Source organism: Burkholderia seminalis DSM 23518, from assembly GCF_902832885.1.
Lineage (GTDB): Bacteria > Pseudomonadota > Gammaproteobacteria > Burkholderiales > Burkholderiaceae > Burkholderia > Burkholderia seminalis.
In genome coordinates, this window is sequence record NZ_CADFDK010000004.1 from 1 (window position 1) to 95,637 (window position 95,637).

The following is a 95,637-nucleotide window of genomic DNA, read 5'->3' on the forward strand; positions in this document are numbered from 1 at the left end:
GTTGATAGGTCAGGTGTGTAAGCGCAGTAATGCGTTCAGCTAACTGATACTAATTGCCCGTAAGGCTTGATCCTATAACAAGTCTGCCTTGTGGATCGGCGCCGTGTGAAAGCACTGGCTGCAAGATCCAGAGCGACATGTTGGATTCTCGTGTGTGATACACACAACCTAAATTACTGCTTCTTCCAAGATTAGTTCTGTTGGCCACGCCAGCAGAACAACCCCCTTTGCCTGATGACCATAGCGAGTCGGTCCCACCCCTTCCCATCCCGAACAGGACCGTGAAACGACTCTACGCCGATGATAGTGCGGATTCCCGTGTGAAAGTAGGTAATCGTCAGGCTCCCTAAGCCAAGAACCCCCGCCCGACCAGGCGGGGGTTTTTGCATTTCGGCGACGGAAATGCACGTGCGCGGCCACGTGCAATGCGGCCGAAACCGAGATGGCCAATGATCTGGAATCTGGCATCTGCCGGGCTCGAGCAATCCGCCCGCCAGACACCTCTCGAATCCCCCCCGGCACGTCCTTCTACGGATCACGTCAATCCATCCTCAGTCAGCGCCCGGTCGATGTCGCTACACCAGGCGGCAATGTCTGATGGCCGATGATGGGCGAAATTCGTCGACAATAATCGACAAATACCGCTTCTGGTGAAAAAAGCCCCGCTTCATCTACCCACTTTCGACTCGCCCCGTCGAATTGATCGTGTGCGCCCGTCGGCGAATACATCACGAACTCGTCATAAAAATCTATGCGCATAAAGTCCATTTTCGCGACATGCGTTGCAGAGCGGAGAGCAGGCCCTTCGGGGTAATATCGCCATTCGTCCCGATCGGCTGCGCTCGTCCGCATCCGCTGGCGATCGGGGTCTCCCGCATTCCGTTTCCTGCATCGTTCATGACTGACAGCCCTGCTCAAGGTGGTCGGACGACCGACTTCTTGCCGTATCTCGTGGCCGCAACGTTCTTCATGGAGTACCTCGATACGACCGTGATCGCGACCGCGCTGCCGCAGATGGCGCGCTCGTTTGGCGTCGGGCCGAACGCGCTGAGCCTCGGGATGACGGCCTACATGCTGGCGCTGGCCGTATTCATTCCGATCAGCGGCTGGATCGCGGACCGCTATGGATCGCGCACGGTATTCGCGAGTGCGATCGTCGTCTTCACCGGTGCGTCCGTGCTGTGCGGGCTGTCCGACGGCGTCGGGACGTTCACGGCTGCGCGGTTGCTGCAGGGCGTCGGCGGGGCGATGATGGTCCCGGTCGGACGGATGATCGTCGTGCGCAGCACCGAGAAGGCCAAGCTGATGCGTGCGATCGCGACGATCACGTGGCCGGGCATCGTCGCGCCTGTGGTCGGGCCGCCGATCGGCGGCTTCATCACGACCTATGCGTCATGGCGCTGGATCTTCCTGCTGAACGTCCCGTTCGGCATTGCCGCGCTCGTCTGTACCTGGCTGATCGTCCGGAATACGCGGGCCGACGAACAACGGCCGCTCGACTGGGTTGGATTCGTGCTGGCCGGCGGCGCCTTGACTTGTCTGCTGATCGGCACCGAGGCGGCTGGGCAGCAGGATGTCGACTTCACGCGTGCGGGCGTCCTGGTGGGTGCAAGCGTGCTGTTCGGCCTGGCCGCATGGCTGCATGCACGACGTTACGCACATCCGCTGCTCGATTTCACGACGCTGAAGGTGCCGACATTCTCGGTGACGGTGATCACCGGTTCGGTCACGCGGATGGCGATCAATGCCGTGCCGTACCTGCTGCCGCTGCTGTTCCAGATCGGCTTCGGGCTGTCGCCGTTCCAGTCCGGCCTGCTGCTGCTCGCGAGCGCGCTCGGCAATCTGGGCATGAAGGCGGGAACGTCGTGGATTCTCGACCGATACGGCTTCCGGCGCGTTGCACTCGTCGACGTGACGATCGTCGGCGTCTTCACGATCGCGTGCGGTTGGCTGACCGCGTCGACGCCGCTGGCGATCACGCTGCTCGTCGTATTCGTCTACGGGCTGACGCGGTCGATGCAGTTCACGACGCTCGCGACGCTTGCCTATGCGGATATCCCGGCTCATCAGACGAGCGCGGCCAGCACGCTGTGGAGCGCCGCGCAGCAGATGACGATCGGGATGGGGATCGCGTTCGGTGCGTTGTCGCTGCGGGTCGCGGCGTTGGCGCGCGGCGATGCGGCCGGCATGCATTACGTGCTCGACGACTTCCGCTGGGCATTCGTCGCGGCAGGCGTGCTCGCACTGTTGACGTTGCCGGGCTATGCGCGGCTGGCCTCGGACGCAGGCGACCGGCTGCGGGCGAACGTGGCGCGAGGATAGGCCCGGACTTCAAGTCGCATTGCGTTGCGACAGGTGAGCATGCCGGTTCCCCGTCGTTCACCTCGAGTGCCGATTCGTCATGGCTGAGATGGCCTGACGGTTATCACAATCGATCGTCTGTCGCCGAGGGTGAGTGAGCGGACCGAGGAGCAATGCTGGATCGTGACGCGGGCGGCAGGGTAACGCGGATAGCCGGGTAACGCTGCACATCACACGCATTTACGCCGCCGAAATGCAAAAGCCCGCGCCGGATCGGGCGGGGCCTGGCTTGGCGGCGCAGGGCAATGGCGCGCGGCGTGTCCGGTTTGAATCCGGTGTGTGGCGATCGGCACGCCCTCATCAGCGTCATCCCGATTCTTGCTACTGCGCGTCGTGAAAGATGAGGCCCAACGTGTGACGGTGGCCGCTGCGAATCCGGCTCACGCCGTGGCGCAGGTTGACGCGATAGACGCCGCGCGTCCCCTGCACGGGCCGGCCATGCACGGCGAAAATCACCGCATCGCCTTGCATCAACGGCACCACTTCCGCGCGTGATTGCATGCGCGGCCGCTGTTCCGTCAGCACGAATTCCCCACCCGTGAAATCGCGGCCCGGCGCCGACAGCAGGATCGCGACCTGCAGCGGAAACACGTGCTCGCCATAGAGATCCTGATGGAGACAGTTGTAGTCGTCGGGACCGTATTGCAGGATCAGCGGCGTCGGTCGCGTCTGTCCTGCCGAGTGGCAGCGATCGAGGAAGGTCGTAGAGTCTTTCGGATAGCGGACGTCGATCCCGAGTGCCTGGTTCCAGCGATTCGCGATCGGCGCGAGATGCGGGTAGAGCGTCGCGCGCAGCTCGGCGATGACCGCTGGCAGCGGATACGCAAAATACTTGTATTCGCCGCGACCGAACCCGTGCCGCGCCATCACCACGCGTGAACGATAAAGTGCATCCCGCGGATACAGCGCCGCGAGCGCATCGCACTCGTCCGTCGAAATCAGGCCCGGCACATGCGCGCATCCGTACCGATCGAGTTCGGCGCCGACAGTCGGCCAGTCGAGGGTGTCGACGCGTCGAGCGATGTCCGGCGATGCGATGGCAGGTTGCAGATCGGCGATGTTCACGGGCGTCCCTCGGTTCGTCAGCGATGTGGCGCCGGGTCGCGCGAAACGCCCGGAAGCATTGCGTGCATGGTTGCGGCCACGGAGAAAGTCGACGAACCCAGTCTAACGACGTTCGTGTGCGGATGCGCTCCAGATCTTGCGCTTCAATTCGGAACGAGGAGGGGACGGCATGGTGCGCGCACGGACATTCGAACGCTGCGGCGGATCGGTGCGGAGAGGCGCGGAGGCGAGCGGTGAATCTTCCATGACAGGCGGCCGGCTGATACCGGCCACCCGTTGCAACCCGAATCAAGCCAGCGACCGGAACAACCAGTAGAGCCCGCCGGCAAGCGCGATCGACGCCGGCAGCGTCAGCACCCACGCGAGCACGAGGCTGCGCACCGTGCTCCATTGCAGTCCGGAGCCGTTCGCCGCCATCGTGCCCGCGACACCCGACGACAATACGTGGGTCGTCGACACGGGCAGGCCGTACACGTCGGCGGCGCCGATCGTCAGCATCGCGACGAGTTCGGCCGATGCGCCCTGTCCATACGTCAGATGCTGCTTGCCGATTTTTTCGCCGACGGTCACGACGATCCGCTTCCAGCCGACCATCGTGCCGAGGCCCAGCGCGATCGCGACGGCGACCTTCACCCAGGTCGGGATGAACTTGGTCGCGTGGTCGAGCTGCTTGCGATAGTTGTCGATCGCGAGCTTGTCGTCGGCGGCGAACGCGGGCTGACCGGACTTCTCGATCAGGCGGATGGCTTCGGAGACGAGATACATCGTGTTGCGCACGTTGTCGACGTCGCGCTGCGGCACGGCCGCCATCGAGCCCGACGCGCCGACCGCGGTCGCGAGCGACGTCGACAGTTGCTGCACGGCCGGCAGCACGGCGGGCGTCAGTTCGCGATGCTGAACGTAGTGCTCGACGTCGGCGCGCGGGTTCGCGGACGGCGCGACGCCGTTCGTGTACTTGCCGAACGTCGCGGCCGCCTGGTTCGCGACCGCCACGAAGGTTTGCGATTCGGCCGGCGTGACGGCCTTGTTCAGCGCATACGCGGTCGGCACCGTGCCGATCAGGATCAGCATGATGAGGCCCATCCCTTTCTGTCCGTCGTTCGACCCGTGTGCGAACGACACGCCCGTGCAGGTCAGGATCAGCAGGCAGCGAATCCAGAACGGCGGCGGCTGATCCTTCGGCGGCTCCTTGTACAGCTCGGGAATCCGCACGAGCGCTTTCAGCACGAGCAGCAGCAGCGCCGCGCACAGGAAGCCGACGATCGGCGAGACCAGCAGCGACTTGCCGACGCCGAGCGCTTGACCCCAGTCGACGCCGCTCGTGCCGGACGGCCCGTGCATCAGCTGGTTCATCAGCCCGACGCCGATGATCGACCCGATCAGCGTATGCGAGCTCGACGAGGGCAACCCAAAATACCAGGTCGCGAGGTTCCACACGATCGCGGCGATCAGCAGCGCGAACACCATCGCGAAGCCCGCCCCGCTGCCGACCTGCAGGATCAGCTCGACGGGCAGCAACTGCAGGATCCCGAACGCGACGGCGCCGCTCGAGACCATCACGCCGAGGAAGTTCCACATGCCCGACCAGATCACCGCGACGTTCGGCGTCAGCGAATGCGTATAGATCACGGTGGCGACCGCATTCGCGGTGTCGTGGAAGCCGTTGACGAATTCGAAGCCGAGCGCGATCAGCAATGCCGCGCCGAGCAACAGGTACGGAAACAGCGAGCCTTCGCGGACCGGCGACAGATCGTCGAACAGGTGCGTGCCGATATAGAGGGCGCCGAGCACGAGCACCAGCAGGAACACGGCATAGCCGATCTGCCTGGTACGTTCGATGGAGCCGGCGTTGTTCGGGGCGGACGAAGCAGGTTGATTCATGACGGCATCTCGTGAGGGAACCGCGTCCGATCCTAGCGGTGACCAGCAGTCAGTTTGATGACAGTCGGGACCACGAACGGCGTGTCTTACGGGATGTAAGCTGATTGGCCGAATGCTCGGCGCTGCATCGCCCTGATCGCTCACATAGTGGGCGCAACGGTGGTTGACGCACCGGCATCGCGTCGGTCGTCATCCGGCGCGACCCATGACCAGCCGTCCGGCGAAGCGGCGAACGTCGTGCATGACAGCGGCGCGATGTCGAGACGCACGGCCGCCGCCGGATCCATCCGCAGCACATGCGCGAGGGCCGCACGGACGAGCGGCGCGTGCGTGATCGCGATCACGTCGCGACCGGGCGGCAGCGCGTTCAACCATGTGCCGACCCGATGCGCGGCGGCTGCGAACGATTCGCCGCCGTGCGGCGAAGCGGACGGATCGCCGATCCACGCGGCAAGTTCGCCCGGCAGATCGCGTGCGAGGTCGCTCAGGCGCTTGCCGCGCCAGTTGCCGTAGTCGATGTCGCGCAGCGCGTCGTCGACGTCGGCGCGCAGCCCGAGCGCATCGGCGGTCTGCCGCGCACAGCATGCGGGGCTGCACAGCACGACGAGCGATCCGCCGGCGCGTGACCACCGGCCGCGCCACGCGGCAGCTTCGGCGCGCCCGCGCGCGTCGAGCGGATCGTCGTCGGGGAACGTGCCGGTGCGCATCGCCCGGGTCGATGCGTGTGCGATCAGGCGCAGCGAGGCATGCAGGGTCATGTCGGTGGTCGGATGATCCGGAACGGGACGTGATTGTCACCGCGCGATCACTTCAATACGCGCCCGTTCGCGCGTACAATTCGCCCGATACGAAACGCGGAAGCCGGTGCAATTCCGGCGCGGTCGCGCCACTGTAACCGGAGAATCGACGATCCCGGAAGCCAGACCTGCCTTCGTACCCATCCATCATTTGTCGGGGCGCGATTCCCCTGAGGTGCATCCATGAGCGAAGCAGTGCTGAAGCCGGCGGTCGTGCCGGCCCCCATCCCCGTCCGTGAACTGTTGCCCTGGGCCGTATTCGTCGGCCTGATCCTGTTGCTCGCCCTGTATTTCGTCGGCGCGGAACAAGGCGCGACGTCGCTCGTGCCGGGCATGTATGTCCACGAGTTCGTCCACGATGGCCGCCATCTGCTCGGCTTTCCCTGCCACTGACGCGGAGCACACGATGGTCGGAAAGCTGCTCATGCGCGGGATGCTCGCAGGCATCGCCGCGGGCCTCATCACGTTCGGTTTCGCGAAAATCGTCGGCGAACCGCAAGTCGATCGGGCGATCTCCCTTGAAGAAAAACTCGATGCCGCCAAGGGCGACGAGCCCGGGCACGATCACGAGGTCGAACTGGTCAGCCGCCACACCCAGGCCGGCCTCGGCCTGCTGACGGGCGTCGTGACCTATGGCGCGGCTTTCGGCGGACTGTTCTCGCTGGTCTTTGCCTATGCGTACGGGCGCGGCGGCCGCCTGCCGGCACGGCAACTCGCCGCGTGGCTCGCGCTGGGGGCGTTCATCGCCCTCGTGATCGTGCCGAACATCAAGTACCCGGCCAATCCGCCGGCGGTCGGCGACCCCGATACGATCGGCCAGCGCACGGGCCTGTTCTTCCTGATGATCGCGATCTCGATCGCGACGATGGTGTTCTCGGTCGGCGTGCGCCGCCACCTGCTGGCGAAGCTCGGTCAATGGAACGCGTCGATCGTCGCGGGCCTCGTGTTCGTCGCGATCATCGCGGCCGTGCAGCTGGGGTTGCCGTCGTTCGACGAGGTACCGGCCGCATTCCCGGCTGCCTTGCTGTGGAAGTTCCGCGTCGCCGCGCTCGGGATGCAGGCGATCATGTGGACGACGATCGGCCTGCTGTTCGGCGCCTGGGTCGAACGCAGCGAACGCATCGCGATGCGCGCCGCCTGACGCGCATGCCGGACGAGCGCGCCTAGCGCAGCATGCGCGGCGCGCTCCACGTCGATTCGCGCGCCAGCGCGACGAACGCGGCCAGATAGTCGATCGATGCATCCGCCTCGCGGATGCCGAGGAAGATCTGCTTCGCGATTCCCTTCTTGCCGAGCTTGACCGGCACGACCGGCATCCGGTCGGCGTACTCGTCGGCCAGCCATCTCGGCAGCGCGGCCACGCCGCGCCCGCTCGCCACCATCTGCAGCATGATGTCGGTCGTCTCGATCGACTTGTGCCGCCTCGGCACGATGCCGGCCGGCGTCAGGAACTGGTTGTAGATGTCGAGCCGGTCGGTTTCGACGGGGTACGTGATCAGGATCTCGTCGGTCAGCTGCTCGGGCGTGACGTAGTCGGCGTTCGCGAACCGGTGCGAGTCGGCGACCACCAGCACCTGCTCGTAATCGAACACGGGATCGAAGCGCAACCCCGGCTTGTTCAACGGGTCGGGTGTCACGAGCACGTCGACGTCATGGCCGAACAGCGCGCCGATGCCGCCGAACTGGAAGCGCTGCTTCACGTCCACGTCGACGTCGGGCCAGCGCGACAGGTACGGCGACACGACCTTCAGCAGCCACTGGTAGCACGGGTGGCATTCCATCCCGATGCGCAGCGTGCCGCGCTCGCCCTTCGCGTACTGCTTCATCCGCTCCTCGGCGAGTTCGAACTGCGGCAGCAGCCGGTTCGCCAGTTTCAGCAGGTAGTGCCCGCCCTGCGTGAGCCGCAGGCCGCGGCCTTCGCGGTCCCAGATCGGCGTGCCGAGCTGCTGCTCGATCTTCCGGACGGTATGGCTGAGCGCCGATTGCGTGAGGTGCAGCGCATTGGCGGCCGCCGTCAGCGAGCCCTGGCGCTCGACTTCACGAATGACGACGAGATGGAATCGTTCCAGCATGGATGGGGGTCACGCAATGAATGCATGAACAAATTTGATGGATGAATGAAATAATGCCATTTTATTTCATGTGTTGAAATCCCTATGATGACTGCCGGATCTTCAATTTTTCTCTGGACGGCAGCTTCATGGTCACGACACACAATCTCGGTTTCCCGCGCATCGGCGCGAAGCGCGAACTCAAGTTCGGTCTCGAGCGCTACTGGAAGGGCGAATCGTCGCGCGACGCGCTGAAGGCGCTCGGCGCCGAGCTGCGCCGGCGCCACTGGCACGATCAGCGCGACCTGGACCTGGCGCCGATCGGCGATTTCTCGTTCTACGACCAGGTGCTCGACATGAGCTTCACGCTCGGCAATCTGCCGAAGCGCGTGCAGGACTTCCACGGTGATGCGCTCGACAACGCCTTCCGCGTCGCGCGCGGCCGGTCGGCGCAATCGGCTGAAGAACACGCGGCGTGCTGCGGCGGCGTCGCGGCCGGTGAAATGACGAAGTGGTTCGATACGAACTACCACTACATCGTCCCGGAATTCCACGCCGACACGAACTTCTCGCTCGATCCGTCGCGCCTGCTGCAGCAACTGGCCGAGGCGACCGCGCAGGGCGTGAACGCGAAGCCGGTGATCCTCGGCCCCGTCACGTACCTGTGGCTCGGCAAGGCGAAGGACGATTCCGATCGCCTCGCGCTGCTGCCGAAGCTGCTGCCCGTGTACGGCGCGCTGCTCGACACGCTGACCGCGCAGGGCGTCGAATGGGTGCAGATCGACGAGCCGATTCTCGTGACCGAACTCGATGCCGAATGGCGCCAGGCCTTCCGCACCGCCTACGCGGTGCTGGAAACGCGCCGCATCAAGCTGCTGCTCGCGACGTACTTCGGCCAGCTTCAGGACAACCTGACGCTCGCGGCGTCGCTGCCGGTCGACGGCCTGCATGTCGACGCGATCAACGCCCGCGCCGAAATCGACGCGCTGGTTCGTGAGCTGCCGGCCGAACGCGTGCTGTCGGTGGGCGCGATCAACGGCCGCAACATCTGGAAGACGGACCTGAATGCGACGCTCGACTGGCTCGAGCCGCTCGCGAAGCAGCTCGGCGATCGCCTGTGGCTCGCGCCGTCGTGCTCGCTGCTGCACGTGCCGGTCGATCTCGCGAGCGAGGACAAGCTCGATGCGGAAATCCGTTCGTGGCTCGCGTTCGCGCTGCAGAAGCTCGATGAGCTGAAGGTGCTCGCGACCGCGCTGAACGAGGGCCGCGACGAGGTGGCCGGGGCGCTCGCCGCGAACGCCGCCGCGATCGCTTCGCGCCGCCGCTCGCCGCGTGTGAACAACCCGGCGGTGAAGGCCGCGATCGCGCGTATCGATGCGCAGCTCGGCAACCGCGCGAGCCCGTATCCGCAGCGTGCGCCGAAGCAGTCGGCGCGCCTGAACCTGCCGGCCTTCCCGACGACGACGATCGGTTCGTTCCCGCAGACCGCCGAAATCCGCCACGCGCGCAGCCGGTTCAAGGCCGGCGCGCTGGACGAAGCCGGCTACCGCACGGCGATGCAGGCCGAGATCGAACGCAGCGTCCGCGAACAGGAATCGCTCGAACTCGACGTGCTCGTGCACGGCGAAGCCGAACGCAACGACATGGTCGAATACTTCGGCGAACAACTCGATGGCTACGCATTCAGCCAGTTCGGCTGGGTGCAGTCGTACGGGTCGCGCTGCGTGAAGCCGCCGATTCTGTTCGGCGACATCAGCCGCCCGAAGGCGATGACGGTCGAATGGATCACGTACGCGCAGTCGCTGACGGACAAGCCGATGAAGGGCATGCTGACCGGCCCCGTGACGATCCTCAACTGGTCGTTCGTGCGCGACGACCAGCCGCGCTCGGTGTCGTGCTACCAGCTCGCGCTCGCGATCCGCGCAGAAGTGCTCGATCTCGAGAAGGCCGGCGTGCGCGTGATCCAGATCGACGAGGCCGCGCTGCGCGAAGGGCTGCCGCTGCGCCGCGCGCAGTGGGGCGAATACCTGAAGTGGGCGGTCGAGTCGTTCCGCATCACCGCGAACGGCGTGCGGGACGATACGCAGATCCACACGCACATGTGCTATTCGGAGTTCAACGACATCATCGCGTCGATCGCCGACATGGATGCGGACGTGATCACGATCGAGACGTCGCGCTCGGACATGGAGCTGCTCGACGCGTTCGACGATTTCAGGTATCCGAACGAAATCGGGCCGGGCGTGTACGACATCCATTCGCCGAACATCCCGACGCAGGATCATATCGTCGGGTTGATGAAGAAGGCGGCCGAACGGATTCCGGCGGAACGCCTGTGGGTGAACCCGGATTGCGGGCTGAAAACGCGGCAGTGGGCGGAGGTGATTCCGGCGCTGACGAACATGGTCGCCGCCGCGAAGACGTTGCGCGCCCAGGCGCGGTAACGTAGCGCATGCTGCGCGCTTGCCGCCGGGATCGATGACCCGGCAGGCAACCTGCGCGCCGCGATGCGCCGCGCGCGCCGTCACGCGTGTTCGTGACGGGGCGTGTCGGCGAGCGTTTCGGGAGACCGTGCGTCGGCGATCACGCGTCGTTCGCGTTCGAGATCGAGCGAACGCGACAGCACCGCATACACGGCACCCGCGACGGCCAGCCCGACGAGCCATGCGATATCGACGCCACCCAGCATGCGTGCGAACGGGCCGACGAAGACCTCGCGGTTCGCTTCGGCATCGAAGATGGAGAAGAACGGCACCATCGCGGCGAAGCCGGCCAGGTACGCGACGATGCCGCGCGGCTGCCACGCGCCGTAGAGTCCGTCCGGCGTGAAGAAGTGCGCGATCGCGTAGCGGCCGCGCCGCACGAAGAAGTAATCGACGAGGTTCACCGCGGTCCACGGCACGAGGAAGTAGAGCATCAGCGTCAGGAACGTCTGCAGCAGTGCGATGCCGTTGCCGCGGATCGCGAACACGCAGGCGAGCACGAACGTGCTGATCGCGACGATCGACGCGACGCGCGCGCGGCGTGTCGGCCGGATCGGCACGATCGAATCGGCGGCGGTCAGGACGGTCAGCATCGCGCTGTATGCATTGAGCGCGATGATCGGCAGGAAGCCGACCAGCGACACGATCGCGATCAGCTTGCCGAGGCCCGGCACCAGCGACGAGCCGACGTCGTTCATCGCGACCAGCGCATCGGCCGCGTGCAGCTTCTGCGCGAGCCATGCGCCGAGGCCGATCATCCAGGTGCCCGACAGCGACGCGCCGGCGAAGATCACGGCGATCAGCTTCGCGCGGCTCGTGTGCTTCGGCAGATAGCGCGAATAGTCCGACACGTACGGCGCATAGGAGATGTTGTAGCTCGCGGCAATCGCGAACTGTGTCGCGAAGGCGATCCCGTTGAAGCTCGGCGCGGCCGGCGCAACGGCGGCATGGGGCGGCGCCGCATGGCCGAACACGAGCGCGAGCGTGACGAGCGCATAGAGCGGCAGCGTCGCGATCAGCGCCCACGTGAAGGTCCGGTGCATCAGGTCGTGGCCGTAGATCGCGAGCAGTGCGCCGGTTACCACGGCCGCGACGGCGACGAAGCCGCCGTCGATTCCGAATACGCTGTGCACGCCGTCGACCATCAGCGATACGTTGACGACATTGAAGCCGACGAACACGAACAGCGTCGCGAGCAGCGCGACGATCACGCCGCGATAACCGAATTGCGCGCGCGACTGGATCATCTGCGGCAGGCCCATCTCCGGCCCCTGCGAGCCGTGGAACGCCATGAAGATCGTGCCGAACATGATGCCGAGCGCGCCCGCAAGCGTCGTCCAGCCCGCCGACAGGCCCATGCCCGGCCCGACGAAGCCGATCGAGATCGTGAAGAAATGGAAGTTGCCGAGAAACCAGAACGGGCCCTGGCTGGCGAGCTTCGCATGGCGTTCGTGTTCGGGGATGTAGTCGATCGAATGGTGCTCGATCGTGAGGCCGGCCGGTTCGGCGCGGCCGACATCGAGGGTGTCGGGGCGGTTCATGACGGCAATGTCTCCAGGGTCGCGCGGTCGTTCGATGCGACCGCGTGCGCGTGCCTGCCGCGACGCCGTTGCGGCAGGCAATCAAGGGCGGGGAAAGCAGCGGGCGGTGCGACGCGCCGCCCGATGAAAAACGGGCAGGCGAAGCGCCTGCCCGTCGTGCGGACGCTACGCGGTGCGCGCGCCGCGCGGCAGCGCCGCGTTCGTCTTGCCGGGCGCGCCGACATCGTCGATGCCGACGCGGCGCGAGATCAGCCACACGCACAGCGACGACAGCACGGCCGCACTCGTGTACTGGAGCGCCAGCGGCCACCATTGCGGCGCGGTGTTCTGCGCGATGATGGTCGCCACGAGCGGCGTGAGGCCGCCGGCGAGCGCGCCGCACACCTGGTACGCGATCGAGATCGCCGTGTAGCGGATCCGCGCGACGAAGATGCCGCTGACGAAGCCCGCGACGACCGCGTAGTAGCCCGATTCCGCCAGCGTCGCGAGGCCGACGCCGACCGTGATCGACAGCGGCGTACCCATGTGCACGAGCGGCAGCATCACGAACGGGACGAGGGCGGCCCATGCGCCGGTGATCAGCAGCACGCGCGTGGTGCCGAAGCGTTGCGCGAGAAACGCGGCCGCGAGCTGCACGACGAACTGCAGCACCGCGACGATCGTCATGCAATGCAGCACCATCGACCGGTCGAGCGACAGGAACTGCGTCGCATAGCTGATCATGAAGATGTTGCTGAAATACACGCCGGCGATGCCGTATACGTTTGCACCGATCGCGAGCAGCAGCAACGGCCAGTACTTGAGCGCCTCGCGCAGCGGTTGTTGCGCGATGTTGCCGCTCTTCCTGACCTCCTCGAACTCGGGCGACTCGGACACGCTCGCGCGGATCACGAAGCCGACGATCAGCAGGACGGAACTTGCGAGGAACGGCACGCGCCAGCCCCAGCTCATCATGTCGTCCTTCGACAGCGTGCTGATCGCGCCGAACGCGAGCATCGACAGGATCAGGCCGCTGGCGCTGCCGAGCTGCGCGAACGACGCGAAGAACGTGCGCTTGCCTTCGGGCGCGTGCTCGCCGGCGAGCAGCACCGCGCCGCCCCATTCGCCGCCGACCGCGATGCCTTGCAGCACGCGCATCAGCACGAGCAGGACCGGCGCGATCACGCCGGCTTGCGCGTGGGTCGGCAGCAGGCCGATCGCGACGGTCGACACGGCCATCAGCATCAGCGTCGCAAGCAGCGAGCGCTTGCGGCCGAAGCGGTCGCCGAGATAGCCGAACATCACGCCGCCGAGCGGCCGTGCGAAGAAACCGACCGCGAACGAGCCGAACGACGCGAGCAGGCTGATGAAGCGGTTTTCGCCGGGAAAGAACAGCGGCCCGAACACGATGGCGGCGGCGGTCGCGTAGCTATAGAAGTCGTACCACTCGATCGTGGTGCCGACGAACGAAGCGAGCGCCGCCCGCTTCGGTTGCTTGACGGAAGTCCCCATCTTTATATGTGCTCCTCTGGAATCCTCTGATTTGGAATAGGGGGGGGCGGGATCAGTCCCGGTACGCGACGCCCGGCAGCACGCACAGCAGCTCGTACGCGAGGTTCGCGCCGAGCAGCGCCGTGGTGCCGAACGGGTCGTACGGCGGCGCGACTTCGACGAGGTCGCAGCCGACGATGTTCAGCCCCTTCGCGCCGCGGATGATCTCGAGCGCCTGCGGCACCGTGAGGCCGGCGATTTCCGGCGTGCCGGTGCCCGGTGCGTAGGCCGGGTCGATGCCGTCGATGTCGAAGCTGATGTAGACGGGCGTGTCGCCGACGCGGGCGCGCACTTCTTCCATCAGCGGCGCAAGCGACTTGTTCCAGCATGCCTCGGCCTGGACGACGCGGAAACCCTGCTCGCGGCACCAGTCGAAATCCTCGGCCGCGTAGCCGGTGCCGCGCAGGCCGATCTGCGTGACCTTGTCGCCGTGCAGCAGGCCTTCCTCGACCGCGCGGCGGAACGGGGTGCCGTGCGCGATCTTTTCGCCCATCATCGTGTCGTTCACGTCGGCGTGTGCATCGACGTGGATCAATGCAACCTTGCCGTGCTTGCGGTGGATCGCGCGCAGGATCGGCAGCGCGATCGTGTGGTCGCCGCCGAGCGTGATCGGCTTGCAGTCGTGCTCGAGGATCGCGTCGTACGCGGCTTCGATGCGCGCGATCGAATCGTGCAGGTTGTACGGGTTGATCGCGACGTCGCCGATATCGGCCACCTGCAGCGAATCGAACGGCGCGGCGCGCGTGGCCATGTTGTACGGGCGCAGCAGCACGGATTCGGTGCGGATCTGGCGCGGGCCGAAGCGTGCGCCGGTGCGGTTGGACGTGCCGAGATCGAACGGCACGCCGACGAAACAGGCGTCGAGGCCTTCGGCGCTCGCCACGTGCGGCAGGCGCATCATCGTCGCGATACCGCCGCAGCGCGGCATTTCATTGCCGCCGAGCGGCTGGAAATGGGGGTGGTCGTTCATGGCTGTCTCTTCCGGTGTGGGGTTGCCGTATCATGCGACGCGGCCTGGCGCACAGTTTTACGCGCTCCGCCGGGAAAGAAGAATGCGAAGATATCGACGTAAACATCGATTTTCATCGATGTATGGAAGGGGATGAACGTGCTGGGGAATCTGTCGACCCTCGATCTACGGTTGATCCGCGTGTTTCTCGCGGTCACGGACGCGGGCGGCGTATCGGCCGCGCAGGCCGTGCTGAACGTCGGGCAGTCGACGATCAGCGCGCAGCTGTCGTCGCTCGAGACGCGGCTCGGCTACCGGCTCTGCGAGCGCGGCCGTAGCGGCTTCCGCCTCACGCCGAAGGGCGAGCGGTTCCACGCGATGAGCCGCAAGCTGCTCGCGGCGCTCGACGAATTCGGGATGGCCGCGCGGCACATGGGCCGCCAGCTGGTCGGCACGCTGAACATCGGCCTGATCGGTCATACGCCGGTGAGCCAGAATGCGCGGATCGCGGAGGCGATCGCCGCGTTCCGCACGCGCGACGAAGCCGTGCGTTTCTCGATTTCGGTGCGCGCGCCGGGCGATCTCGAGGAGAAGCTGCTGAGCGACGAGATCCAGATCGCGGTCGGCTACTTCTGGCACCGCGTGCCGTCGCTGCACTACACGCCGCTGTTCATCGAGCGCCAGGTCGCCTATTGCGGCCGCGGCCATCCGCTGTTCGACGGGGCCGGCATGCTGACGCCGGCCGACGTCGCGGGCTTCGAATGGGCGTGGCGCTCGTATCCGCTGCCGGAGGCGCAGTTGTCGACCACGCCCGACCGCGTGACCGCGACGGCCGACAACATGGAAGCCGTCGCGCTGCTGATCCTGTCCGGCCACCATCTCGGCTACCTGCCGCAACACTTCGCGGCGCCGTACGTCGCGCAGGGGCTGCTTGCCCCGCTCAATCCGGAGGCGCTGCGCTACGACGTGACGTTCCACATGGTCGTCGCGCGCAACGGGCGCGGGAATCCGCTGGTCGAGGCGTTTCTCGAGGATCTCGAACGCGCGCATCAGGCGCCCGACGCGGCATGACGCCGCGGGCGCCAACCATGTGAACCAGCGTTACGCCGGGGCGGCTGGCGCAGCCGCGCCTCACGGTACCGGCAAGCCCGCGTCGTGCTTCACCTCGCGTAGCGACAGCGCCGACTCGATCGAGGTTACGCCCGGCAGCATCCGCAGCGAGTCGCGCAGGAACGTGCCGTAGTCGTCGAGGTCGCGCGCGACCACCTGCAGCAGGTAGTCGGCCGTGCCCGCGACGTTGTGGCACGCGAGGATCCGCTCGATGCCGAGCACTTCCCGTTCGAACCGGTCGGCGACCTTGCGGTCGTGCGTCGCGAACCGCACGAGCACGAACGCGACGACGCCGAAGCCGAGCGCCTGCCGCGACAGCTGCGCGCGGTAGCGCTCGATGTAGCCGTCGCTTTCGAGCCGCTTGAGGCGCCGCGCGCAGGGCGTCTCGGACAGGCCGACGGATTCGGCGAGGCGGGCGATCGGCATGCGGCCGTCGCGCTGCACCGCGGCGAGGATGGCGCGGTCGGTTTTGTCGAGCTCGGTCATGTTGGCGGAATTCTTGTATCGATTTCGTGATTGTGGCGGATTCCCCTAAGGATCGCCAATCCTGAGCCAAAGATGGCCAATAATCCCTCCTTCTTCAGCGGCAACATATCGTCATTGAAGGACGGGGCAGACCATGATTTCCACGCATTTGCTGTTGATTTATCTCGCCGCGCTGGCCGCCATATATGCGGTGCCGGGGCCGGACATGGCGCTCGTGCTGCAGACCAGCATCGGCCGTGGCGTGCGGCCCGGGATGGCGGCGGCAGCCGGGCTGTCGCTCGCGCGCACCGCACATGTGACGCTGTCGGCCTGCGGCGTCGCGGCGCTGATCCGCGGCGCACCGTGGCTGTACGAGGTGATCCGCTATGGCGGCGCGTTGTACCTCGCGTATGTGGCGATCCAGGTGTTCCGCTCGCCGGTGTTCGCGCTCGGCGACGGCGATGCGGCGACGGCCGGCGAGCTGCGGCAGTCATTCGTGAAGGGGCTGCTGACGAACCTGCTGAACCCGAAGGCGCTGCTGTTCTGCTCGGTGCTGCTGCCGCAGTTCGTGCGACCCGAGGCCGGGCCGGTCGTCTGGCAGATGTTCGAGCTCGGCGCGCTGCTGGTCGCGGCCGGCGTGTGCTTCGATCTCGCGTGCGTGTTCGGCGCGTCGCGCATCGCGGCGTGGATGCGCGCGCATCCGCTCGCACAGACCGTGCAGCGCTGGACGTTTTCGGCGGCACTGATCGGATTCGCGCTGCGCCTTTCAATGGACTGAACGAGGCCCCGCGCCGTTGCCGCGCAGCCCGACTGGCCGCGCGCAATGCCGGCCTTCGCGCGCGTGCCTTGCTGTAGAAGGGGGGACGCGCAAATCGTCTGACTGTTCTAAACTTCCTCTAACTTCGCGCAAGCGAATCGACTGACCGAACGGAACCGACTTCCGCCGGCTGTGTCCGATTTCCTGGCTGTTCCGTGCAACGCGGTACCAAGGAGGGTCTGAACATGGCAAGGCATCTTCACGCCGACCGTGAACCCCGAATCGTCGCCGAGTCCAAATGTCTCGGCGCGTGCGATCCGGCAGAACGCATCCACGTCACGATCATGTTGCGGCGGCAGGAAGAAGGGCAACTCGATACGTTGGTCCACCAGCTCGCCACCGGCGACGCACAGGCGAAGCCGCTGTCGCGCGAAGCGTTCGCGCAGCGTTTCTCCGCCAATCCCGACGACATTCGCAAGACCGAGGATTTCGCGCATCGTCATCAGCTGACGGTCGATCGCGTCGATCCGGTCGAGAGCGTCGTCGTGCTGTCCGGGACGATCGCACAGTTCGAAACCGCATTCGGCGTGAAGCTCGAACGATTCGAGCATCGGTCGATCGGCCAGTATCGCGGCCGCTCGGGCCCGATCGCGCTACCCGACGATCTCGGTGACGCCGTCACGGCCGTGCTCGGCCTCGACAGCCGCCCGCAGGCGCGGCCGCATTTCCGGTTTCGTCCGCCGTTCAAGCCTGCGCGCGGTGCCGCGGGCGTGACGTTTACGCCGGTCCAGCTGGCGTCGCTGTACGATTTTCCGGCCGGTGACGGCGCCGGCCAATGCATCGCGATCATCGAACTCGGCGGCGGCTATCGCGCGGCCGACATCCAGCAATATTTCCGCGGGCTCGGGCTCAAGACGCCGCCGACGCTCGTCGACGTGAACGTCGGCACCGGCCGCAATGCGCCGACCGGCGACCCGAACGGCCCGGACGGCGAAGTCGCGCTCGACATCGAGATCGCCGGCGCGATCGCGCCCGCCGCGACACTCGCCATCTACTTCGCGCCGAACAGCGACGCGGGTTTCATCCAGGCCGTGAACGCGGCCGTGACCGACAAGACCAACCAACCTTCCGTGATCTCGATCAGTTGGGGCGGCCCGGAAGCCATCTGGCAGGCGCAGTCGGCGCAGGCGTTCAACCGCGTGCTGCAGGCGGCCGCCGCGCAGGGCATTACCGTGTGCGCGGCGTCGGGCGACAGCGGCTCGGGCGACGGGCTGCAGGACGGCACCGATCACGTCGATTTCCCCGCGTCGAGCCCGTACGTGCTCGGCTGCGGCGGCACGCAGCTCGATGCGCCGCCGGGGCAGGGCATCCGCAGCGAGGTCACGTGGAACGACGAGGCGGCCGGCGGCGGCGCGGGCGGCGGCGGCGTCAGCACGCTGTTCGACGTGCCGGCGTGGCAGCAGGGGCTTGCCGTGACGCTCGCCGACGGCAGCCGCACGCCGCTCGCGAAACGCGGCGTGCCCGACGTGGCCGGCGATGCGTCGCCGCAGACGGGCTACGAGGTATCGGTCGCGGGCACCGCCGCGGTGATGGGCGGCACGAGCGCGGTCGCACCGCTGTGGGCCGCGCTGATCGCACGGATCAATGCGGCGGCCGGCGCGTCGGCCGGCTGGGTCAATCCGGTGCTGTACAAGCATCCGGGCGCGCTGCGCGACATCACGAAAGGATCGAACGGCACCTATGCGGCCGCTTCGGGCTGGGACGCGTGCACGGGGCTCGGCAGCCCGAACGGCGCGCAGCTCGCCGCGATCCTCGCGCGCAAGCCGTCGAGCTGACGCGCGGGCCCACGCCTTTCCGTTCGACGCGGGTGTCCTGCCCGCGTCTTTTTTCACCTCCAGGAGCAGCACGATGGGCATCGATTCCGCATCTTCCGGCGGCGTGTATCCGCTGCATCACGGCGACCACAATTCGCATGGCGTGCCGCCGACCGTCAACCCGGTCGCGCTGAGCCACGGCCGCGACCAGCCGTTCTTCGACCCGGTCGCGTACGGCAACGGCCCCGACGACTCGGTGACCGACACGACCGAGGCGGCCGCGATCACGCATCACACCATCCTGATCGACGGCAAGCGCATCGCGTACACGGCGACGGCCGGCCATCTCGTGACGGTCGACCCGAGCAGTTCGCAGCCGGCCGCGAAGCTTTTCTACGTGGCGTTCACGGCCGACGGCGCGAAGGAAGAAACGCGCCCGGTGACGTTCTTCTATAACGGCGGCCCCGGTTCGTCGTCGGTGTTCGTGCTGCTCGGCTCGTTCGCGCCGAAGCGCATCAAGACGTCGATGCCGGGTTTCACGCCGCCCGCGCCGTACCAGATCGAAGACAACCCGGACAGCATGATCGACCACAGCGACCTGGTGTTCATCAATCCGGTCGGCACCGGCTATTCGGCGGCCGTCGCGCCGAACAAGAACCGCAATTTCTGGGGCGTCGACCAGGATGCGGATTCGCTGAAGCAGTTCATCAAGCGCTACCTGACGAAGAACAACCGCTGGAATTCGCCGAAGTACCTGTTCGGCGAATCGTACGGCACAGCGCGCAGCTGCGTGCTCGCGTACAAGCTGCACGAGGACGGCGTCGACCTGAACGGCGTCACGCTGCAGTCGTCGATCCTCGACTACCGGCAGGCCGGCAACCCGGTCGGCGCGCTGCCGACCGCCGCGGCCGACGCGTGGTATCACAAGAAGCTCGGCGTCACGCCCGCGCCGACCGATCTCGGCGCGTTCGTCGAGGAGGTCGCGCAGTTCGCGCGCACCGACTACCTGAAGGCGCTGCGCACGCTTCCGCATGCGGATCCGGCGGCCGTGCAGAAACTGTCGCAATACACGGGCATCGATGCGGCGACGCTGCAATCGTGGAGCCTCGATATCGCCGGCTACGACACGCGCGGCAATTCGCTGTTCCTGACGACGCTGCTGCATGCGCAGGGGCTCGCGCTCGGTTCGTACGACGGCCGCGTGACCGGAATCTCGTCGGGCATCGCCGGCAAGATCGATCCGAATTCGGGCGGCAACGATCCGACGATGACGGCCGTGACGGGCGTCTATACGGCGATGTGGAACAGCTACCTGAACGAGCAGCTGAAGTTCACGTCGAATTCCGCGTTCACCGACCTGAACGACCAGGCGTTCCGGAACTGGGACTTCGGCCACATCGACCCGACCGGCGCGCAGCAGGGCATCGATGCGCAGGGGAACGTGATTCTCTATACGGCCGGCGATCTCGCCGCGGTGATGGCGCTGAACGTCGACCTGAAGGTGCTGTCGGCGAACGGCTTGTACGATTTCGTCACGCCGTTCTACCAGACCGTGATCGACCTGCAGCAGATGCCGCTGGAGGACCCGAAGGTGCGGCAGAACCTGTCGGCGCGGTTCTATCCGTCGGGGCACATGGTGTATCTCGACGGCGGCTCGCGCACCGCGCTCAAGCGCGACCTCGCGACGATGTACGACGCGACGGTCAGCGATACGGGTGCGCGACTGCGGATTCGCGCGTTGCAGGCGAAGAAGGCGGGCGGGCACGCATAGCGCTGCCCGTGGTGGGCGTGCCGCGCGCGGCCTCGACGGCTCGCGCGCGGTATGCCGGTTGCGGCGGCCGGCTTACGCGGGCCGCCAGTCGAACGGCGTGTACGGCAGCGCGCGCTTGTGGCGCGAACCGTCGAAGAAGCGCAGCACCGTTTCGTACACGCGGTCTTCGACCGGCTTGCCCTCGAGGAAATCGTCGATCTCGTCGTAGGTCACGCCGTACGCGTGCTCGTCGGGCCGCAGCGGACGCAGTTCCTCGAGGTCGGCCGTCGGCACCTTCATCACGATCGTTTCCTCGCCGCCGAGCGCACGCGCGACCGCGCGCACGCGCCGCTTGCTCAGGCCCGCGAGCGGCAGGACGTCCGCGCCGCCGTCGCCGAACTTCGTGAAGAAACCCATCAGCGACTCGGCCGCATGGTCGGTACCGATCACGATGCCGCGCCGCGCGCCGGCCACCGCGTACTGCGCGATCATGCGTTCGCGCGCCTTGATGTTGCCGTGCACGAAATCCTGCTGCGCCGGCGTGTCGAATGCGTGGCCGGATGCGACCAGCGAGCGCAGCATCGCATCCGCGGCCGGCTTCACGTCGACCGTCAGCACCTCGTCCGCGCGCACGAACGCGAGCGCGCGCTGGGCATCGGCTTCGTCGTTCTGCACGCCGTTCGGCAAGCGCATCGCGATGAAGCGCGCATCGTAGCCGTCGGCGCGCAGGCGCTCGACCGACAGCTGCGCGAGCCGGCCGGCCGTCGACGAATCGACGCCGCCGCTGATGCCGAGCACGTAGGACCGCAGGCCGGTCGAACGAAGATAGTGCGCGAGGAAATCGATGCGGCGGTCGATCTCGGCCTCGGCGTCGAAGTGCGGGGCAACGTTCAGTTCGGCAATGATCGCGCGCTGGCGGCTGGCGTAATCGGCGGATGTCATGAAGAAAGTTCCGGAACGAAATGCAAGGCGCCCATCATAAGCGCAATCGCGGCGCGGTGCCGCGCCGGGCGTGCGTTCCGGAGGCTTCGCGTTGCTTCGGCGAGACGCACTGCGTCGCCGTGGTGCACGGTGCGCCGGGCGGGTGCGGGATGCCGGGCGAACGGCATGCGCGCTCGCCCCGCCGACGGGATGCGCGCCGGATGGCCGGCGTCAGCGCCGCGCGAGCACGACGCCCACCAGCGCGAGCGCGAAGCCGGCGAGCTGGATCGCCGCGAGCGTTTCGCCGAACAGCCAGTAGCCCTGCAGCGCGGCCAGCGGCGGCGCGAGGAACAGCAGCGACGTCGCGCGCGCCGCGTTGCCGCGGCGCAGCATCCACATCAGCATCGTGACCGCGCCGCCGGACAGGAACACGACGCCCCACACCAGCGACACCCACAGCGCCGGCGCGCCGATCCAGCGGGTTTCGTGAAGCAGCGCGACGAAGCCGGCCGCGACGATCGCCGCGCCGAAATTCTGCACGGCCACCGCCGTGCGCAGGTCGCTCTGCGCGAGCTTGCCTTTCTGGTACAGCGAGCCGGCCGTGATCGATCCGACCGCCAGCACCGATACGGCGACGACCAGCCACTCGGGCGCCGCACCCGGCGGCGACGCGACGCCGCCCGCGACCTTCGGCGCCAGCACGAGCGCGACGCCGACGAGCCCGAGCGCCATCCCGAGCCAGCCGCGCGCGGGCAGGCGCTCGTTGAACAGCGGGACCGCGAGCACGGCGGTGGCGAGCGGCTGCAGTGCGCCGAGCAGTGCCATGACGCCCGCGTTCAATCCTTGCGCGACGGCCCAGTAGCTGGCGCCCAGATAGACGCCCTGCAGCAGCGCGCCCGCGATCAGATGGCGCGGCCATTCGCGGCGGGCCGGCCACGGTGCGCGCGCGGCGAGCGCCACGACGCCGAACAGCGCGGCCGTGCCGGCGAAGCGCGCGAGCAGGAACAGGTTGGGATCGGCGTAGGGTTTGATGGCCCGCGCGACGATGAAGCCGGTGGACCACAGCGCGACGAACGCGGCGGCGACGATCGAGGTAAGCATGCGTAACGGGCCACGAACTGGCCGGACAGAATCGGAAAGTCGGCCAGTATCGGGGGAAGCGGGGCCGGCGTCTTGTCGAATCCTGCACTCATGCCGGGCGTGAAGCCGCGGCGATCGGCCGGATCAGTCGATCGAGAACGTGTCGAGCGGCTGGTTGGCGCGCGCATCCGTCGCGAAGCGCGCGGCGAGCTGTTCATAGAGCCGGCGTGCCTCGTCGAGCGTCAGGTCGATCCAGTACGGATCGCCGGCCGCGTCGTTGAGGCGTTCGGGCGGAAACTGGATTTCGATCACACTGCCTTTGCGATACATGGCGCGAGCCCCTTTGCTTGATCCGTCATTCGGCGAAACGCAGAGTGTAGCAACCGGCGTCGCGCCGATTCGCGCGCATGAGGCAATACAGAATTTCGCTTTCGGGAAACGCGGCCGGCCCCGTTTCCTGCCGCCGTCAAATGCCGGTCAAACGGCCGTAATACAATGGCCGGCTCACCCATTACAGTCGCCTCGGGCGCACACGCGATGCTGGCGGAACAACGTCATCAATACATCCTGTCGGAGCTCGGGCGGTCGGGCGCGCTGTCGGTCGCGGAACTCGTCCGTTCGCTCGACGTGTCGCGCGAGACGGTAAGGCGCGACCTGAATGCGCTGGCCGCGCGCGGCCTGCTCGTGATGACGCACGGCGGCGCGCTGGCCGCCGATCGCCGCGAGCCGAGCCTGTCCGAGCGCGAAGCCGCGAATGCCGAAGCGAAGCGCACGATCGGGCGGCGCGCGGCCGAATTCGTGCCCGACGATGCATCGGTGCTGATCGATTCGGGCAGCACGCCGCATGCGGTCGCGCTCGCGCTCACCGACCGGCACCGGCTGTCGATCTACACGAACGACTGGCGTACCGCGTTCGTGCTCGCGCGGCGCAACGGCAACCGCGTGACGCTGCTCGGCGGCGAGCTGTCCGACGACGAGGATGCGACCTTCGGGCTCGACACGATCCACCAGCTCGCGCAATACCACGTCGATTTCGCGTTCGTCGGCGCCGGCGGCATCACGCCCGACGGCGAATGTACCGACTACTCGCGGCTCGCGGCCGAGGTGCGCAGCCGGATGATCGCGGCGGCCGGCACGGCGATCATCGTCGCCGACCATTCGAAATTCGGCCGCGTGACGCCGGTGCGCATCAACGGCACGGCCGCCGCCCGCTATCTCGTGACCGAGCGCGCGCCCGACAAGGCCGTGCGCCGTGCGCTGACCGCGCGCGGAATCGAACTGCTCGTGTGCGACTGACGCGCGTCCGACATACAAGGTTCATCGAAGCGTCATTCCACGGGAAGAACCGCCGCCGACACTGACCCATTCACCTCGACCGGCCGTCAGGCCAGGGAGCAATGAATGACCGTCAGCGTGCGCAGCTATCTTTCCCCCACCCTGGTCCTGCTGGCCTTCGACTGGCCCGATGCGGCGGCGCGGCCCGATTTCCTCGGCTTCGCGATCCGGCGCACGCCGGGCTTCTGGTCGGCCGACGGCAAGACGCGTGCGTCGGACAGCTGGTTGCCGAACCGCCTGACGTTTGACGGCCCGGCCGCCGACACGCAGGGCGATGCGCCGACCGATCAGGCGCCGATCCAGAAATTCATGTGGTGGGATGCGCGCATCGATCCTCAGGACCGCGATGCATCGTTCCGCTACGACGTCTATCCGGTCGTCGGCACGCCGGCGAACCTGCAGGTGCTCGACGCGGAGGCCGGCGTATGCGACGTCGTGCTGCCCGCGCACATCGAGGACGGCATCGGCACGTGGTTCAACCGCGCGGTGGTCAGCTCGCAGGCGTTTGCCAGGCAGGTCGCGGCGCTGGGTCTCGCGCCGAACGAGGCGCCGAGCGACGCACAGGCGCTGAAGTTGCGCACGTGGCTCGCGAACGACATGGAGCAGGTGTTCGCGGAGATGCTCGACCCGGCGTCGCGCGCGGCGTCGGCCGTCTATCACCTGACCGACACGCTGTGGGCGCTGCCCGCATTCGAAGCGTTCGGCCGCAAGCACGGCGAAGCGTCGCTCGCGATCGTCTACGACGCGCACACGACGGCGCGCAAGGGCAAGCCGCCGCTGCCGTCGCCGAACCAGCCGGCCGTCGACGCGCTGCAGGGCCTCGCGACGCTCGCGCCGCGCGACAGGACGCACATCATGCACGACAAGTTCATCGTGACCGACGCGCCGTCGAACCCCGCGCCCGCGCGCGTGCTGACCGGTTCCGCGAACTTCACGACCGAGGGGCTGACCGAGCAGGCCAACGTGCTGCACGCATTCGACTCGTCCGTGCTCGCCGCGCTGTACAACGACCGCGCGCATGCGCTCGCGAGCAATCCTTCGATTGCCGAGACGGCGCAGCTGACATCGGGCTGGTCGGCGCCGATGACGATCGGCAGCGCGCAGGTGCGCGTCGCGTTTTCGCCGGAGCCGGCGGGGCAGCGTACGGAGATCGACACGATCGTCGCCGCGATCGCGGCTGCGAAGCATTCGGTGTCGTTCTGCCTGTTCATGCCGACCGACGCGGCGCTGCGCGATGCCTGTTTCGCGGCCGGCGACCGCGGGCTGATGATGTTCGGGCTGGTGAACCGGATCAGCGTCGGCAGCGCGACGAAGGCCGATACCGCGCGGCAGGCAGGCCAGACGCTCGATGCGGCCACGCTCGCGAACCTCGAGTTGTACCATCGCAGCCGCGACAACCGCGACGTGATCGATGCCGCGTATTTCTCGCCGGCCACCGTGCCGCCAGGCTTCACGCCGGAACTGCGGCTCTTTCCGGGCGAGCCGGCGCCGGCCTTTCCGCCCGTCGTGATTCATCACAAGTTCATCGTGATCGATGCGGAAGGCGCGAATCCGGTCGTGTACACGGGCTCGGCGAACATGAGCCGCAATTCCGAGCAGTACAACGACGAGAACCTGCTCGAGATCCGCGACACGCGGGTCGCGGCGATCTATCTCGCGGAATTCCTGCGGCTTTACGAGCACTATCGCGCACGGGCGCTGGCGATCGATGCGCAGCGGCACGGCCCGGACGCGGGGACGGGCGCGCATGCGCGGCTCGCGCTCGCGCCCGATTCGCGCTGGGCGAGGAAGTATTACGTGCAGGGAAGCCCGGAAGAAAAGGCGCGGATCGCACTGGCGTCGACCGCGCCGACCAACTGACGCACCGAAGTGCGAAGGGCACGGCAGGTGCGTGCCCCGGCCGGCCGCCGCCGCTTACGCGGCGACGTAGCGCAGCACGGCGTCGGCGATCGTGTCGCGATGCCGCGTGCGCAGGCGCGGCGCCGACGGATCGCGGCCGAACGCGGCGCCGAACGTGTAGCGGTTCGACACGCGGTGGAAGCAGAACGAGCTGATCAGCAGGTGCAGGTCGAATGCATCGATGTCCTTGCGGAACGCGCCGCTGGCCGCACCGCGCTCGACCAGTTCCTCGAGCGTCTTGATGATGCTGACGTTGCGGTTCTTGAACGACTTCAGCTGTTCGAGATACTTCGCGCCGTGGATGTTCTCGATCGACACGAGGCGGACGAAGTCGCGATGCTTGTCGTGATAGTCGAACGTGAATTCGACGAGGCGGCGCATGCCTTCGCGCGGCTCCATGTCGCCGACGTGCAGTTCCTGCTCGAGCGCGCGGATGTCGCCGTACACCTTCTCCAGCACGGCCTCGTACAGGCCTTCCTTGCTTTCGAAGTAGTAATAGAGCATGCGCTTCGTCGTGTTCGTGCGCTCGGCGATCGCGTCGACGCGCGCACCGGCGAGGCCCATCGCGGAGAATTCCTGCGTGGCGACGTCGAGAATGTTGCGCTTGGTTTGCTCGGGATCGTATTTGCGCCGCGCTTCGGACGCAAGCGCTCGGGTGTCGGACGTGGCGGCCTTGCTTCCTGCTTTCATGTGACTTTGTTTTGGGTTCGCGGCGGCTAGGAAAAGGCATTCTAGCATGTGGGAAATGCCCGCCCGGCCGACCTTCCGCTCTAATCGGCCAGGCCGTCCGGCGGGGCCGTTTCGGCCGCCGCGCCCGCTCGGCGGCGGCAGGATGCGAGCGCGTCGCGGGCCTGGTAGGCGGTGTACGTGAGCTGCGCGGCGGCGAGGCCGGCCAGCCCGAACGTACGCGTGAGCCCGAACGCGGCGAAGCCGTCCGGCACCGGCCGGCCTTCGGCCAGCGCGGCGGCGAGCGTTTCGCCGGCCACCGTGGTCGGCGCCATGCCGTGGCCGCCAAACGCGATCGCGTGCCATACGCCGTCCGTGTCGCGGCCGATCTGCGGCATCTTGTGCCGGGCGTAACTCATCAGCCCGCCCCACGCGTAGTCGACCTTCACGCCTTCCAGTTGCGGATACACGCGCAGCAGGTCGCGCCGCAGCAGGCGCGCGATCGCATCGGGGCCGCGGTCGAGCACCGAGATCCGGCCGCCCCACAGGATGCGCGTGTCCTTCAGCGGCCGGTAGTAGTCGAACGCGAAACGCGTGTCGTAGATCGCGTACGGCGCGTCGATCGCGTCGGGCAGCCGCGTGCCGAGCGGCTCGGTCGCGATCACGTAGGTCGCGATCGGCAGCACCGCGCGCTCGATGCGCGGCGACACGCCGCGCGCGTAACCGCCGCCGGCGAACACGACGTCTTTCGCGCGCACCGCGCCCTGCGCCGTGCGCACGACGTACCCGGCGCCTTCGCGCGCGATGCCGAGCGCGGCCGAGCGTTCGTACACGCGGGCACCGCCGCGCGAGGCGGCCGCCGCGACGCCGAGCACGTACTTGAGCGGATGGAAGTGGAAGGCGTTCGGCTCGAACAGGCCGCCGTAATAGCGCTGCGTCTTCAACCGCTCGCGCAGCGCGCCGGTCGGGACGGGTGCCCAGTCGACGCCGAGTTCCTGCTTCATCAGCGTGCGCACGCCGTCGAGCCGCGACGGATCGTCGAACCAGTTCGCGAGCATCACGCCCTGGTCGACGATGTCGCAGTCGATCCCGTAGCGGGCGATCCGCGCGCGGATCAGGTCGACCGCATCGACGGTGAGCCGGTACAGCCGGCGCCCTTCGTCGCGGCCGAGCGTGCGCAGCAGGTCGGCATTGTCGAGGCTGTAGCCGCCGAACACGAAGCCGCCGTTGCGGCCCGACGCACCGAAGCCGACCCGTTCGCCGTCGAGCACGACGACGTCGCGCACGCCGCGCTCGACGAGGCCGAGCGCCGTGCACAGGCCGGCGAGGCCGCCGCCGACGATGCAGACCTGCGTGTCGATCGTGCCGGTCAGTTGCGGGTAGGGCTGGCGGGTAACGGTGGCTTCGTAGAAGTTCTGCATGCGATTTCGTTGATTCGTGACGACGGGAAAACGGACGGCGCGCGTCGATCTTGCCTGAACGCGTGCGCCGCGTCGAATGGCGCTTGTCAGGGCGCCGGCCACCGCGCTCGGGCGGCAGCCGGCGCAATGCGTGACGTCAGGCTTCAGGCTTCAGGCGCCCGGCGTCGGGTTGGCCGGGCGCGCGACGTAGCCCGCGTAGCCGATGTCGGCCTGCGGGGCCGCTTCTGGCGTGGCGTTGCGTTCGATCCACGGCGCGATCTCCATGTCTTCGTAGCGTACGAGGCGGCACTTGCGCACCAGCGCGTAGCCGAGCCAGATCGCGACGAAGAACGGCAGGCCGATGTAGGTCGCGGCGACGCCGGCCCAGTCGATCTTGTCGGAGAGGAACGCCTGGTAGTCCTGGCCGAGCGCGACGACCGCGCACAGCGCGAACGCGAACAGCGGGCCGAACGGGAACCACTTCGACCGGTACGGCAGCTGATCGAGCCGGTAGCCCTGCTTCAGGAAACCCTTGCGGAACCGGTAGTGGCTGACCGCGATGCCGAGCCACGTGATGAAGCCGGCCATGCCCGACGTGTTCAGCAGCCACAGATACACGGTCTTGTCGCCGTACAGCGACGTGAAGAAACACAGGGCGCCGACGGCGGTCGTCGCATACAGTGCATTGCGCGGCACGCCGCCCCGCGACAGCTTCGCGAAGATCTTCGGCGCGCGGCCTTCGGTCGCGAGGGTGTAGAGCATGCGCGTCGACGCGTACATGCCCGAGTTGCCGGCCGACAGCACGGCCGTCAGGATCACCGCGTTCATCACGCCGGCCGCGAACGCGAGGCCCGCGTGGCGGAATACGAGCGTAAACGGGCTTACGCCGATGTCGGTCACGTCGCTCTTCAGCAGGCTCGGGTCGGTGTAGGGAATCAGCACGCCGATCACGAAGATCGCGAGCACGTAGAACAGCAGGATGCGCCAGAAGATCTGGCTCACCGCGCGCGGGATCGTCGTGCGCGGGTTCTCCGATTCGCCGGCCGCGACGCCGATCATTTCGGTGCCCTGGAACGAGAAGCCCGCGATCATCGCGACGCCGAGCATCGTTGCCCAGCCGCCGGCGAACGGCGCGTCGCCGATCGTGAAGTTGCTCCAGCCGGCGCTCGGGCCGCCCTGCATGATCCCGAAGATCATCAGCAGGCCGACGCCGACGAACGCGAGCACCGTCAGCACCTTGATCAGCGCGAACCAGTATTCGGCTTCCCCGAAACCGCGCACCGACAACGCGTTGAGCGCGAAGATCAGCGTGAGGAACAGCGCGCTCCACCAGACGCCCGGCACATGCGGGAACCAGTAGTGCATCACGAGCTGCGCGGCGACGAGTTCCACCGCCAGTGTCACGGCCCAGCTGTACCAGTAGTTCCAGCCGAGCGCGAAGCCGAAGCCTTCGTCGACGAATTTCGCGCCGTAGGTCGCGAACGAGCCCGACACCGGCATGAACGCGGCCATTTCGCCGAGGCTCGTCATCAGGAAATAGACCATCAGGCCGATCACCATGTACGCGATCATCGCGCCGCCGGGGCCGGCCTGCGAGATCGACGCGCCGGATGCGACGAACAGGCCCGTGCCGATCGAGCCGCCGATCGCGATCATCCGCAGATGACGGGCCTGCAGCGCACGGTGAAGGGACGGCTTCGCGGGCGGCGAGCCGGACGGACGGGGCGAATCGGGGCGGGCGTCTGAATGCATGGCGGGCGCTGGGCGCTGTCTCCGGGATTGTTTTTTCGGTGACGAAGCGCGACGCGTTGCCGGACGCGGGCCGGGGCAGCGGTGATGCGGTGCGAAACGGGCCGCCGGGGGCCCGATGAGCCGGGCCGCGGGGCGTGTCGCCTTCGTCGGGCGTCCGGCCGCTTGTCATGGCGGCCGGCGGCGCGCCGGGTGCATGGCACCTCGACGCCGCCCCGATTGTGGGTGCCCGATGTACGGGCGGCAAACGATATTTCCGAACAGGGTGATGCAGCTTTGTCATCAACTCGCGCCACGTCGGGACGCGTCCCGTGGCCCGGTCACGAGCCTTGGAAAAGTCTCGTATCGGGACGGGAGCGCACGCGTTCTTCCTGCCAGGGTGTTGCGTTTTGGGAATGAAGTCGTGAGTTAATATCAATAGCGGCCCGACTTGTGGCCACCGACAATGTGTTTCATGGATCGTGCCTCGCGAGGCTGGGGCGCGCCGTCCGGCCGGGCTTCCGGCGGCGGCGCGGCGCGATGCGCCGTACGCGGCGCACCGGGCCGGCCACGCGGCGCATCCGCTTGCACAGGGCGCGCGAACGCGCTCCAATCGAATCACGCGGGCGGCGCTGCCGCCGCACCGATCAATCTGTCCCTGAAGAGGAAGTGATGCAATTCAACGACATTCTTGCCGCGCTCGATATCGATCTCGCCCAGTGGAAAGGCAATGCGCTGACCGCGCGTTCGCCGCTCGACGGCGCGACGCTCGCGACGCTGGCTGTCGACACGCCGGCCGACGCGGAGCGCAAGATCGATGCCGCGCACGACGCATTCCTCAAGTGGCGCACGGTGCCGGCGCCGGTGCGCGGCGAACTCGTGCGCGTGTTCGGCAATGTCCTGCGCGAGCACAAGGCCGAACTGGGCCGTCTCGTCACGCTCGAGGCCGGCAAGATCACGTCGGAAGGCCTCGGCGAAGTGCAGGAAATGATCGACATCTGCGATTTCGCGGTCGGTCTGTCGCGCCAGCTCTACGGCCTGACGATCGCATCCGAGCGCCCGGGCCACCGGATGATGGAAACGTGGCACCCGATCGGCGTGTGCGGCGTGATCTCGGCGTTCAACTTCCCGGTTGCCGTGTGGGCATGGAATGCGGCGCTCGCGTTCGTGTGCGGCGATTCGGTCGTGTGGAAGCCGTCGGAAAAGACGCCGCTCACCGCGATCGCGTGCCACGTGCTGCTCCAGAAGGCGATCCGCGAGTTCGAGAAGACTCATCCGGGCGTCGCGCCGGCGGAACTGAGCCAGCTGGTGCTCGGCATGCGCGATGTCGGCGAGGTGCTGACGGCGTCGAAGAAGGTGCCGGTCGTCAGCGCGACGGGCAGCGTGCGGATGGGCCAGGAAGTCGCGAAGGTGCTGAGCCAGCGTCTCGCGCGCGGCATCCTCGAACTCGGCGGCAACAACGGGATGATCGTCGCGCCGAGCGCGGATCTCGATCTCGTCGTGCGCGCGGTCACGTTCGCGGCGGTCGGCACGGCCGGCCAGCGCTGCACGACGCTGCGCCGCCTGATCGTGCATCGCAGCCTGGTCGAGCAACTGCTGCCGCGCATCGAGAAGGCCTACACGTCGGTGAAGGTCGGCAACCCGCTGGAAGAAGGCACGCTGGTCGGCCCGCTGGTCGATCGTGCGTCGTTCGACGCGATGCAGAAGGCGCTGGCCGATGCACGCGAGCAGGGTGGCGAAGTGAAGGGCGGCGAGCGCGTCGACGTCGGTCATGCGGATGCGTACTACGTGCGTCCGGCAATCGTGCGGATGCCGAAGCAGTCGGCGGTGGTCGAGCGCGAAACGTTCGCGCCGATCCTGTACGTGATGATCTACGACAACTTCGACGATGCGATCGAACTGCACAACGCGGTGCCGCAAGGGCTGTCGTCGGCGATCTTCACGAACGACATGCGCGAGGCCGAGCAGTTCATGTCGGCGGCGGGCAGCGATTGCGGGATCGTCAACGTGAACATCGGCACGAGCGGCGCGGAGATCGGCGGCGCGTTCGGCGGCGAGAAGGAAACGGGCGGCGGCCGCGAGTCGGGTTCGGATGCGTGGAAGGCCTATATGCGCCGCGCGACGAATACGATCAACTACAGCCGGCAATTGCCGCTGGCGCAGGGCGTGAAGTTCGACGTTTGACGTCGGTTGCCCGAATGGGCGCCATGTACGAGTGAGGAGGGCCGGTTGCCGCGGATGCGGTGACCGGCCCTTCGTGTTTCGGCGCGGGCGGCGCCATCGTCGATGACAAGCCCGCTCAGGCGATGCTCACTGCTCCGCCGCCGGCATGTTCTGCACGACCAGCATCTGCGGGCTCGACAGCGTGATCCCCGCCGCGCGCAGCTGCTTCAGGATCTCGAACAGCAGGTCGCTCTTCGTCGAGCTCGCGATCCGCGGGCTCGACACGTAGCCCGTCACGCTCAGCGTGATCCCGTCCGGCGTGAGCTGGCTGAACGTCACCGACGGCGCCGGCTTCTCGAGAATCGCCTGATGCTCGCGATACGCGTCGAGCAGCAGGTCGCGCACCTGCTCGGGATCGGTGTTCAGCGGGAACGTCAGCACCAGCGTCGCGACGCCCTGCGTGCTGTTGCCCATCGTCACGTTGCGCACGTTCTGCGAGATCAGTTGCGAGTTCGGCACGATCACGGTCGAGCGGTCGCTGAGCTGGATCTCGGTCGCACGCACGTTGATGCGGCGGATGTCGCCTTCGACGCCCGCGATGCTGACCATGTCGCCCACCTTGACGGGGCGCTCGGTCAGCAGGATCAGCCCCGACACGAAGTTCTTCACGATCTCCTGCAGGCCGAAGCCGATCCCCACCGACAACGCGCTGACGATCCACGCGAGGTTGCTCCACCGCACGCCGAGCAGCCCGAGCGTCATCAGCACGAGCAGCACGTAGCCGACGTTGGTGAACAGCGTGATCAGCGACACGCGCATGCCCGTATCCATGCCGAGCGCGGGCATGAACTCGCTGTCGAGCCAGCGGCGCAGCGAGCGCAGCAGGTAGAAGCCGATCGCGAACCCGATCACGGCGTTCAGGATCCGGTCGGGCATGATGTTCAGGCTCTGCAGCCGCTGGCTGCCGATCATCGCGACCGCGCTGTCGAGCAGGTCGCCCGGCGTCGTGCCGAAGCCGCCCGTCACCAGCGCGATGGCCGCGATCAGCATCAGCAGGCTCGTGCCGAAGCCGGACAGGACCGTGCGCGCCTGATCGAGGTGGCGGTCCTCGAGCGCGAACAGGTGCTTGATCTGCTGGCCCGTCGACAGGCCCGACGAGAACAGGCTTTCGCTCGCATCGCGCGTCAGCTGGATCAGGATGTAGGTCGCGCACAGCACGATCTCGAACCACACGAGTTCGTACGTGATGAAGCGTGCGACCGTGATGTAGCCGATCAGGAGTGCGATCAACGATACGACGATCGCCAGCGTGACGCCCGCATGGATCAGCCCCGCGAGCGTCGAGCGCTGCTCGGGCGCTTCGCCGGCCGCCGCGAGCGCGCTGCGTGCGCGGTTCGCGCGCAACAGCGACGCGCCGACCGTCAGCGCCACGACGAGCGAGACGATGCCGCGGCCGAACAGCGTGACCGACAGGCTCGTGTCGACGATCCGGTTGATCGATTCGAGCGTGCCGGACACCAGCAGCAGCGCGGCCAGGATGCTGGGGAACGGTTTCATCGCGAGCGCGACGGGATCGGCGAGCGCGGGCAGTCGCCACGACGGATGCTTCGTACAGAGCAGGGCGCGGCCGAGTCCGGCGATCAGCGCGCAGGTTGCGGCGAGCTTCGCGAACTGGTCCCACAGATCGGTCAGCGACGGCGTGAGCTCGTAGCGGCGCGCGACGGCGAGGTAGAGGATCTGAACGGCGATGGCCGTGGCCAGGAACGTCGACAGCACGGTCGACAGCGCCAGCGCGCTGCGGCGCAGGCGCGTGGGCGGCAGACGGTTCAGCGCGATCCACGCGAGCCCGCGCTCGATGAGCCGGCGGCCGCCGAGCCACGCCGCGAACGAGGCGATCAGCAGCACCGTCGTGAGCGCCCGCTGCCCGGGTACCCATGACGAATGCAGCATGTCGAGCAGCTCGTCGTCGAAATCCTGGAGCCGCTGGCGATCGTCCGGCGAAAGGTGGAACAGCGGCAGCCAGAACTGCGCGCTGAAGATGCTGCCCGAACGGAACGCGAGCTGGTTCTTCAGCAGGCTGCGATGCAGTTTCGCGAACTGCTCGGTCAGGTTCGTGAGGCTGGCCTTCTGGTCGGCCGCCTGCTTCAGCGCCGCATCGATCTGCGTCTTGCGTGCGTCGAGCGTGGCCCGTTGTTTGGCGACGGCCGCCGTTTCCGGCGCGGCGCCCTCGGCAGGCGGCGGCCCGAGCACGTCGAGTTGCGCCTGGATCTGCGCGCGTTGCGGCGTGAGATCGCTTTGCAGTTTCGCGATGTCGGTGCTCAGCTCCTGGGCCGAGTCGTCGAGCGCGTCCAGTTCCTTGCTGTTGGATGTCGTCGAGGTCTGCTGCTTGATGCGGTCCAGTTCGACCTGCATCTGCTTGAGCTGCGCGATGGCGTCGTTCAGCGAGATGGCCGGGACGGGGGCGCCGACGCCGCTTGCGCCCGGGGCCGAAGCGGCCGCCGGAAACGCCGACGCGGTTGCGATCGCCGCGAACTGCAGCAGCGCGATCAGCGCGATTCGGCAGGCGTACGTGGATAGTCGTTGTATGAACATGGATTCTTACGATTTGCCGACAATGCCGGATGCCGAAAAGCAGCCGGAAGCCGGTGGTTGGCCCGACTGCATGTTACCGGGGCGCGGGCCATCGATTTCCGAATCCGCATGGGCGACGTTTCGGCGCCGGGCAGGAGGGGCCGACCGCGGGAAATCCTGCTCGCCCCTGTCTTGTTAAGGGTGTGCCGACCGAATCGCGTCCGAAACCGCGCGATGTTGTCGTTCAGCCGCGGCAGGCGGCCGGACAGATGGTTACGAAATTTACATGAAGTTGGCCCGACGGCGGTTCGTGCTAATTGGGGCGCGAGTCATGGCGGCATACGCTGCCGATGCTGAGCTTTCATTTTCCTGTCGCTTCATCGTCGGTAAAATGCCGCGGGTCGCTGGCAGGCGTCCGGGACATGAGAAGGGTGGGCCGCCTGCCGCGCGGCGAAAAACGAACAACGAAAAGAAATCCTGAGAGCATGGCTGACCGATGTTCATCCGGACGACGTCGTCGCATCCGGTGAAGGTTTCAACGCGTGGCTGATCAGCGTGACGCATGGCTACGTGGACGTCGATCGATTGAAAACGGTCGCGAGCATGATTCGGGTGCTCAACAACCTGATGGCGCTGGTCGATGCGCTCACCGACATCGTCTCGATCATCCGCAAGCGAGGCGGCGAACTGCTCGACTATCTCGGACTCGCGATCAACCTGATCGGCGTGATTCCATTTCCGCCCGTACTGGCGCCCATGCGCCTCACGGCGCGGCCGCTTCTGGCAACGTCGATTGGACGATAGGGAATCTTGTTCGACGTTGTGCCCGGTCAGCCAGCTATAACGAACCGGCTCGCTACATCTGTTCCAATGCGGCCGATGCGCCCGTGCGTCAATTGATTGATGTGCTCAGCCCCCCGCCTCGCTAAAATGCGCGAAGCCGCTCGCCAGTTCCCCTCTGCTGGCGCCAACGACAATCAAGAATCCGGAGACTCGCCACCATGGCATCCACCCAGCCCGACCCGCTCACGGCAGCAGGCGCCGCCCGCCCCGCGGCGATCGACCCCGGCTCCATCTCGGCGCGCCTCGACCGCCTGCCGCCGACCCGCAGCGTCTGGAAGCTCGTCGTGCTGCTGAGCCTCGGCTTCTTCTTCGAACTCTACGACCTGCTGTACAGCGGCTACGTCGCGCCCGGGCTCGTGAAAAGCGGCATCCTGTCGGCGACGACGCACGGCCTGTTCGGCACCACGGGCGTCGCGAGCTTCATCGCCGCACTGTTCTCCGGGTTGTTCATCGGCACGATCGCATGCGGCTTCCTTGCCGACCGCTTCGGCCGCCGCGCGATCTTCACGTGGTCGTTGCTGTGGTACACGGTCGCCAACGTCGTGATGGCATTCCAGGACACCGCGGCCGGGCTGAACTTCTGGCGCTTCGTCGTCGGTCTCGGCCTCGGCGTCGAGATGGTGACGATCGGCACGTACATCTCCGAGCTCGTGCCGAAGCAGATCCGCGGCCGCGCGTTCGCGTGCGAACAGGCGGTCGGCTTCGTCGCGGTGCCGGTGGTCGCGTTCCTCGCGTACCTGCTCGTGCCGCATGCGCCGCTCGGCCTCGACGGCTGGCGCTGGGTCGTGCTGATCGGCGCGCACGGCGCGCTGTTCGTGTGGTGGATTCGCCGAGAGTTGCCGGAAAGCCCGCGCTGGCTCGCGCAGCAGGGGCGCGTCGACGAAGCCGACCGCATCATGCGCGCGCTCGAGGCGAAGGTCGAAGCCGAATACGGGCGGCCGCTGCCGCCGCCCGCGCCGGCCGAACCCGTGCCGCCGCGCGGCAGCTTCCGCGATATGTGGGTGCAGCCGTATCGCAGCCGCACGATCATGATGACGATCTTCAACGTGTTCCAGACGGTCGGCTTCTACGGCTTCGCGAACTGGGTGCCGACGCTGCTGATCAAGCAAGGCATCACGATCACGTCGAGCCTGATGTATTCGAGCGTGATCGCGCTCGCGGCGCCGATCGGCCCGCTGATCGGCCTCGTGATCGCCGACCGCTTCGAGCGCAAGTCGGTGATCGTCGCGATGGCGGCGGCGATCGTCGTCTGCGGGCTGCTGTTCAGCCAGACGACGGTGGGCGCGTTCCTGATCGTGCTCGGCATTGGCCTCACGCTCGCGAGCAACATCATGTCGTACAGCTTCCACGCATACCAGGCCGAGCTGTTCCCGACGTCGATCCGCGCACGGGCAGTCGGCTTCGTCTATTCGTGGAGCCGCTTCTCGGCGATCTTCTCGTCGTTCGTGATCGCGGCCGTGCTGAAAGGCTTCGGCACGTTCGGCGTGTTCGCGTTCATCGCGGGCGCGATGGTGATCGTGATGGTCGCGATCGGGTTCATGGGCCCGCGCACGAAGGGCATCGCGCTCGAAACCATTTCGAAGTAGTCGGCAGGTACGCACGCGTGTCGCTTCGTTTGTGCGACATGCGTGCAATACGGTTTCGATGGGGACAACGCGTCGCCGGGATGATTTGGCATGCAAATTGATTTGACGGGGAGTCGTTTCATATCGAACGCGCCGAACCGCCGAATCCACAAGCGTGACACGCAACGAAGCCGCAAACGGCAACGAGTTGAAACAAAGCGTGACGAAGCGCAAATCCACCGCCAAACCACGACTTCCGTCGCTGCCGATTCTTCCGTCGGCGCGTAAAATGAAGGGCCTGACGACTCATTAGCCGCCATCGGACCGCACGCGTTGCATCAGCGAACGGCTCCGCCGCGAAGAGGCGTCGGCGCCGGGCGCGCATGATGCGCCAGACGTGTCGATGGCTTGCGCGGAAGATGCGCCGCTCGCAACAGCACCACGCGGCGGCCGGATCGGCCGATGGCTTCGAACGTATGATGCTTTCCAGCTTGTCGCGGCGAATTTCGAAGTCGCGCCGTCGTACCCGCACAGTCGCCGCGTATGCGTCGCTCGCTGTCGTGCTGCCCGTTTCCATTCTTGCCGGGTTGCCTGCCTTCGCCGCATCCGACGCTTCGTCGTCCGTTGCTCCGTCATCCTCATCAGTGGCATCGCCCGCGTCGACGGCTTCTCATGCGCACCCGGGCTCGTCCGTGCATGCGTTGCCAGGTACATCGCCCGCACCGTCCGCCCCCGCGGCATCGCACGTGCATCATGCAGCGCCGGCCAGCGCGGCATCGGCCGCTTCCGGCGCTTCTTCCGCAGCTTCTACAGCCGAACCCGCATCGGCTGCATCCGCCACCACCGCCAGCGAGGCCGAAGCCCCCGCGCCGACCCCGCCGCGCCGGCATCCGCCCCTATCGGCCGAGGAAGCGAAGAACGCGACGGCGCGCGCCGTCGACATGCGCAAGCGCTTCACGCAGGAAGTCACCCGCCGATTGAGCGTGCCCGCGAGCGAACAGCGCGCCTACGGCGAGCGGCTCCAGAAGGCGCTCGTCGACGCGGACCTCGGCGACCTCGCCGGCGAATACGTCGCGATGGTCGACCGCGCACCGAACGTGCAGGCGCTGTTCATCTACTTCCGCGCCACGCCGGCCAATGCGTGGCTGATGATCGGCGCCTCGCCGGTCGGCACGGGGCTGCCGGGCAAGTACGACCATTTCCTGACGCCGCTCGGCGTGTTCCATCACTCGCCCGACAACATGGATTTCCGCGCCGAAGGCACGACGAACGAGAACGGCATTCGCGGTTATGGCCGCCGCGACATGCGCATCTACGACTTCGGCTGGGTGGACGGAGAACGCGGCTGGGGCAAGGGCGGCGTGTCGCCGATGCGCTTCCAGATGCATGCGACCGATCCCGACCGCCTCGAAGCGCTGCTCGGCATCCGGCATTCGAAGGGCTGCGTGCGGATTCCCGCGTCGCTGAACGCATTTTTCGACCGCCACGGCCTGCTCGACGACGATTACCAGGCGCGTGTCGAAGCCGGCAAGTCGCTGTGGGTGCTGCCGCGCGATCGCGACATCACGCCGATCGCGGGTCGTTATCTGGTCGTGATCGACAGCGCGCGCAAGGCGCGCCCGGCCTGGGCGCCGATGCCGGGGCGCAACGCATGGTCGAAGGTGCCGAAGGGCGGCGACACGGCGGACTGATCGCCGGCCGCCGAACGCGGAGGGAATGCAGGGATGAGAATAAATCCGTTTTATTAATACATAAGAAAAGCAAACTTTTATTATCCGATCCGGGTTCGTATAGTCGAGTCCAGTTTCGCGGAACCCCGCCGCGCCTGGCCCACCACCGACCACACGACCCGCATGAAAACTCTCTACAAGCTCGCTCCGCTCGCGATGCTCGGCGCCTTCGCGACCCATGCCGGTGCGCAAAGCAGCATCACGCTGTACGGTCTCATCTCGGCCGGCGTCGGGTTCGCGACCAACCAGGGCGGCAAGAACGCCTGGCAGGCGCTGTCCGGCACGAACCAGAACCCGCGCTGGGGGCTGAAGGGCAAGGAGGATCTGGGGCAGGGGCTGTCCGCGGTCTTCCAGCTCGAGAACGGCTTCAACGTGATGACGGGCACGGCCGCGCAGAACGGCCGCGAGTTCGGGCGCATGGCCTATGTCGGCCTCGCCGACCGCACCTACGGTTCGCTGACGTTCGGCCGCCAGTACGATGCGATCCACGACTACATCGGGCCGGTGATCATCGCGAGCAACGGCGTGAACATCGGCGACAACGACAACGGCTACAACGACATCCGCGTGCAGAACTCGGTGAAGTACGTGAGTCCCGTCTACTACGGCCTGAAATTCACCGCGCTGTACGGCTTCAGCAACGCGACCGGCTTCGCGAACAACAGCGCGTACAGCTTCGGGCTCGGCTACGAGCAGGGCGCGCTGCGCTGGAGCGCCGTCTATGCGCAGTACAACCATCCGTACAGCGCGACGAACCAGGACGGCGCGATCGCGAACGACTATGCGTCGCCGCTGCTGATCTTCAGCAAGAGCGCGATGTCGCCGGCCGCGTATGCCAGCCGGCAGCGGATCGCGGGCACGGGCGGTTTCTACACGATCGGCCGCGCGCAGTTCGCCGCGATGTTCACCGACGTGCGCTACGATTACCTCGACAATTCGCATCTGCACCTGCAGAACCTGGGGGTGAACGTCGTCTACACGATGACGCCGCAGCTCTTCCTCGGCGCCGCGTACGCGTTCACGAACGGCAAGTACGACGTGATCGACAAGCGTCCGAAATGGCACCAGGTGAACCTGCAGGCCGACTACTTCCTGTCGAAACGCACCGACGTCGCGCTGACGGTGATCGCGCAGCAGGCGGCCGGCGACGCGGACCACGCGCAGATCTTCGCGTACGCGCGCTCGACCGGCACGCGCCAGATGATGGCGACGCTCGGCGTCCGGCACGTATTTTGAGCGCCCCCAATCCTGCCGCCTCGCGCCTGGCCCCCCGGAGGCAGGAAAACGTGGGGCGGCCCGGCGTTTTCTCGAGAGCCCGACCATGACTCATCCGATCGCATCCCGCCGCACCTTCCTGAAACTGTCCGCCGCGCTGGCCGGCACCGCGCTGCTGCCCGAGGCGGGCGCGTTCGCGGCCGGCGGCGACGCTGCGCGCCGCACGGTGATCATCGATACCGACCCGGGGCAGGACGACGCCATCGCGATCCTGCTCGCGCTGGGCGCGCAGGACCGGCTCGACGTGCGAGCGCTGACGGCCGTCGCGGGTAACGTGCCGCTCGACCTGACCGAACGCAACGCGCGGATCATCCGTGACTGGGCCGGCCGCACGAAGACGCTGCCGGTCTATGCGGGCTGCCCGCGCCCGCTCGTGCGCGATCTCGTGACGGCCGCGAACGTGCACGGCAGGACGGGGCTCGAAGGCGTCGAACTGCACGAGCCGCGCGCGCCGCTTGCTGCCGGCCACGCCGTGTCGTACCTCGTCGATACGCTGAGCCGCGCGGCGCCGAACAGCGTGACGCTGTGCGCGCTCGGCCCGCTGACCAACCTCGCGACCGCGCTGGTCGAGGCGCCGCGGATTCGCGGCGCGCTGCGCGAAATCGTGCTGATGGGCGGCGCGTTTTTCGAGCGCGGCAACATCACGCCGGCCGCCGAGTTCAACATCTACGTCGATCCGCAGGCGGCCGAAGTCGTGTTCGGCAGCGGCGTGCCGATCGTCGTGCTGCCGCGCGACGTCGCGGTGAAGGCGCCGATCACGCCGGCGCGCGTCGCGCCGTTCCGCGCGCTCGGCAACCGCTGCGGCGCGATCGTCGCGGACATCATGGATGCCGAGCTCGCATACAACAAGAAGCGGCGCGGCGTCGAAGAGGCGCCGATGTACGACCCGACGGCCGTCGGCTATCTCGTCGATCCGACGCTGTTCGGCGGGCGCAAGGTGAACGTGGTGGTCGAGACGACCGGCCAGTGGACGCTCGGCGAGACGATCGTCGACTGGAACGGGCGCAGCGGCCGTGCGGCGAATGCAACGTGGATCAACGAGGTCGATGCGGACCGCTTCTACGCGACGCTCGTCGAGCGCATCGCGAAGCTGCCTTGAGCCCAGCGCGCAGGGCGCCGCGCGGTGAACGCGATCAGATGTGCTTTGCAATCCACTCGCGGCACGCGCGCACATGCGGACCGCGATCGTCGGCGGCGAGCGAGATCAGCGAGATCGCTCGCGTGACGCGCGGTTTGTCCACGCGCAGCGCGACGAGTTCGGGATCGTGCAGATGCATCGTGTAGAGGCTCGGCAGCACGGCGGTCGCGAGGCCGTTGCGCGCAAGTGCGTAGAGCGGTTCGGTGTATTCCATCCGGTACGTGACGTTCAGGCGCAACTTGCCGGCGCCGCCGGTGCGATGCAGCGATTCGCTGACGCTGCCGCGCACGAACACCGCGAGCTCGCGATCGACGAGCTTCGCCCACGTGACGCTCTTCGCGCGGGCGAGCGGATCGTCGTGCCGCACGACGATCACGATCTCGTCCTCGAACAGCTGCTGGTAGCGCAGCGTGCCGTCGTCGCTGTCCGGCTCGCGCACGCCGATGCCGAGATCCGCGACGCCGTCGCGCACGGCTTCGACGAGCGCGCTGTTCGGCAGGTCGGTGAGCGTGAAGCGCAGCGTCGGACGCGTGCCGCGCAGCGTGTTGAGCGCGGGCAGCAGGCGGCCCGCGACCGACGGGATGAACGCGATGCGCACGGTCTGAATGCGTTCGCCGATGAGCCGCGTCATGTCGTCGAAGGTGCCGCGGGCCTGGTTGAGCAGTCGTTCGGCGAGCGGCAGCACGGCTTCGCCCGCGGTGGTGAGCGTAAGGCGATGCGCGGTACGCGCGAACAGGCGCCCGCCGAGCAGGAATTCGATCTGGCGGATCGACGCGGTGAGCGCGGGCTGGGTGAGCGACAGCGCCTGCGCGGCCTGCGTGAAGCTGCGTGCGTGGGCGAGCACGACGAAGTGCTGGACCTGCCGCAGCGTGAGCGCGGGCAGCAGCGACGAGCGGTCGGACGACATCGGGCAATAACGGTCGGGATGCGGTACGCGGCAGTATAAGACCGCGCCGCGGGAACCGACACAGGACAATATTCGGAATCACAGGAGAACCACCATGACAGCGACTGACACGATCCCGGCGCGTGCGCCGGCCAACTGGCTCGAACGCCGCTTCGCGCTCGCCGCGCGCGGCACGAGCGTGCGCACCGAGACGATCGCCGGCGTCACGTCGTTCCTCGCGGCCGCGTACCTGCTCGTCGTGATTCCGTCGCTGCTCGCGACCGGCGGAATGGAGCGCGGCGCGGCGACGACGGCGACCATCGTCGTGTTCGTGTTGTTCACGACGCTGATGGGGCTCTACGCGAACCTGCCGTTCCTCGTCGGCCCCGGCATCGGCGGCTCGGTGATCATCGGCGTGACGCTCGCGACGACGGAACACGTCGGCTGGCAGACGGGCCTCGGCATCGCATGCGTGTCGGGCGTGCTGTTCTTCCTGCTGACGATACTCGGCGCGCGCGGCGTGGTGGTGCGGCTGATTCCGGTGCAGATCAAGCTCGGGCTCGGCGCGTCGATCGGGTTGTTCGTCACGATGCTCGGGCTGCGCAACGCGGGGATGGTCGTCGCGAATGCGAAGACCAACGCGTTCGCGCTCGGCGACTTCTCGCGGCCGGGCGCGCTCGTCGCGCTGACCGGCCTCGCGGTGGCGATCGTGCTGCAGGCGCGCAAGGTGCCCGGTGCGATCCTGATCGCGATCCTCGCCGCGGCCGCGGCCGGCGTGCCGCTGGGCGTCACGCACCTGCCCGCGTCGTTCGTGTCGCTGCCGCACAGCATCGCGCCGATCGCGTTCAAGCTCGATATCGGCAGCGCGTTGAGCCTTGCGGCCGCGCCGTACCTGTTCGCGTTTTTCGCGGCGGAATTCTTCTCGACGCTCGGCACCGCGCTCGCGGTCGGCGCGAAGGCAAACCTGCTCGACGAGCAGGGCAACCTGCCGAACATCAACCGGCCGTTCCTCGTCGACTCGCTCGCCGCGACGCTCGGGCCCGTGTTCGGCATCCCGGCGCTCACGGCGCTGATCGAATCGGCCGCGGGCGTCGAGGCCGGCGGCCGCAGCGGGCTGTCGTCGCTGGCCGCGGCCGTGCTGTTCGCCGCGATGCTGCTGTTCGTGCCGGTCGCGCTCGCGATCCCGAAGGAGGCGACGGCGCCGGCGCTGATCCTGATCGGGCTGTCGATGTTCGCGACGATCCGCCATACGCATTTCGACGATTTCACCGATGCGCTGCCCGTGATGTCGATGGTGCTGCTCACGCTGATGTCGAACAGCTTCGGCACCGGCATCGCGGGCGGGCTGCTGTGCTACGTGCTCGTCAAGCTGCTGGCCGGCCGCTGGCGCGACGTGTCGTGGGGGCTCGTCGTGCTCGCGATTCCGCTCGGCTATTACTTCTGGACCGTCGTGAAGCCGCACTGAGGGACGGCTTTCGCGACGCACAGGCACTACCGAAAAAAGAGACTGACATGAAGGGAACACCAGGCAACGTCCCGCCCGCGCGCACGGGCATCGAGATCACGCCGGCCCACCGGGCCTTCTTCCACGCGCTGCCGAAGGTCGAGCTGCATTGCCACCTGCTCGGCGCGGTGCGGCACGACACGTTCGTCGCGCTCGCGGCGCGCAGCGGCGCGCCGATCGAGCGCGCGGAGATCGATGCGTTCTACGCACGCGGCGAGAAGCCGGTCGGCGTGCTGCACGTGCTGCGGGCGCTCGACAAGTATCTGCTCACGCAGCCCGACGATTTGCGGCGGATCGCTTACGAGTATCTGGAAGATGCGGCCGCGCACCATGTCCGGCATGCGGAATTCTTCTGGAATCCGACAGGTACGGTGCGCGTGTCGGGCATCGCGTATGCCGATGCGCAGGCCGCGATCGTGACGGCGATCCGCGATGCCGCGCGCGATTTCGGGATCGGCGCGCGCCTGATCCCGAGCATCGACCGCGAGCAGGATCCCGACGAGGCGGTCGAAATCGTCGAGTGGATGAAGGCGAATCGCGCGGACGAAGTCGCGGGGATCGGCATCGACTATCGCGAGAACGACCGGCCGCCGGAACTGTTCTGGAAGGCGTACCGCAATGCACGTGCGGCCGGTTTCCGCACGACCGCGCACGCGGGCGAGTTCGGGATGCCGTGGCGCAACGTCGAGACGGCCGTCGATCTGCTGCAGGTCGATCGCGTCGATCACGGCTATACGATCGTCGACAACCCCGACCTGTGTGCGCGCTATGCGGAGCGCGGGATCGTCTTCACCGTCGTGCCGACGAATTCGTACTATCTGCGCACGCTGCCGCCGGAGCAATGGGCGGAACGGCATCCGATGCGCAAGATGCCGGGCCTCGGGCTGAAGATCCATCCGAACACCGACGACCCGACGCTTCACAAGGTCAATCCGAGCGAAGCGTGGGAACTGATGCTCAGCCATTTCGGCTTCACCGTGGCCGACCTGAAGCAGTTCATGCTGAACGGGATCGACGGCGCGTGGGTCGATGACGTGACGAAGGCTGCGTGGCGCGCCGCATGGGCGCCGGAGTTCGACGCGCTGGCCGCCACGCTCGCGGCGGGCTGAGTACGCGCGCGCACGCTGTTCGGCCGGTAGCTCGACCGGTCGGCGCTTCGTCCGGATGGGTTCAGGCCGTGCCCGGCCGAAGCAGGATGCCGCGCACGTGTTCCGGCGTCTTCCCGCTGTGCGCCGCGGGCTGGCATACCTCGGTCGCGTTCGCTATATTGGCGCCCGGCGGCGCCCGATCGTGTCGCCGCCGCCGCGCGCGCCCGCGCCGGCATTCCGACAACAATACGAACGCTGAGAGGCCCGCCGTGCGCATTCCCGTTTTCTGTCTGATGTTGTGCGTCTCGCTGTCCGCGCGAGCCGGCAGTGCCTGCGATGGGCTGCTCGGCGATTACGCGCGGGCCGCCGGCAAACCCGCGACCCTGCGCGTCGAGAAGGCGGGTGACGACTTCGTGCTGCGCGCGCGTGAAGCCGGCCGCTGGAGCGTCGAAACGGCCCCGGCCCAGGTGGCGGAGCTCGATATGGACGGTCCGGAGAAGCCGCCCGCCGACGCGTGCGTGCTCGACGTGCCGGGCGGCCAACTGATCCGGATGCCGATCGGCTCGCCCTATCAGGTCACGTCGATCACCGGCAGCAGTTTCACGACGAAGCATTCGACCACGGGCGTCCTGCTGCTGATCGTGCAAGGCTTTCAGGTCGACGGCATCGAGCTTCATCCGGTCGCGCGCAGCGGCGAGTCGCCACCGGCGCCGTGACGCCGGTCGCCGGTCGCTGACGACGCGCCGGTAAAACGGGCCGCGGGCGCCGCGATCAGCGGAAGAATCTCAGCCAGTCGAACAGGCCCGGATGCTGCACGCGCCGTCTCGGCGCGGGCGCGCTGCGTGGCCGGAAATCGGGCGAGAACTGCGCGTGCGGATCGATCGCGCGCGCCCGCAGCGCCGCCTCGTAGAACGAGCCGACGATCGGCAGCGCACTGTGCGCGCCCGCGCCCCAGTAGTCGCTGCGCAGCGTCACGCTGCCGTCGTCGAAGCCGACCCACGCGCCGGCCACGAGCTGCGGATGCATCAGGATGAACCAGCCGTCCGCGTTGTCCTGCGTCGTGCCCGTCTTGCCGGCGACGTCGACGCGGATCCCGTAGCGCGACCGGATGTCGGCGCCGGTGCCGCGATCGACGACGTCGCGCATCACGTCGACGAGCGTCTGCGCGGCCGGCGCCGGCAGCGCGCGTTCGGGCGGCGCGCTGCCGAACGCGGCCAGCACCTTGCCGTCGCGGTCCTCGATGCGCGTGATCATCTGCGGCGCGACGTACACGCCGCGGTTCGCGATCGTGCCGTATGCGGACACCATCTCCTTCAGCGTCACGGGGCTCGTGCCGAGCGCGAGCGACGGCACCGCATCGAGCGGGCTGTCGCGCACGCCCATCGCGCGCGCCAGCTGCGCGACCTTCGCGGCGCCTTCGTGCTGCATCACCTGCGCGGTGACGCGGTTGCGCGACAGCGCGAGCGCGTCGCGCAGCGTCATCGGCTCGCCGGTCGGCGGTTCCGCATCGGTCGGGCGCCACACGGCGCGCCCGTCGACCGGAATGGCGACGGGACGATCGACGAACGTATCGTCGGGCCGCATGCCGTCCGCGAACGCCGCGCCATAGACGAACGGCTTGAAGGTCGAACCCGGCTGGCGCCGCGCCTGCACGACGTGGTCGAACGGCTCGCTGCCGAAATCGGGGCTGCCGACCCACGCGCGGATCGCGCCGTTGCGCGGATCGATCGCGACGAAACCGGCCTGCACCTGCGTCTTGCGTTCGCACAGCGCGCGCATGAACGCGCGGTTGGCACCGAGCTGCTTCAGCGCCGGCACGTCGGCGAGCCCGGTGTCGCGGGCCTGGCGATACTCGGCCGTCTGGCGGATGAAGCTGCGGAACAGGTCGTTGCGCAGCCCGCAGCCGGACGGGCCGCGCCATGCGCCGTCGGCGACCGCCTGCAGCCGCTCGGTCTGCCGCGTCAGCGCCTGCGTGGCCATGTCCTGCAATTGCGCATCGAGCGTCGTGCGCACGACGAGGCCGTCGGCGTAGAGATCGTAGTTGTTGCGGTCGGCCCACGCGATCAGCCACTTGCGCAGCTGTACCGCGAAGTGCGGCGCGAGGCTCGGCTGCGCCGTCTGCGGTTCGAAGTCGACGCGCAGCGGCTGGCGCTGCAGTTTCGCGAGCTGCGGCGGCGTGAGCATGCCCATCTGCGCCATCCGGCCGAGCACGATGTTGCGCCGCTGGACCGCGCGCTCCGGATTCAGCACCGGGTTGTAGTAGCTGTTGCCCTTCAGCATCCCGACGAGCGTCGCGCTTTCCGCGATGTCGAGCTGGTCCGCCGACTTGCCGAAGTAGGTGCGCGCGGCCATTTCGACGCCGTACGCGTTGTACAGGAACGGCACCGTGTTCAGGTAGGTTTCGAGGATCTGGTCCTTGCTGTAGACCGCCTCGATCTTCAGCGCGGTGATCGCCTCCTTCACCTTGCGGGTGAGCGTCGGCGCGCGGCCGATCTCGTCCGGATACAGGTTGCGTGCGAGCTGCTGCGTGATCGTCGAGCCGCCCTGGCGGTTGCCCGAGAAGGTATGCAGCCCGGCGGCGAGCGTGCGGCGCAAGTCGATGCCGTGATGCGAATAGAAGCGATGGTCCTCGGTCGCGATCAGCGCGTCGACCATGTGCGGCGAGATCTGCTTGAGCGGCACCCATTCGCGGTTCACGGGCCGGAACTCGGCGATCAGCTGGCCGTCGGCAGACAGCACGCGCGCCGGGCGGTCGATGCGCGCCTTGCGGATGTCGCCGATGCTCGGCGTGAACGGGACGAACGCGAGCAGGACCAGCAGGCCCAGCACCGGTATCGCGGCGAGCGTCAGCGCCACGCCGCGCCGCGTCGGATGGCGCAGGCGATGCAGCACGGCCGCGCACAGCGTGCGCAGGCGCGCGCGGCAGGCGGCGGCGAGCGGCATGACACGGGCGCGGCAACGGAGCCACGCATCTCGGAGAAACGGCACGAAGCGATTCAAGGCGGCAAGGGCGGATGGAAGACGCGCGATCCTAGCAAACGGCGCCCGCACGCCGGCGGCAGAAACGGCCGTTTGCTTGCAGGATTTACAGACGATTACGTTTGTTGCCCGCCGACAACCTTTTAAGGTGCGCGCGGCCGCGATTGCGCCGACGAAACCACGTCCGCGAGCCGTTGCGCGGCGGCTTCCATCTGCGCGCGGTCGAACCCGCCGAAGCCGAGCACGAGCCCCGGGCGGGCCGTGCCGGGCGCGAACATCGGCGACACCGCGCGCACCGCGACGCCGGCCTGCGCGGCACGGGCGACCACGTCGAGATCGTCGATGCCTTCGGCAAGCCACAGCACGACGTGCATGCCCTGGTCGCCCGGCTGCACCCACGCGCGTTCGCGCGGCAGCCGCGCGCCGAGCGTGTCGATCAGCAGCGCGCGCTGTTCCGCATACACGCCGCGCACACGGCGGATGTGGCGGTCGAGATGGCCTTCCGCGATGAAGGCGGCCAGCACGTGCTGATCGGCGGTCGGCGCATGGCGATCCATCAGCACGCGCGCGCCGCAGAACGCGGGCACGAGATCCTCGGGCGCGATCACGTAGCCGAGCCGCAGCGACGGAAACAGGATCTTGCTGAACGTGCCGAGGTAGATCACGCGATCGGGGTCGAGCCCTTGCAGCGACGGGAACGGGTAGCCTTCGTAGCGCAGCTCGCTGTCGTAGTCGTCTTCGACGACCCACGCGCGCTGCGCGCGTGCCCAGGCGAGCAGCGCGTTGCGCCGCGCCATGCTCAACGGCATGCCGAGCGGGTACTGGTGCGACGGCGTGACGAACGCGGCGCGCGCCTCCGGCGCGAGCCGCATGCCGGCGTCGACGTCGAGGCCGTCGGCGTCGACCGGCACGCGCACCATCGCGTCGCGCCGCCCGGTGCTTTCGAGCAGCGCGGTGATGCCGCGATAGGCGGGATTCTCGACCCATGCGCGGTCGTTGTCGCCGAGCAGCACCTGGCGCGCGAGATGCAGCCCCTGCTGCGTGCCGCTCGTGATCACGACCTGGCCGGCATCGCAGCGCACCGAGCGCGACCGGCGCACGTAGTCGGCGATCGCTTCGCGCAGCGGCAGCGCGCCCTGCGGATCGGCATAGCCGGACGGCGCACCGGCGCCGCGGGCGCGCAGGCGGTTGCCGAGCCGGCGCCAGATGTCGTCGGGGGCGGTGAGGCCGACCGGCACCGAGATCGCGAACGGCATGGCCGGCAGCGGGCTGAATTCGCGGGCGATCCGCGCGAAGGTGGCGGCGGGCTCGGGCAGGCCGGCGTGCGCCGGGCGCTGGCGTCGCGCGGGCGGTGCGGGCGCGTCGCCGGACGGCGGTTCCGCGAGCGCGTTCGCGACCCGCGTGCCCGCGCCGCCGCGCGACTCGAGAAAGCCCTCGGCGACGAGCTGGGCATAAGCATCGACCACCGTGCCGCGCGCAACCTGCAGCGCCGCCGCCAGCAGCCGCGTGGACGGCAGCGCGTCGCCCGGCCGGACGTCGCCGCGCCGCACGGCGTCGCGCAGCGCCTGCGCGAGCTGACGGCTCAGGTCGCCGGCCGCGCGGTCGAGCGTGCCGAGCGACGGGATTTCGACGATCCGGGCCGTTCTTGCCATGATTCTGGTCTGCTGAAATTGTTCCAAACCGGCTCTACAGCATAAACCAGTTTGGGGTCACAATCGCCGCATGACGGGCCTGCGCCCGCGCCATTTCCCATCCCGTTCGACCGTGGAGCCGACATGTACGTCCCCGCCGATTTCAACGAGCCCGATCCCGACGCGCTGCGCGAGCTGATCGTGCAGCATCCGTTCGGCAGCCTGATCACGCAGGGCAAGAACGGGCTCGACGCGAACCACCTGCCGTTCGAGCTGTTGCCCGACGATGGCGGGCTCGGCGAACTGCATGCGCACGTCGCCCGCGCGAATCCGGTCTGGCGGGACGTCGCGGACGGCGACGAGGTGCTCGTGATTTTCCGCGCCGGCGACGCGTACATCTCGCCGAACTGGTACCCGAGCAAGCACGTCGCGCACCGGCAAGTGCCGACGTGGAACTACGTGGTCGTGCATGCGCACGGCCGCATCACGGTGCGCGACGACGAGAAGTTCGTGCGCGGCGTGGTCGCGCGGCTGACGCGCACGCACGAGGCGTCGCAGCCGGTGCCGTGGAAGATGGGCGACGCGCCGAAGGACTACATCGACACGATGGTGCAGTCGATCGTCGGGCTGCGGATCGAGATCACGCGGCTCGTCGGCAAGCGCAAGCTCGGGCAGAACAAGGCCGGGGCCGATATCCGGGGCGCCGGTGAAGCGCTGATCGCGGACGGCAACCTCGCGATCGGCGAGGCGATGCTCGCGGCGGCGGACGCGAAACGCACGTGAGCGAGTGAGCGCATGACGGGCGTGCACGCATGTGCAGATGCGCGCCGCGCCCGCCGCGCCGGTCACTGGGTGCGCGTCGCATCCTTCGCCGGTGTGCCGGCCTGCGCGAGCGCCCCGCGGATCGCGGCCTCGGTCTTGTCGTAACCGCCTTCGCCATAGCGCGTATAGACGACCTTGCCGTTCGCATCGATCAGGTACAGCGCGGGCCAGTACTGGTTCCCGTACGCGCGCCACGTGTCGTAGCGGTTGTCCTGTGCGACCGGGTACGAGATGCCGAAGCGCTTGACCGCCTCGGCGACGTTCTTCGCATCGCGTTCGAACGGATATTCGGGCGTGTGCACGCCGACCACGACGAGCCCCTGGTCGCGATACTTCCGGTCCCATTCCTTCACGTACGGAATCGTATGAATGCAGTTGATGCACGAGTACGTCCAGAAATCGACGAGCACGACCTTGCCGCGCAACTGGCCGAGCGTCAGCGGCGCGCTGTTGTGCCAGCGGTCGATGCCGGTGAAATCGGGGGCCGGCGTGCCGGCCAGCGACGCCGGCATGCCCGCATCGTCGCGGGTGCCGGCGAAGGCGGCGAGCCCGGCCGTGGCGGCGAGGGCGATGACGACGGCGGCGGTCTTGAGTCGGGGCAGCATGGCGTTCTCCTGAGCGGGGTGGCCGCGGCTGGACGGCGGCGGCCGGACGGGTTTCGACAGGCCCCATTAGGCGGCGCCGACGTATCCGCGATGTGTCCGGCCGGCGGCGCGTGTGCAATGTTGTGTGTCGCCGCGGCCGCGCGATACATTGGGATACAAACGCGCGCCTGCCATGCGGTATAACAGCGGACATCGCCTGCCCGAACCACGACACCGACCACGACTCATGGACAAGATCGACCACGTGCTGATCGTCGACGACGATCGCGCGATCCGCGAACTGATCGCGGACTACCTGGAGAAGAACGGCATGCGCGTGTCGCTGGCCGCGAACGGCCGCGAGATGCGCAACGTGCTGGACGACGGCGCGCCCGACCTGATCGTGCTCGACCTGATGATGCCGGGCGAGGACGGTCTCACGCTGTGCCGCGACCTGCGGGCCGGCAAGTTCCGCACGGTACCCGTGCTGATGCTGACCGCGCGCGGCGAGGAAACCGACCGCATCATCGGCCTCGAGATGGGCGCCGACGATTACCTGGCCAAGCCGTTCGCGGTGCGCGAACTGCTCGCGCGGATCCGCTCGGTGCTGCGCCGCGCGCGCATGCTGCCGCCCGGCATGCAGGTGACGGAAACGGCCGAGATGCTCGCGTTCGGCGAATGGCGGCTCGACACGACCGGGCGCCACCTGCTTGACGCCGAAGGCACGCTGGTCGCGCTGAGCGGCGCCGAATACCGGCTGCTGCGCGTGTTCCTCGACAACCCGCAGCGCGTGCTGACGCGCGACCAGTTGCTCAACCTCACGCAGGGGCGGCAGTCCGACCCGTTCGACCGATCGATCGACCTGCTCGTGAGCCGGTTGCGCCAGCGGCTGCGCGACGGCGCGCGCGAACCGCGCTACATCAAGACGCTGCGTAACGAGGGCTACGTGTTCTCGTCGGCCGTGACCGCCGTCGACGGTACGCCATGAGCGCGCGTACGCCGTGGCACTGGCCGCGCTCGCTGTTCGCGCGGCTCGCGCTGATCCTGTGCGTGGGCCTCGCGCTCGCGCAGACGCTGTCGTTCTGGCTCACCGTCACCGAGCGCGATCAGGCGACCACCAACCTGATGATGGGCTATATCGAGCGCGAGGTCGCGAGTTCGGTCGCGCTGCTCGACCACTTGCCGCCGGCCGAGCGCGCCGCGTGGCTGCCGCGTCTCGCGCGGCGCAGCTATGCGTTCATCCTCGGGCCCGGCGAGACGGGCACGCCGCCGGAAGCGCGGCTGTCGGCGCGCGTCGAGCGTTCGATCTCGGACGGCATCGGCGGCGACTACCCGCTGACCGCGAACGCGATCCCCGGCGATCGCGAACATCTGCAGGTGCACCTGCGCCTGACCGACGGGTCGCCGCTGACGATCGACATTCATCCGATGTCGACGGTGCCGCTGTCGGGCTGGCTGCCGGTCGTGCTCGTGCTGCAGCTCGCGGTGCTGGCCGCGTGCTGCTGGCTCGCGGTGCGGCTCGCGACGCGGCCGCTCAAGCAGCTCGCGCAGGCCGCCGACGCGCTCGGCCCCGACCTGAAGGGCGAGCGGCTGGACGAAGGCGGGCCGTCGGAGGTCGCGCGTGCCGCCCGGGCATTCAACGCGATGCAGGACCGCATCGCGCAGTACATGGCCGAGCGCATGCAGATCCTCGCGTCGATCTCGCACGACCTGCAGACGCCGATCACGCGCATGCGGCTGCGGGTCGACGTGATGGACGACGACACGCAGGGCGCGAAGCTGCGCCAGGACCTGATCGAGATGGAGCACCTGGTGAAGGAGGGCGTCGCGTACGCGCGGACGCTGCACGGCACCGAGGAAGCCGCGCGCCGCATCGATCTCGACGCGCTGCTCGACAGCATCGTGTGCGACTACACGGATGCGGGACAGGACGTCGCGCTGCACAGCCGCGCGCCGCTCGCGCTCGTCACGCGGCCGAAGGCGCTGCGCCGCATCGTGGGCAACCTCGTCGACAACGCGCTGAAGTTCGCGGGCGCGGCCGAGATCGACGTGCAGGCCGCGCCGGACGGCGGCGCGGTGATTGCCGTGCTCGACCGCGGGCCCGGCATTCCGGCCGATCAGCTCGACGCGGTATTCGAGCCGTTCCGGCGCGTGGAGACGTCGCGCAACCGCGACACGGGCGGCACGGGGTTGGGTCTGGCGATCGCGAAGCAACTCGCGCTCGCGATGGGCGGCACGCTGACGCTGAACAACCGGCCCGATGGCGGCGGGCTCGAAGCACGGCTCACGCTGAGGCGCGCGGGGTGAGCCGACGCCGCGCGTGAGCGTCGCGGTGCCGGGTGCGCGCCGAAGCTGAAGCGCGGACGGAAGCGGATGCCGGCGCGCGCGACGTTACGTGCGCTGCAGATGCGCGTCGACGAGCGGGGCGAGCGCTTGCGCATGCACGGCCGCGAGGTCGTGCCGGCCGCCCGCCACGACATGCAGCCGCGCATCGGGCAGCCGTTCGAGCAGGCGCCGGCCGGCCGCGACGGGGCTGATCGGATCGTCGTCGCCCCACAGCAGCAGCGTCGGTTGTGCGATGCGGCCGATGTCCCGCGAGAAGTCCGCGCGGAACGTCAGGAACCAGTCGGGCAACTGCGGGTTCGCTTCGGCGAAGCCGGCCCGCCAGTCCTGCGCACCGAGCCCTTCCATGTCGAGCCCGCCGGACGTGACCGTCAGCACGAGGTGCGTGACGAGCCCGGGCTTGTCGAGCGCCGCGCGCATCGCGATCACGCCGCCCATCGACTGGGCGATCACGGCGGTCGGCCGGTCGATCTTCTCGAGGACATCGCGCACGAGGCCGTCGAAATCGTCGACGGCCGGATCGCGCGGCGTGTCGCCGAAGCCCGGATAGGCGACGATGCGCCGTTCGGCCGGATGCGTGAGCAGGCCGGCCAGCGGCTGCCAGAAAGCGGTGCTGCCCGATGCGCCGGGCAGGAAGAGCAGTTGCGACGGAACGGGCATGGCGTTCGGTTTTCCTGAAAGGGACGTGAAGCGGGGCGGCGGCGCGGCGCGTGCGTCTCAGCACCGGCCGGTGCGCAGCGCGACGGTCCAGTCGTCGCGCCCGCGCGAGGCCGCGGTGACGGCGGCCGTGTGCCAGTCGTATTCGACCGCATGGAATTCGACGCTCCAGCCGGCCGCCGTGCGCGACACCATCGCGTAGCGCGCATGCGGCGAGCCTGTTTCGATGCGGTGCGGATGCGGCAGGTCGTCCTCGTACGCCTGCAGCCCGACGCTGCCCGGGTTGACGATCAGCCGGCCGTCGTCGAGCTTCGCGGTACGCGGCACGTGCGTGTGGCCGCACAGGATCAGCGACGCCGCTTCGTGGCCCGCGCGCCGCGCGACTTCGTCGGGCGTGGCCGCGCGGCAGCCGTCGGGCGTGACCGTCTCGAGGAAGTAGACGAGATCGCTGGCCGGCGTGCCGTGCACCATCAATACGTCGTCGTCGAGCATCATGCGTTCGGGCAGCGCGGCGATCCAGTCGAGCTGGTCGTCGCGCAGCGTGTCGTGCGCCCAGCGATCGGACAGCCGCATCGCTGCGCGGTCGCAGGTGAGCAACTGCCGCTCGTGATTGCCCTTGATGGTCGGCAGATCGAGCGCGATCAGGCGGTCGGCCGTTTCGGCCGGATGGAGCGCGCCCGACACGATGTCGCCGAGATTGACGATCACGTCGGCGCCGCGGCGGCGGACGTCGTCGAGCACCGCGTCGAGCGCGGCGAGGTTGCCGTGGATGTCGGAAAGCGCGGCGATCTTCATGGCGGAGCGTCGATGAGGGGAACGGCGATTGTCGCCAATTCGGCGCGGGTCGTCCAACAATCGCATCATGGCACCGGCGCGCGATGCCGCGTACGGTGCGTCAGTCGGTCGCGAGGCGCGCGTACATCGCGAAATCGCCCGGCGTGCCGCGCACCATCTTGTAGGCGCGCAACAGTCCTTCGTAGCGGTAGCCGCACTTCTGCAGCACGCGCGCGGAGCCCGCGTTGCTGGTCAGCACGACGGCCTGCATCCGCATGAAGCCGCCCGTGGTGAACGCCCATGCGGTGACGGCTTCGCACACGGCGCTCGCGATGCCGCGCCCCCAGTGCGACGGCGCGAGGTCGTACGCGATCTCCGCCGAGCGGTTCACGGTGGACACCGTATGCAGCCCGACCGTCCCGGCGAGCGTGCCCGATGCGGTGTCGACGATCGCGAGACGCCGGATCGAATCCGGGTCGGCCGATTCGATGTTGTCGAACAGCGGCAGCAGATCGTCGGGTGCGCGCAGGTTCCAGCTCGTGTCGCGGAAGACGTCGGGGTTGGACAGGTACGCGTACCACGCGTCGAGGTCCGCGCGGTCGAGTTGCCGGAGCGACAGGCCGGGGAAGCCGGAGCGGGGCGGTCGATCGATTTTCATCGCAACCGGCTTCTATGCCGCATGGCGCCGGTACAGCGCGAGCGACCCGGCGAGCGCGAGCAGCATCGCGCCGCACGTGCGTTCGAGCCACAGTGCACCCGCGCGTTTCAGCAGCCGCACCGCGCGGGCGCCGAGCAGCGCGTAGCCGAACATCACCACGCCGTCGAGCAGCGCGAACGTGACCGCGAGCGCGACGTACTGCGGCGCGAGCGGCGCGGACGGATCGAGGAACTGCGGCAGGAACGCGGAGAAGAACAGATAGCCCTTCGGATTCGTGACAGCGGTCAGGAAGCTCTTCGCGAAGATCGACGCGTTGCGATCGGGCGCCGCGCCGGCGGACGCGGCGGCGACGTCGAGCGAACCCTTCGACATCAGCAGCCGGATGCCGACATACGCGAGGTACGCGGCGCCGAGCCATTTCACCACCGAGAACCAGAACGCCGATGCCATCAGCAGCGCGCCGAGGCCGAGCGCGACCGCGACGATCAGCACGACGTCGGACAGCATCGCGCCCGCGAAGCCATAGGCCGCGCGGCGCACGCCGTAACGCGAGCCGTTGGTCAGCGCGAGCAGCACGGTCGGGCCGGGTGTCGCGATGCCGACGAACGCGACGGCGGCGAAGATCAGCAGGGTCGTTTCATGCATGACGGCACTCCTGGGGAAAGGGTGCGTTCGATTATCGGGGGCGCCGCCCCATGCTGTACAGGCGCGGCAGCGATCAACGACGGCCGTGTCGCGACTATCTCGATTTTGGCAAAAAACTGTTGTCATTATTCCGCTTTGGGTCGGAACCGGTTCCAACTACCATGGCGGCCGCAGCGGGCATGCCCGCCGCGTCGTCGCGCGCGGACGCGGCCGGCCTCGCACCGCCGGCGGATGTCGGCGCCCGTGCGCGCTACTCGCAACAGTCAGCCAGAACAACGGGTTCGACGCCCGGAGACATAACATCATGAACAAGCAACTGATCGCAGCGCCGCTGCTGCTCTCGCTCGCGGGTATCGCCGCCGCGCAAAGCTCCGTCACGCTGTACGGCATCGTCGACGCGGGCGTGACCTACCGCAGCAACGAACGGGTTGGCTCGGCGGGTGCGTACACCGGCCATTCGAGCGTCGGTCTCACGACCGGCAACCTGTCCGGCAGCCGCTGGGGCATCAAGGGTTCCGAGGATCTCGGCGGCGGCATGCGCGCGCTGTTCGTGCTCGAGAACGGCTTCGACATCGCGAACGGCACGTCGGGCCAGGGCGGCCGCCAGTTCGGCCGCCAGGCGTTCGTCGGCGTCGGCAGCAACCGCTACGGCACGATCACGCTCGGCCGTCAGTACACGTCGCTCGACGATTTCGTGAGCCCGGTCGGCCCGTCGTCGTTCATCGGCGGCTTCGGCGCGCACCCGGGCGACATCGACGATCTCGACCAGACCGCCCGCGTCGACAGCTCGATCAAGTACACGAGCGCGAACTACTCGGGCTTCACGTTCGGCGCGCTGTACGGCTTCGGCGGCCAGCCGGGGAGCATGAAGCAGCGCAACACGTGGAGCGTCGGCGCCGCGTACGCGGCTGGCCCGCTGCGCGTCGGCGTCGGCTACGAGCGCTCGGACAACAGCAAGACGGGCGCGACCGACCCGACGGCCGGCAAGTGGCAGAGCACCGACGACGGCCTGTTCAATTCGTCGATCAACGAAGGTTATGCAAGCGCGCAATCGCAGCAGGTGATCGCGACGGGGGCGACGTACGACTTCGGCCCGGCCGTCGTCGGCGTGAACTACAGCAACGTGCAGTACCGCGGCGGCGCGCAGTCGCTGTTCTCCGGGCATGCGACGTTCAACGTCGCCGGCGTGTTCACGCGCTGGAACGTGCAGCCGCAGACGCAGCTGTTTGCCGGCTACAGCTACACGCGCGGCAGCGACGTCGACGGCATCGACAACCGTGCGCAGTATCACAACGTCACGCTCGGCGCCGTGTACGACCTGTCGAAGCGCACCAGCGTGTACCTGCTCGGCGCGTACCAGCATGCGTCCGGCACGACGCTCGACGCACTCGGCCGGCCGGTGGCCGCGACCGCGTCGGTGTCGGACAAGGCGAACGGTCATTCGTCCGATTCGCGATCGCAGGCGATCGTGAGCCTCGGGCTGCGCCAGAAGTTCTGACGCGGCGATCGTTGCGCGTGCAACGGGGCCCGCTGCTGCTGCGGGCATCGTTGCCGGCATGCTCCTATACCGTCGCCTCCCTTTTCGAGGAGACGACATGACCCGAACGCTTTCCGCGCGCTGCCTGTGCGTGCCGTGACGGTCACGCTGTGCGGCGAGCCGGCGGCGCGCGCGAACTGTCATTGCGCGACGTGCCGCGATTTTTACGGCACGCCGATGCTGTCGGCTACTGCATGGCCGCCGGAGCAGGTGACGATCGACGGCGGTCACGCGACGTTCCCGCATCCGTCGATGTCGATGTCACGGGCGTGGTGCGCATCGCGCGGCGAGATCGTGTTCGGGACGAACCGGCCCGGCATGCGCGTCGTGCCGAACAGCTTGACCGCGGGTGCGCATGGCGGGCCGCTGCCGGACCACTTGCAACCGTCGATGCCCCTGTTCTACGGGCCACGCGTGATCGACGTCGCCGACGCGCTGCCGAAATACGTCGACGGCTGGGGCGGCCCGACGCTCGACCCGGCAAGTTGAGCGATCGCCGCCGCGTGCCGGTCCTGCCGGCGCGCGGTTTTTCCCGCCGCATTCCTCCTTTCCCTCCCGCTTTCCCTTCCGCGCGCGAAATCGCGAACAGCCGATCGCGTCGAATAATATTTTTCTCCTTTCATTTTAATTTCCATTTGTAATAATCGAAAAGAATTCCGGGATGAAAAGGCAATACGGTCATATAAGAAAAAATGACGCATTTGTATCGGATGACCCGGAAGAAAATGCCGGCGTATACGTCGAGATCGCGTGACCGTCAGGCCGTCGTGGCGCGGTTTTGCAGATTTTGCGATCGTTGACGAAAAAGCGCCGGACGGCAAAAGGCGTGGAGTGAATAATTCGGAGTAACGGCGAATGCGCATTTGCCTGAATCACCAATATTTCATGCGCCGCGATTTACAGTGTCGACCATTGTTCGTCTGGGAGCATTATTCATGTCAATGAAACAAATCCGCGCGGCGTTGCTGGGAATGTGCATGGCGCTGCTGGCGCCGGCGGGCCACGCGCAGGCGCAATACTCGACCGACTGGCTTGCGAACACGTACGGCACGCTGGCCGCCCACGTCGGCAACGGCGCGCGCTCGATGTGGGTCGCGCCCGAAGGCGTGATCTACACGGCGTCGCGCTGGGACGAGAACGCGGGCGGCGTCGCGATCTACCAGAACGGCCAGCCGCTCGGCACGATCGGCATCCACGACGAATTCCAGGGCGGAGCGATCACCGGCAATGCCACGTCGCTGTTCGTCGCGCTCGGCTACAACCGCACGTTCGGCAGCGGCTCGGTGGGGCGCTACAACCGAAGCTCGAACCAGCGCGACCTGCGCATCCCGGTCAGCACGTGGACGGGCATCCAGTACGCGGACGTGATCACGGGCCTCGCGACGGGCGGCAACCTGCTGTACGTGAGCGACTTCTACGGCAACCGCGTGCGCGTCTATACGACCGACGGCGTGTGGCAGCGCGACATCGGCGTATCGGGGCCGGGCGCGCTGGCGCTCGATGCGGCCGGCAATCTGTGGGTCGCGCGCAAGAGCGCGGGCGTCGTCGCGCAGTTCAGCGCGGCCGGGGCGGCGATGAACACGCTTCAGATGGCGGCCAGCGCGCGGCCGGCGTCGTTGTACTTCGATGCGTCGATGGGCCAGTTGATGGTGGGCGACGAAGGGCCTGACATGAACATCAAGGTGTACGGCGGGCTGCCCGGGATGCCGGTGCAGGTCGGCACGTTCGGCGTGCAGGGCGGTTATCTCGACACGACGACGGGCATCAAGGGGCAGGTCGGCGACAAGCGCTTCACGCGCGTCGCGGCGCTCGGCAAGGATGCGGCCGGCAACCTGTACGTGCTGAACAACGCGTGGGGCGGCGGCTGGGATCTCGGCCGCAACGGCAGCACCGATCTGCATTCGTACAGCCCGGTCGGCACGCTGCAATGGAAGCTGCAGGCGTTGAACTTCGAGGGAATCGCCGCGCCCGATCCGGTGACGGACGGCACGTTGTTCTTCAGCGGCAACAACGTGTACACGGGCACCGCGGGCGGCACGTTCGTCGCGAACACGGTCGACCCGTTCACCTACCCGAAGGACCCGCGCCTCGACATGAACGACTATCAGCGCGGCCAGCACTTCGGCCAGCTCGTGAACGTCGGCGGCAACCGGATCCTCGTCGCGTCGGGCCAGAACCCGGGCAACTTCAACTTCTATTACTTCAACACCGCGAGCGGCTACATCGCGATCCCGGCCGGTTCGCTGCCGGGCAAGCCGTTCAACACGACGCTGCAGGTGACGGCCGGTTTCGACATCGACGGCAACGGCGACGTGTGGGCCGGGCTGAACGGATCGAACGTGATCGCGCGCTACCCGATGACGGGCTTCGACGCGACCGGCAAGCCGTCGTGGGGCAAGCCGACGACGACGCCCGTGCCGACCGGCGTCGCGCCGGTCACGCGCATCATCTACCAGGCCGACAGCGACACGATGATCCTCGCGCAGGGCCTCGCGGGCAATTGGGACTGGACCGCGATGAACGGGCACATCGAGGTCTATCACGGCTGGAAGAGCGGCAACACGAGCGCGCCGAATCCGGTGATCAACCTGACGAGCGCGAACCCGAAATCGATCGCGGCGGCCGGCCACTACCTGTTCGTCGGCTACGTGCACACGGTGCCGAACATCGACGTGTTCGACCTGAACACCGGCGCGCTCGTCACGACGCTGATGAATTCGAACACGTCGGCGATGGACGTCGGCAACGACGTCGATTCGATGTACGGCGTGCGTGCCTACCTGCGCTCGACCGGCGAGTACGTGATCACGAAGGACAACTACAACGGGTCGAACATCGTCGTTTATCGCTGGCGCCCGTGACCGCGCCGGCCATCCCGTTGCGTCAGAACGATACCGTCGTCGTCAACGTGACGAGCCGCGGTTCGCCGACCGCGACGATCAGGTTGTTGTTGCTCGACGGGTAGTAGGTCTTGTCGAGCAGGTTCTTCACGTTGAGCTGGAAGCGCGTCGGGAATTTGCCGATCGTCGTTTCGTAGGCGGCGAACGCATCGACGGTCACGTAGCCGGGCAGCGTGAAGCTGTTCGCCGTATCGCCGGGGCGTGCGCCGACGAGGCGCGCGCCGCCGCCGAAGCGCCAGCGGCCCGGCAGGTTCGCGATGGCCGTGTCGTACACCGCGAACAGGCTGCCCGTGTGGCGTGCGACGTTGACGAGCGGTGTGTTGCTGTCGCGATCGTTCGCGTTCGTATACGCATAGCTGCCGATCACGCTCAGGTGACGCGTGATCTGCCCGGCGACGTCGAGCTCGATCCCGCGCGAGCGCGCGGTACCGATCGTCGACGTGAGGTCGCCGACCGTGACCGCGACGTTGCGCTTGTCGATCTGGTAGACCGCGAGCGTGCCGGTGATCGCGGGCTTCAGGCTGAACTTCAGCCCGGCCTCGAGCACGCGGCCGTATTCCGGCGCGAGCGGTGCCGCGACGTTCGATGCGACGTTCGGCTTGAACGAACGGCTCACGTTCGCATACGCGGTCAGCTCGGGCGTGAGCGCATAGGCGAGCCCGAACTGCGGCAGCCAGACGCTGCCGCGCGACCGGTCGGCGAACACGAACGGGCGCCCCATGCCCGATTCCTGCTGCCAGTTTTCCCAGCGCAGCCCGCCCACTGCCGTGAGGCGGTCGGTGATCTTCACGGTATCCTGAACGATCGTCGAATACGCATGCACGACCGAGCGCGAATCGCTTTGCTTCGCGTTGGGCGTGCCGCCCGGTGCGAGCAGGCCGTACACGGGATCGTAGAGATTGAAACCGGTCGTCGCCTTGCCGCGGATCGTGTCGCCGCGGAAGCTGCGCTGCCGCTCGTATTCGCCGCCGATGTAGAGCGCGTGGTTCATCCCCGCCAGCGTCACGTTGCCGAGCAGGCCGAGCGTCGCGATCTGGTCGGAATCGTTGCGCCCCAGGTTCGCGTCGGACGAGCGCGTCAGCGCGCCGGTCCTGCTGTTGAACGCGGTGGCGCGCGTAATGTACTGATCGTAGCGGTCGCGGCCCCAGCCGTAGGTCGCGCGTACACGCCATGCGTCGGAGAAGCGGTGCTCGATGCGCGTACGCAGCGTTTCCTGGATGCCGCTGCTTTGCGACCACGCTTCCTCGTAGCGGCGATAACGCAGCGTATCGTCGAGCTGGCCGTTCACGAGCACGGTGCCGCGATCGAACGGCGTCGTGTAGTCGACGTACTGGTAGCTGACGTCGATCGACGTGTTCGCGTCGTGCCACGACAGCGCGGGCGCGATCAGCGCATTGCGTTCGCGGCCGAAGCTGCGCCAGTAGCGGCTCGTGTCGTATTCGCCGGTCAGCCGGAACGCGAGCGTGCCGCCCGCGACCTGGCCCGGCTTGCCGAGCGGGCCCGTGAGGTCGAACTGCGCGCTGCTGCCGCCATGGCTCGTGCGCGACGCGGAGATCGAGCCGCCGAACGTGTCTTCCGGCTTGCGCGTGACGAGGTTGATCACGCCGCCCGGATCCTGCATCCCGTACAGCAGCGACGCGGGCCCTTTCAGCACTTCGACGCGATCGATCGTCGCGAGATAGCTGTGCAGCACCGGCGTGCGCACGCCGTCGACGAGCACCGAGCCGTCGTTGTTCGATCCGAAGCCGCGCTTGATGAACGCGTCGCGCGTGCCGCCGAGCGTGTTCGTCTGCGTGACGCCGCTGATGTTGCCGAGCACGTCGTCGAGCGAGCGCGCCTGCTGGTCCTGCATCACGCTGCTGCTGACCACCGCGACCGATTGCGGAATCTCCTTCAGCGAACGGTCGTCGCCGCCCGCGATGCGCGTGGTGCGCGGCTGATAGCCGACCGTCGGATCGGCCGTTGCCGACGCGCTGACGCTGATCGCCGGGAGTTCATGTTCGGTTGGCGTCGCGGGAGTCGATGCGGGCGTGACGGGTTCGGCGTTGGCCGCATGCGCGCCGCTCGCGACGCAAAGGGTGAGCAGGGCAGGCAGGCGGGTGCGCCACGGACGCTGGGTCCGGGCACGGCGAGGCGTTCGACGGGATGGCATGAATCGAGGCAGGAGGAATACCAAGGATCGTGTTGCGGGCCGCGGCGTTTGGTTGCGGCCAGGTTGCGCATGATATATTTAATGAGAATCATTTGCAATTGTAATGGGATGGCCGGCAACGCACGGGACCCAGTTGCCGGGCCATCGACCGTCTGCTACCGTAGCGGCCAAAATCAGACGCAGTAAAAATCAACGAGAGAGCCGGGGGCCGCACCATGTCATCTTCCAGTCACGTCGCGTTCCGCGCGGCGCCGTGCACCGCGCACGACCCTGCGCGTGATGAAGTGATCGCAGCCGTGTTCCGCCATTCGAACGATTAAAGCAACGAAAGCGAATGCAACCGGCGCAAGCGCCGGGCTTCGACGACTTCAACCACCACGCTGGACGGGAGACCACCGATGAAGAAGATTTCCGCGCCGTTCGCGGCAGCCGCGCTTGCGGCCTGCGCGCTGCTGGCGGGCGTTCACGAGGTCGCTTGCGCGGCTTCGGCCGCCGAACCCGCGATCGATGCGCATTACGGCGCCGTGATCGAGGCCTATACGCAGGACATGGCCGCCGCGAAGACGAAATACGACGGCCGGCGCCTCGTGTTCGTCGGCGCCGTGATCCGGATGGGCAGCGACCCGGCCGGCACGTACTTCGGCGCGCTGACGGCCGACGGCGAGCAGTTCGATACGCATTTCGACGTGGCCGACCAGGCCGCGCTGAAGCCGAAATTCCCCGGCGGGGAGATCAAGCCGTTCGTCACGTCGGCGGCGTTCCGGTTCAGCTGCGTGAACGAAGGCTATATCGATGCGCCCGTATTGCCGGGGTTGAAGCTCTCGCACTGCCGGCTCGCCGATTGACGAGGCGCCGGTGCGGCGTCCGGCGTTCAGAACTTCTGCTGGATGCCGGCCATCACGCCGAGCTGGTTCATTCCGGTACCGACCGTCCCGCCGGCGGCGACCGCGTTCGCGGCCAGCGCGCTGTTGAACATGTAGCCCGCCGACGTATAGACGGTCGTCCGCTTCGACAGGAAATAGTTCGCGCGGCCGACGAGCAGCGTCGCATTCGTGCCGCCTTCGCTGTTTTCGCGGCGTTGCAGGTAGCGTACGCCCTGGAGATCGAGCGCGAGGTAGGGCGTCGCGTAATACGTCCCGCCGGCGAACACGATATCGGCCTGCAGGTGCTCGGCCGCCGCGAGGTTGCGGCGGATCCACCCGGCGCCCAGTTTCGCGGGGCCGATCTTCACGTAGCCGGCGACGATGTCGCGCGTGTCGGTGTACGCCGGATTGCTCAGCGGCGCGAGTGCGCCGCCGCCGCCGCGCATCACGTCGTGCGATGCGGCGAGCCCGAAATGGCTCGCGTCGTACGCGAGCATCGCCGTGTATTGGCGGCAGGCGACGATGTCGCCGGGCACCTGCCCGGCGCAGCCTGTCGCCGACGGCCCTGCCGGCCCGGCCGCGTCGCGGCCGAAGCTGTAGGTGGCGCCGAGCGTCACGCCGTGGAACGTGCCCTTGTAGCCGATCGCATTGTCGCTGCGCGCGTTCGGCAGATAGGAGTCGAAATCCGCCATGGAGTGAATCGACGGGCCGATCACGTCGGCATTGGTCAGCACGATCATCGACATGTTCATCTGGCGGCCAAGCGTCAGCGCGCCGAACGGACCGCTCACGCCGACGTTCGCCTGTCGCCCGAACAGGCGCCCGCCGTAATTCAGCGCGCCGTTGCCGGGCTGGAAACCGTTCTCGAGCACGAAGAAGGCCTGGTAGCCGCCGCCGAGATCCTCGGTGCCTCTCAGCCCCCACCGTGACGGCACCTCGCCGGTCAGCGTCGGCATGCCCGTGAACGATCCGCCGTGCGCGGCGTTGTTGTAGTAGGACACACCGGTATCGATGATCCCGTACAGCGTGACGCTGCTTTGCGCGCAGGCCGGCCCGGCCAGCGCCATCACCGTCGCGAGTGCGACGCCCAGTTTCGTTTTCATGGCTGTCTCCAAACAGTATGTAGATATGCTTATCGATTTTTTTGAGTGCCCCGGGCGTGTCCGGGAGGCCGACGGGTATCGGCAGGACTGCGGGCGTTCCGTGTTACGACAGCGCCGGGTCGCGTTGCCGGCGTGGTGCCGCGGCGCGCGTGCCCGCCACGGCGACGGCGATCGCCGCGCCGGCCATCGGTACGAGGAACGCGAGGTAGAGATGGGAGACGGACCAGCCGTCGTCCAGCAGCGCACCGACGGTCATCGGCGACAGGATCGCGCCGAGGCGGCCGATGCCGACCGCGAGGCCGATGCCGGTCGTGCGGATTTCCGCGGGGTACGGCGTCGGCGACAGCGCATACATGCCGGCCACGCACGCATTGATCACGGCGCCGAGGAACACCGCGACGATCATCCCGATGCCGAGCGAGCCGGTGTTCGCGCCGAACACGACCATCAGCGCGCCGCCGAGCAGCAGGGTCGCGGCGAGCAGGTTGCGCAGGCCGAACCTTGTCGACAGCAGGCTGAAGAGCGACGCGCCCGCAATGCCGCCGAGGTTGAGCAGGACGCCGCCGGTGACGCCCTGCGATGTCGACAGCCCGGCCTGGACCAGCAGCTTCGGCGTCCAGCTCACGACGAAGTAGAAGCTGCCCATCACGAGGAAGAACGCGATCCACAACGCGATCGTGCGGCGCGCGAGCGGTGCGCGCAGCACGGCGGTCCAGCCCGACGCGGGGCTTGCCGTGTCGATGGACGAGGGCGGCAGCGCGGCGATCGGTGAGCGCTTCATTCGCGCGAGGATGCGGTTGATTTTCCGCAGCGCGTCGTCCGGACGCCGTGCCAGCAGGAAGTCGAGCGATTCCGGCAGCATCGCGAGCACCATCGGGATCGCCAGCAAGGTCAGGATGCCGCCGAACGCGAACACGCTGCGCCATCCCCACGTCGACAGCAGGTAGCCGGCGACGACGCCGCCGGCGGTGGCGCCGATCGCATAACCGGTCGACTGCATGCCGATCGCGGCGCTGCGCCACTTGTTCGACGCATACTCGCCGCTGATGACGGTCAGGCTCGCCAGCATGCCGCCGATGCCGAGCCCCGTGTACGCGCGCGCGACGGCGAGCTGCAGCGTGCTGTGGGTGGCCGCGCAGGCGAGCATCCCGGTCGAGATCACCGTGAGGCAGAGCAGGATGATGCGGCGGCGGCCGACGCGGTCGGCCAACGGCGCGATCAGCACCGAGCCGATTCCCATGCCGGCCAGCCCGGCACTCAGCAGCAGGCCGATTTCCTTGCCGCTCAGTTTCCATTCGGCCGCCAGATGCGGTGCGGCAAACGCGATGGCCAGCACATCGAAGCCATCGAGCATGTTCAGCACGACGCAGGCCGTGACCGCCATCGTCTGGAACACGCTCATCGGGGATTCGTCGATCGTATTGCGGATACTTGCGCTCACGTCAAAGATCCTTGAAAAATAGTATGACTAATTAAATGGGATGAAATCGAAACCGGCGGCAACGAATGGGACGAAAGCGAATGCCTGGGCGGACGAGCCTTCCGGCGAACGCCCGTTGTGTCCGGCAGGCGTGATTCGCGCGCCGGCGCGACGCTTACGCGGGTTCCGGTTGCAGCAGCCGCTCGATCACGCGCCGCGCGCGATTGGGGCCCGCGTCGACATGAATGTCGATCTGGCGGCTGCCCGGAAAGCGCAGCTGATTCCGGTATTGCGCTTCGATCACGGTCTTGTCTTCGTCGAACGTCGCCGCGGACTGCTCGATGACCGTTTGCGCGACGCGCTCCACGTCGTGTTGCGGGTTGGTCGCGACGGTCCAGAAGTAGTGCGTCGTCGTTTCCGTCTCGGGCGTGATGCCGTGGAAGCCGCGCATGTGAAAGCCGCCGCGCGCCGGATCGTGCAGGTCGCCGGTGCCGGCGTCCATCGCGCCGGTCCAGATCCGGATGTGCGACACGTGGAACTCGATTTCCTGCCAGCGATCGACGCGGCCCGTGAACGGCCAGGCGGCGGTGTAGGTCGGCGGCGGGTCGGAATCCGGCATCCGGCGAACCAGCGTCACCGTGTCGCCGTCGCTGCTGACGCGGGTTTCCGCGCCCATGTGCAGCGACGCGTTGCCGCCGATCGTTTTCAGATGGACATAGCCGAGGTGGCTTAAGTCCATCAGGTTGTCGTGAATCAGTTGATACGGCGCATCGTAATGGTAGTTGCCGCCGCCGAACCGGTATTGCGGATCCGCGTGGAACGCGTAGCGCGGCGGCGCGCCGGCCGGTTTCGCGTGCGCGTCGGCGCCGATCCAGATCCACACGATCGCATCCTGCTCCTGCACCGGATACGACGACACGCACGCTTTCGCCGGAACCCGGTCCTGGCCGGGGATCTCGATGCATGCACCGCCGCGGTCGAACAGCAGGCCGTGATAGCCGCAGCGCAGGCCGCGTGCTTCGAGCGAGCCGCACGACAGCGGCAGCGACTTGTGGCAGCAGCGATCCTCCAGCGCGCCGACTTCCCCGGACGGCAACCGGAACAGGACGACCGGACGGCCGAGCAGCGTGCGGGCAACGGGTTGGTCCGTCAGTTCGGACGACAGCGCGGCGACCCACCATCGGTCGAGCGGGAAGGGCGTGGTAGTGACCGGTGGCCGGGCACGTTGCTCCATGGATCGTCTCCAGTATTGTGGTTGGCCGCCGCGGATCGGGCGGTCCGTCTACAGATCGAGTACCAGCAGGTCGCTTCGCGATCGCGAACAGCACGGCATGAACTGGTCGCCGGCCGCCTGTTCCTCTTCGGTCAGATACGAGTCGCGATGATCGGGCTCGCCTTGCAGCACGCGCGTCACGCAGGTGCCGCATACGCCTTGCTCGCACGACGTCAGCACGTCGACGCCGTTCGCCGCCAGCGCCGCGACGACCGTGCATTCGGCCGGCACGTCGATCACCTGGCCGCTGCTCGCGATCCGGACCTGGAACGCGCGGTCCGCACCGGACGACGCAACCGCGCCGCCGAAGAACTCGTAGTGCAGCCGCGCTTCGTCCCAGTGGCGCGCGCGCGCGGCGTTCAGTACCGCGTCCATGAAGCCGCGCGGGCCGCACACATACAGGTGGGTGCCTTCCGGCGCGGCGGCAAGCACGGTGGCCAGATCGACGCGTTGCGCGGGGTCGCCGTCGTCGACGTGGAAGCGGGTGCGATCGTGAAACCCGGCTGCGTGGATTCGCGCGACGAACGCCATGCGATCGGTCGAACGCGCGCAGTAGTGCATGTCGAACGGCTGGCCCGACGAGAACAGCCGTTCCGCCATGCTGAGGATCGGCGTGACGCCGATCCCGCCCGCGAGCAGCAGGTGGTGCGGCGCGTCGGGCGCGAGCGGAAACTGATTGCGCGGCACGCCGATCCGTACGATGTCGCCTTGGCGGACTTCGTCGTGAATGGCGCGCGACCCGCCGCGCCCGTCGGCGTCGCGCAGCACGGCGATCTGATAGCGATCACCGTGCTCCGGGTGGTTGCACAGCGAATACTGGCGCACGAGGCCGCCCGGCAGATGCACGTCGATATGGGCGCCGGCGTCGAAGCGGGGCAGCGGCGCACCGTCGTCGCTGACGAATTCGAAGCCGCAGATGTCACGCGCTTCCTGCCACTTGCGCGCGACGCGCACCGTCAGGGTCGCGACGCTCATGACGCCGCCTTGACGGGCGCGACCGGGATCACGGGCCGCTGCGGGGTCGACGCGTTCTCGTCGGCGAGCAGCCGCTCGATCACCTTGCGCGACATTACGCCGCCGGCGTCGATGTTGAGCTTGAGCAGCTTGCGATCGGGCCACTTCTCCAGGTTGCGCTGCTGGCGCTCGAGCATCTCGAGATCCTCGGCGAAGATCTTGCCCTGGCCTTCGCGGATCTCGGCGGTCAGCGCGGGGTCGTCGGGCCGGAAGTTGCGCGCCATGCCCCAGAAGTACCAGATCGAGGTGTCCGTCTCGGGCGTGATGAAGTCGACCACGATCGACGACGCCTTCCGGTCGGCCGGCGCGTCGTAGCCGCCGTGGCCCGCATGCGCGACGCCGACTTCGATCATCACGTGGCTCGGCGGCGAGAAGCGGCAGATCTGCCAGCGGTCGACCGGCACGTCGTCGGCCAACCCGTTGCCGCGCAATGCCATCCGCCAGAACGGCGGCGGCATCACGTTCTCCATGAAGCGGCTCGTGACGACTTCGTCGCCGTGGCTGGTCGTCTTCGGCGGCGCTTCGTCGATTTCCTTCTGGCCGATGCTCGTCGCATGCACGTAGGTTTCGTGCGTGAGGTCCATCAGGTTGTCGATCATCAGCCGGTAGTCGCAACGGATGTGATACAGGCCGCCGCCGTGGGCCCAGGCCGGATCCTCGGCCCACGCCAGCGCGGGCAGCTTGGCCGGATCGGCCGCCGCCGCATCGCCCGGCCAGACCCAGATGAAGCCGTACCGCTCGACCGCCGGAAAGCTGCGAATCGGCGGGAAGCCGCCGACGCGCTGGCCCGGCATGCCGGCCGCCTTGCCGTTACAGCCCATTTCCAGCCCGTGATAGCCGCACACGAGTACCCCGTCGCGCACGAAACCCAGCGACAACGGCGCGCCGCGGTGCGGGCAGAAATCCTCGAGCGCGGCGACCTGGCCGTCCGCCGCGCGGTAAAACACCATCGACTCGTTGCAGATCGTGCGGCCCAGCGGCTTGCCGTCGATTTCATCGGGCGTGCACGCCACGTACCAAGCATTCTTGAGAAACACGTTCGTCGTCTCCTTCAGGTCGATGCCGCCGGTACGCGGCATCTCTTCATTCCGTGTACTGAATGAGATTCAGTGTACTCATCGAGCTTGGCTGGAGCAAGGCGGGCGGTATACTGGTTTTCCCGGGAAATGGCGCGAGGCAGCGCCATGCCGTCGGCGCGCGCAACCGGCGCGCGTCGCCTATGTCATCGACTCATTCATGGAAAAAACGAATCCCGCCGTCGCGCCGGCTTTCCCGCTCGATCTGTACGACGAACCCGGGCACCTGATCCGGCGCGCACACCAGATCGCGGTTGCGATGTTCTACGAGAAGCTGGGCCGGGACGTGACGCCGGTGCAGTACGCGGTGCTGCGGATGCTCTACGAGAGCCCGGGGCTCGATCAGGTGACGCTCGCGCAGCGGGTGGCGCTCGATACGTCGACGACCGCGGATCTCGCGGTCCGGCTCGAAGCGAAAGGATTGATCGTGCGCGAAGTGCTGCCGCGACGTCAGCGCCGCCTGTTGCTGACGCCGGCGGGCGTCGAACTGCTCACGCACCTGATTCCGTCGGTGAAGGAGCTGCGGGCCGGCCTGTTCGACGGAATGGGAGAGGACGATTCGCAGGAACTGATGCGCCTGTTGCGCAAATTCGTCCATTTGAACAACGAGCAAAGCCGGGCGCCGCTGCGCGTCGGCGAGGAGTCGTAGCGGCGCCGAGCTCGCCCGGCAGCGCGCGGCACCGGGGGTGGCGGGCGCGCCGCCCGCCGCGCGTCACGCGCGCGCGTTTTCGTCTTCCAGCCGCCGCACGGCTTCCGCGACTTCATTCCTGAAACGCACGAGCGCCGCCTGTTCCGGCGCCGGCGGCTGCATGGCGGCCCACAGCATGTCGATCAGCTGCGCGGCCGTCGTTTCCGTATCGAGCTTGCGGTGCCCGAGGATCGCATCCCACAGCACGTGCTCCATCGGCCCGAACACCATCGAACGCAACAGGCTCAGCGGAAGGTCCGCACGTACCTGCCCGGCCGCCTGGCCGCGCGCGAGCACGTCCATCAGCGGCGCCGTGTAGCGGCGCTGCAGTGCGGTCAGCTCGTCGCTCAGCGCATGCTGCTTCGCGCGGCCTTCCGACAGCACCAGCGCGCACAGCCCCGTGCCGTTCACCAGCATCAGCCGCAGGTGGGTGCGCACGATGAACGCGAACTGCTGCTGCACCGATGCATCCCGCGGCATGCCGTGCTCGAACGCCGCGATGATTTCGTCGTACCAGTCCGCGATCACGCGCGCGCACAGCTCGCGCTTGCCGCGGAAGTAGCTGAACACCGTCGCCTCCGACACGCCCACGCGCTGCGCGATCTCGGCGGCCGTCGCATGCTCGTAACCTTTTTCGGCGAACACTTCACGGCCGGCGCGCAGAATGTCCTGCACGCGCTGCTGGGATTTGCGCCCGGCGGGCGCGCGTGGCGCGTCGGCGCGATCGGCTTTGGCGGTGTCGGTCATGGTGTCGGCGGGAGCGGCTGTCATGTCCACATGATATCTGAGTGTCACTCAAAAAACTATTGACGCCGAACCCGGCGAGGCGCGAAACTGTGCAAAATTTCAGCTTTATTGGTTAATGAATTGGTGCATTCATTCGATTTGAGCGAAACTCAGAAATAGATGAGTGCGACACACTTTCTGGAGACGGAGGAGACATGATCAACCTGCCCGGCGTGCAATTCATGCTCGGTGAAGACATCGAGATGCTGCGCGACGCCGTCGCGACGTTTGCGGCGAAGGAAATCACGCCGCGCGCGGCGGAGGTCGACCGCACCGACCAGTTTCCGATGGATCTGTGGAAGAAGTTCGGCGATCTCGGCGTGCTCGGCATGACGGTCGCCGAGGAATACGGCGGCGCGAACATGGGCTACACCGCGCACATGGTCGCGATGGAGGAGATCTCGCGCGCCTCGGCGTCGATCGGCCTGTCGTACGGCGCGCACTCGAACCTGTGCGTGAACCAGATCCACCGCAACGGCACCGAAGCGCAGAAGCGGAAATACCTGCCGAAGCTCGTGTCGGGCGAACACATCGGCGCGCTCGCGATGAGCGAGCCGAACGCCGGTTCCGACGTCGTCAGCATGAAGCTGCGTGCCGACAAGCGCGGCGATCGTTACGTGCTGAACGGCACGAAGATGTGGATCACCAACGGCCCGGATTGCGACACGCTCGTCGTTTACGCGAAGACGGACGTCGAAGCCCACTCGCGCGGCATCACCGCGTTCATCGTCGAGAAGGGGATGAAGGGCTTCTCGGTCGCGCAGAAGCTCGACAAGCTCGGCATGCGCGGCTCGCACACGGGCGAGCTGGTGTTCCAGGACGTCGAGGTGCCGGAAGAGAACATCCTCGGCCAGTTGAACGGCGGCGTGAAGGTGCTGATGAGCGGTCTCGACTACGAGCGCGCGGTGCTGTCGGGCGGCCCCACGGGCATCATGGCCGCGTGCCTCGACGCCGTGGTGCCGTACATCCACGACCGCAAGCAGTTCGGCCAGTCGATCGGCGAATTCCAGCTGATCCAGGGCAAGGTCGCCGACATGTACACCACGTTCCAGGCGTGCCGCGCGTACCTGTACGCGGTCGGCCGCCATCTCGACTCGGCGGGCAGCGACCATATCCGCCAGGTGCGCAAGGATTGCGCGGGCGTGATCCTCTACACGGCCGAGAAGGCGACGTGGATGGCCGGCGAGGCGATCCAGATCCTCGGCGGCAACGGCTACATCAACGAATATCCGGTCGGCCGCCTGTGGCGCGATGCGAAGCTGTACGAGATCGGCGCCGGCACGAGCGAGATCCGCCGGATGCTGATCGGCCGCGAGCTGTTCGCGGAAACGATGTAACGCCCCACGTCACGCGAACGGAGCCTCGTCGATGCCGATCATCGAATCGAAACTGAACCCGCGTTCGGAAGACTTCCGCGCGAATGCCGCCGCGCTCGAGGCGGTCGTCGCCGACCTGCGCGCGAAGATCGAACAGCTCGCGCAGGGCGGCGGCCAGGCCGCACGCGACAAGCACCTGTCGCGCGGCAAGCTGCTGCCGCGCGATCGCATCGCGCAACTGCTCGATCCGGGCGCGCCGTTCCTCGAGCTGTCGCAGCTCGCGGCGAACGGCATGTACAACGACGACGCGCCGGGCGCGGGCGTCATCACCGGGATCGGCCGCATCGCCGGCCGCGAATGCGTGATCGTGTGCAACGACGCGACGGTCAAGGGCGGCACCTACTACCCGATCACCGTGAAGAAGCACGTGCGCGCGCAGGAAATCGCCGCGGAAAACCGGCTGCCGTGCGTCTACCTCGTCGATTCGGGCGGCGCGAACCTGCCGAACCAGGACGACGTGTTTCCCGATCGCGACCACTTCGGCCGCATCTTCTTCAACCAGGCGACGATGTCGGCGGCGGGGATCGCGCAGATCGCCGTCGTGATGGGCTCGTGCACGGCCGGCGGCGCCTACGTGCCGGCGATGAGCGACGAGTCGATCATCGTGAAGGACCAGGGCACGATTTTCCTCGGCGGCCCGCCGCTGGTGAAGGCCGCGACGGGCGAGGAAGTGAGCGCCGAGGATCTCGGCGGCGGCGACGTGCACACGCGCCTGTCGGGCGTGGCCGATCATCTCGCGCAGAACGACGCGCATGCGCTGTCGATCGCGCGCAACATCGTCGATCATCTCGCGCCGAAGATCGCGTCGCCGGTGGCGCTGCGCGAGCCGAAGCCGCCGCGCTACGATGCGAAGAGCCTGTACGGCGTGATCCCCGTCGATACGCGCAAGCCGTTCGACGTGCGCGAGGTGATCGCGCGCATCGTCGACGATTCGGAATTCGACGAATTCAAGGCGCGCTACGGCACGACGCTCGTCACGGGCTTCGCGCACATCTGGGGCCATCCGGTCGGGATCGTCGCGAACAACGGCATCCTGTTCTCCGAATCGGCCGTGAAGGGCGCGCATTTCATCGAGCTGTGCTGCCAGCGCAAGATCCCGCTCGTGTTCCTGCAGAACATCACGGGCTTCATGGTCGGGCGCAAGTACGAGAACGAAGGCATCGCGCGGCATGGCGCGAAGATGGTGACGGCCGTGTCGAACGCGAAGGTGCCGAAGTTCACGGTGATCATCGGCGGCTCGTTCGGCGCCGGCAACTACGGGATGTGCGGTCGCGCATTCGGCCCGCGGTTCCTGTGGATGTGGCCGAATGCGCGCATCTCGGTGATGGGCGGCGAGCAGGCCGCGTCGGTGCTCGCGACGGTGCGTCGCGATGGCATCGAGGCGAAGGGCGGTTCGTGGTCGACCGACGAAGAGGAAGCGTTCAAGCAGCCGATCCGCGACCAGTACGAGCGCCAGGGCCATCCGTATTACGCGAGCGCGCGGCTGTGGGACGACGGCGTGATCGACCCGGCGCAGACGCGCGACGTGCTCGGCCTCGGCCTGGCCGCATCGATGAACGCGCCGATCGAAGACACGCGCTTCGGCGTGTTCCGCATGTAACGCCCGGGAGGACCGACCGATGCGATACGAAACGATCAAGGTGAGCGAAGCCGGCCGCGTGGCGACCGTCACGCTCGCACGCCCCGACGTGCGCAACGCGTTCAACGAGACGACGATCGCCGAGCTGACCACCGCGTTCGAATGGCTCGATGCGCACGAAGGCGTGCGCGCGATCGTGCTCGCGGCGGAAGGCGCCGCGTTCTGCGCGGGCGCGGACCTGAACTGGATGAAGAAGATGGCCGGTTACTCGGACGACGAGAACCGTGCCGATGCGCGCAAGCTCGCGCGGATGCTCGAGGCGATCCATCGCTGCGGCAAGCCGGTGATCGCGCGCGTGCACGGCGACGCCTATGCGGGCGGCGTGGGCCTCGTCGCGGCGGCCGACATCGCGATCGCCGCCGACGGCGTGAAGTTCTGCCTGTCGGAAGCGCGGCTCGGGCTGATCCCCGCGACGATCGCGCCATACGTCGTGCGGGCGATGGGCGAGCGCGCGGCGCGCCGTTATTTCACGACGGCCGAGGTGTTCGACAGCGCGCGGGCCGCGTCGCTCGGCTTCATTCACGACGCGGTACCGGCCGATGCGCTCGACGAAACGGTCGCGAAGCTGGCCGCGACGCTCGTCGCGAACGGTCCCGACGCGGTGAAGGCGTGCAAGCGGCTCGTCGCCGACGTGGCCGGCCGCCCGCTCGATGCGACGCTGATCGAGCAGACCGCCGACTGGATCGCGCGGACCCGTGCCGGCGCGGAAGCGCGCGAAGGGATCGCGTCCTTCCTCGAAAAGCGCACGCCGTCGTGGCGTGAATGATCGCGTGACCCCCACTCTCCGGACGACATCGAAGCCATGTTCGACAAGATTCTGATCGCCAACCGCGGCGAAATCGCGTGCCGCGTCGCCGCGACGTGCAAACGTCTCGGGATCGCGAGCGTCGCCGTCTATTCCGACGCGGACGCGAACGCGAAACACGTGGCCGCGTGCGACGAAGCCGTGCACATCGGCGGATCGGCAGCGGCAGACAGCTACCTGCGCATCGAGCGCATCATCGAAGCCGCGCGCGCGACCGGCGCGCAGGCGATCCATCCCGGCTACGGTTTTCTGTCGGAGAACGAAGATTTCGCGCACGCGTGCGAAGCGGCCGGCATCGTGTTCATCGGGCCGCCGGTCGACGCGATCGCGGCGATGGGGTCGAAGGCCGCCGCGAAGGCGCTGATGCATGCGGCTGCCGTGCCGCTCGTGCCCGGCTATCACGGCGACGACCAGGATGCCGGCAACCTGCATCGCGAAGCCGACGAAATCGGCTATCCGGTGCTGCTGAAGGCGAGCGCGGGCGGCGGCGGCAAGGGGATGCGCGTGGTCGAGCGCTCCGACGATTTCCCGGCGGCGCTCGCGTCGTGCCAGCGCGAGGCCGCGAGCAGCTTCGGCAACGACCGCGTGCTGATCGAGAAATACCTGACGCGCCCGCGTCACGTCGAAGTGCAGGTGTTCGGCGACACGCTCGGCAATACCGTGTACCTGTTCGACCGCGACTGCTCGGTGCAGCGCCGTCACCAGAAGGTGCTCGAGGAAGCGCCGGCGCCGGGCCTGCCCGACGACGTGCGCCGCGCGATGGGCGAAGCGGCCGTCGCGGCGGCGCGCGCGGTCGGCTACGTCGGCGCGGGCACCGTCGAATTCATCATGACGGGCGACGCGTTCTACTTCATGGAAATGAACACGCGCCTGCAGGTCGAGCATCCGGTCACCGAAATGGTCACGGGGCTCGATCTCGTCGAATGGCAATTGCGCGTCGCGTCCGGCGAGCCGCTGCCGCTGCAGCAGGACGATCTGCGCGTGCGGGGCCATGCGCTCGAGGCGCGTCTTTATGCGGAGAATCCGGCGCGCGGGTTCCTGCCGTCGACGGGCACGCTCAAGCACCTGCGGCTGCCGGCCGGCGTCGAGTTCGACATCGGTGCGGCGGTGCGCGTCGACAGCGGCGTGCGCGAAGGCGATGCGATCACGCCGTTCTACGATCCGATGATCGCGAAGCTGATCGTTCACGGCGCGGACCGTGCGGAAGCGCTGGGCCTGATGCTGCGTGCACTGCGTGCGTGCGAGGTGGTCGGCCTGCATACGAACGCCGCGTTCCTGCAGCGGATCGTCGCGTGCGAACCGTTCGCGACGGCCGATCTCGACACGGGGCTGATCGAGCGCAACCACGATGCGCTGTTCGCGCCGCAACAGCCGCCGCGCGCGGCGCTTGCACTTGCGTGCGCGGCATTGCTCGCGCGCGAACGCGGCGCGGCCGCGCAAGGTGCATCGCCGTGGGGCGCCTTGCCGGACTGGCGGCTGAACGGCGGCTATCGCCGCACGCTCGAATGGCATGCGGCCGATCGCGAAGCGGACGTGACGGTCACCTACGAGGACGACGGCGCCGGCGCGCGACTCGCGACCGGCGATGACGCCGCGCAACCGTTCGCATGGACGCGCGGCGCCACGCCGCTCGATTTCGACGTGATAGTCGGTGGCGTGCGCGGCAGCGGCCGCGTGTATGCGGACGGCGACACATTCCATGTGTTCACGCAGGGCACCTCGGAGACGTTCGAATGGCGCAACCTGCTCGCGCATGCGGGCGATGCGGAGCAGGGCGGCGGACGTTTGACCGCGCCGATGCCGGGCAAGGTGATCGCGGTGCTGGTCGAACCGGGCCAGAAGGTCGAAGCCGGTACGCCGCTCATCGTGATGGAAGCGATGAAGATGGAACACACGATCGGCGCGCCGAGCGCGGGCGTCGTCGCGGAAGTGCTGTACGGCGTCGGCGACCAGGTCGCGGATGGCGCGCAGTTGCTGATGATGGCGGAAGGCTGACGCCAGTCTGCACGCCGTGTGCAAGCCGGTGCGCTGCGGCCGGCATTGCACAAGAATGCTTCGCGAATCACGGTGCGCGCGCCGTTTCGGCCGCGCCGCCCCGATGTCGTCGGCCCGCGAAGCCGTACGTTCAGGCAACATCAATCTTTCGAACGACTTACGAATCGCGTCGTTCCGGCCAGGCCACCACGTGCCGCGCTCCGCGTGCGCGTCGATCTCCCTTTACTCGACACCGTCGTGTAACAAGTCGAACATAGCATCTCGGCGTCGATATGACCGACGCGGGTTCGCGTCCGTGTCACGTCATCACCCCCACGGAGAACCGTTATGCGAAAGTCGGCCCTGCGGCCTTTCGCGGTCGTTGGCCTGATCGCGCTGACAGCCCTCCTCGGCGCCTGCAACGACGACCTGACCGCACCCGCCGCGCCCGTCGCGCAGCAGAAGGCCGCGTGCGGCGGCGCCGTCGTCGCCACCGCGCAGATGCATTGCCCGCCGGGTTTCACCGCACCGGCATCGTCGCCCGCTTCCTGATACCGGCTGTTTTCACCAGAAATCCAATCACGAGCAACCAGCATGGCCAACCATTCGCGACGCGATTTTCTGAAGTTCTCCGCCGGTCTCGCCGGCGCGACCGCCGCCACCGCACTGCTTCCCGAGTCGATCCGCAAGGCGCTGGCGATCGAGCCGAATTCCGTGACGGGCACGATCCAGGATGTGCAGCACATCGTCGTGTTCATGCAGGAGAACCGCTCGTTCGATCACTACCTCGGCCACCTGAGCGGCGTGCGCGGCTACAACGATCGCTTCCCCGTCACGCTGCCGAACGGCAAGCCGGTGTGGTTCCAGCCGCGGCAGGAGGACAAGACGAGCGTGATCGCGCCGTTCCGCTACGACACGACCAACCCGGGCGTCAACGCGCAATGCATTGGCGGCCTGCCGCATACGTGGGCGACGACGCACGGCGCGATCGACAACGGCCGCGCGGATCAGTGGGCCGTACAGAAGTCGAACATGACGATGGGCTATCACGTTCGCGACGACATCCCGTTCCATTACGCGCTCGCGGATGCGTTCACGGTGTGCGACCACTACTTCTGCTCGATTCCGGGCAACACGCACCCGAACCGCATGTACCTGATGACGGGCATGGTCGATCCGCTCGGCACGGGCGGCGGCCCGCTGCTCGACAACACCGACTACATCGACAACCCGTTCGACAAGGTCCAGTTGCCGCCCTTCAGCTGGACGACCTACCCGGAGCGGCTCGAGAAGGCCGGCATCTCGTGGCAGATCTACCAGCAGGGCACCGGGTTCGACAACTTCACCGGCAACTACGGCACGAACATGCTCGCGTGCTTCAACAACTTCGTGAATGCGCCGGCCGGTTCGTCGCTGCAGACGCGCGGGATGAGCACGCGCCCGATCACGCAGCTGAAGGCCGACGTGCAGGCCAACGCGCTGCCGCAGGTCTCGTGGCTGCTGCCGCCCGCCGCGTATTCGGAGCATCCGAAGTTCACGCCGCTGTACGGCGCGTACTACCTGTCGACGATCCTCGATGCGCTGACGTCGAACCCGGACGTATGGAGCAAGACCGTCCTGCTGATCATGTACGACGAGAACGACGGCTTCTTCGACCACGTCGTGCCGCCGTCGGCGCCGACGCTGCCGGGCTCGGGCATGAGCACGGTGGACGTGTCGCTCGAGCGGCACAATGTCGTGACGTCGACGCAGGCCGGCACGTATACGGCCGACAACCTGCCGTACGGCCTCGGCCCGCGCGTGCCGATGTTCGTCGTGTCGCCGTGGTCGAAGGGCGGCTTCGTGTGCTCGCAGGTCTTCGATCACACGTCGGTGCTGCAATTCATCGAGAAGCGCTTCGGCGTGATCGAAACCAACATCTCGCCGTGGCGCCGCGCGATCTGCGGCGACCTGACGTCGGCGCTCGATTTCTCCAGATCGGATGCCACGCTGCCGACGTTGCCGAGTACGCAGGCATATGTCGCGCAGGCGGACCTGCAATGCTCGCGCGCGTCGTCGCAGACGGCGCCGGCCAGCACCGCGCAGCAGGTCGTGACGGCGCAGGAACCCGGCACGCGGCCGGCTCGCGCGCTGCCGTACGAGCTGCACGTGACGGGCCGGCTCCAGGCGCAAGGTTATGCGGTGACGTTCGCCAATTCGGGCACGCAGGGCGCGCACTTCTGGGTCTATACGGGCGATCCGACCGCGATGCCGCGCCGTTATACGGTCGAGGCCGGCAAGCAGTTGACCGACACGTGGGCGCTCGACGCGAACGGCAACTACCTGGTGAGCGTGTGGGGGCCGAACGGCTATTTCCGGCGCTTTGCGGGTTCGGCCGCCGCGGATGCCGCCGCGAAGCCTGAAATCACGCCGTGCTACGACGTGGCGAACGGCGACGTCTATGTCACGATCGCCAATGCGGGCACCGGCACGCTCACGGTCACGGCGACCGATGTCGCGTACGGCGGCGCGGCGCGCACGTTGACGATTCCCGCCGGGCAGCGCATCGAAGCGCGCTGGGACCTGTCGTGCAGCAGCCAGTGGTACGACCTGCAGTTCGCGGTGGCCGGCAACGCGGGCTGGACGCGCCGCATCGCGGGGCACGTCGAAACCGGCAGGGCCAGCGTCACCGATCCGGCGGCCGTCGCGCCGACGATCACGCCGATCTGACGGTATCCGGTGCGACGACGCACCGGCCGGCAGGAGCCGGCCGGCGCGTCGTCCTTGCGGGTTCGATGCCGAAGCGGCGGTGTCAGCCCGGCAGCCCGTCGTCATGCGCCATCATCAGCGCGCGCATCGCCGACCACATGCCGTAGTAGTGCACGATGTAGCTGTCCGCGCGGCGGAACAGCCAGGGCGTGTTGAAGCTGACGAGATCGGCCACGCCTTCGCCGTGCAGTTGCCCGTCGCGCTCCATCGCGCGAATGAAATGCAGCTGGTCGCCGTCGCTCGCGTAGACGCTCGACCGGTCGTGCAGCGCGGCGATCGTCGTCATCAGGTCGCGCAGCATCGCGTCGTTGCGTTCGGTGCGGCGGAACGCCATCACGCCCGAGTTGAACGCCCACTGGCCGATATCCTGCGCGAGCAGCCAGTCGCGCCCGTCGAGCAACGGTTCCAGCGGCTGCTGCTGATTCGCGATCAGTACGTCGGCATCGAGCCACACGACCCATTCATGATGCTGCAGGTACGCGTGCAGCAGCCACGGCTTGAACCAGTTGCCCGTTGCGTTCAGCCCGATCTCCGCGGGGATGTCGCGATGCACGTGGAGCGTGTAGCCGTGCGTGTCGCAGTAGCGCCGGAAATTGCGTTCGGCGACGCGGGCGTAGCTGCCGATGTTCGGCGTGTACAGCATCATCAGCGCGATCGGCCGGCCGGGATTGTACGTGCAGCGCTCGGCGGCTTCGTCCGGTGCGGCCGCGGCATGATCGAACGAGAACATCGGCCGGCCGGTGGCGCGGCAGCGATTGACGTACGCGACGAGCGTGTCGCGAAAACGCGGCGTCGCGCCCTTGCGCGCGGGATCGTGCGGCGTGTCGTCGATGCTGATCGCGAAGGTGGGCTCGCGGCTCCACATCGGATCGAGATGGGGGCCGCACGGCATGACGGCGTACAACCCGTCGATCAATTCCAGGTAGCGATGCGTGTCGAGCCCATCGAACAGCGCGGCCTCCGACGTCAGCTTCGGCTCGCTGCCGAGCTTGCAGCGCTGCACGAGCTGCGTCACGATCGCGCGCACGTCCGCCGTGTTGCGCCAGATCTGCACGTCGACCTGCGGCAGCGGCGGCGCGAACGCGTCGACCAGCAGCATGTCGCGCCCGGCCATCAGGCGTTCGAGCGCGACGGGCTCGATGATCGCCGCGTCTTCGCCGAGCAGCAGCACGAGTGCGTCGGGCTGCGCGCCGCGCAGTACGTGGAGCAGCGATTCGTAGCGATACAGCGGCCGCAACGGCAGCGCCTGCGGCATCGCGGACGCATCGACGATCTCGTGACGATAGCCGTGCGCCTGCGCGTACCAGCGGTGATTCTCGAGACTGGCGGGCGCGGGTTGGCTGAAATGGCTGAGGACGATCATCGCGCGCTCCGCAGGCCGGGAAGCGGCCTGCGCCGCAAGCGTTCGCGAACGCTCTCCATGTTCCAGAGCCCGAGGCAGCGATCGGACATCGGCACGGTGCCGATGTCGCCCCCGTAGATGATGCATTCGTTGCTGCCTTCGACGAGCAGCGTCAGCGGCGGGGCGAGGTCGAACGGCGGCATCTCGAGGTTGATGGGCGTCCACTGGCCGGTCGCGATTGCCGCGTTGCGCGGATAGCTGCGATAGATGAAGGTCGTGGTCAGCAGATAGCGCGCGCGGGTCGCGGCGAAACGCTCGAACGCGCGGAACACGTCGGCGTGCGAAAAGTGGAACAGGCAGTCGCGGCAGAGGATCAGGTCGGCATCCGGCAACGGATCCCGCAACAGGTCGAGATGCACGAACCGGCGGTTCGGCGCCGCCCACGTTGCCTGGTTGGCCGCCACGAGGTTTTGCACGATGTCGGCGCCGATGTAGTCGATGCCGTCGAGGTCGACATGGCGCATCCAGTTGAAATCGCCGCACGGCGCATCGAGCATCGAACGCACGCCGAAGCGGCGCAGCAATCCCGGCAGCTCGCGAATGACCTGCACGGTGTTTTTCAGCTCCGAACCCCACCCGGACACGCTTTCCTGCGAGTGCCACCCCTGTTCGTCGTGGATCTTCTGGAAGACTTGCGCGGCATCGTGGTCCATTCTGTCAGCCTTTCTTGTCATCGAGGTGCGGCGTGGTCGTGTGCGTGCCCGCTCGAATACCCCGGAAAAGCCTGCCGGCCGGTGGCGCAGCGGGTGGCATGAGTATCGCATAACGATCCGGCGGATTTGCACGGCCGCGGCGGGCGCTGACCATGTCTGACAGTGTGCGGACGGCGCTCCGCTAGAATGCCGGGTTGGCCGCCGCCGCTTGACGCGGGCGGCGCTTCGCGCGCTACACTGCGCCATGCCGCTCCCATTCAACCTTCCATCCTGCCGACGATGACGTCTCCTGTCCTGAACGGCCTGCGCATCGGTATCACGATCGGACTGCGTGCCCCTGACGAAAGCCTGTGGATCAACGGCATCAAGCAGAACGCGCTGTTTCTCGCGAAGCTGCTGATGGCGTCGCCGCACGGCTACCGCGTGACGCTGGTCAACACCACCGACGTGCCGCTCACCGACGCGCTGCCGTGGGACCGCAACGTGTACGACACGCGCGCGTTCGCCGACATGAAGGATGCGCTCGACGTGGTGATCGAGCTCGGCGGCCAGATCGACGGCGAGCAGACGGCCTACCTGAAAGCACGCGGCGCGAAGCTCGTCAGCTATTGCTGCGGCGTCGAGTACATCAACGCGATGGAGTCGATGCTGTTCGGCCGCCGGCTGTGGGATTCGCTGTTCATCAACCGCGGCTACGACGAGGTATGGGCGATTCCGCAGATCGCGCCTTCGTCGCTGCCGTTCCTGCAGTCGCTGCGCCGCTGCCCGGGGCGCGTCGTGCCGTTCGTGTGGGATCCGATGTTCCTCACCGCACGCGCGCAGACGTTGCCCGAGCACGGCGAATACCGGCCACGCAGCGAGCCCGGCAAGCGGCTGACGGTGATGGAGCCGAACCACAACGTCGTGAAGTTCTGCGTGTATCCGATGCTGATCATCGACGAAGCGTATCGGCGCGACCCCGACGCGATCTGCTTCACGCACGTGACGAACGCCGATCGCCTCGCGCACGACAGCCCCGAGTTCGTGATGCTGATGAATTACCTGGACATCGTGCGCGCGGGCAAGGCGAGCTTCGTCGGTCGCTTCGACACGCCGGTGTTCCTGGCCGACCTGACCGACATCGTCGTGTCGCACCAATGGTCGAACCCGCTGAACTACTTCTATTTCGACGTGTGCTGGCAGGGTTATCCGCTCGTGCACAACGCGAGCCTCGCGCCCGACCTCGGCTACTACTATCCGGACAACGACGTGCAGCAGGGCGCCGACGCGCTGCTGCGTGCGCTGCATACGCACGACGACGACTGGGAAGCATACACGCGGCGCCAGCGGGAGATCCTCGGCCGCTACACGTCGGCGAATCCGGCGCTCGTCGCCGAGTACGACGCGCTGCTCGCGAACCTGATCGGCACGCCGGCCGCATAAGGCTCGATTTTCCACGGCGTACTTTCATGGCGCCGTCGGCCGCCATCGGGGTTGTCCCGCCCTAATGTCTGACGAAATGGTGCCGTTAAAAAAGAAACCGCCGAACCCGATCGGTTCGACGGTTTTGAAGGCACGAAATTGACGGCTCCGAGGGAAGTCCGTCGGAAACAATTTTATAGGTTAACAAGTCTTTAAGATTGTTAAATATGGTTCAATTCATAATCATCATATAAATAAAACTTGATATTATTGATTTGACGCGGTGAATTCTGTTTCGAGATTAAATAATGTCGTTTGCAGCGAGAAAATTGAATGCTGCGGTGATCGAATGATGCGCGGCGGCCGGTTTCCGGCGGATGGCGGGCCGGGTCGAGGGCTTGCGTCGCGGGCTTGCGTCGCGGGCCCGTGCATCAATGGAAAACGGTGATTCGTGCATCTGCTTTAGTCTGATCAATTAACGATTTTTCGATTTGCAGTCCCGTAATGTCGTGAAAGAAATCGATTCGGATAAAACTGTCCGGGCGATGAAGATAAGCGAGCTGGATTCGAGGTTCCGTATTTTGTGTTGTGTAACCTGTCGCACTGTCGGCATGATGCGTGCATGGTGTATTGGCAGTAGTTGAATATCACTGAAAATATCGAATTTGACGGCGCGCCGAAGCGAAAAGTACGCTCCCGGAAAAAATCGTCATAACAGGATGGGCCGGGTAGGCGGCGGAGCGCGTCAGGGTAGGTTTGCTCCGCGTGTTTGTTGAGGTCGAGCCGCGATCGGCGGCTCGCCATTTGCCGGAGCGCCGGATGAATGCGGTCGAAGCTCGCCTGGAGGCGAATCGGGAAGCGAATCGTGACGAAATCGATCTCGTGTTCGGCGCCCCCGACGATCATGCCGACCTCGCGTCGGTACGCAGTTTCGTGGAAAGCCGGCTCGGGTTCGCGCACGAACCGGTGTGCCGGGCCGACCTGTCGGGCGGTGTGCTGTATCAGGAGCGTCTGGCGCGGTTGCGCTGGGGCGAGCGCGATGCGCTGCCGCCGCTCGCATTCCTGCCGCGCCTCGAGGCGCTCGGGCTGATGCGCTGGTTCGACCGGCTCGTGGTCGGCCGGACGATCGACGCGCTGCGCGCCGATCCGGCCGCGGTGCTCGGTTGCAACGTCGCGGCGGCGAGCGCGGTCGTCGACGACGCGTGGCTGGCGATTTTCAGGCGGCTCGAGCGCGAGCCGTCGGTGGCGGCGCGGCTGGTGGTCGAGATCACGGAGACGGGGCCGCTGAACCCCGTCGCGGGCCGGTCGTTCGTGAACCGCTTCCGGCAGGCCGGTTGCCGGATCGCGATCGACGATTTCGGCGTCGGTTTCAGCGCATTGAACAATCTGGTGGTCGGCAATCCCGACATCGTGAAGCTCGACCGGTCGGTCTTGTCGATGATCAAGCGCAACGCGATCGGGCGTTACCAGTTCCGCAGGCTGATCGCGTTCGCGCACGAAGGCGCGCGGCACGTCGTCGTCGAAGGCGTGGAGAGCGAGATCGACCGGCAGATCATCGTGGATGCCGGTGTCGCCTGGGCGCAGGGCATCCGCTTTTCATGGCGGTCGCCGGCCGCCGTGTGACGGCGCGGGAACGGGCGGGGCGGCGCGCACGACGCGCCGGTGCCGGGCGAGGGTGAGACGAATCGCAAAGGGGTGTGGCATGGCGGGGACGAAGGCCGGAGCCGGAACGGGCACGCAGGCAACCGATGCGCGCGACCTGGTCGCGATCGCCGAACTGGCGGACATGCTGTGGCAACTCGGCGCCGAGTCGACCGATGTGCCGATCGATGTCGCGCCGTACCTCGACGGCCTGAAGGCCGTCGCGCGCCGCATTCAGCGGATGAAACCGATCGATGCCAACGGCCGCGAGCTGGCGGCGCGGCACTATTACGCGGGCGTCATCGCCGGCGCGTGCGGCGACGATTCGGCGATCGCGCGCGGCGTGTCCGACAGCCTCGCCAGGCAATCCGGCAGTGCAAGCGGGCAGGCGATCCGTTGTTTTGCCGTGCTCGCCCGCATGGGGCGGCGGCATGGCCGCGTGTTCGCCGCGCAAAGCGGCGATCGCGTGCCGGTGTAGGGCAGCCGCCGCGCGTGCGGGCCCGCTGCGCCGCGGCGGCTCGGTCACGCGGCCAGTCAAGCCGGTCAATCCTTTCCGAAACCGCCCAGCACCAGCACCATCGCGCGGTCGACTGCATCGTCCCATCGGCCGACGTGCGCGGCGCGCACGATCCGGATGCCCGGATAGAGTGCGCTGCGCGAACCGGTTTCCCAGCGGGCGTCGGCTTTCGGGCTGAGCAGCAGCACGGCCGGTACGCCGAGCGCGCCGGCGAGATGGATGTGCGCGGTGCAGGTGGTCACCACGGCGTCCATCGCGAGCATCAGCGCGGCCAGATCGCTGAAATCGCCGATCGCCTGATGCGGGAAGGTGACCGGCAGGTCCGACTGTTCGGATTGTGCGGACAGGTCGCGGTTGATGCAGTACGCGGCGTAGCCGTGCATCCCGGCAAGCGGGGCGAAGTCGCGCAGGCTGGCCGCGCGATGGAAGCGTGCGTCGCTTTCGTCGCGTCCGCGCCAGTTGAGCCCGATGCGGCGCGTACCGGCCGCGTGGCCGTCGCGCGCCACGCGCTCGCGCCATGCGTCGGCATGCGCGGGCGGACACGCCAGGTAAGCGGGTGGCGCACCTTCCGGCGCCGGCGCGTAGCCGAACTGCGCGGCGAGCATCAGGAACGAACACCAGTAGTCGTGTGCGATCTGCGATGTGTCGACCCACGCGCCGTGCGCGCCGACGAATTCGATACGCGGGAACGTATGGCGCAGCAGGCCGGCCAGCGCGTCGGGCACGACCACGGTCACGCCGGCGCAACCGAGCGCGTCGAGCGCATGCAGGTAGCGGGCGTACTGAAGCTGGTCGCCGATGCCGCCGTAGCTGAGCACGAGCAGCCGCTTGCCGTGCAGCGGCTGGCCCTGGTAGAGCCGCTCCGTCGGCAGCCCGAACTGTGCGGACGTCAGCACGTTTTCGCTGTCGATGGTGGCGCGCGCGGCCTCGTCGCGCCGGCCGGCGCGCAGCAGCAGTGCCGAGCGCGCCAGTTCGATGCGCCCGCGCACCGCGTCGGGCAGTGCGGCCGGGTCCCCGAAATGGTCGAGTGCCGCAAGCCCGGCCTCGGGTGCGCCGGCGAAGCCGTAGCACGACGCAAGCTGCAACGCGATCGCATCGTCGTCGAGCCCGCGGCCGCGTGCGCGTTGCCAGCGATCGATCGCATGCCCCCACTCGCCGCGCGACTCGTGGTCGAGTGCGCGGTTCCAGTTCGTTTCGGGCGCGTCGGCGTCGGCGGGCGCGGCCGCCGCGCGATCCGCGCCGTTTCCGGTTGCCGATCCGACGGCGAGCGGGTCGCCCGAGATCAGCAGGCGCTGCCGGTCCCAGCGTGCGTTCGGCACGCACAGCATGTTCAGTCCGTCGATCCGGTAGAACGTATAGTCGAGACCGGCGAACGTATCGATGATCGGCGCCTCGCCGACTTTCCAGTATTCGATCCAGCACCACGGCAGATGCGTCTCGATCAGCCGCCGCGCGCCGCGCAGCGCGTCGATCTCCATCCCTTCGATGTCGAGCTTCAGGAAATCCAGGCGCGGCAGGCCGAGCGAATCGAGCCGGACGACCGGCGTCGGCGTGCCGCCCGATGATTGCCCGTCGACGAGCGACACCGAACCGAAATCGGCATCCTGCCCGTAGTCGACATCGGGCACCTTCATCGTGCCGTTGGCGGCGGCCAGCCCCATGTTCAGCAGGTGGAGGTTGTCGAGCTCGTTGAGCGCGATGGTGCCGCCGAGCGCATGGAACAGCGTGCGCTGCGGCTCGAATGCGTACACGCGGCCGCCGCGCGCGCGCAGCCGGTGCGCGACCGGCACGCACACGAGCCCCGCGTTCGCACCGCCGTCCACCGCGATCGCGCCGTCGGGCAGTTGCTCGATCACGTGCAGGATCGTGTCGAGTTCGCCCTGGATATGTGGCCTGCCGGTCTTGATCAATGCCTCGGCCTGCAGCGCGCAGTGCCGGTTGATGAGAAACGGGCCGTGGATCGAATCGATCACGACGAAGTTGCGGATGGTCTGGTTCATGGACGTGAACGCGAGCGAAGGCGGTCAGCCGAGTGCACGGTCGGCGAACAGTTTCCGGATCTGCTCCGAGTACGCGCGGACGTTGTGCTCGGCGAGCGTGTCGACGTGGTGCAGGCAGCGGCGAGCCGCTGCCGCGTAGTCGTCGAGATGCGCGTCGTGCGTCTGTGCGGCGGTCGCGATCGCACGCGCCGCATCGAAGATCTCGAAGTCCGGATAGTAATAGCCGACGTCGCGCAGGAACGGCGAGTTGTGCACGAGCGGGTAGTTGCCGTACAGCGCGTCGTACAGCAGGTAGTTGAGGCCGTTTTCCCAGTGGTGCGACACGACGATGTCGGTGTGATGCGCGGCCCATGCGACGAACGGCGCGCGCACGTCGGCGGTCGCCTTGCCGTCGCGCACCATCTCGAGTCCGAGCGCGAGATGCTTGAAGGCGACGTTTTCCTTCTTGTCGAACGTGTTGGTCATGTACACGTGCTCGACGAGCTCCGGATGCGCGACGTAGCACGCGTTCGCGGCGAGCATCGGCACGATCGCACTCTTCACGACGTTCAGGTTCGGCTCGAAGAACGCGATGCGCTTGGCCGTGCCGTGATTGCGGTAGCCGAAGCGCGCCTTCAGTTCGGGATCGGCGTCGAGGCTGCGCTCGATGAAATACGGCGACCAGATGTGCGGCAGCTCGATCACCGGCGCGCGGTACACGGCCTGGAAATAGGCCGCGCACGTGTGCATGTGCTGCGGGTTGGTCCAGATCTCGTCGAACTGCACGCGGTGCGGGTTCGGCTTCCAGTCGTTCTTCTCGAAGTTGATCGTCTCGACCGCGATCACGTAGTCGTTGCCGAAGCGGTACGACACGCACTTGCCGCCGCGCCGGCGCACGGCGTCCGTGTGCGACGGATCGACGAACGCATTCATCTCGATCAGCAGGTCGGTCTGGTGGACGACGGCCGACAGCGGCCGCAGCGCGTCGCCGAACGCGTCCATCATCAACGCCTGCGGATACTCGGTGATGCCGTTGTCGTGCGCGAGCCAGACTTCGCCGATCAGCGGCGACTGCTTCAGCAGCATGTACAGGTACACGCAGTGCTGGTTCGCGCCGTTGTACCAGATCGACTGCGTCGCGTCGCGCTGCACGTTCATCGTAATCGCGACATTGAGTTTCATCGGGGCGGCTCCGTGGGGCGGGCGGCTTATTGCGCGAAGTTCTGCGACTGGCGCGGCACGTAGCCCGTCAGGTGCCAGCGGCCGTCGTCTTCGAGGCGGAAGCTCAGCTTCTCGTAGACCGTTGCGCCGCTCGTCAGCGTGGTGGTGTAGTCGACGTTCGCGTAGAGGCCATCGGGCGTCGTCGACGCATTCGTGTAGCGGATCCGCGTGACCTGCGCCCAGCCGCGACGGCTGACCGCGCCGACCGACTGGCGCGCATGCTGCATGTCGGCCGCGAACTGGTCCTGCTTGATGCGCGCCTTCACGAACGCGGCGGCGTCGGTCCACACCGCGCCGTACTGGCCGGCGTCGAGCTGCTTGAACACCGCATCCGAGTCGCGGAGCAGCGCGTCGGCGGATTCGCCGGCCGATTGCGCGTGCGCGCCGATCGCGATCGAAGCGGCGGCGCAGCCGATCAGCCATCTGGCGCGGGTAAGAGGCAGGCGTGCGTTCATGTCGGAGTCCGGAAAGGGCGGCGCGTCACGCGTCGCGGTAGAGGGTGGCGATCGCGTCCGTATAGGCCGCGACGTTCTCGGGGTTGTAGATGCTGACCGAGTCGAGCACGTGCTTCGACTGCTCGCGGTACGCGTCGAGATTCGCGTCGTGCTCGGCGAACGCCTGCAGCAGCGCGCGGCCGCCGGCCTGGCAGTCGAAGTCCGGATAGAAATACCCGGCCTTGCCGAGGAACGGCGAGTTGTGGATTAGCGGATAGTCGCCGTACAGCAGCTCGTAGTACAGGTAGTTCTGCGCGTTTTCCCACGTGTGCGACACCACGGCATCGCCGTACGCGGCCATGAACTCATACACTGCGTAACGACTTTCGAACGTCGTGATGCCGTGGTTCACGATGTCGAGGCTCTTCGCGAAGTGGACGAACGTCGTATGTTCCTTCAGGTGGATCGTGTTGCACACGCGCACGAACTCGAGGAAATCGGGCTTCGCGCGATATGCCTCCTCGGTCACCAGCATCGGGATGACGCTCGTCTTCACCATGCAGATGTTCGGCTCGAACATCGTCACGCGCCAGCGCGGCTTGCCGGGCTGATAGCCGAACGACAAACCGGCGCCGAGCGTCGCCCGCGCCTTGTCGAACAGCATCGGATGCCAGATGTGCGGGACGATCGTGACGGGCGCGCGCAGGCCGGTCTGGTAATAATGCAGGCACGAGCGCTCGAACTCGGGAATCGTCCAGACCGCGTCGTACGGCGCGCCCGAGAACAGGAAGCCCGACGGCTTGTTGAACATCGCACGTTCGATGTCGATCACGTAGTCGTTGCCGACCCGCATCGTGACGACCGTGCCGCCGCGGTCGCGGAACGCGCGCAGGTAGTCGGCACCGAACTGCGCGCTCATTTCGATCAGCACGTCGCAGCGTTCCAGCGCTTCGTCCATCGACAGCAGCGGCACGTCCCACTCGCCGAGCATCATTTGCGGATCGGCGACCTGTTCGCCGCCGTTCACCATCACGGCTTGCGCGACGAGCGGCGACTGGCGCAGCAGCAGGATCAGCAGCAGGCAGTTCTGGAAGATGCCGTTTTCCCACAGCGACTGGCCGGCGCCGCGCACGAACAGCGACACGCCGACGACGAGACGCTTGCCCTCGCCGGGCGCTTGACGGGCATTGGAGTCCGACATGCGTATGCTCCGGTTCAGGCGACCAGACGCGAGACGAACGCGTCGAGGTTCGCGGGGTTGTCGATCGAGACCGACTGCAGCAGCCGGCCGGCTTTCGCGCGGTAATCGTCGAGGCGTTCGTCGTGATGCAGCCACGCCTCGAGCAGTGCGCGGCCGCCCGCGGCGGCGTCGAAGTCCGGATAGTAATAGCCGGCGTCGCCGATCAGCGTCGAATTGTGGATCAGCGGATAGCCGCCGTACAGCACGTCGTAATACAGATAGTTCTGTCCGTTTTCCCAGTGGTGCGACACGACCGCATCCGCGTGGCGCGCCATGAAGCCCGGCAGATCGAGTCGCGGTTCGAACGTCGCCTTGTGCTGGCGGACGAGGTCGAGGCTGTTCGCGAAGTGCACGAAGGTCGGATGTTCCTTCATGTGCATCGAGTTGACGACGAACATGTGTTGCACCGCGTCCGGCCGCGCGCGGTAGAACGCGTCGCACGCCAGCATCGGGTAGTGGCAGGACTTGGCGACCGAGATGTTCGGCTCGAGCATCGCGAGGCGCCACGGGCGCTGGCCCGGCCGATAGCCGAACGATGCGCCTTCGCCGGCGAGCACGGCGGCGCGGCGCTCCAGGAAGTATGGGGACCAGATGTGCGGCATCAGGTGGACGGGCGCGCGCAGGATCGTCTGCAGCATTGGCGCCGCGGTCTTGTCGTATTGCGGCAGCAGCCACACTTCGTCGAACGGCGCGCCGTTGAACACGTGTCCCGACGGTTTTCCGAAGATTGGCGTTTCGCACAGGCCCGCATAGACGTGCCCGCAGAAGAACGCGGCGATCTTCTTGCCGAGCGCCTTCATGTGCCTGAGCCATTCGACCGGCAGCTGCGCGCCCATTTCGATCACGACGTCGAGTTCGTGCGTGACGTCGGAGGGCTTCACGAGCGGGATGTCGAGGCCGTCGAGTTCGAGGCCGGCCGGCAGCGCGTTCGCGTCGCCGCCGTTCAGGAAATAGACGGGACCGACGCGATCCGAGCGCTTGAGCATCATCGCGAGGAACGCGATGTTCTGGTGAATGCCGTTTTCCCAGATCGCCTGGCCGTCGCGCGCAAACAGCGAGATGCCGACCGCCGGCCGTTGCTTGCGGGTGCCGCGCGCGGCGGCTTCATTGATGTCCGTCACCGGTTGGTTTCCTCTGCGGCGTCGTGCGTCCGGGCATCGCGTCGAGCGTCTGGCCTGGAAGCGGCGCGCCGTGGGTTGTCATGGTTGGATTCGCGCCGGTGCGCCGCGGCACGCGAATCGGGCGACGTGGTTCGCGAGGGCGGCAGCCGGATTCCGGCGTGTCGTCGGGCACGCCTGGCACGGCGCGCGATTCGGGCAGGCTGCCCCGGCGACTGTCTGCGGCGATTGTGGCATGGAAATCGCCGTTTTTGGCAGGCCGTGACGAACTTTGACATACCCGCCGGCCCACGGGGGCGGGGCGCCGGCGAAGCGGCGCCCGCGTTGCCCGGCGCGGCCCTGGCGGCCTGCCGGACCGGGCCGCCGCACGTGCGGCGGCCGGCTGCTCAGTGCTGCAGCCGGATTTCGACGCGGCGGTTGCTCGCGCGGCCTTCGGGCGTCGCGTTCGACGCGACCGGATCGGCCTTGCCGCGGCCCGACACCGTCATCGAGTCGGCCTTCAGGCCGTGTGCCTTCAGATAGGCGGCGACCGATTCGGCGCGGCGCTTCGACAGCGCGAGGTTGTAGTCGTCGCTGCCCACCGAATCGGTAAAGCCGGTGACCGTCACCTGCGAGTACGTGTGGTCCTTGCGCTCGTTCAGCAGGCGGTCGAGCGATTCGCGCGCCGTCGGTGCGAGCGTTGCGTGGTCGGTGGCGAACAGCGCGTCGCCTGACAGGTTCACCTGTTCGACAACGGCGGCGGTGGCCGGCGTGGCGGCCGAGGCCGCTTCGGCCGGTGCGGCGCCGCACTGGAACACGAGCGTCGCGGGATCGGACTTGTCGCGCAGCGCGCGGGCCGAGTCGACGGCGCGTACCGGCTCTTCGCCGCAGATCTTGCGGGCGGCCTTCATGCAGGTCTGCGGGCCCGACAGCAGGCCGTGGCAGTCCACCTGAAAGGTACGCACGCCGTCGCGCGGCTGCAGTTCGGAGGCGCTGAAGGTCGGGCCGGATGCGGTCGAGCATGCGGCCAGGGCCGTTGCGGAGAGCGCGAGCGCAAGAGCGAGTTTGTTCACGGTTACATCCTCAATGCTTGGGTTGACTGAAGCCTGCCACGGGTTGCGCGGCGGGTTCGTCTGGCCGTCGGGGCTGCCACGGGCCGTCCGGCTGGCGAGCCGGACGGCCGCGTGGCGCGACGCGTTACTTCCACTGATAGAGCATGCCGGCGCCGATCACCTTCTGACCGCCGCTGAAGCCGCCGTTGATCGACGCCTTCAGGTTCTCCGTGATGCGCGCCTGCATGTTGACCGCCATCGCCTTCTGGCCGAGGAAGGTCGACGTGCCCACGCCCATCCCGAAGTTGGCGTCGCGATCAAGCTGCGGGATCGACGCCATCGCGCCGACGGCCGCGATACCCTGCTTCGCCATCTGGTCGGTCTGCTGCAGTTGCGAACCCAGCGAGTTGATCTGCGCCTGCTGGCCCGACAGTGCCGTCGACAGCGTCGTTTGCACCTGCGTCAACTGGTTCACGTTCACCGCGTCGGTGCCTTGCGTACCCGGCGCGACGTTCGTGATCTGGCGCTGCTGCTGGTCGTTGCCGACCGACACCACGTTCGAGCGACCGCCGTCGTTCGAATTCGCGCCGATCGCCACCGAGTTCGAGCCGGCGGTGACGGTCGGGACGTCGGTGCCCTTGCCGTTCATGTCGGCCGCGACGCCGTTGTTGTTGTTGGCGCGGGTCGTGTTGTTGTTGATCGACGTCGACAGCGAGTTCAGCGTGTTGTTGATGTTCGTCACGCCGGTCGACAGCGAGGCCACGTTGCTGTTCGTCGTGCTCAGGCCGGTGGACAGCGAACCGATGCCCGTCGAGGTCGACGTCGACAGCGAGTTGACGTTGCTGTTCGTCGTGCTGAGGCCCGTCGACAGCGAGTTGATCGCGGTCGAGGTCGACGTGGACAGCGATGCCACGTTGCTGTTCGTCGTGCTCAGGCCGGTCGACAGCGAGTTGATGCCGGTCGACAGCGACGCGACGTTCGACGCGGTGGACGTCGACAGCGTGTTGATCGCGTTGTTCGTCGCGTTCAGCTGGCTGCCGTTGATCGCGTCCGTGCTCGTGGCCGAGATCCGGCCGGCGGCGACGTTCGTGATCTGGCGTTCCGCGCCCGGTGCACCGACGCTGACCACGCCGACCGGCGAGCTGCCCGCGAAGAAGTACTGGACGCCGCCGATCGTGGCGCTCGACGTGCCGACGGCCGCGGCCGTGACCGAGTTGGCGCCGAGTGCGATCGAGTTCGCGACGTTCGCCTGGGCGTTCGTGCCGAAGGCGAGCGCATCGGCGGCCGTGGCCTTGGCGGCCGAGCCGTAGGCCTGGGCGCCGGTGGCGCTGGCCGTGGCCTGGTTGCCCAGCGCGATCGTGTTGTCCGCGGTGGCCTGGTTCGAGCTGCCGAGGGCGAGCGCGCTGGCGCCGGTTGCGGTGTTCTGGTTGCCGAGGGACACCGCGCCGTCGCCGGTCGCCGTGTTGTTCGCACCCATCGCCACCGCGCCGGTACCCGTCGCCACGTTCGGATCGCCGATCGCGACCGCGCCGTCGCCGGACGCGGTGTTGCCGGAGCCGATCGACACGGCCTTGCCGCCCGTTGCCGATGCGTTTTGGCCGATCGCGACCGAGCCTGCGGTCTGCGCGTTCGAGCCGTCGCCGACGGCCACGCTGCTGGCGCCCGCCGCGCTGGCGTTCACGCCGGCGGCGAGGGCGTTGGTGCCGGTTGCGCCCGTGTTGTCGTAGTTGGCTTGCTGCGTGCCGTTGTCGTTGACGCTGTAGTAGTGCGTCTTCGCTGCGTTGATCGCGGTCGACGTCGAGGTCGACAGCGACGACACCGAGCTGTTCGTGCTGCTCAGGCCGGTGGACAGCGAGCCGATGCCGGTCGACGTCGACGTGGACAGCGACAGGATCGTGCTGTTCGTGCTGCTCAGGCCAGTGGACAGCGAGTTGAGGCCGGTCGAGGTCGAGGTCGACAGGGACGTGATCGAGCTGTTTGCCGACGAAAGGCCGGTCGAGGTCGAGGTCGACAGCGAGGTGATCGAGCTGTTCGCCGAGGACAGGCCCGTCGACGTGGAAGTCGACAGCGACGACACCGAGCTGTTCGTGCTGCTCAGGCCGGTGGACAGCGAGTTGATGCCGGTCGAGGTCGAGGTCGACAGCGAGGTGATCGAGCTGTTTGCCGAGGACAGGCCCGTCGACGTGGAAGTCGACAGCGACGACACCGAGCTGTTCGTGCTGCTCAGGCCGGTGGACAGCGAACTGATACCGGTCGAGGTCGAGGTCGACAACGACGTGATCGAGCTGTTTGCCGACGAGAGGCCAGTCGAGGTCGAAGTCGACAGCGAATCGATCGAGCTATTTGCCGAGGACAGGCCGGTCGAGGTCGAGGTCGACAACGAATCGATCGAGCTGTTGGCCGACGACAAGCCCGTCGAGGTCGATGTGGACAGCGACGTGATCGAGCTGTTCGCCGACGAGAGGCCCGTCGAGGTCGACGTGGACAGCGACGTGATCGAGCTGTTCGCGGACGACAGACCCGTCGAGGTCGAGGTCGACAGGGACGTGATCGAGCTGTTTGCCGACGAGAGGCCGGTCGAGGTCGAGGTCGACAGCGAATCGATCGAGCTATTTGCCGAGGACAGGCCGGTCGAGGTCGATGTGGACAACGACGTGATCGAGCTGTTCGCCGACGACAAGCCGGTCGAGGTCGAGGTCGACAGCGAATCGATCGAGCTATTTGCCGAGGACAGGCCGGTCGAGGTCGATGTGGACAACGACGTGATCGAGCTGTTCGCCGACGACAAGCCGGTCGAAGTCGAGGTCGACAACGACGTGATCGAGCTGTTTGCCGACGAGAGGCCAGTCGAGGTCGAAGTCGACAGCGAATCGATCGAGCTATTCGCCGAGGACAGACCCGTCGAGGTCGAAGTCGACAGGGACGTGATCGAGCTGTTTGCCGACGAGAGGCCGGTCGAGGTCGAGGTCGACAGCGACGTGATCGAGCTGTTCGCCGACGAGAGGCCCGTCGAGGTCGACGTGGACAGCGACGTGATCGAGCTGTTCGCGGACGACAGACCCGTCGAGGTCGAGGTCGACAGGGACGTGATCGAGCTGTTCGCCGACGAGAGGCCCGTCGAGGTCGACGTGGACAGCGACGTGATCGAGCTGTTCGCGGACGAGAGGCCCGTTGAGGTCGAAGTCGACAGCGAATCGATCGAGCTGTTGGCCGACGACAGACCCGTCGAGGTCGACGTGGACAGCGAAGTGATCGAGCTGTTGGCCGACGACAGACCCGTCGAGGTCGACGTGGACAGCGACGTGATCGAGCTGTTCGCCGACGAGAGGCCAGTCGAGGTCGAAGTCGACAGCGAGGTGATCGAGCTGTTAGCCGACGACAGGCCGGTCGAGGTCGAGGTCGACAGCGACGTGATCGAGCTGTTCGCCGACGAGAGACCGGTCGAGGTCGAGGTCGACAACGAATCGATCGAACTGTTGGCCGACGACAAGCCGGTCGAGGTCGACGTGGACAGCGACGTGATCGAGCTATTCGCGGACGAGAGGCCCGTTGAGGTCGAAGTCGACAGCGAATCGATCGAGCTGTTGGCCGACGACAGACCCGTCGAGGTCGACGTGGACAGCGAAGTGATCGAGCTGTTGGCCGACGACAGACCCGTCGAGGTCGACGTGGACAGCGACGTGATCGAGCTATTCGCGGACGAGAGGCCCGTCGAGGTCGACGTGGACAGCGAAGTGATCGAGCTGTTCGCCGACGAGAGGCCAGTCGAGGTCGAAGTCGACAGCGAGGTGATCGAGCTGTTAGCCGACGACAGGCCGGTCGAGGTCGAAGTCGACAGCGAATCGATCGAGCTGTTAGCCGACGAGAGGCCGGTCGACGTCGACGTGGACAGGGACGTGATCGAGCTGTTAGCCGACGAGAGGCCGGTCGAGGTCGAGGTCGACAGCGACGTGATCGAGCTGTTCGCCGACGACAGGCCGGTCGAGGTCGAGGTGGACAGCGAAGTGATCGAGCTGTTCGCCGAGGACAGGCCCGTCGAGGTCGACGTCGACAGCGAAGTGATCGAGCTATTTGCCGACGACAGGCCGGTCGAGGTCGACGTGGACAGCGAGGTGATCGAGCTGTTCGCCGAGGACAGGCCGGTCGAGGTCGAGGTGGACAGCGACGTGATCGAGCTATTCGCCGAGGACAGGCCGGTCGAGGTCGA

74 protein-coding genes, 2 rRNA genes, 1 pseudogene and 1 riboswitch are annotated in these 95,637 nt (G+C 67.4%); of the genes and pseudogenes, 38 read left to right on the forward strand and 39 right to left on the reverse strand.

Features of this window, described 5'->3' with window-relative positions; all coding sequences use genetic code 11:
• The 3 genes from HWX00_RS14260 to HWX00_RS14270 all read left to right on the forward strand — a co-directional run.
• Positions 1-74: ribosomal RNA gene (locus tag HWX00_RS14260) — 23S ribosomal RNA — on the forward strand; the annotation flags it as partial.
• 156 nt (positions 75-230) lie between these two features.
• Positions 231-343: ribosomal RNA gene (rrf, locus tag HWX00_RS14265) — 5S ribosomal RNA — on the forward strand.
• 554 nt (positions 344-897) lie between these two features.
• Entirely contained in the window at positions 898-2,322 is a 1,425-nt protein-coding gene (locus HWX00_RS14270; RefSeq protein ID WP_175028831.1) for a DHA2 family efflux MFS transporter permease subunit, read from the forward strand.
• 360 nt (positions 2,323-2,682) lie between these two features.
• On the opposite strand, the gene HWX00_RS14275 is transcribed toward HWX00_RS14270, so the two are convergent.
• From HWX00_RS14275 to HWX00_RS14285, 3 genes are all read right to left on the reverse strand, one after another.
• Positions 2,683-3,426, reverse strand: coding sequence for a 2OG-Fe(II) oxygenase (locus HWX00_RS14275; RefSeq protein WP_034190628.1), 744 nt, complete (start codon positions 3,424-3,426; stop codon positions 2,683-2,685).
• A 288-nt stretch (positions 3,427-3,714) separates the two neighbouring features.
• Positions 3,715-5,307, reverse strand: a complete 1,593-nt coding sequence (locus HWX00_RS14280; RefSeq protein WP_034190627.1) for an inorganic phosphate transporter — start codon at positions 5,305-5,307, stop codon at positions 3,715-3,717.
• A gap of 140 nt (positions 5,308-5,447) precedes the next feature.
• Positions 5,448-6,065 carry a histidine phosphatase family protein gene (locus HWX00_RS14285; RefSeq protein ID WP_175028832.1) on the reverse strand — a complete coding sequence of 206 codons (618 nt, stop codon included), beginning with the start codon at positions 6,063-6,065 and terminating at the stop codon, positions 5,448-5,450.
• A 50-nt stretch (positions 6,066-6,115) separates the two neighbouring features.
• A riboswitch (cobalamin riboswitch) is annotated at positions 6,116-6,254 on the forward strand.
• A 33-nt stretch (positions 6,255-6,287) separates the two neighbouring features.
• Here HWX00_RS14285 and HWX00_RS14290 point away from each other — a divergent pair.
• Positions 6,288-6,497, forward strand: coding sequence for a CbtB domain-containing protein (locus tag HWX00_RS14290; protein WP_006488502.1), 210 nt, complete (start codon positions 6,288-6,290; stop codon positions 6,495-6,497).
• A 13-nt stretch (positions 6,498-6,510) separates the two neighbouring features.
• A complete protein-coding gene (locus HWX00_RS14295; RefSeq protein WP_175028833.1) occupies positions 6,511-7,245 on the forward strand; it encodes a CbtA family protein in 735 nt (244 codons plus the stop codon).
• A gap of 22 nt (positions 7,246-7,267) precedes the next feature.
• Here HWX00_RS14295 and HWX00_RS14300 read toward each other — a convergent pair whose 3' ends face one another.
• Entirely contained in the window at positions 7,268-8,176 is a 909-nt protein-coding gene (locus tag HWX00_RS14300) for a LysR family transcriptional regulator (protein WP_034190624.1), read from the reverse strand.
• 128 nt (positions 8,177-8,304) lie between these two features.
• Between HWX00_RS14300 and metE the strand changes: the two genes are divergently transcribed.
• Positions 8,305-10,599 carry a 5-methyltetrahydropteroyltriglutamate--homocysteine S-methyltransferase gene (metE, locus tag HWX00_RS14305; protein WP_175028834.1) on the forward strand — a complete coding sequence of 765 codons (2,295 nt, stop codon included), beginning with the start codon at positions 8,305-8,307 and terminating at the stop codon, positions 10,597-10,599.
• Positions 10,600-10,679: 80 nt separating this feature from the next.
• Here metE and HWX00_RS14310 read toward each other — a convergent pair whose 3' ends face one another.
• The 3 genes from HWX00_RS14310 to speB form a co-directional block, all read right to left on the reverse strand.
• A complete protein-coding gene (locus HWX00_RS14310; RefSeq protein ID WP_175028835.1) occupies positions 10,680-12,179 on the reverse strand; it encodes a purine-cytosine permease family protein in 1,500 nt (499 codons plus the stop codon).
• A gap of 165 nt (positions 12,180-12,344) precedes the next feature.
• Positions 12,345-13,670: an MFS transporter gene (locus HWX00_RS14315; protein WP_034190621.1), complete on the reverse strand. Its 1,326-nt coding sequence runs from the start codon at positions 13,668-13,670 to the stop codon at positions 12,345-12,347.
• Between the two features lie 52 nt (positions 13,671-13,722).
• Positions 13,723-14,679 carry an agmatinase gene (gene speB / locus HWX00_RS14320; protein ID WP_059557429.1) on the reverse strand — a complete coding sequence of 319 codons (957 nt, stop codon included), beginning with the start codon at positions 14,677-14,679 and terminating at the stop codon, positions 13,723-13,725.
• 138 nt (positions 14,680-14,817) lie between these two features.
• On the opposite strand from speB, the gene HWX00_RS14325 reads away from it, so the two are divergent.
• Positions 14,818-15,729, forward strand: coding sequence for a LysR family transcriptional regulator (locus tag HWX00_RS14325; RefSeq protein ID WP_175028836.1), 912 nt, complete (start codon positions 14,818-14,820; stop codon positions 15,727-15,729).
• A 60-nt stretch (positions 15,730-15,789) separates the two neighbouring features.
• Here the strand turns inward: HWX00_RS14325 and HWX00_RS14330 are convergent, their stop codons facing one another.
• The gene (locus HWX00_RS14330; protein ID WP_034180918.1) at positions 15,790-16,254 is read right to left on the reverse strand and encodes an Lrp/AsnC family transcriptional regulator; all 465 of its coding nucleotides are present in this window, start codon (positions 16,252-16,254) and stop codon (positions 15,790-15,792) included.
• A gap of 133 nt (positions 16,255-16,387) precedes the next feature.
• On the opposite strand from HWX00_RS14330, the gene HWX00_RS14335 reads away from it, so the two are divergent.
• The 3 genes from HWX00_RS14335 (at position 16,388) to HWX00_RS14345 (ending at position 20,575) form a co-directional block, all read left to right on the forward strand.
• Entirely contained in the window at positions 16,388-17,011 is a 624-nt protein-coding gene (locus HWX00_RS14335) for a LysE family translocator (RefSeq protein ID WP_049029964.1), read from the forward strand.
• Positions 17,012-17,235: 224 nt separating this feature from the next.
• A complete protein-coding gene (locus HWX00_RS14340; protein WP_175028837.1) occupies positions 17,236-18,825 on the forward strand; it encodes a S53 family peptidase in 1,590 nt (529 codons plus the stop codon).
• Between the two features lie 73 nt (positions 18,826-18,898).
• Entirely contained in the window at positions 18,899-20,575 is a 1,677-nt protein-coding gene (locus tag HWX00_RS14345; protein ID WP_069706721.1) for a S10 family peptidase, read from the forward strand.
• Positions 20,576-20,647: 72 nt separating this feature from the next.
• Here the strand turns inward: HWX00_RS14345 and nadE are convergent, their stop codons facing one another.
• The 3 genes from nadE to HWX00_RS14360 all read right to left on the reverse strand — a co-directional run bounded on the left by nadE (position 20,648) and on the right by HWX00_RS14360 (position 22,885).
• Positions 20,648-21,496 carry an ammonia-dependent NAD(+) synthetase gene (gene nadE, locus HWX00_RS14350; RefSeq protein ID WP_034190616.1) on the reverse strand — a complete coding sequence of 283 codons (849 nt, stop codon included), beginning with the start codon at positions 21,494-21,496 and terminating at the stop codon, positions 20,648-20,650.
• Positions 21,497-21,706: 210 nt separating this feature from the next.
• Positions 21,707-22,576 carry a DMT family transporter gene (locus HWX00_RS14355; protein WP_124610000.1) on the reverse strand — a complete coding sequence of 290 codons (870 nt, stop codon included), beginning with the start codon at positions 22,574-22,576 and terminating at the stop codon, positions 21,707-21,709.
• A gap of 123 nt (positions 22,577-22,699) precedes the next feature.
• A complete protein-coding gene (locus HWX00_RS14360) occupies positions 22,700-22,885 on the reverse strand; it encodes a hypothetical protein (protein ID WP_006480515.1) in 186 nt (61 codons plus the stop codon).
• A 207-nt stretch (positions 22,886-23,092) separates the two neighbouring features.
• On the opposite strand from HWX00_RS14360, the gene HWX00_RS14365 reads away from it, so the two are divergent.
• Positions 23,093-23,851 (forward strand): DeoR/GlpR family DNA-binding transcription regulator, encoded by a 759-nt coding sequence (locus HWX00_RS14365; RefSeq protein WP_034190614.1) that lies wholly within the window; start codon positions 23,093-23,095, stop codon positions 23,849-23,851.
• Positions 23,852-23,956: 105 nt separating this feature from the next.
• Positions 23,957-25,750, forward strand: a complete 1,794-nt coding sequence (locus tag HWX00_RS14370) for a phospholipase D-like domain-containing protein (protein ID WP_175028838.1) — start codon at positions 23,957-23,959, stop codon at positions 25,748-25,750.
• A gap of 54 nt (positions 25,751-25,804) precedes the next feature.
• Here HWX00_RS14370 and HWX00_RS14375 read toward each other — a convergent pair whose 3' ends face one another.
• The 3 genes from HWX00_RS14375 to HWX00_RS14385 form a co-directional block, all read right to left on the reverse strand.
• A complete protein-coding gene (locus HWX00_RS14375) occupies positions 25,805-26,479 on the reverse strand; it encodes a TetR/AcrR family transcriptional regulator (protein WP_034190612.1) in 675 nt (224 codons plus the stop codon).
• A gap of 80 nt (positions 26,480-26,559) precedes the next feature.
• Entirely contained in the window at positions 26,560-27,876 is a 1,317-nt protein-coding gene (locus tag HWX00_RS14380) for an NAD(P)/FAD-dependent oxidoreductase (RefSeq protein WP_051701047.1), read from the reverse strand.
• A gap of 150 nt (positions 27,877-28,026) precedes the next feature.
• Positions 28,027-29,607, reverse strand: a complete 1,581-nt coding sequence (locus HWX00_RS14385; protein WP_175028839.1) for an amino acid permease — start codon at positions 29,605-29,607, stop codon at positions 28,027-28,029.
• A 648-nt stretch (positions 29,608-30,255) separates the two neighbouring features.
• On the opposite strand from HWX00_RS14385, the gene amaB reads away from it, so the two are divergent.
• A complete protein-coding gene (amaB, locus tag HWX00_RS14390; protein ID WP_049033787.1) occupies positions 30,256-31,767 on the forward strand; it encodes an L-piperidine-6-carboxylate dehydrogenase in 1,512 nt (503 codons plus the stop codon).
• A gap of 126 nt (positions 31,768-31,893) precedes the next feature.
• On the opposite strand, the gene HWX00_RS14395 is transcribed toward amaB, so the two are convergent.
• Positions 31,894-34,338 carry a DUF3772 domain-containing protein gene (locus HWX00_RS14395; RefSeq protein WP_034190609.1) on the reverse strand — a complete coding sequence of 815 codons (2,445 nt, stop codon included), beginning with the start codon at positions 34,336-34,338 and terminating at the stop codon, positions 31,894-31,896.
• 534 nt (positions 34,339-34,872) lie between these two features.
• On the opposite strand from HWX00_RS14395, the gene HWX00_RS14400 reads away from it, so the two are divergent.
• The 5 genes from HWX00_RS14400 (at position 34,873) to HWX00_RS14420 (ending at position 40,829) form a co-directional block, all read left to right on the forward strand.
• On the forward strand, positions 34,873-35,121 hold the full coding sequence (locus HWX00_RS14400) for a hypothetical protein (RefSeq protein WP_226194313.1): 249 nt from the start codon (positions 34,873-34,875) through the stop codon (positions 35,119-35,121).
• Between the two features lie 197 nt (positions 35,122-35,318).
• Positions 35,319-36,746 (forward strand): MFS transporter, encoded by a 1,428-nt coding sequence (locus HWX00_RS14405; protein WP_175028840.1) that lies wholly within the window; start codon positions 35,319-35,321, stop codon positions 36,744-36,746.
• Between the two features lie 365 nt (positions 36,747-37,111).
• Positions 37,112-38,416, forward strand: a complete 1,305-nt coding sequence (locus HWX00_RS14410; protein ID WP_175028845.1) for a hypothetical protein — start codon at positions 37,112-37,114, stop codon at positions 38,414-38,416.
• A gap of 162 nt (positions 38,417-38,578) precedes the next feature.
• Positions 38,579-39,691 (forward strand): porin, encoded by a 1,113-nt coding sequence (locus HWX00_RS14415; RefSeq protein ID WP_034190605.1) that lies wholly within the window; start codon positions 38,579-38,581, stop codon positions 39,689-39,691.
• Positions 39,692-39,776: 85 nt separating this feature from the next.
• Positions 39,777-40,829 (forward strand): nucleoside hydrolase, encoded by a 1,053-nt coding sequence (locus tag HWX00_RS14420; protein ID WP_175028841.1) that lies wholly within the window; start codon positions 39,777-39,779, stop codon positions 40,827-40,829.
• Positions 40,830-40,863: 34 nt separating this feature from the next.
• Here HWX00_RS14420 and HWX00_RS14425 read toward each other — a convergent pair whose 3' ends face one another.
• Entirely contained in the window at positions 40,864-41,775 is a 912-nt protein-coding gene (locus HWX00_RS14425) for a LysR family transcriptional regulator (protein WP_034190603.1), read from the reverse strand.
• A 94-nt stretch (positions 41,776-41,869) separates the two neighbouring features.
• On the opposite strand from HWX00_RS14425, the gene HWX00_RS14430 reads away from it, so the two are divergent.
• The 3 genes from HWX00_RS14430 to HWX00_RS14440 all read left to right on the forward strand — a co-directional run bounded on the left by HWX00_RS14430 (position 41,870) and on the right by HWX00_RS14440 (position 45,062).
• On the forward strand, positions 41,870-43,219 hold the full coding sequence (locus HWX00_RS14430; protein WP_175028842.1) for an NCS2 family permease: 1,350 nt from the start codon (positions 41,870-41,872) through the stop codon (positions 43,217-43,219).
• A gap of 47 nt (positions 43,220-43,266) precedes the next feature.
• Complete coding sequence (gene add, locus HWX00_RS14435; protein WP_069706715.1) at positions 43,267-44,367, forward strand: adenosine deaminase; 1,101 nt, start codon at positions 43,267-43,269, stop codon at positions 44,365-44,367.
• 86 nt (positions 44,368-44,453) lie between these two features.
• The gene (locus HWX00_RS14440; RefSeq protein WP_226194312.1) at positions 44,454-45,062 is read left to right on the forward strand and encodes a hypothetical protein; all 609 of its coding nucleotides are present in this window, start codon (positions 44,454-44,456) and stop codon (positions 45,060-45,062) included.
• A 55-nt stretch (positions 45,063-45,117) separates the two neighbouring features.
• Here HWX00_RS14440 and HWX00_RS14445 read toward each other — a convergent pair whose 3' ends face one another.
• Together HWX00_RS14445 and pdxR are read right to left on the reverse strand one after the other, a co-directional pair.
• Positions 45,118-47,346 (reverse strand): penicillin-binding protein 1A, encoded by a 2,229-nt coding sequence (locus HWX00_RS14445; RefSeq protein ID WP_175028843.1) that lies wholly within the window; start codon positions 47,344-47,346, stop codon positions 45,118-45,120.
• A 122-nt stretch (positions 47,347-47,468) separates the two neighbouring features.
• Positions 47,469-48,977: a MocR-like pyridoxine biosynthesis transcription factor PdxR gene (pdxR, locus tag HWX00_RS14450; RefSeq protein WP_175868117.1), complete on the reverse strand. Its 1,509-nt coding sequence runs from the start codon at positions 48,975-48,977 to the stop codon at positions 47,469-47,471.
• 123 nt (positions 48,978-49,100) lie between these two features.
• Between pdxR and HWX00_RS14455 the strand changes: the two genes are divergently transcribed.
• The gene (locus tag HWX00_RS14455) at positions 49,101-49,739 is read left to right on the forward strand and encodes an FMN-binding negative transcriptional regulator (protein ID WP_124671062.1); all 639 of its coding nucleotides are present in this window, start codon (positions 49,101-49,103) and stop codon (positions 49,737-49,739) included.
• Positions 49,740-49,801: 62 nt separating this feature from the next.
• Here the strand turns inward: HWX00_RS14455 and HWX00_RS14460 are convergent, their stop codons facing one another.
• Positions 49,802-50,383 carry a thioredoxin family protein gene (locus tag HWX00_RS14460; RefSeq protein WP_175029000.1) on the reverse strand — a complete coding sequence of 194 codons (582 nt, stop codon included), beginning with the start codon at positions 50,381-50,383 and terminating at the stop codon, positions 49,802-49,804.
• Positions 50,384-50,609: 226 nt separating this feature from the next.
• Between HWX00_RS14460 and HWX00_RS14465 the strand changes: the two genes are divergently transcribed.
• Together HWX00_RS14465 and HWX00_RS14470 are read left to right on the forward strand one after the other, a co-directional pair.
• Positions 50,610-51,350, forward strand: a complete 741-nt coding sequence (locus tag HWX00_RS14465; protein ID WP_034190595.1) for a response regulator — start codon at positions 50,610-50,612, stop codon at positions 51,348-51,350.
• The gene (locus tag HWX00_RS14470) at positions 51,347-52,669 is read left to right on the forward strand and encodes an ATP-binding protein (RefSeq protein WP_034190594.1); all 1,323 of its coding nucleotides are present in this window, start codon (positions 51,347-51,349) and stop codon (positions 52,667-52,669) included. Before HWX00_RS14465 ends, HWX00_RS14470 begins: the two co-directional genes overlap by 4 nt.
• Before the next feature lie 84 nt (positions 52,670-52,753).
• Here the strand turns inward: HWX00_RS14470 and HWX00_RS14475 are convergent, their stop codons facing one another.
• The 4 genes from HWX00_RS14475 to HWX00_RS14490 form a co-directional block, all read right to left on the reverse strand.
• Positions 52,754-53,365: an alpha/beta fold hydrolase gene (locus HWX00_RS14475; protein ID WP_034190593.1), complete on the reverse strand. Its 612-nt coding sequence runs from the start codon at positions 53,363-53,365 to the stop codon at positions 52,754-52,756.
• A 57-nt stretch (positions 53,366-53,422) separates the two neighbouring features.
• Positions 53,423-54,157, reverse strand: a complete 735-nt coding sequence (locus HWX00_RS14480; RefSeq protein WP_049035484.1) for a metallophosphoesterase family protein — start codon at positions 54,155-54,157, stop codon at positions 53,423-53,425.
• A gap of 100 nt (positions 54,158-54,257) precedes the next feature.
• Positions 54,258-54,794, reverse strand: a complete 537-nt coding sequence (locus tag HWX00_RS14485) for a GNAT family N-acetyltransferase (protein WP_175029001.1) — start codon at positions 54,792-54,794, stop codon at positions 54,258-54,260.
• A 12-nt stretch (positions 54,795-54,806) separates the two neighbouring features.
• Positions 54,807-55,439 (reverse strand): LysE family translocator, encoded by a 633-nt coding sequence (locus HWX00_RS14490; protein WP_034190590.1) that lies wholly within the window; start codon positions 55,437-55,439, stop codon positions 54,807-54,809.
• 304 nt (positions 55,440-55,743) lie between these two features.
• Here HWX00_RS14490 and HWX00_RS14495 point away from each other — a divergent pair, with 304 nt between their 5' ends.
• The 3 genes and pseudogenes from HWX00_RS14495 (at position 55,744) to HWX00_RS14505 (ending at position 59,837) form a co-directional block, all read left to right on the forward strand.
• Complete coding sequence (locus HWX00_RS14495; RefSeq protein ID WP_059557455.1) at positions 55,744-56,937, forward strand: porin; 1,194 nt, start codon at positions 55,744-55,746, stop codon at positions 56,935-56,937.
• Positions 56,938-57,034: 97 nt separating this feature from the next.
• Positions 57,035-57,465, forward strand: a pseudogene (locus HWX00_RS14500) (GFA family protein).
• A 446-nt stretch (positions 57,466-57,911) separates the two neighbouring features.
• Positions 57,912-59,837 (forward strand): NHL repeat-containing protein, encoded by a 1,926-nt coding sequence (locus HWX00_RS14505; protein ID WP_175029002.1) that lies wholly within the window; start codon positions 57,912-57,914, stop codon positions 59,835-59,837.
• 22 nt (positions 59,838-59,859) lie between these two features.
• Here HWX00_RS14505 and HWX00_RS14510 read toward each other — a convergent pair whose 3' ends face one another.
• The gene (locus HWX00_RS14510; protein WP_034190586.1) at positions 59,860-62,028 is read right to left on the reverse strand and encodes a TonB-dependent siderophore receptor; all 2,169 of its coding nucleotides are present in this window, start codon (positions 62,026-62,028) and stop codon (positions 59,860-59,862) included.
• A 398-nt stretch (positions 62,029-62,426) separates the two neighbouring features.
• On the opposite strand from HWX00_RS14510, the gene HWX00_RS14515 reads away from it, so the two are divergent.
• Complete coding sequence (locus HWX00_RS14515; protein WP_069706707.1) at positions 62,427-62,873, forward strand: hypothetical protein; 447 nt, start codon at positions 62,427-62,429, stop codon at positions 62,871-62,873.
• A gap of 26 nt (positions 62,874-62,899) precedes the next feature.
• Here the strand turns inward: HWX00_RS14515 and HWX00_RS14520 are convergent, their stop codons facing one another.
• The 5 genes from HWX00_RS14520 to HWX00_RS14540 form a co-directional block, all read right to left on the reverse strand.
• Positions 62,900-63,994, reverse strand: a complete 1,095-nt coding sequence (locus HWX00_RS14520) for a porin (RefSeq protein ID WP_175029003.1) — start codon at positions 63,992-63,994, stop codon at positions 62,900-62,902.
• 103 nt (positions 63,995-64,097) lie between these two features.
• Positions 64,098-65,435, reverse strand: coding sequence for an MFS transporter (locus HWX00_RS14525; protein ID WP_069706705.1), 1,338 nt, complete (start codon positions 65,433-65,435; stop codon positions 64,098-64,100).
• Between the two features lie 154 nt (positions 65,436-65,589).
• Complete coding sequence (locus tag HWX00_RS14530) at positions 65,590-66,648, reverse strand: aromatic ring-hydroxylating oxygenase subunit alpha (protein ID WP_175029004.1); 1,059 nt, start codon at positions 66,646-66,648, stop codon at positions 65,590-65,592.
• Between the two features lie 48 nt (positions 66,649-66,696).
• On the reverse strand, positions 66,697-67,662 hold the full coding sequence (locus HWX00_RS14535) for a PDR/VanB family oxidoreductase (protein WP_175029005.1): 966 nt from the start codon (positions 67,660-67,662) through the stop codon (positions 66,697-66,699).
• Positions 67,659-68,738, reverse strand: coding sequence for an aromatic ring-hydroxylating oxygenase subunit alpha (locus tag HWX00_RS14540; RefSeq protein ID WP_175029009.1), 1,080 nt, complete (start codon positions 68,736-68,738; stop codon positions 67,659-67,661). Before HWX00_RS14540 ends, HWX00_RS14535 begins: the two co-directional genes overlap by 4 nt.
• Before the next feature lie 199 nt (positions 68,739-68,937).
• Here HWX00_RS14540 and HWX00_RS14545 point away from each other — a divergent pair, with 199 nt between their 5' ends.
• Positions 68,938-69,426 (forward strand): MarR family winged helix-turn-helix transcriptional regulator, encoded by a 489-nt coding sequence (locus HWX00_RS14545; protein WP_034190580.1) that lies wholly within the window; start codon positions 68,938-68,940, stop codon positions 69,424-69,426.
• 63 nt (positions 69,427-69,489) lie between these two features.
• On the opposite strand, the gene HWX00_RS14550 is transcribed toward HWX00_RS14545, so the two are convergent.
• Positions 69,490-70,236, reverse strand: a complete 747-nt coding sequence (locus HWX00_RS14550; RefSeq protein WP_034190579.1) for a TetR/AcrR family transcriptional regulator — start codon at positions 70,234-70,236, stop codon at positions 69,490-69,492.
• Positions 70,237-70,406: 170 nt separating this feature from the next.
• On the opposite strand from HWX00_RS14550, the gene HWX00_RS14555 reads away from it, so the two are divergent.
• The 6 genes from HWX00_RS14555 (at position 70,407) to HWX00_RS14580 (ending at position 78,754) form a co-directional block, all read left to right on the forward strand.
• Positions 70,407-71,588 carry an isovaleryl-CoA dehydrogenase gene (locus tag HWX00_RS14555; protein WP_034190578.1) on the forward strand — a complete coding sequence of 394 codons (1,182 nt, stop codon included), beginning with the start codon at positions 70,407-70,409 and terminating at the stop codon, positions 71,586-71,588.
• Positions 71,589-71,619: 31 nt separating this feature from the next.
• A complete protein-coding gene (locus HWX00_RS14560) occupies positions 71,620-73,227 on the forward strand; it encodes a carboxyl transferase domain-containing protein (RefSeq protein WP_124609980.1) in 1,608 nt (535 codons plus the stop codon).
• A 19-nt stretch (positions 73,228-73,246) separates the two neighbouring features.
• A complete protein-coding gene (locus HWX00_RS14565) occupies positions 73,247-74,032 on the forward strand; it encodes an enoyl-CoA hydratase/isomerase family protein (RefSeq protein ID WP_034190576.1) in 786 nt (261 codons plus the stop codon).
• Positions 74,033-74,068: 36 nt separating this feature from the next.
• On the forward strand, positions 74,069-76,066 hold the full coding sequence (locus HWX00_RS14570) for an acetyl/propionyl/methylcrotonyl-CoA carboxylase subunit alpha (RefSeq protein ID WP_069706702.1): 1,998 nt from the start codon (positions 74,069-74,071) through the stop codon (positions 76,064-76,066).
• 327 nt (positions 76,067-76,393) lie between these two features.
• Entirely contained in the window at positions 76,394-76,597 is a 204-nt protein-coding gene (locus HWX00_RS14575; RefSeq protein ID WP_034190574.1) for a hypothetical protein, read from the forward strand.
• 42 nt (positions 76,598-76,639) lie between these two features.
• Positions 76,640-78,754, forward strand: a complete 2,115-nt coding sequence (locus HWX00_RS14580; protein WP_059557471.1) for a phosphocholine-specific phospholipase C — start codon at positions 76,640-76,642, stop codon at positions 78,752-78,754.
• Positions 78,755-78,836: 82 nt separating this feature from the next.
• On the opposite strand, the gene HWX00_RS14585 is transcribed toward HWX00_RS14580, so the two are convergent.
• Both HWX00_RS14585 and HWX00_RS14590 read right to left on the reverse strand, forming a co-directional pair.
• On the reverse strand, positions 78,837-80,156 hold the full coding sequence (locus HWX00_RS14585) for a glycosyltransferase family protein (RefSeq protein ID WP_175029006.1): 1,320 nt from the start codon (positions 80,154-80,156) through the stop codon (positions 78,837-78,839).
• The gene (locus HWX00_RS14590; protein WP_051701046.1) at positions 80,153-80,848 is read right to left on the reverse strand and encodes a class I SAM-dependent methyltransferase; all 696 of its coding nucleotides are present in this window, start codon (positions 80,846-80,848) and stop codon (positions 80,153-80,155) included. The genes HWX00_RS14585 and HWX00_RS14590 overlap by 4 nt, the downstream gene beginning before the upstream one ends.
• A gap of 279 nt (positions 80,849-81,127) precedes the next feature.
• Between HWX00_RS14590 and HWX00_RS14595 the strand changes: the two genes are divergently transcribed.
• The 3 genes from HWX00_RS14595 (at position 81,128) to HWX00_RS14605 (ending at position 84,368) form a co-directional block, all read left to right on the forward strand.
• Entirely contained in the window at positions 81,128-82,270 is a 1,143-nt protein-coding gene (locus tag HWX00_RS14595; RefSeq protein WP_034190571.1) for a DUF2827 domain-containing protein, read from the forward strand.
• A gap of 798 nt (positions 82,271-83,068) precedes the next feature.
• Positions 83,069-83,872, forward strand: a complete 804-nt coding sequence (locus HWX00_RS14600; RefSeq protein ID WP_034190570.1) for an EAL domain-containing protein — start codon at positions 83,069-83,071, stop codon at positions 83,870-83,872.
• A gap of 79 nt (positions 83,873-83,951) precedes the next feature.
• Positions 83,952-84,368: a hypothetical protein gene (locus tag HWX00_RS14605; RefSeq protein ID WP_175029007.1), complete on the forward strand. Its 417-nt coding sequence runs from the start codon at positions 83,952-83,954 to the stop codon at positions 84,366-84,368.
• A gap of 65 nt (positions 84,369-84,433) precedes the next feature.
• Here the strand turns inward: HWX00_RS14605 and HWX00_RS14610 are convergent, their stop codons facing one another.
• From HWX00_RS14610 to HWX00_RS14640, 7 genes are all read right to left on the reverse strand, one after another.
• A complete protein-coding gene (locus HWX00_RS14610; RefSeq protein WP_175868118.1) occupies positions 84,434-86,407 on the reverse strand; it encodes an FkbM family methyltransferase in 1,974 nt (657 codons plus the stop codon).
• Between the two features lie 24 nt (positions 86,408-86,431).
• Positions 86,432-87,568 (reverse strand): DUF2827 family protein, encoded by a 1,137-nt coding sequence (locus HWX00_RS14615; protein ID WP_034190567.1) that lies wholly within the window; start codon positions 87,566-87,568, stop codon positions 86,432-86,434.
• A 26-nt stretch (positions 87,569-87,594) separates the two neighbouring features.
• Positions 87,595-88,062 carry a DUF4019 domain-containing protein gene (locus HWX00_RS14620; protein WP_059557481.1) on the reverse strand — a complete coding sequence of 156 codons (468 nt, stop codon included), beginning with the start codon at positions 88,060-88,062 and terminating at the stop codon, positions 87,595-87,597.
• A gap of 25 nt (positions 88,063-88,087) precedes the next feature.
• On the reverse strand, positions 88,088-89,242 hold the full coding sequence (locus HWX00_RS14625; RefSeq protein ID WP_175868119.1) for a DUF2827 domain-containing protein: 1,155 nt from the start codon (positions 89,240-89,242) through the stop codon (positions 88,088-88,090).
• Between the two features lie 14 nt (positions 89,243-89,256).
• On the reverse strand, positions 89,257-90,402 hold the full coding sequence (locus tag HWX00_RS14630) for a DUF2827 domain-containing protein (RefSeq protein WP_034190564.1): 1,146 nt from the start codon (positions 90,400-90,402) through the stop codon (positions 89,257-89,259).
• 383 nt (positions 90,403-90,785) lie between these two features.
• Positions 90,786-91,451, reverse strand: coding sequence for an OmpA family protein (locus HWX00_RS14635; protein WP_034190563.1), 666 nt, complete (start codon positions 91,449-91,451; stop codon positions 90,786-90,788).
• 124 nt (positions 91,452-91,575) lie between these two features.
• On the reverse strand, positions 91,576-95,637 hold a 4,062-nt coding region (locus HWX00_RS14640), incomplete at its 5' end, for a YadA-like family protein (RefSeq protein ID WP_175868127.1).

Coding starts and splice junctions, on each gene's coding strand:
- HWX00_RS14270 (WP_175028831.1), top strand. CDS start 898: ATGACTGACAGCCCTGCTCAAGGTGGTCGGACGACCGACTTCTTGCCG.
- HWX00_RS14280 (WP_034190627.1), bottom strand. CDS start 5,307: ATGAATCAACCTGCTTCGTCCGCCCCGAACAACGCCGGCTCCATCGAA.
- HWX00_RS14285 (WP_175028832.1), bottom strand. CDS start 6,065: ATGACCCTGCATGCCTCGCTGCGCCTGATCGCACACGCATCGACCCGG.
- HWX00_RS14290 (WP_006488502.1), top strand. CDS start 6,288: ATGAGCGAAGCAGTGCTGAAGCCGGCGGTCGTGCCGGCCCCCATCCCC.
- HWX00_RS14295 (WP_175028833.1), top strand. CDS start 6,511: ATGGTCGGAAAGCTGCTCATGCGCGGGATGCTCGCAGGCATCGCCGCG.
- HWX00_RS14300 (WP_034190624.1), bottom strand. CDS start 8,176: ATGCTGGAACGATTCCATCTCGTCGTCATTCGTGAAGTCGAGCGCCAG.
- metE (WP_175028834.1), top strand. CDS start 8,305: ATGGTCACGACACACAATCTCGGTTTCCCGCGCATCGGCGCGAAGCGC.
- HWX00_RS14310 (WP_175028835.1), bottom strand. CDS start 12,179: ATGAACCGCCCCGACACCCTCGATGTCGGCCGCGCCGAACCGGCCGGC.
- HWX00_RS14315 (WP_034190621.1), bottom strand. CDS start 13,670: ATGGGGACTTCCGTCAAGCAACCGAAGCGGGCGGCGCTCGCTTCGTTC.
- speB (WP_059557429.1), bottom strand. CDS start 14,679: ATGAACGACCACCCCCATTTCCAGCCGCTCGGCGGCAATGAAATGCCG.
- HWX00_RS14330 (WP_034180918.1), bottom strand. CDS start 16,254: ATGACCGAGCTCGACAAAACCGACCGCGCCATCCTCGCCGCGGTGCAG.
- HWX00_RS14335 (WP_049029964.1), top strand. CDS start 16,388: ATGATTTCCACGCATTTGCTGTTGATTTATCTCGCCGCGCTGGCCGCC.
- HWX00_RS14340 (WP_175028837.1), top strand. CDS start 17,236: ATGGCAAGGCATCTTCACGCCGACCGTGAACCCCGAATCGTCGCCGAG.
- HWX00_RS14345 (WP_069706721.1), top strand. CDS start 18,899: ATGGGCATCGATTCCGCATCTTCCGGCGGCGTGTATCCGCTGCATCAC.
- nadE (WP_034190616.1), bottom strand. CDS start 21,496: ATGACATCCGCCGATTACGCCAGCCGCCAGCGCGCGATCATTGCCGAA.
- HWX00_RS14355 (WP_124610000.1), bottom strand. CDS start 22,576: ATGCTTACCTCGATCGTCGCCGCCGCGTTCGTCGCGCTGTGGTCCACC.
- HWX00_RS14360 (WP_006480515.1), bottom strand. CDS start 22,885: ATGTATCGCAAAGGCAGTGTGATCGAAATCCAGTTTCCGCCCGAACGC.
- HWX00_RS14365 (WP_034190614.1), top strand. CDS start 23,093: ATGCTGGCGGAACAACGTCATCAATACATCCTGTCGGAGCTCGGGCGG.
- HWX00_RS14370 (WP_175028838.1), top strand. CDS start 23,957: ATGACCGTCAGCGTGCGCAGCTATCTTTCCCCCACCCTGGTCCTGCTG.
- HWX00_RS14375 (WP_034190612.1), bottom strand. CDS start 26,479: ATGAAAGCAGGAAGCAAGGCCGCCACGTCCGACACCCGAGCGCTTGCG.
- HWX00_RS14380 (WP_051701047.1), bottom strand. CDS start 27,876: ATGCAGAACTTCTACGAAGCCACCGTTACCCGCCAGCCCTACCCGCAA.
- HWX00_RS14385 (WP_175028839.1), bottom strand. CDS start 29,607: ATGCATTCAGACGCCCGCCCCGATTCGCCCCGTCCGTCCGGCTCGCCG.
- amaB (WP_049033787.1), top strand. CDS start 30,256: ATGCAATTCAACGACATTCTTGCCGCGCTCGATATCGATCTCGCCCAG.
- HWX00_RS14395 (WP_034190609.1), bottom strand. CDS start 34,338: ATGTTCATACAACGACTATCCACGTACGCCTGCCGAATCGCGCTGATC.
- HWX00_RS14405 (WP_175028840.1), top strand. CDS start 35,319: ATGGCATCCACCCAGCCCGACCCGCTCACGGCAGCAGGCGCCGCCCGC.
- HWX00_RS14410 (WP_175028845.1), top strand. CDS start 37,112: ATGCGCCAGACGTGTCGATGGCTTGCGCGGAAGATGCGCCGCTCGCAA.
- HWX00_RS14415 (WP_034190605.1), top strand. CDS start 38,579: ATGAAAACTCTCTACAAGCTCGCTCCGCTCGCGATGCTCGGCGCCTTC.
- HWX00_RS14420 (WP_175028841.1), top strand. CDS start 39,777: ATGACTCATCCGATCGCATCCCGCCGCACCTTCCTGAAACTGTCCGCC.
- HWX00_RS14425 (WP_034190603.1), bottom strand. CDS start 41,775: ATGTCGTCCGACCGCTCGTCGCTGCTGCCCGCGCTCACGCTGCGGCAG.
- HWX00_RS14430 (WP_175028842.1), top strand. CDS start 41,870: ATGACAGCGACTGACACGATCCCGGCGCGTGCGCCGGCCAACTGGCTC.
- add (WP_069706715.1), top strand. CDS start 43,267: ATGAAGGGAACACCAGGCAACGTCCCGCCCGCGCGCACGGGCATCGAG.
- HWX00_RS14440 (WP_226194312.1), top strand. CDS start 44,454: ATGCCGCGCACGTGTTCCGGCGTCTTCCCGCTGTGCGCCGCGGGCTGG.
- pdxR (WP_175868117.1), bottom strand. CDS start 48,977: ATGGCAAGAACGGCCCGGATCGTCGAAATCCCGTCGCTCGGCACGCTC.
- HWX00_RS14455 (WP_124671062.1), top strand. CDS start 49,101: ATGTACGTCCCCGCCGATTTCAACGAGCCCGATCCCGACGCGCTGCGC.
- HWX00_RS14460 (WP_175029000.1), bottom strand. CDS start 50,383: ATGCTGCCCCGACTCAAGACCGCCGCCGTCGTCATCGCCCTCGCCGCC.
- HWX00_RS14465 (WP_034190595.1), top strand. CDS start 50,610: ATGGACAAGATCGACCACGTGCTGATCGTCGACGACGATCGCGCGATC.
- HWX00_RS14470 (WP_034190594.1), top strand. CDS start 51,347: ATGAGCGCGCGTACGCCGTGGCACTGGCCGCGCTCGCTGTTCGCGCGG.
- HWX00_RS14475 (WP_034190593.1), bottom strand. CDS start 53,365: ATGCCCGTTCCGTCGCAACTGCTCTTCCTGCCCGGCGCATCGGGCAGC.
- HWX00_RS14480 (WP_049035484.1), bottom strand. CDS start 54,157: ATGAAGATCGCCGCGCTTTCCGACATCCACGGCAACCTCGCCGCGCTC.
- HWX00_RS14485 (WP_175029001.1), bottom strand. CDS start 54,794: ATGAAAATCGATCGACCGCCCCGCTCCGGCTTCCCCGGCCTGTCGCTC.
- HWX00_RS14490 (WP_034190590.1), bottom strand. CDS start 55,439: ATGCATGAAACGACCCTGCTGATCTTCGCCGCCGTCGCGTTCGTCGGC.
- HWX00_RS14495 (WP_059557455.1), top strand. CDS start 55,744: ATGAACAAGCAACTGATCGCAGCGCCGCTGCTGCTCTCGCTCGCGGGT.
- HWX00_RS14505 (WP_175029002.1), top strand. CDS start 57,912: ATGTCAATGAAACAAATCCGCGCGGCGTTGCTGGGAATGTGCATGGCG.
- HWX00_RS14510 (WP_034190586.1), bottom strand. CDS start 62,028: ATGCCATCCCGTCGAACGCCTCGCCGTGCCCGGACCCAGCGTCCGTGG.
- HWX00_RS14515 (WP_069706707.1), top strand. CDS start 62,427: ATGAAGAAGATTTCCGCGCCGTTCGCGGCAGCCGCGCTTGCGGCCTGC.
- HWX00_RS14520 (WP_175029003.1), bottom strand. CDS start 63,994: ATGAAAACGAAACTGGGCGTCGCACTCGCGACGGTGATGGCGCTGGCC.
- HWX00_RS14530 (WP_175029004.1), bottom strand. CDS start 66,648: ATGGAGCAACGTGCCCGGCCACCGGTCACTACCACGCCCTTCCCGCTC.
- HWX00_RS14535 (WP_175029005.1), bottom strand. CDS start 67,662: ATGAGCGTCGCGACCCTGACGGTGCGCGTCGCGCGCAAGTGGCAGGAA.
- HWX00_RS14545 (WP_034190580.1), top strand. CDS start 68,938: ATGGAAAAAACGAATCCCGCCGTCGCGCCGGCTTTCCCGCTCGATCTG.
- HWX00_RS14550 (WP_034190579.1), bottom strand. CDS start 70,236: ATGACAGCCGCTCCCGCCGACACCATGACCGACACCGCCAAAGCCGAT.
- HWX00_RS14555 (WP_034190578.1), top strand. CDS start 70,407: ATGATCAACCTGCCCGGCGTGCAATTCATGCTCGGTGAAGACATCGAG.
- HWX00_RS14560 (WP_124609980.1), top strand. CDS start 71,620: ATGCCGATCATCGAATCGAAACTGAACCCGCGTTCGGAAGACTTCCGC.
- HWX00_RS14565 (WP_034190576.1), top strand. CDS start 73,247: ATGCGATACGAAACGATCAAGGTGAGCGAAGCCGGCCGCGTGGCGACC.
- HWX00_RS14570 (WP_069706702.1), top strand. CDS start 74,069: ATGTTCGACAAGATTCTGATCGCCAACCGCGGCGAAATCGCGTGCCGC.
- HWX00_RS14575 (WP_034190574.1), top strand. CDS start 76,394: ATGCGAAAGTCGGCCCTGCGGCCTTTCGCGGTCGTTGGCCTGATCGCG.
- HWX00_RS14580 (WP_059557471.1), top strand. CDS start 76,640: ATGGCCAACCATTCGCGACGCGATTTTCTGAAGTTCTCCGCCGGTCTC.
- HWX00_RS14585 (WP_175029006.1), bottom strand. CDS start 80,156: ATGATCGTCCTCAGCCATTTCAGCCAACCCGCGCCCGCCAGTCTCGAG.
- HWX00_RS14590 (WP_051701046.1), bottom strand. CDS start 80,848: ATGGACCACGATGCCGCGCAAGTCTTCCAGAAGATCCACGACGAACAG.
- HWX00_RS14595 (WP_034190571.1), top strand. CDS start 81,128: ATGACGTCTCCTGTCCTGAACGGCCTGCGCATCGGTATCACGATCGGA.
- HWX00_RS14600 (WP_034190570.1), top strand. CDS start 83,069: ATGAATGCGGTCGAAGCTCGCCTGGAGGCGAATCGGGAAGCGAATCGT.
- HWX00_RS14605 (WP_175029007.1), top strand. CDS start 83,952: ATGGCGGGGACGAAGGCCGGAGCCGGAACGGGCACGCAGGCAACCGAT.
- HWX00_RS14610 (WP_175868118.1), bottom strand. CDS start 86,407: ATGAACCAGACCATCCGCAACTTCGTCGTGATCGATTCGATCCACGGC.
- HWX00_RS14615 (WP_034190567.1), bottom strand. CDS start 87,568: ATGAAACTCAATGTCGCGATTACGATGAACGTGCAGCGCGACGCGACG.
- HWX00_RS14620 (WP_059557481.1), bottom strand. CDS start 88,062: ATGAACGCACGCCTGCCTCTTACCCGCGCCAGATGGCTGATCGGCTGC.
- HWX00_RS14625 (WP_175868119.1), bottom strand. CDS start 89,242: ATGTCGGACTCCAATGCCCGTCAAGCGCCCGGCGAGGGCAAGCGTCTC.